Genomic DNA, 115,343 nt, shown 5'->3' with positions numbered 1-115,343 from the left:
TGCAGTAAAAATAATAGATGGTGCTATTGTCGACAGATTTTCGCAATTGATTAATCCTGAAAAAGAAATACCACAGGTTGTAGCTGAACTTACTGGTATTAGTAATGCAATAGTAGAACATGAACCAACTATTGAAGAGGTAATACCAAGATTTTATGATTTTGCCAAAGATTCTGTATTAGTAGCTCACAATGCAAAATTTGACATTTCTTTCATTAGAAGAGAATACTCCAAAAATAATTTAGAATTTAATCATCCAATCCTTGATACACTTGTTATGGCTAGAGCTATAATGGCTGATATGAAAAGATTTAATTTGGGGACACTTTGTAAAAATCTTGGAGTTTCTCTTGTTGGCGCACATAGAGCAGTAAATGATGCTGAAGCTACAGCAGCTATGTTTTTAAAATTAATTGATAGATTTAAGAGAGAAAAAATTTTTAATTTTGATAATTTAAACGAAGAAACAATAAACATTGATTCGAAACGATTGTTTGAAAGTTCTGTTTTGTTATTAGTAAAAGATGAACTAGGTCTTAAAAATTTATATAAATTAATTTCTGCTTCTCACATGAAATTTTATAATTTTACAGCAAAGGTACCAAGAACTTTACTAGATCAATATAGAGGTGGTATTTTAGTTGGCTCTGGAAATGCAAATTCAGAACTTTTTGATGCAGTATATAGGATGTGTCCTGATGAGGAACTTCTAAATATTGCAAAATATTATGACTTTCTTGAAATTCAACCAAAAAGTGATAACATAATGGCAATCCAAGATGGTAAATTTACAAATAATGATATTGAAGAAATCAACAAAAAAATTGTTTGGCTTGGTGAAAAATTAAATATTCCTGTTGTAGCAGATTCAGATACTTATTATCTTGAAGAGTCAGAAGATATTCTTAGAAGAATTGTATTAAATGGAAAACCTGGAAGACCAGATCCTAGAGCTAATCGTGAGCAAAAATTTTATTTTAAAACAACTGAAGAGATGCTTGATGAGTTTTCTTATTTGGGAGAAGAAAAGGCATACGAAGTTGTTGTTAAAAATACAAATAATATAAAAGATGAATTAAAGGCAATAAAACCAATTCCTGATGGAAAGTATCCTCCAGTTATAGAAGGCTCTGATGAAAGTCTTAGAGATATGACCTACAAAAAGGCTCACGAAATTTATGGCGATAAACTTCCACCAATAGTTGAAGAAAGGCTAGAGAAGGAACTCAAATCTATAATTTCTAATGGATATTCCGTACTATATATAATTGCCCAAAAACTTGTAAAAAAATCTAATGATGATGGATTTCTCGTTGGTTCAAGAGGCTCTGTTGGTTCATCTTTTGTAGCTACAATGTCTGGAATTACAGAAGTAAATCCTCTTCCACCACATTATATTTGTCCAAATTGTAAACATTCAGAGTTCACAAAAGATTTAACTTATGGATCCGGCGTTGATATGCCAGATAAAATTTGTCCTGATTGTGGAACTCCAATGAAAAAGGATGGTCACAATATACCTTTTGAAGTATTTTTAGGCTTTTATGGGGATAAGGAACCTGATATTGACTTGAACTTTGCTGGTGAGTATCAACCTCAAGCACATAAATACACTGAAGAATTATTTGGCGAAGGATATGTATTTAGAGCTGGGACTATTGGAAAAATTGCTGAAAAAACTGCCTATGGCTACGTTAAGAAATATTTTGAAGGAAAAAATATTTCTCCTGTTGAAGTAGATAGACTTTCAAAGGCAATAACGGACGGAAAAAGAACTAGCGGACAACATCCTGGTGGTGTAATGATTGTTCCAAAAAGCAACAGTATTTATGACTTTACGCCAATTCAGTATCCAGCAGATGATTCAACTTCAGGAGTAATCACTACTCATTTTGACTACAACTTTATTCATGGTAAGATTTTAAAACTAGATATACTTGGACACGATGGTCCTACAATTATTAAAATGTTAGAAGATTTTACTGGTCTAGATTCAAATAAAATAAGATTTGACGATGAAAAAACATTATCAATATTTAACAGTGCAGATATTTTTAACATGGATGATGAAATTTTCTCTTGTGAAACAGGTACTCTTGGGATACCAGAATTTGGGACATCTTTTGTTATTTCTATGTTAAAAGAAACTAAGCCTAAAAATTTTGCAGATCTTATAAGAATTTCTGGACTATCACATGGAACTGATGTATGGATTTCAAATGCACAGGAACTTGTAGACTCAGGGAGAGCAGAGCTTAAAGATGTAATTGCAACAAGAGAAGATATAATGGTTTATCTTATAAATGCAGGTGCAGAAAACAAAATGGCCTTTGATACAATGGAAAAGGTTAGAAAGGGAAAGGGACTTACTGAGGAACAAGAACACATAATGAACAACTTGGATTTACCTGAATGGTATATTGATTCTTGTAAAAAAATCAAGTATATGTTCCCTAAGGCTCATGCCGTAGCTTATGTTATGCTTTCATATAGAATTGCATATTATAAAATTAATTATCCTCTTGCTTTTTATGCAACATTTTTCACTATTAAATTAAATGATTTTAATGGAGAAAATATTATTGAGGGACCAGGCTTTTTAAAAAACAGAATTAAAATCTTAAGAGAAATTCAAAATCCTACTGCTAAAGATAAGGGAGAGATAAGAGTATCTGAAGTTGCTCTTGAAATGTATGCAAGAGGTTTTAAATTTTTGCAAGCTGATTTATATAAATCAAAGGCATCAAAATTTACCATTGAAGATGGAAAGATAAGGATGCCCCTTAGAGCAATTCCTGGCGTAGGAGAAAACTGTGCAAATAGTATTGAAGAAGAAGCAGTTAAGTCAAAATTTTTATCAATTGAAGACTTTTCTAAAAGAACTAAGGCAGGTAATTCTGTAATTTCAATCTTACAAAAGAATGGTATGCTTATAAACCTAGATGAGACTAATCAAATCTCACTATTTAATTTTTGAAAACTTGTAATTTAACTAATTTGTGTTATAATTTAATAAGAAAGATATTTTAGTGTAAAGAGTGGGCAAACCCACTCTTTGTTTTTTAGTAGTGAGGTGTTAAGTGAATAAAAAAGAGTTAAAAAAAGAAATTTACCCACTAGCTGAAGAGGTAGCAAAAGAACTTGGATACGAGATTGTAGACATAGAATTTCAAAATGGGTCAAAGCACGACCTTCTTTCAATCTTTATTTATAAAAAAGAAGGAATTGATTTAGATGACTGTACAGAAATGAGTAGAAATTTAGAAAAAAAATTGGATAATCTTGAAATTTTGAAGAATCCTTATTATCTTGAGATTTCTTCTCCAGGACTTGATAGACCTATAAGAACAGAAGATGACTATAGAAGAAACCTTGGCAATGAAGTTGATGTTAAACTTTATGCGCCAATAGACGGTAAAAAAGAATTTAGTTTTGTTTTAGATAAGTATGATGATAAAAATGTATATTGTACTTTAGATGAAAAAGAAATTGCAATTCCAATTAAATCAATTTCATCAATGAAACAAACTATTAAATTTTAATGGAGGAATGTATGAACCAAGAGTTTATAGACGCTTTAAATGAAATCGAAAAAGAAAAAGGGATTTCAAAAGAAATAGTCTTTGAAGCATTGGAATCAGCTTTGGTATCCAGTTATAGAAAAAATTACGGGACATCACAAAATGTAATCGTAAATATGAATAGAGAAACTGGAGAGATTAAATTATTTGCATCAAAAGATGTTGTTGAAATTGTTGAAGATGAACAACTTCAAATATCTTTGGAAGAGGCAAAAAAAATTGACCCTAGTTATGAATTAGGTGATGTATATAATTTGGAAATACATCCCAAAAACTTTGGAAGAATTGCAGCTCAAACTGCTAAACAAGTTGTAATTCAAAGAATTAAAGATGCTGAAAGAGATATTGTTTTTGATGAGTATGTTGAAAGGGAAAAGGAAATTATTACAGGATTAGTTCAAAGAAAAGCCTATAATAATGTTTATATTGATTTAGGTACTACTGAAGCAGTTTTGCCTTATGGCGAACAAATTAGCAATGAGAAATATGAACATGGCGATAGATATAAGATGTTAATTCTATCAGTAGAAAAATCTACAAAGGGTCCACAAATTATTCTCTCAAGATCTCATCCAGATTTAATAAAGAGACTTTTTGAATTAGAAGTTCCTGAAGTTAATGAAGGTATCGTAGAAATTTATTCTATCTCAAGAGAAGCTGGTTCAAGAACAAAAATTGCTGTATTTTCTAGAGACCCTGAAGTTGACCCATTGGGTTCTTGTGTTGGATACAAGGGTCAAAGAGTAAATGCTATTGTGGATGAAATACACAATGAAAAAATTGATATTGTAATTTACGAAAAAGAAATTGATAAGTTTATAGCAAACTCACTTAGCCCATCAAAAGTGGAAAAAGTATTTGTGAATGAAGCTGAAAAATCAGCTTTGGCAATAGTTCCAGACTATCAATTATCCCTAGCTATAGGTAAAGAAGGTCAAAATGTTAGACTTGCAGCTAAGCTAACTGGTTGGAAAATTGATATTAAATCTAACGAGCAATTTGAAGAATATCTTGAAGATAGGGGAATAAGCGAAGAAGAATTAGCTGAAGAATTTGAAAATGCAAAAAAAGAAATTCCAGAAGAAGTTGAACTTGAAGAAGTGAGCTTTGAAGAAAATAATGATGATAATTCTGAATTATCTGCAAATTCTAAAGAAAAAAATCCAAAAGAATTTAGCGATGAAATACTTTCTTCAGAGGATAATTCTATTTGCGAAAATAAAAATGAAATAGAAGAAAATGATGATTAAACATTCTTAATTTAACGGAGTAAAAAATGACTAAAATTAGGAAAATACCTATGCGTACTTGTATAGGTTGTCGAGAGCAAAAACAAAAAAGAGATTTAATCAGAGTTGTAAAAAACAAAGACGGCGAAATCTCTATAGATAAAACTGGAAAGGCAAATGGAAGAGGAGCTTATTTATGTAATGACAAGAATTGTTTGGAAAAAGCGATAAAGTCAAAATCCCTAAATAGGGCATTTACGACAGAAATTAGTGAAGAAGTATATGAAAAACTGATTAATTCTGTGGAATAAGCTTCTTTTAAGGAGGTGTTCAATTTGTCAAAAATTAGAGTGCACGCGTTGGCAAAAGAAATAGGTATTACAAGTAAAGAATTGATTTTAAAATTAAATGAGATGCAAATATCTGTTAAAAATCACATGTCAACATTGGAAAGTGCTGATGAAGAAAAAATAAGAAATTTATACAAGAAAAATTCTTCTAAAAATGAATCTCCTGTAAAGAATAATGATTCTAACAAAAGTAGAGATGTAAAAGAAAAAAAAGGCCTTGCAAATTCTAATAAAATTAAGCAAGAAAAGGCTATAAATAAAAACAAGGAAGATCATCAAAAGCGTAATGATAGACAAGAAGATAAATCATTTGATGAAGAAAAAAATAAAGATCATAAACATAATAAAAATCACAAAAATAAAATAGAAGAATCTTTTGATGAAGATGATGATTTTAGAAATAATAAAAAGAAATTAAAAAATAAAAAAGATAACAAAAGGGAGAACAATAACTCCTACAATAGAGATTTAACTAAGAAAAAACCAAAGAAAAAAGTTAAGTCAAAGCACAAATCAGAGGAAGAAAATAGAGGGGATGATCCTATAACAGTGATTGCACCAATAACAGTAAAGGACTTTGCAGATCAACTTGGCGTATCTGTTTCTACAGTAATTACAAAATTAATAGGTCTTGGAGTAATGGCTAATCAAAATCAAAGTATTGATGAAGATACTTGTATTCTTTTAGCAGATGAACTTGGAATTGAAATAGACCTTGAAGAACCTAAGCTAGATGAATCAGTTGAAGAAGAATATGGTCTTCTTAGAAAAGATAAAGAAAGAGATCTAAAAACTAGACCTCCTGTAGTAACAGTTATGGGTCATGTTGACCATGGTAAAACTTCACTTCTTGACTCAATTAAAAAAACACATGTAACACAATCAGAAGCTGGTGGAATTACTCAACACATAGGAGCTTATACAGTTAATTTATCTGGAAAGAAGATTACTTTCTTGGATACTCCTGGTCACGAAGCATTTACTTCTATGAGACTTAGAGGTGCGCAAACAACTGATATAGCTGTTCTTGTTGTAGCTGCAGACGATGGTGTAATGCCGCAAACTCTCGAAGCTATTTCTCATGCTAGATCTGCTGAAGTACCAATTATAGTTGCAATTACAAAAATTGATAAACCAGAAGCAAACCCTGAAAGAGTAAAGCAAGAGCTAATGAATGAAAATTTAGTAGCTGAAGAGTGGGGAGGAGACACAATTGTTGTTGGAGTTTCTTCAAAATCTGGAGAAGGAATTGATGAACTTCTTGAAATGATTCTTTTAGTTGCTGAAATGAGAGAGTTAAAAGCAAATCCTAATAGAAGAGCTGTTGGTACAATTATTGAAGCAAATCTTGATAAGGCAAAGGGTCCTATGGCTACTATTCTTATTAAAAATGGTACTTTAAGATTTGGAGACCCAATAGTTTCTGGAACTTGTTCAGGTAGAATCAGAGCTATGGAAGATGACAAGGGAAAGAAAGTTAAAAAAGCTGGTCCATCTATGCCAGTTGTAGTTCTTGGTTTAAATGATGTCCCAAATGCCGGCGATACAATATATGCAGTTAAGGATGATAAAACTGCAAAAGCCATTGCAGATAAAAACTCTGAAATATCAAGAGAAAAAAGATTAAGTCAAACAACAAAGATAAGTCTTGATAATCTATTTGAAAAAATCTCTGAAGAAGATGTCAAAGAGCTTAATATTGTCGTTAAAGCTGATGTTAAAGGTTCTGTTGAAGCTTTAAATCAATCTCTTTTAAAATTATCTACTGACGAAGTCAAAATTTCAATTATTCACTCAGGAGTTGGTGGAATTAATGAATCTGACGTAACACTTGCCTCTGCATCTAATGCAATTGTAATTGGATTTAATGTAAGACCAAATATTAATGCAATCGAACTTGCAAAATCAGAAGAAGTTGAAATTAGAACTTATAGAGTAATTTATGAAATCATAAATGACATTGAACAAGCAGCTAAGGGTATGCTTGATCCAGATATAGTCGAAGAGATTCTTGGAAGATGTGAAATAAGACAAACCTTTAAACTTCCAAACAACCAAATGGTTGCTGGTGTATATGTATTAAATGGTAAAATCTTGAGAAATTCTAAAGTTAAAGTATTAAGAGATGATGTTGTAATTCATGAAGGGGATATTGCATCTTTAAAGAGATTTAAAGACGATACAAAAGAACTTGCAACAGGATTTGAAGGTGGCCTTGTCATTGATGGTTTTAATGACATTAAAGAAGGAGATCTTTTAGAATCTTATATCTTAAAGGAAGTTAAGAGAGCATAATGAACAATAAAAGAATTAACAGAATATCTGAAGAAGTTAGAAGAACTATTTCAAACATTGTCCAAAATGAATTAAAAGATCCTAGAATACCATCTATTACAAGTATTTCTCACGTAGAAGTTACAAATGACCTATCATTTGCTAAAGTATATGTATCTGTTCTTGGGAATGACTTTGATAGAGATGAAGCTGTAGAAGGATTAAATTCTGCAAAGGGATTTATAAAAAAAGAATTATCTAAAAAGGTTAAACTTAGAACTATGCCTGAGCTAATATTCATAAAAGACGATTCCATTGAAAAAGCTCTTGAACTTGACAAATTAATCGAAGAGGTAAATCGCAAAGATGACTGATTTTAAAGAACTCTCATTAGATTTTAAAAAATTAATAGATAAGTGTGAAACTATTGGTGTAGCTTCACACTTAAATCCTGATGGAGATAATTTGGGCTCAGTAACAGCAATGGTAGGCATGTTAAATAAACTTGGGAAAAATGTTATCTATGTACTTGATGATAGCATTCCATCTTCTTTTAAATTTTTGCCAAACTTAAACTTTTCAAAATCTCCAGAAGATATAGAAAAAGATTTTGATTTATTTATTGCACTTGACTCATCAGACGAAAACAGAATGGGCAACAATATTAAAAAAATATTCGAAAAATCAAAACATACAGTTAATATTGACCATCATCTTAGTAATACAAAATACGCAGACTTAAATATCGTGGATGACAAGTCGCCAGCAACTTGTGAAGTCTTATCAAGAATTTTTAAAACACTTGATTTAGAGCTTAATAAAGAAATTGCAACTTCACTATTTACAGGGCTTTCTACTGACACGGGCTCCTTTAAATATTCCTCTGTGACTTCTGATACTTTTTTAATTGCGTCAGAATTATTTGAATATGATATTGATATAAATGAAGTAACTGTAAATGTGTATCAAAGCAGAACTAGACAAAAGACAGACCTTTTAATTCGTGCAATGAATTCTATTGAATATTTCGATGATAATAAAATTGCAGTTGTATTTGTAACAAAAGAAGATATGGAAAAATCTAAAGCTGAAAAGGCTGATGCAGATGGAATTGTTGAGTTTGTTAGAGATATAGATACAGTTGAACTTGCAGTTTTATTAAAAGAGAAAGATGACTGCATAAGATTATCACTAAGGTCAAAATCATATTTGGATTGCACTAAAATCGCATCGAGATTTAATGGTGGTGGCCATATTAGGGCATCTGGTGGTACAATTAATCACTTAGACCTAGAAAAAGCAAAACTTGACCTTGTAAAAGTAGCTGAAGAACAATTATGATGGATGGTCTTTTAATTTTTGACAAGGACAAGGGTATAACTTCCCACGATCTAGTTTATAAAGTAAGAAAAAAATTGGGCATAAAAAAAGTTGGTCATACAGGAACTCTCGACCCAATGGCAACAGGAGTGCTTGTAATTTCCATTGGAAAAGCAACAAAAACAAGTGACTATATTCTTTCTAGTAACAAGGAGTATGAAGCAAGGATTAAGCTTGGTCTTCTCACTGATAGCTTTGATATAACTGGAGAAATTTTAAAAGAAGAAAAAGTCGATATTTCTGAAGAAGAAATAAGAAATGTTTTAAAAAAATTTATAGGAAAAATATCTCAAAAACCACCAATCTATTCTGCCTTAAAGGTTAATGGTAAAAAGTTATATGAATATGCTAGGGAAGGTAAAGAAGTTGAAATAAAAAATAGAGAAGTTGAAATTTTTAGCAATACACTTCTTGATTTTAATGGAAAAGATGAATTCTCGATAAGGACTTCTGTATCAAAAGGAACATACATTAGGTCTCTTGCTAAAGATATTGGAGAAGCTTTAGGAAGTTATGGAACACTTACTGAACTTAGACGAGTAAGGACTGGGTATTTCAAAATAGAAGATGCAGTAAAAGTTTCTGACTTTGAAAATATGAGTCTTGATGAAATTAAAGATAAAATTTTGCCAATGGACTTGGCTCTGGCTGACTTTGATAAAGTTGAAATTCCTTATAGTTTTTGTCAAAGATTTCTAAATGGTCAATTTTATAAACTAAAAGATAATTTAAAAGTTGAAAGTTATAGAGTTTATTCAGATAATAAATTTTTAGGTATAGGGGAAGTTATAAAAAAAGATGGAGAAATCTTTATCAAAATGAAGAAGAGATTAATAGGTGATTTATGAAAATAATTGAAATTGACTTAAACTACAAGGCAAAAGAGGAATCAGTTATAGCACTTGGTAATTTTGACGGAGTTCACAAAGGTCATATAAAATTAATACAAAAGGCAATAGAAAATGCAAAAAAATTAAATATTAAATCCAGTCTTTTACTTTTTAATGAGCATACAGACAATCTTATAAAAGTAGGGAAAAAAGATATCATCACAACTAATAAGACAAAATTTGAAATTCTTGATAGTTTAGGTGTAGATATAATTTACCTAATTAATTTTACCAAAGAATTTATGTCTTATAGTCCTATTAAGTTTTTGGATGAATTTTTAGCAAAAAATTTAAAAATCAAAGGCGTTGTAGTTGGATATGATTACACCTATGGATATAAAAAGTCTGGCGATGTAAATTTTTTAAATGAAAATAAGAGCTTATTTGAAACTATTGAAGTAATTGAACAAATATCTTATGATGGTGAAAAAATTTCTTCTTCTTTAATTAGAAAACTAATAGAGGCTGGCAAAATTAAAGAAGCAAATTTTCTTCTTTCAAGACCCTATAAACTTATTGGTAAAATTATCCATGCCAAAGGTTTGGGTAAGAAAATGGGCTATCCAACAGCAAATCTTGAATTAATGGATAATTTTGTGATTCCAAAATTTGGAGTATATGACACAGATATTATTGTTAAGGGCAAAAAATATAAAGCATCTACAAATATTGGCACTAACCCTACAGTAGAACATGATGGAATCAAAATTGAAGCTCATATTCTTGATTTCAACGAAGATATATATGGCGAAATTGTAGAACTTGAACTTTTAGATTTTGTTAGACCTGAATTAAAATTTAATAGTATTGACGAATTATTTAAACAAATTGCAAAAGATGTTTTAGTTACAAAGAATAGATAACTTTACATTTACCGCATTTCATGGTAATATGTAAAAGGTTAAATAGCTATTCACAGTTCGACGCTCCTCGACGCCTACTTTGATTAGCTTTATTAAAAATTTAGGAGGAAAATATGTTAGAACCAAATATTAAAAAAATTATTATTGATGAATTTAAAACTCACGAAGGTGACACAGGTTCACCAGAAGTACAAATCGCCATTCTTACTAGAAGAATTAACGATTTAAACGAACACTTAAGAGTTCACAAAAAAGACCACCACTCAAGAAGAGGGCTTCTTAAAATGGTAGGTAAAAGAAGAAACTTATTAAGATATTTAAAAAATAGTGATATAGAAAGATATCGTACACTTATTAAAAAACTACAAATAAGAGGATAATAGGAGCGGTAATTCCGCTCTTTCTTATTATTTATTAGAAGGAGGAAACATGGAAAAAACTTATACAATGGATCTTGCAGGTTCCCAGTTAAAAGTTACAATTGGAAAAGTTGCAGAGCAAGCTAATGGAGCTTGTTTAGTTCAATATGGAGATACTGTTGTACTTGTTACAGCAACAGCTTCATCAAACCCAAGAGAGGGAATCGACTTTTTTCCTCTAAGTGTTGATTACGAAGAAAAGATGTATGCAGTTGGAAAAATTCCTGGTGGATTTATTAAAAGAGAAGGAAGACCAAGTGAAAAAGCTACTCTTTCTGCTAGATTAATCGACAGACCTCTTAGACCTCTTTTCCCAGAAGGATATAGAAATGATGTGCATATTGTGGCTACAGTTCTAAGCGTAGATCAAGATCACTCACCAGAAATTGTTGCTATGATAGGTTCTTCTGTTGCTCTTTCTATTTCTGATATTCCTTTCGATGGACCTACTGGTTCAGTAGAAGTAGGATTTATTGATGGAAAATACATTATTAATCCTAATGAAGAAGAGAGAAATAATTCAAGAATCAATCTTTCTCTTGCAGGAACTGAATCTGCTATTATGATGGTAGAAGCTGGTGCACAAGAAGTAAGTGAAGCTGAAATGTTAGAAGCAATTCTAGAAGGACATGAAGTTATAAAAGAAATTTGTACTTTCACTAATGAAATTGCATCTGAAGTAGGTAAAGAAAAAGCTGAATATGAAGTATTTAAGGCTGACGAAGAAATAGTTGCTAAAGTAAAAGAATACGGAAAAGATTTACTTGTTGAAGCAATAAGACAAAAAGATAAGATTGTAAGAGTTGAAAAAACTGATGCAGCAAAAGAAAAAATAAGGGAACACTTTGATGATTTAATGGAAGAACATTCCAAAGACATTGAAGCCGCTTTAGAAGAAATTGAAGTAACAGAAGTAAGACGTGGAATTCTTGAAGAAGAAAGAAGACCTGACGATAGAAAGTTAACAGAAATAAGACCTCTTTCATCTGAAGTAGGAGTTTTACCAAGAACTCATGGTTCAGGATTATTTACAAGAGGACAAACTCAAGTGCTATCTATTGCAACACTTGGAGCTATCTCCGAAGAACAAGTAATTGATGGACTTGGAGATGACAAGCCAAAGAGATACATTCACCACTACAATTTCCCTGGATTTTGTGTAGGCGATACTAAGCCATCAAGATCACCAGGTAGACGTGAAATTGGTCATGGTGCTTTAGCTGAAAGAGCACTTCTTCCAGTAATACCTGATAGTGAAACTTTCCCATACACAATTAGAGTTGTATCTGAAGTTTTATCATCAAATGGCTCATCATCTCAAGCATCTGTATGTGGATCTACACTTGCTCTCATGGACGCAGGTGTCCCAATTAAGGCGCCAGTAGCTGGGATTGCCATGGGTCTTATTGAAGAAAATGGTGTTATAAAAATTTTGACTGATATTCAAGGCCTTGAAGATCATTTTGGAGATATGGACTTTAAAGTAGCTGGGACTCGTGATGGTATTACAGCTATTCAAATGGATATTAAAGTTGAAGGAATAAAAAAAGAAATTCTTGAAGTTGCACTTGAAAGAGCAAAGGTTGCAAGATTTGAAATACTTGACCACATAGCTACTACTATTGAAAAACCAAGAGCAGAACTATCTAAGTACGCTCCAATAATTCACATGATTTCTATTGACCCTGAAAGAATAGGCGAAGTAATAGGTGCTGGTGGAAAAATAATTAATAAAATTATTGAACAAACTGGTGTTAAAATTGACATTGATGATGACGGAAGAATTTCTATTCTTTCAGAAAGTGATGAAAGAGCTAAAGAAGCAATTGCTATAATTGAAGACATAGTAAAAGAAATTGAAGTTGGAGAAGTTTATACTGGAAAAGTTAAGAAAATCGTTAAATTTGGTGCCTTTGTTGAAATTAAAAAAGGAACTGAAGGACTTCTTCATATATCAGAAATTGCTCACGAAAGAACAAATAGCGTTGATGATGTTCTAAAGGTTGGCGATACAGTCGAAGTTAAAGTAATTGATATTGCTGAAGACACTGGTAAAATTTCACTTTCAAGAAAAGCTCTTTTAAAGAGAGAAGCTAACAAAAAAGAACAAGATAAATAAAAAATTTAGTCGCATTAAGATTTATTTTAATGCGATTTTTTAAAGGGGAATTTATGAAATTAAAAATTATTAATAAAAGCAAACATCCACTTCCTAAATATGAAACAGATGGCTCATCAGGCATGGATTTAAGAGCAAACCTAGATAAAGATTTAATTTTAAAATCGCTTGATAGAGTTTTAGTACCAACTGGTTTATTTTTAGAATTTGAAAAAGGTTACGAAGCACAAGTTAGAGCAAGATCAGGTTTAGCTTTAAAAAAAGGTCTAGGTTTGCCAAATGGAATAGGAACAATTGATTCGGATTATAGGGGAGAGTTAAAAGTCATTCTAATAAATATGAGTAAAGAGGATGTTGTAATTAAAGATGGCGAAAGAATCGCACAAATTGTTTTTATGAAAATTGAAACTCCAGAAATTGTTGAAGTAGAAGAGATAAGTGATACTGAAAGAAGCGATGGAGGATTTGGTCACACTGGTCTTTAAGCGTATAAATTGTTATAATATTATTGAGGTGCTATCTCTTGATAAAAAATAAAAAAAACAATAAAAAAATTTCAAATAAAAAAAATGTTCGCAAAAGAAAAAAAACAAGTTCTGAAATAGCTTCCGGAAAAGAAATAATGGGTTTATTCTTAATTGTTATAGGAATAGTATTTTTTATTTCTTTATATAGCCAAAGAATGGGACTTATAGGGAGCTTGATCTATAAATTATTTTCTGTCATTTCGGGCTCAGGTAACTTTTTGATTCCTCTTTTATTGATTTTCTGGGGAATTCTATATAACATTCAAGCGACTAAATTTCACATGAGACGATATATTATATGTTCACTTGTAATATTTTTATGCGTATTAGTTTTTCTTGATGGCTCAAAAGAAATGGATATGACTTTGATTGAAAGAATTATAAAGTCAACAGAGTATATGGACATCACAAGAAGCGGCGGAATTCTTGGGGCTATTTTTGGTTTTTTCTCCTATAAACTTTTAGGCTCTCTTGGAACATATTTGGTTCTTGGACTGATAATAGTTGCGTCAATTTATTTTATGCTTAAAGTGAATATTGACCAACTAATAATGCTTTCTGAAGATATAGGCGAATATTTCGAAGATAAAAAGAAAGCTTTTGAAGAAAAAAAAGCTGACAGAAAAATAAAACTAGAAGAAAAAGAACAGAAAAAAATAGAAAGAGAGAATTTAAAGAAAGAAAAAATAGAGTTAAAAAAATCTAAAGAAGAAAAATCAAGTGAAGCTGAAGACTTTGGAGAAAATTTAGTTATAAAAGATTATTCTGATGAGAATATTGTTGAAAAGCTTGAAGAAGAAAAATTTGAAGTTATTAGTAACAATGATAATTCAAATAAAATAGAAGAAAAAACTATTGAATACACTGAAGTAGAAAATGATGAAAATGTCATTGACACAATAAAAGATGACATTGAAAATAAAAGCAAAGAAGAGTTTGTGTACACTTACCCCGATTTAGCTTTATTAGATAGAGTTAAATCAAAGGGTGGTTTTTCTAAAGATGAAGTAATTGAAAAGGGAAAAATCATAGAAAATACTATGAGAAATTTTGGCATAGAGTCAAAGGTTGTTGCTATAAACCGTGGTCCTGTTATAACTTCTTATGAACTTAAGCCTGCTCCAGGTATAAAGTTATCAAGAATTGTTGGTTTAAGTGACAATATTGCCATGGCTCTGGCAAGTTCTGAGCTTCGTATAGAGGCTCCAATACCTGGTAAAGCTGTAGTTGGCATTGAAGTTCCCAATAAAGAGAAAGATGCTGTAGGACTTAAAGAATTAATTGATTCCAAGGAATTTAAAACTATAAATTCCGAAATACCTTTAGCTCTTGGAAAAGATGTTGAGGGGAATATTTTAATTTCTGGAATGGAAGATATGCCTCACTTACTCATAGCAGGGGCAACTGGCTCTGGTAAATCAGTTTGCATTAATTCAATAATAACAAGCATAATTTATAAATCTTCTCCAAAAGATGTAAAGCTTATGTTAATTGACCCAAAAGTTGTTGAGCTTAGCGTTTATAATGGAATACCACATCTTTTAATTGATGTCGTAACAAACCCAAAAAAGGCTGCTTTTGCACTTAACTGGGCTGTTGATGAAATGGAAAAAAGATATATGGCTTTTGCTGAAAATCATGTAAGAGACCTAAAGGGTTACAATAAAAAAATGGTAGCTGAAGGAAAGGAAGATGAGAAACTTCCTAAGATTTTAATTATAGTAGACGAACTTGCAGACCTTATGATGGTTGCATCAAAGGAAATCGAAGAATATATAGCTAGACTAGCACAAAAAGCTAGGGCTGCTGGAATGCACCTTATTCTAGCAACACAAAGGCCTTCTGTTGATGTTATTACTGGTACTATTAAGGCTAATGTTCCTTCAAGAATTGCTTTTGCTGTAGCGTCTTCTATAGACTCAAGGACTATTCTAGATATGGGCGGAGCAGAAAAACTTTTAGGAAAAGGAGATATGCTATTTTATCCTAGCAAATACCCAAAACCAAAAAGGATACAAGGTGCTTATATAGGCGATAGTGAAGTAGAAAGAGTTGTTGATTTTGTAAAAAACAACAACGAAATAAAAAACAATGTTGAATCGAAAATAGAAAAAGCAATTGAAAATAAAAAAGTTAAAGTTGATGATGAAAAGGACCCTCTTTTTAAAGAAGCTGTAGAAATTGTATTAAATGACGAGCAGGCGTCAATTTCTTATATCCAAAGGAAATTAAAGGTTGGTTATTCAAGAGCCGGAAGAATTGTAGACCAAATGGAAGAGATGGGTATTATAGGACCTCATGAAGGTTCTAAACCAAGAAAGCTTTTAAAGACTCGGGAAGAAATAGATATAATTTTAGGTGATGAAGATGAATAATGTGCATATAGTTACTCTTGGCTGCTCAAAGAATGATGTAGACTCATCAATGATGTACTCACTTTTAAATAAAGAAAGATATAAAATGGTAAATGATGCAAGAGATGCTGATATATTAATTGTTAACACTTGTGGATTTATTGATGCAGCTAAGGAAGAATCAATTGATACAATTTTAGAAGCAGTTGAGTATAAAAATGAGGGAAGATGCAAGAAAGTTCTACTATCAGGATGCCTTGCCCAAAGATATCCTGAAGAACTTCTAAAGGAAATCCCAGAAATTGATGGGATTATTGGCACAGGAAATATAAATTATATAAACGAGCTCTTAGACAGAAGTATGGCTGGAGATTTATTTGTAAAAACTGACAATTTAAACTCTGCGTATATTGAAGGAGTCAAAAAAGAAATTGTAAATACAACTGAATATGTAAAAATTTCAGAAGGATGTAATAACAACTGTTCTTATTGTATTATTCCATCACTTCGTGGTAAAAACAGATCTAGAAAAATCGAAGATATATATTCTGAAGTCGAATACTTAGTAAATAAGGGTGCAAGAGAAATCATTTTAATTGCACAAAATACTACTGACTATGGAATTGACTTATATTCAAAGTATTCTTTGGCAAAATTGATTAAAGAAATTTCAAAAATAGAAGATTTAAAGTGGATTCGAGTTTTATATTTATATCCTGACCATTTTACAGATGAATTAATAGAAGAATTTAGAACTAATAAAAAGTTAGTAAAATATGTGGATATGCCTCTCCAACACATTTCTGACAATGTTTTAAAAAACATGAATAGAAAAACTAGCAAAGAACATATTATTAAAACTCTAAAAAATTTACGAAAAGCTACCCCAGAAATTGTAATTAGAACAACCTTTATTGTTGGTTTTCCTGGAGAGAGTGAAGAAGATTTTAAAGAACTTGTAGATTTTATTGAAGACATAAAATTTGATAAGCTAGGAGTTTTTGAATACTCTAGAGAAGAGGGGACAAAAGCAGATCTTTTAGATAATCAAATAGCTGATGGAGTTAAAAATAGACGAAAAGATGAAATTATGGAAATACAAAACGATATTTCTAGTGAAATTCTTTCAAAAAATTTAGATACAACTTTAGAAGTATTAATAGAAGAAAAAATTGATGAGAACAATTATGTAGGCAGAACTTATATGGATTCTCCTGAGATAGATGGAGTAACATATATAAACTCCAACAAAACTTTGGAAATTGGCGATTTTGTAAATGTTAAAATTATTGATACTTTAGATTATGATTTAGTAGGTGAAGATATATGAATACTCCAAATAAATTGACTCTCATGAGAACTTTGATGGTTCCAGTTTTTGTAATTTTTATGTACCTAGATTTTAATAATTCAAGAATAATTGCAACTATTATCTTTACCATTGCTTCTTTTACAGATTTTTTAGATGGCTATCTTGCAAGGAGAGATAATTTAGTTACAAATTTTGGGAAATTTGCAGACCCCCTTGCTGATAAAATCTTAGTATGCGCTGCAATGATTATGTTAGTTAGTTCTGGCGAAATGCCAGCATGGGCTGTAATAATTATAATTGCAAGAGAATTTACAATTACAGGATTTAGAATTATAGCAGCATCTGAAAATATAACAATAGCAGCAAGTCCTTTAGGAAAATTTAAAACTGTTACACAGCTAATATCAAATATTTTATTACTAACTGGAATAGAAAGCCTAAGGCCTACTGGAATGGCAATATTTTATTTAGCTGTAGTATTTACAGTTATTTCTGGTGCAGATTATTTGATTAAAAATAAAAAAGTCCTTGATTTGGAAAATATATAGGAGAATTATGAAAGCTAGTATTTTAACAGTAGGAAAAGAGATTTTAATAGGATCTATAACAAATACAAATTCAAAATATATTTCTGATAAATTAACTGATATGGGAATTGAGGTTAATAGGCAAGTTTCTGTCGATGACAATTTAGATGAAATTGTAAATGAATTAAAGTATTTAAAAAAATCTTCTGATTTAATTGTTGTTAGTGGTGGGCTTGGTCCTACTAATGATGACATAACAAAAGAAGCTGTAGCAAAATTTTTAAATCGCAAAATCTATCTTGATGTAGATGAAAAAGAAAAAATGATTGATAGATTTACAAAGTTTGGAAGGACTATGACTCCAAACAATTTAAAACAAGTTATGCTAATAGAAGGCTCAGAAAAAATTGAAAATAAGTGGGGCGTTGCTCTTGGTGAATCAATTGAATTTGATAATAAAAGAATTATTCTCCTTCCAGGACCACCAGATGAAATGGAGCCAATGCTAGATTATTATTTGGCAAATAAATCCTTTACCAATGAAAATATAATGGTTAAATCTATAGACATTATTGGACTTGGAGAATCAGTTATAGAAGACAGAATAAGAAAAATGTCTTTTGAAAGTAATAATGTGAGCATAAATACTTTTGCACATGGAACTTATACTGAAGTAAAAATTATAGGTAAGGACACAAAAAAAGAAGAATTACAATTTTCTATAGAAAAAGTTGTAAAATCTCTTTATGCTGAATTTAATACTCATATTTATTCTGAAAATAATGATGATGTTTCTGGAGAAATAGTAAAAATTCTAAGGGAAAATAATTTAAAAATCTCTTTTGCTGAATCAATTACTGGAGGAATGCTTAGCTCTGCTATTACAGATATTAGTGGAGCATCAAAGGTTATGGAAACTTCCTTTGTAACTTATTCAAATGATTCAAAAAATAAAAACTTAAATGTCTCCAAAAATACTTTAGATAAATTTGGAGCTATTAGTGAAAATACTGCTTTTGAAATGGCAAAAGGAATTAAAGAGAAGTCAAAGGCTGATATTGGAGTATCTACAACTGGAGAAGCTGGACCTAATTCATCTGAAACTGAAGTTGGAAATGTCTACACTTGTATATATTTTTCTGATGATGATTATTACGTTAAGCATTATTTTTTTTCAGGAGATAGGAATAAGATAAGAAGAAGCACTGTTAATAGAGTATTGTCTCAAATACTTTTTGTTCTTAGAAAAAATTTTAAGGAGTAATTATGAAAGATAGTAAATTAAGCAAAGAAAAACAAGAAGCCCTTCACAACGTTTTGTCAAAAATTGAAAAACAATATGGAGAAGGTTCAGTAATGGTTTTGGGAGACGATGTTAAGCTTGATATTGATTCAATTCCTACAGGTTCACTTGCACTGGATATTGCTCTTGGAATTGGTGGAATACCTAAAGGAAGAATTATTGAAATTTATGGGCCTGAGTCTTCAGGGAAAACTACGCTAGCACTTCATATGTTGGCAGAGGCTCAAAAAATGGGAGGTACTGGTGCTTTTGTAGACGCAGAACATGCTCTTGACCCAGGATATGCAAGAAATCTTGGAGTTGATATAGAAAATCTAGTTATTTCACAACCGGACACCGGTGAGCAAGCTTTAGAAATTACTGAAGCTTTAGTAAGGTCTAATGCAGTAGACTTAATAATAATAGACTCAGTTGCAGCACTTGTTCCAAAGGCAGAAATTGATGGAGAAATGGGTTCAGCACAAATTGGTCTTCAAGCAAGACTTATGTCACAAGCTCTTAGAAAACTTACTGGTGCCATAAATAAATCTAAATGTACAGTTGTATTCATAAATCAACTTAGAGAAAAAGTTGGAATTATGTTTGGAAATCCTGAAACGACTACTGGCGGTAGAGCGCTTAAATTCTATTCTTCAGTAAGACTTGATATAAGAAGGTCTGAAATTATTAAAAAAGGCGACGAAATGATAGGAAATAGAGTTAGGGTTAAAGTTGTTAAAAACAAAATTGCTCCACCATTTAGACAAGCTGAATTTGATATTATGTATGGAAAAGGCATATCCAGTGTAGGAAATATACTTGATGTAGCGGCAGAAGCTGACATAGTAAAAAAAGCAGGTGCTTGGTATTCCTATGAAGACGAAAGGCTTGGTCAAGGTAGAGAAAATGCTAAAGAATTTTTGGAAGGAAATCCAGAATTATTAAAAGAAATTGAGCATAAAGTTAGACTTCATTATAATTTAATTCCAGAAGAAGAAATAAACTTCGAAAGTGAAAATGCAAAATCTGAAAATTTTCTAGAAAAGGATGAATAAGGAGTGATTTTTTGAAATTACTCTATTTTACCGACACTCATATAAGGGGAACTAGCCCACAAAACAGGCTAGATGATTATCAAGAAACTTTAAAAGAGAAGCTAAAAGAAATTTTAAGTATCATAAAAGAAGAAAATATTGACTATGTACTTCATGGCGGCGACCTTTTTGATAGACCTGATGTATCTGTTAGTATAGTTTCAGATTTCGCAAAAATTTTCCAAAGTTTTGGTGTTCCTATATTTATTATTAGCGGCAATCATGATATTTTCGGTCACAATCCAGAAACTTTAGATAGAACTATGCTAGGTCTATTATGTAATTTAGGTGTATTGAACTTAGTAAATTATAAAAAAATTGTCTTGGAAAAAGATATTAGAGTACAGCTTACTGGCTCTCCCTATATTTATTCTATGGATGAAGTGTCCAATAGGAAAAATTATATATTAGAGGAAGTTGATGAAAGTTGTAAATATGCAATTCACATGACACATGGTTTTTTGATCGATAAACCTTTTATGAAAGAAGTTGCTCACACGTTAATCAATGATATAAGACACACGAAAGCAGATATAACTCTGGCTGGACATTATCATTTTGGTTTTAAGACAGTTAATCTTGATAATAAATATTTTGTTAATCCTGGTGCATTAATTAGAATTTCAAATTCAAAAGCCGAAATTAATAGAAAACCAAAGGTTAATATTATTAGTCTTACTGATAAAATTACAATTGAAGATAGGTTTTTAAAATGTGCTAAACCAGGAGAAGAAGTATTAGATAGGTCTGAAATGGAAAGACACCAATTTAAAGGCATAAAACTAGCTGAATTTAAAGAAAGCATTGATGCCACAAGCAATTATAAAAGTTTAGATATTTTTGAACTGCTATTAAAGATTTCTAAAAGTGAAAATATTTCTGAAGATGTCAAAAAAGAAGCTTTAACGAGAATTGAAGAAGCTCAGATAAATGGAGTTGACTGCTCATGATTTATATTAAAAAAGTTGAACTTCATAATTTTCAATCTCACCAACACACAGAGATGGAATTTGACCGAGGACTCAATGTAATCCTCGGTAATTCTGATGTTGGTAAAACTGCAATTTTAAGAGCTATAAAATGGTGTTTATATAATGAGCCTAAGGGCGATTATTTTATTAGGCAAGGGGAGAGGGAGGTATCTGTAAAAGTAATTTTTTCCAACGATGTAATAGTACAAAGAGCTAAGACTCCTTCTAAAAATTCCTATTTTCTTGTAGACTCTGCTGGAAATGAAATGAGATTTGAAGGCTTTGGCATAGACGTACCAAAGGAAATTACTGATGTCACTAATATGTATAAAGTGTCTTTAGATAATTCTAATAATAAAACTATTTTAAATATAGCAGAGCAATTAGATGGACCTTTTCTATTAAATGAACAGGCATCACTTAGAGCTTCGGCAATTGGTAGATTAATTGGTGTGAATTATGTTGATGATGCCCTAAGGACTGTAGTTAGAGATAACAAAAGAACTAATCAAGAGATTGCTGAATTAATAAAAAATAAAGAAGAATTAAAAGATCAGTTAGATAAATTTTCTTACGTCAAAGACTACAAAGAAAAATTCGATAAAATCTCAAAAATAAGAAGTGAAATAGGAAAGCTTCAAGATAAATTAGAACTTTGTTCTAGCTTAAAAGAAAACTACAATAAAAATAGAATTGAATTATCAGAAGTAACAAATTTAGTTAACAAATTTAGCAGTTTAAGTGAATTTGAAATAATAATCCCTAAATTAGAAAATTTTGTCTTAAAAAAGAATACCTTTGAAAATTATTTAGTTAAAATTATTAAGACTAATGAAGAAATTAATTTAATGGAAAATAATTTAAGTAAACTTAAATACTTAGATGACTTATCAAAAATAACTTCTAAGATTTATGATGATAAAAATACTTTATCTAGTTATGAAACTTTATATAACAAATATCTTAAAAATACAAATGAACTTTCTGAAGTTAAAAATAATTTAAAAAATTATAAAAATAATGATGAGCTTTTAAAAATAAGTGGAAATTTAGAAAGTGCTTCATCTTTATATTCAGAGCTCACGAAATTTAAAAATGATTTAGATACGGTCAATTCAAAGATTGCTTTTGGTAATGACTACATAAAAAACTTTGATAGAATTGACAAAATTGATTTTATTTCTAATACTGTTGAGAATAAATCCGATCAATTAAAAAATGTTTTAGAAATAAAAAATAAATTTAATGAAATATTTAATAAAGTTAAAGACTTAAAAATAGAAATAGAGAATGTTAATGTAAAGATTAGAGAAAATACTGCCTCTTATGAAAAGACAATCCTTGACATGGGTGTTTGTCCTTTCTGTTACAGTGAAATTGATGATAATTCAATGGAACATATAAAATACCATTTAAGGAATGATTAAATGAATTACGAAGAAAATTTAAAAGTATTAAAAGAACAAATTGATAGATTAAAAAATATGAAATATAAATCTGAAGCAAGATTAGAGCAATTAAACTCTCAAAAAAAGGAAATTCTTGCTGAAATAGAAAAGCTTGGTATTAAGCCAGAAGATCTTGAAAGCGAAATTTCTAATTTAAAAAATGAAATTGACAAACTTTTTAATGAAGCCAACAATTTGATGCCTAGGTTGTGATTTTTTTGGATTTAAAAGAACTTGATTATAAGTTATCTGAACTAAATAATAAAATTTTAAGCGATGAAGGTAAAATTGAAATTTTATCCGAACAATTACAAAAAACAGAAAAACTCTTAAAAGAAAAAAATAATTACAGTGATGTTCTAACGCAAGTCTCACTTTTATTTCAAAAAACCTCTGAGTTTGCCAGAGAACAATCCAAGAGACAAATTGAAGATACTGTAACTAAATGCTTACAATTTATTTTTGAAACTGATATTGAATTTATAATTGAGCTTTCTGAAGCACGTTCTGTTCCAGTAGCTGAATTTTTTGTTCAAAGCAATTATCCAGAAGGGTATAGCATAAAAACAAAACCTGAAATTGCAAGAGGTGGAGGAGTTGTAGATATTATTTCGTTGGCTCTTCACATTGCCTTTTTACAACTCAATCATCCAAAACTTTCAGGACCTCTTATACTAGATGAACCTGGAAAACATGTAAGCAATGACTATATATTTAATTTAGGCGAATTTCTTAAAAAATCATCTAATTTATTTGACAGACAAATAATTATGGTTACTCACAATCCTCATCTTTCTCAAATCTGTGACAAGGCTTTTCAAGTTAAAAATAAAAAGGGAATAAGCGAAGTAAGTGTATATAATCAGTGATTTTTGTCTTGACTTTAGTGGATAAAATTGTTAATATATTAGTGAAAATATGGATTGTTCATATATTAAATTAAAAAATTACTAAAAGTCAGGAGGACAATATGATTTACGACTCAAAAATAAAGAGCAAAGATGTTGATGGTTTATTTGAAGCTATTTTGCTTTTAGAAAATCTAGAAGAATGTTACAGATTCTTTGAAGATATTTGCACAGTAAAAGAGTTACAGGCAATTGCTCAAAGATTACAAGTTGTTAAATTACTTGTAAAAAATAAAACTTATCATGAAATCGAAAGCGAAACTGGAGCTTCTACAGCAACTATATCAAGAATAAATAGGTCTCTAAATTATGGAGCTGATGGCTATAAATTAGTTTTAACTAGGTTAAATATTATAGATGAAGACGAAGAAAAAGAATAAGGCCAACCTTATTCTTTTTTAAATGTTTATATTTATTGTTTTATAGTTTGTATAAGTTACAAGTCCTGGTTTTTTTGCAGGATGTCTTTTAACATTCATTATGAAGGTGTAATCTACAGGAATATTTTGTGATTTTGAAATTGAACTATACTTAGCTGCCATCCTTGCAGCAGTCAATAGTGAAGTATTTGTAAAATCTCTATTGTCATTTTTTAATATTACATGTGATCCTGGTGCGTCTTTTACATGAAACCAAAGGTCATTCTTTTTAGCTTTTTTATGAGTTAGATAGTCATTTTGTTTGTTGTTTTTTCCAATAAAAATATCAAAGCCATCTTCACTTTTAATTTTAATATAATTATCTTGAGAATCTTTTCTCTTTTTATTATTTTTCTTTTTCTTTTTTAAATATCCTTCTTTTTCTAATTCTTCGTAGAGTTCGTCAATTTCGTCTGGACTTTCTGCAAAGTCAATATTTAGTAAAATTGATTCTAAATATGATATTTCAGATTTTCCTATTTCGATTTGTTCAGTCAAAAATATTGCTGCGTTCTTCAATTTTGAATATTTTTTATAATACTTAGATGCGTTTGATGGTCCATCTAGTTTAGAATCTAGGGGGATTTCTATCTCTTCCATTTCATTGTAAAAATTTTCAACTCTTACAGATTCTGCACCCTTTTCTATTTTATGAAAATTTGATGAAATTAAATCAGCATAAACTTTAAATTTTTCTCTGTTTAAAGCTAAATTTAATTCATTAGATTGATTAGAAACTTTTCTTTTTAATTTATCTATATTTTTCTTTACAGACTTTTTTAACTCCTTACTTTTTGAACCCAAGGTATCTCTTAAAAACTTAGAATTATAAAACTCTTCAAGTAGGGAGGAGATAGATTCAACCTTTATTTTTTCATCTGTATTTAGTTCTTCTAAATCAATAGCATAAAAGTCTTTAAATAGTCCATCTCTAAAAATTTTAATTGGAGAAAAATTATTTTCTTTTACATTTTTAAAAATATTTATAAATGTTTTATCAAGTTCTGTTATCTCATTTTCATTTAAAGACGATAAATTTCTCTTAAAATCAATATTCGCTCTATATTCAAATTCGCTACACAATTGTGGACTTATCCCGGTAAATGTATTTAATAAAAAAGATTTTAAATTAAAATTTTCATTCGAATTCTTTATTAAATCACTTATTGAATCTACTTGACATGGATTTAGTCCTTCTGAAATATTAGCTGGATTATAAGTAAGTCCTGGCAAAATTTCTCTTACACTTGATAAATTAAAATTAACTCTTTTTAATGAATCAATAATTTTTTTTGAATCATCATCTATAAGTATTACGTTTGAGTGTTTTCCCATAAACTCAATAATAAGTGCTTTTTTACTGTATTCGCCAAGCTCATCACGAGATTTAACAAGAATCTTTACTATTCTATCCATTTTGTATTGTGATACTTCTAAAATTTGATTATTCTCAAGATGTTTTCTAAGAAGCATACAAAAAGCTGGAGGATTTAGGGGACTATCAAAAATTTCTTCGCTAAAATACATTCTAGGGCTTCCAGAAATGGATATAAATAGTTTTTCTTTTTGACCCTTAGCTCTTATATTAATTAATAAATCATTGTTGTTTTGGTAAATCTTATCAATTCTTCCATTTATAACTCGATTATTTATTTCATAAACTAAATTTTTTACTACTGTACCGTCTAAAGACATTTTATCACCTAGAAGCAATTATAACATATTTTTTCGAGTTTTATAAAATCAGATAAAAAAATTTGTTTAGAACATTTGTGTTGATTTGTGTGATATAAATTTACTCAATTAAATAAAATATTTAATAATATACAAAATGGAATAAGATATTTAACATATAAAGATAAAAGGAATGAATAAAAAATAAAAATTTTTTCTAATAAGTGAATAAGTATTAGATATGAAAATAAACTTATTTTATAATTTATAGCTTATGATAATTATAATAGTGCAGAAATCTAAATTTAGTTTATCTTTAATAAGTATAACTACGAATAAAAGATTTAGTCTTATGTTAAAATTTTGTAGAAATTAATAACTAATATAATATAAACACCAAGCAAAAAATTATTTTTATATTATGAATTGATAAATATAAGAATAAACATTATAAAATTAAGCTTAATAAAGCAATGATATAAATCCCAATAATTAATATTATAGGAAAATTTATCTTGAAAGGCACAAAAATAGTCACAAAATTATTATTTTGTGACTATTTTGTATCGATTTATTTATAGTTTTTATATTTTTCTCTTATCTCCTAGTAAATATAATCTCTTAACGATAAAATAATTTAGAATTAAAATTAAGAAAAAATAACAATCTATAAATTTTACTCAAATAAAGAATTTGAAGATTTATTCTCTGGAAGATTTTCTTTATAATCTCTTGTGTCCTTTGGACTAATATCCTTAAGCTTTTCTTTTAATTCATTTGTACTTTTACGAGAAACTTCTTCCTTTTTTTCATCCTCATAATTGTATCTCTTTCCCTTAGTTTTAAATTGACCAGAAATATAAACTGAATCATTTTTCCAATCCACATCAAGCCCAAGAGTTTCTGAAATAAATCTTATAGGCACATAAGTTCTCCCATCATATAAAATTGCTGGTGAATCTAAATTCACCACTGATTCTGTACCAGCTTTATTTACCTTTGCTTTTGTTGAGTTAATATCAAGCTCAACAAGAACATCTATGGCGCCAATTAAAATTCCACTTGTATTTGTTTCTTTTCTTTGATAAAAATTAATTTGAGCACCCATATTTTCAGATATATATCTAATAGGAACCATTACCCTATTAGTATTTTTGTCTAAGTATGCCCTTCCCATTTCTTGAGGAATAGTTTGAGCAGACTCATTAATGTATATGTTTACAGCTTTATCTAAAGCATCTTTTGGTAATTTACCAGCTGCAAAAACAGATGTACTTAGCGCTGCTGTCATTATTCCTAAAATTGCAAACTTTTTAAATTTATTCATAATTTCTCCTTTATAAAAATATTTTATACTAAATAATCTTATTCTTTTTCTTTTATTTTAGCAAGAGGATTTGATTCAACCATCTTTTTTAGAGATTTTTTGTTGACATGTGTATAAATCTCTGTAGTATTAACTGACTCATGTCCCAATATCTCTTGCAAAGACCTTATATCTGCATTTCCATATTGGTAAAGAAGTGTAGCAGCTGTATGTCTCAGTTTGTGCACTGAATATTTATTTGTATCGAGACCAGAATCTTTCATGTGTTTTTCAATCATGTGTTGAATTGACCTATTGCTCATCCTCTGTTGTCTCATAGATAAAAATAGTGCATCATCTTTTATTTGAGGACGAAGTTTTAAATATTCATCAACTGCATATACAGAAGCCTCATTAAGATAAATTGTCCTCTCTTTGTTGCCCTTACCTATTACCTTTAAAGTATTATCATCTTGTAAGTGAGAAATATTTATACCTGCAAGTTCTGAAAGCCTCATTCCACAGTTTAAAAATAAAGTAACTATGGCATAATCTCTTTTCTTATAAATTGGTCTCATTTTTGCATTTTCAATAGTTTTTAAAAGATTTAAACTTTGTTCTAGAGTTAAATAAACAGGTAAAGTTTTTTCAACTTTAGGCATATCAATATCTATAATAGGATTCTTATTTATAACCTCAATCTTTGCAAATAAATAATTATAAAAACTTCTGACAGATGAAATTTTTCTGAATTTAGACCTATTAGATAACTTTCTTTCTCTTTCAAGAAAGGCATTGTAAGCATAAATATCTTGTTTAGTAATACTTTCAAGGATCTCCGGCGAAATATCTTCAATAACTATATCATCAAAATTCACCGATTCATCTACCAAATTTTTTCTCCTCTTTATAAATCTAACAAATACTCTTAAATCATAATAATATTCCTTAATTGTATTATCAGATGAACCTTTAGTTGCTTTCATGTAATCTAAAAAATCATCTATTAAACTTGAACTTATCAATTTCTCACCTCCTGCAAAAATAAAAACCTGACATAAGTCAGGTTCCAAATTATTTAGCGTATTCAACTGCTCTAGTTTCTCTTATGACATTAACTTTAATTTGTCCAGGAAAATCTAGTTCAGATTCAATTCTTTTAACAACATCTCTAGCAGTTATAGTGATTTCTGCTTCAGAGATCTTTTCAGGTTTTACTATTATTCGAATTTCGCGACCAGCTTGAACAGCATAAGACTTTTCAATTCCATCAAATTCATTAGCGATTTCTTCAAGTTTTTCAAGTCTTTGAATATAAGATTCAACTGTTTCACGCCTTGCTCCAGGTCTTGCTGCAGAAATTGCATCAGCTGCTTGAACTAAAACTGATTCAACACAAGTTGGCTCAACATCACCATGATGAGACTCTATTGCATTAATTACATATTCTGACTCATGGTATTTTCTCGCAATTTCAACTCCAATATCAACATGAGGAGCATCAAGGTTTCTATCTACAGACTTTCCTAAATCGTGTAGCAATCCTCCTCTTTTCGCAAGCTTAACATCTGCACCAATTTCACTAGCTAGAATACCAGCGATTTCAGCAACTTCAACAGAATGCTTTAAGTTATTTTGACCATAACTTGTTCTGTATTTAAGTCTACCCAAATACTTAATAATTTCTGGATGAAGTCCATGAACGCCAGCATCATAAGCTGCTTGCTCACCTGATTCCTTAATTATTGTTTCAACTTCATTTTTAGCCTTTTCAACAGTCTCTTCAATCTTAGTTGGATGAATTCTGCCATCATTTACAAGTTTTTCCAAAGCTACTCTTGCTATTTCCCTTCTTATTGGATCAAAGCAAGATAAAACAACAGCTTCTGGAGTATCATCAATAATTAAATCAACACCAGTGATTGACTCGATAGCTCGAATATTTCTACCTTCACGACCTATTATTCTTCCCTTCATTTCATCATTTGGAAGATTAACAACTGCTACAGTAGATTCTGCAACTTGGTCAGCAGCACATCTTTGAATAGCTTGTGCAATTACATTTCTAGCATATTTCCCAGATTCTTCTTTAATTCTATTTTCATTTTCTTTAATAATAAGTGCTGATTCATTAGTAATTTCTTTTTTTAGTTCATTAAGAAGAATTTCTTTACCTTCATCTTTAGTTAGACCCGCAACCTTTTGAAGTTCTTCTTCTCTCTGTTTTATGAGAGCATCAGCTTGATCTTCCTTTTCTCTAAGACCTTCTAACTTTTTAGTTAGCTTTTCATCTTTGTGCTCAACTTGGGCAGATTTTTTATCTAAAAGCTTTTCCTTAGATATAACTCTGTCTTCCATTTCTTTGATTTCGGCTCTTCTAGTCTTAGCTTCATTTTCTTGCTCTGATCTTAGTTTTTGAATTTCCTCTTTAGCTTCAACAAGTAAAACTTTCTTTTGAGTTTGAGCTTGGTTTTCGGCCTCATAAATCATCTTTTTAGATAATTCCTCAGCATTTTTTAATTTACCTTCAGAAATATATTTTCTAATAGCATAGCCTATAGCTAGGCCAATAATACCGATAATAATAGACATTAAAGGACTCATTCATACACACCTCCTATTTAGTTTTCATGTTTCAAATTTTAAAATCATTTTAAAGGCATAAGCCTTAAAATAATTGTATATCTTTTAAAAGCATAAGTCAAACATAAAAGTATGTGCATGAATGATGTCTATTTAACTTCATAAACAGGTATAGCTAATTTATAGCCTGGCTTTATATCATAAGATGTTATATCATTTAATTTTTCAATCTCCATTACAAACTCAACCTTATTTTTGTAATTATAATTATCAGAAATAGACCAAAGTGTATCTCCCTTTTTTACAGTATAAATATCAATAATAGCTTCTTTTTCGTTAATAATATTTAAGTCTTCACTATTTTTTATAACTAATCCTGAATTAAATATTAATATTAGCATCAAAAAAAATAAAACTTTAGGTTTATTAATAATAATCTTTCGCATGTAATCACCTCAATAAATATGTTCTCAAAAAGTTTAAACATTCGTATTAAACAACTGTATCAAATATAAGTTCTAAACAAATGTTACAACTAAAGTTCTATTTTGTCAAGGAAATAATACAACTATTTAAACTAAAGTTTGAAATACACGTTTAAATGTGATATTATTAATTTAGAAAAATTAGGAGGTAAACCCATGTACGAAGATTTAAACCAAAGAGAACTAGAAATTTTATTTTTTATTAAAAGATTCATTGAATCTAAGTCTTACCCACCTACTGTTCGTGAAATCTGCACTGGATGTAATATTAAATCAACTTCTACAGTTTATTACTCACTTGAAAAGTTAGAATCAACAAATTATATTAGAAAAGACGCATCAAAAACAAGAGCACTTGAAATTGTTCCACAAGATGATGATATTCTTATGCTCAAAAAGAAAACTGTTGACGTGCCAATTGTTGGTCATGTAACAGCAGGTGCCCCTATTTTAGCTGTTCAAAATATCGAAGATACTATGCCTCTCCCTGTCGATTTTGTATCAAATAAAGAGCTTTTTATATTAAAAGTTAAGGGCGAGAGTATGATTAATGTAGGAATTTGTGATGGTGATTATGTAATAATAGAAAAGACAAATTCTGCTAGAAATGGAGAAAAAGTTTTAGCTTTAATTGATGATGAAGCCACTATAAAAACTTTTTACAAAGAAAAAGACAGATATAGACTACAACCTGAAAATGATAATATGGAACCTTTCTACTTTGACAAAGTAGATATATTAGGAAAAATTGTTGGACTTTACAGAAAAATGAACTAAATTATAATAAATTGCTTTAAAAAAATTTTTTAACTTATAATAATAAAAATTTTAGCAGGGATTATTAAAAATTCCTGTTTTTTTAGAGCATAAAATTTATATAATCGTAATAGTTATAATTGATATAAAATAGATAATAAAAAAGACGATAGATTTCTACTTTTCTATCGTCTTTAAAATTTATTAGTAGTTCAAAAACTAAAGTTGTCACAAAATAGTTTACTTGCCAACTTGTAAACTTGTTTTATTTCTTTACTTTCTATCCTTAATTGATTAGCTAACAATGCTAATTTCTTCCTGTATTTATTATAGAATGTTAATTAAATTTTCTTTATCAAGTGCATTTAAAAGATGTATTAGGGCAAATTTAATGTGATAGTAAGAGAGTCCTCCTTGGAAATATACATAATAAGGTTCTCTCATAGGTCCATCTGCTGAAAGTTCAATGGATGAGCCTTCTATAAAGTCTCCTGCTGCCATTATTACCTTATCATCATATCCCGGCATATCCCAAGGCATAGGAGTGAATTCTGAGTCGACTGGAGAAGAAAATTGAATATATTTGCAGAAGGTTTCTAGTATTTCAGGTTTTTTTAGTTCAATTGCCGTTACAATATCACTTCTTGGATCATCGCTTGAAGGAATAGTTTTAAATCCTAATTCTTCAAAACATTTTGAGAAAAGCATAGCTCCCTTTATTGCATCTTCAACAATTTTGGGAGACATAAAAAGTCCTTGAAGGATTTGTCTTGTCATACCAAAGGTAAGTCCACAGTCCTTCCCTATACCTGGAGCTGTTAAAATATTTGCTGCTCTTTTAACAAGTTCAGACTTGCCTGCAACATAACCACCAGTGTAAGAAATTCCACCACCTGGATTTTTTATTAGAGAACCTGCCATAATATCAATTCCAAGCTCACTTGGCTCCATAAGTTCTGTAAATTCTCCATAACAGTTGTCTACAAAAATTTTTATGTTTTTATTTATCCTCTTCACTTCATCTATTGCTTCCTTTAGTTCAGAGATTGTAAAGGCCCTTCTATTAGAATATCCAGTTGATCTTTGCATTATAACAAGAGATGTGTTATCTCTAATATAATTTTTTATATTCTTTACATCAATTTTATTATTAACTAAGGGCACTTCAGAATATTCATATCCAATGTTTATTAATGAATCAGGGCTATCTCCCCTTAATCCGATTACTTTTTGAAGTGTATCATAGGGCGTTGAAGTAACTGATAAGAAATGATCTCCTGGTTTTAAGACAGATTTAATTGCGAGTGTTATTGCATGAGTTCCTGATACGATGTTTGACCTCACAAGGCTGTCTTCTGTTTTAAAAATTCTAGTATAGATACTTTCTACCTTGTCTCTTCCAATATCTCCATAACCATATCCAGTTGTCCAGTTAAAATCTGTTGATTTTAAACCCTCTTCTTGCATTGCATTTAAAATTTTAACTTGATTATATTGTGCAATATCGCTAAACTCCTGAAATCTATTTTGTAATTTATCCTCATTTTTATTTACAAAATCAATTATTTTCTTATCAATATTATATTCTTCTTCAAATAACTTATCGTATATTGTCATCTTTTCTCCTAAATTAATTTACTGTCAATATAATTTTCTATATCCAATAAAAGAGTTTCAGACTCTCTGTCGAACCACTTTATTCTGTCATCTCTTCTAAACCAAGTTAGCTGTCTCTTGGCATAGTGTCTTGAATTTTTCTTAATTAAATCAACCATTTCATCAAAATCTATCTCGCCGTCTAAATATGCAATTACTTCTTTGTATCCAATAGCTTTAAGAGATTGAGAGTTTTTGTCTAATCCTTCAGCTAAAAGATTTTTTACTTCATCTAAAAGACCTAATTCAATCATTTTATCAACTCTTTGGTTAATTTTTTCGTAAAGTTTAGCTCTATCCATATTAAGACCGATATAAATTAAATTGTAATCATTATTTTCTTCATGAAAGTTGTCGCCCTTTTTATTTCCATGTTTTAAAATTTCCAGTGCTCTTATAATTCTCTGTCCATTATTTTTGTGAATTTTTTCTGCAATATTTTCATCAAGTTCAAGAAGTTTTTCATATAGAAATTCACTTCCCTCTTTGTCTAAAATATCTCTTAGTGCATTTCTATAATCATAATCTGGCTCAGTTTCTGTAAAATCTAAGTTATAAACGAGAGAATTGATGTAAAGACCTGTACCTCCAACTAAAAAAGGTAGTCTACCTCTACTATTTATATCAATAATAATTTTTTTTGCCTCATTTTTGAAATCGGCGACAGTAAAATTATCTGATGGCTCAATTATATCAATCATATGATGCGGAATTATTGTTTTATCTAAATCAATTTTTGCAGTGCCAATATTTAATTTTTTATAAATTTGCATGGAGTCACTGGAAATTATCTCTCCCTTATATTTTTTTGCAAGTTCAAGAGAAAGTTCAGTCTTGCCTATTCCAGTTGGCCCAGTTATTATTACTAAATTTTCCATTTATTCCCTCAAAAATAATTTTGATATTGTGTGCTTGGACACTTCCACAACAGTCGGTCTCCCATGAGGACAAGTGTAGGGATTTTCACAATTTTTTAAATCTTTAATTAATGATTCAATTTCTAAATCTGATAGATCATCTCCAGCCTTTACTGATGCTTTACAAGCCTTTTTCATAATTTTATATAAATCAGCCTCATAATTTGATGAAATCTCTTTGTCTAGCGAATCAATAATATCCCTTATAAAATTCACATAAGTAGGAAGTCCAAAGATCATTGGAACTTCTCTTAGCACTACAGATTTGTCGCCAAAGTCTTCAATTTTAAATCCAAGCTCTGTAAATAATTCCAAATAATTTAAAATTTTATCGTATTCGATTTGATTAAGCTCAATTATTTCTGGTTTTAATAAAATTTGTGAAGTAATTTCACTGTTTAAATACATGTGCAAAAATTTTTCATAATTAACTCTTTCATGTGCTGCGTGTTGGTCTACTAAGTAAGTTATGTCATCCCTTTGATTTTCCAAAAGTATATAAGTCTTAAAAAGAACTCCTGCAATTCTAGTATTTAAAAGTTTTTCATCTATCTTACTTTTTGCATCATTAAATAAAAAATTTCTCTCTTCATGTTCTTCTTTAATTATCTTTTTATCTTCAATTAAATCTAAATTTCCCTTATCTCTATATAAAACCACATCTTCATTAAAAGAATTGTGTAAAGCCTCGTCTTTTGTTTCCTTTTCTATTTCCCAAATACTCTTTAAGTTTGTTTCATTTTCTTGTGGATCAGGTTCATAAGATTCTTCATCTTCAAAAATATCAAATACACTAACATTTTCTTTTTTATCTTCAATTTCAATTTCTCTTATACTTCTATTTGGGAAAATCACATCTTCCACAACTTCAGTCAAGAGAGCATTTAAAATATTTTCATTGGAGATTTTTATTTCATTCTTCTTTGGATGAATATTTACATCAATTAGCTTTGGATCTATGTCAATGTATAAAACAAAAACTGGATATCTATTCAAAGGAATTAGAGAATGATAATTTTTTTCCACGGCTCTTGAAATATTGATATTTCTTATAAATCTTCCATTTACAAAAATATATTGGCTGTCTCTATTAGATCTGAATAATTTATTGTCAGAGAAAAATCCCTTAATTTTATAGTTCTCAGATTCAAAAGAGCCTTCATTTAACGAAGATGCAATTTCTGATCCTAAAATACTAAAAATTCTATTTATTGGGTCTTTGTCACTTCCAGTATTTAAAATAGTTTTTCCATCTCTAATTAAAGTAAATTTAATGTTATTGTTGCTGAGGGCAATTTTTTGCACAATATCTATTATATTATTTATCTCTGTCAAATCTTTTCTCAAAAATTTTTTTCTAACTGGAGTATTGTAAAAGACATCACTTATTACAAATGTTGTTCCTTTTGGCATCCCAACTTTATTTTTCTTTATAATTTTTCCATTTTCAATTAAGAGAGAATTGCCTGCAAGATCCTCTTGTCTCTTTGTCATGAGTTTTATTTTTGAAATATTTGAAATGCTCGCTAAGGCTTCTCCACGAAATCCTAAAGTTCTTATTTTTTCTAAATCTTCAATTTTTTCAATCTTTGATGTTGAGTGACGAAGAAAAGCAACTTCAATATCTTCTTCTGCAAAACCTGATCCATTATCTGAAACCTTTATATAGTTTGTGCTCTCTCCTCTTAGTTCAACTAGGATATCATCGGCACCTGCGTCAATGGAATTCTCCACTAACTCCTTTACTATTGAAGCAGAATTTTCAATTATTTCTCCTGCAGTTATTTTAGAAATAGTTGCTTCATCTAAAAGTCTAATCATTATAACTCCTTAGATTTATTTACAATTTCATTTAACAAATTAAAAGCTTCCATAGGACTAATTTCAAGAATATTAATCTCCTTTAACTTATTAATAAAGTTCATTATTTCAGGATTGTTATTTTCATCTCTAATATATTCCTTATTTAAGTCTATGCTTATGTCTTGATTTTCTTTTTCGATTACATATAAAACTTCTTTTGCCCTATTAATAACCTTATCATCTATACCAGCTAATTTTGCAACATCAATACCATAAGAGTTGTTTGTAAAACCTTTAATTATTTTTCTTAGAAAAATTATTTCGTCATCTTGTCTATCAACTGCTATAGTTAAATTTTCTATAGAATCGTATTTTTCTTCAAGGTGCACAAGTTCATGATAATGTGTGGCAAAAAGAGTCTTTGCCTTTATATTTTCAGCAATATATTCGATTATTGCATTTGCAATAGCAAGTCCATCAAAGGTGCTAGTACCCCTGCCAACTTCATCTAAAATCAAAAGAGAATTTGGAGTTGCGTTGTCAATAATATCTGCAACTTCTTGCATTTCAACCATAAAAGTAGATTGACCCTTTGACAAATTGTCACTTGCACCAATCCTTGTAAAAATTCTATCTACAAGAGAAATATCAGCACTGTCACAAGGTACGAATGATCCTATATGAGCCATAATAGTTATAAGGGCAACTTGTCTCATATATGTAGATTTACCTGCCATATTAGGACCAGTAATCACGTGAATCATGTGATTTTTTATGTCAATGTAAGTATCATTAGGTACAAAAAACTCATCATTCATATAAGTTTCTACAATAGGATGTCTTCCATTTTTTATTTCGATAAAGCCTTCTTCATTAAATTTTGGTCTTACATAATTGTTCAAATTTGAAACCTTAGCAAGAGACAATAGTGAATCTAAATTTGAAAGCTTATCAGCTAAAATTTGTATCCTATAAATTTCACTTGCAATAAAGTCCTTTAAACTATTGTATATTTCTGCTTGTAATGTTAAAGCTCTTTCCTTAGAACCAAGAAGCTTTCCCTCCATATCTTTTAATTCAACAGAAAAAAACCTCTCAGAACCTACTAAAGTTTGCTTTCTGATATAATCATCTGGCACTTCATCTAAAAATGATTTAGTAACTTCAATAAAATATCCGAGAATTTTATTGTGCTTAACTTTTAATTTTTTTATTCCTGTTCTTTCTCTCTCTTTATTTTCAAAATCAAGTAACCAATTCTTTCCTTCAGTTGCAATTTTAAATAAATCATCTAAGTCCTCAGAATAACCTTCTTTAATTATTCTATTTTCTTCAATAATAACTGGAGGATTTTCAATTAAAATTTCATCTATTCTTTCATAAATATCTTTTAAATCTATAAATTCCTTTGCCAAAGAATTAAAATGTTCATTATTATAATTTTCTAAAATTTCTTTTATTTTTTTTGATTTTATAATTGTATTTTTTAAAGAATAAACCTCACGAGGATTTACACTTCCATTAGAGATTTTTACTACAAGCCTTTCAATGTCATAGACTTCCTTTAAGATTTTTTCTAACTTGTCTTGAAGAAGCAAATCTTTTGTAAAAACTTCAATTAAGTTTTGTCTCTCTATTATTTTTTTTAGATTTACTAAAGGACTTTCCACCCATTTTTTTAACTTTCGAGAACCCATAGATGTACTGCACTTGTCTAATACATCTAATAAAGAGCCTTTTTTTGTAAAAGTATTAAGTCCTTTTATAACTTCTAAAGTTCTCTTTGAGCTTTCATCCAAGATTAAATAATCAAAATTATTATAAACTTTAATGTCATTTATATGTTTTAAATTTATTTTTTGAGTAATTACCAAATATTGTAAAATTTTTTTAGTGATGTGTAGTCAGAAATATTATTTGTTGACAAGAAATTTTTTAAATTATCTTTAAAATTTTTACTAAAATATTCTCCAAGATCTTTAAATAAATTAATTTCCTTTAAATTTTCTGTAGAATAGGGATTCACAAAAATATTATTTTTTTTATTTTTTCTTTAAATTTTGGAGTAACTTCATCATTTAATAAAATTTCATTGGGACTAATTCTGTCGATTTCATCTCGTAAGAAATTATACAATTCAGACTTTGACAAAAAAGTTTTTTCTGTAAAATAAATTTCTCCCGTTGAATAATCTGAATAAGTTAAATTTAATGAATATCCATGAATAAAAATGGAAAGTAGATAATTGTTCAAATCACTTTTCAAATATTCTGTATCAGTAAAAGTACCTGGAGTAATAATTTGTGTAATTTCTCTTTTTACAATTCCTTTTGCAAGTTTTGGGTCTTCAACTTGGTCACAAATTGCTACTTTATATCCTTTATTTATCAACTTTGAAATATAGCCCGATGCCACATGATATGGAACACCACACATCGGAGCCTTTTCTTCAAGCCCTGCATCTCTTTTTGTAAGAGTTATTTCAAGTTCCCTTGATGCAAGAAGTGCATCATCAAAGAACATTTCATAAAAATCTCCAAGTCTAAAAAATAAAATTGCATCAGGATTTTCATCCTTTACAGCAAGATATTGCTGCATCATTGGGGTTAATTTTTCACGATTCAACTTTTTCACCTACTAGAGAAAAACTATTCGCATCTGTTACATTCACTTTTAAAATTTTTCCAATATCATTTTTGTTACCCTTAAAATTTATTAGTTTAAATTCGTCAGTTCTTCCACTTACATTAGTGTCGTCTTTTTTTGAGAAATCTTCAACTAATACATATACATCTCTACCAATAAAGGCTTTATTTTTTCTTTCCTGTATCGGATATAAAATGTCCAAAAGTCTCTCGAATCTCTCATGTTTAACTTTATCAGGAACTTGCTCCATTTTTGCTGCAGGAGTATTTTCTCTTATTGAATATATAAATGTAAAGGCAGTGTCATATTCAACTTTTTTTACTAAATCCAAAGTGTCGAGAAAGTCTTCTTCGCTTTCTCCGGGGAACCCAACCATAATGTCTGTTGATAAGGCAATATTTGGATTGACGCTTTTTACTTTGTCTATCTTTCTTAGATAATCTTCCTTTGTATATTTTCTATTCATCATTTTAAGAACTTTTGATGAACCAGCTTGTACTGGTAGATGCAAAAAATTGCAAAGCTTATCTAAGTTTTTGAAAGAATAAATTAATTCATCAGAAATATCCTTTGGATGAGAAGTCATAAATCTTATTCTCTCAATTCCCTTTATATCATTGATTTCTTCAAGAAGATTTGCAAAAGAAAACTTATCGTCAAAAGTTTTTCCATAAGAGTTTACATTTTGACCAAGTAAAGTTACTTCCTTAGTACCATTTTTTGCAAGCTCTTCAATTTCTCTAATAATTTCAAGAGGTCTTCTGCTTGTTTCTCTTCCCCTTGTGTAAGGAACTATGCAATAGGAACAAAAATTATTGCAACCATACATAATATTAACATAAGATTTAAAATTGTAGAGTCTATTTGCACCAAGAGTATTATCAATGCTGAGTGGATTTTCCTCTATGTCAATAGCCAACTTTTTACCATCAAAAGAAAGAGATAAAAGCTCTGGCAACTTCCAAATATTATTTGTTCCAAAGATAATATCCACATTTGGAAATTTTTCGATAACATAATTTCTTGATTCTTCTCTTTGCATCATGCAACCGCATACTGCAACCTTAATATCTTTTTTCTTTGACTTTAAATTTTTTAAATTTCCAAGTTGACCATAGACTTTATCTTCAGCGGAATGTCTTACTGAGCAGGTGTTTAAAATAACTAAAGTAGCTTCATCAATTTCATTTACAAAAGAGTATCCCATTTTTTCAAGGAGCCAAGTTATTTTTTCAGAATCGTGTTCATTCATTTGGCAACCATGAGTAATTACAAGGGCTCTCTTTTTATAAATATTTTCTTTTATATTTCTAATGTATTCATTTACATTATTATTTATATCATTAATTAATTCTTTATTATCCATTTACATCCTCATTTCGTATCTATATATTATAACTGAAAAATAGGCTATTTATCAAGAAAAGAGTATGCATATACATACTCTCATGACATAATACTATTCAAATATCTAGCAACATATACTCCGCAGGCAGATGCTTGTGAAAGTGAATGAGTAGCACCTCCACCATCTCCAACTACAAAAAGACCATCAACCGAAGTTTCAAAGTTTGAATCAGTTTCAACTCTTGAATTATAAAACTTAACTTCGACGCCATATAAAAGCGTGTCATCATTTGCCGTACCAGGTGCAATTTTATCAAGAGCATAAATCATTTCTATAATAGAGTCAAGTTGTCTCTTTGGAATAACAAGGGACAAATCTCCTGGAGTTGCCTTTAAAGTTGGTTCTGTAAAGCATTTAAGCATTCTTCTCTTGTCAGATCTTCTGCCTTTAACAAGATCACCAAATCTTTGTAGAAGAACTCCACCACCAAGCATATTACTAAGCTTTGCTATTGACTCCCCATACTCATTGGAATCTTTGAAAGGCTCTGTGAAAGTATTGCTAACTAAAAGTGCAAAATTTGTATTATTAGATTGAAGTTTGGGGTCTGCGTAAGAATGACCATTTACGGTTATAATTCCATTTGTATTTTCAGCTACTACTTGTCCATATGGATTCATACAAAAAGTCCTTACAAGGTCATTATAAGCCTTAGTTTGATAAACTATTTTTGACTCATATACGGCATCAGTGATGTGTTTAAATACTTCTGCAGGAAGCTCAACTCTAACACCTATATCAACTTGATTAGAGAATAAATTTATATTAAACTTTTTACAAATTTGAGAAATCCATTTAGAACCACTTCGTCCAGATGCAAGAACTAATTTGTCACAATAAAAAGTTTCTCCTTTGTCAGTAGTAAGTTTAAAGTCTTCATTTTTTTCCACATCAACTATTGTCGTGTTAAAAATCATATCTACCTTATCTTTTGTCCACTCATATATTTTTTCTAGGATTTTTACATTTCTGTCAGTACCAAAATGCCTAACCTTAGCATCAAGCAAGTGGAGGTCATGTTTTAAGGCAAGAGTTTTTAAATTTGATGATGTCGTTTCATAAAGTTTTGAGTTTCCGCCATCAAATTTGCAAAGGACAGAGTCAACATATTCCATCAGTTCGATAGAATCATCCTTCCCTAAATAATCATGCATCTGTCCACCAAAATTTGTAGTGATATTATATTTCCCGTCAGATAAAGTACCTGCACCACCATATCCATTCATAATATTGCAAGGTTTGCAGCCAATGCAATTTTCTACTTGCCCAGTTTTAATAGGACATTGTCTTTTGTAAATTGAATTGCCCTTTTCTATTACTAAAACTTTTAAATCAGAATCTATTTTTTTAAATTCATAAGAAGCAAATACACCACTTGCACCTGCTCCAACTATTATTACATCATACTTATTCAAATCAATTCTCCTCATTGAAAATTTCCATAAAATCCTTAAATCTTTGTGGAAAATCATCTATAATTTCAAGTTTTTCTCCAGTTATTGGATGAATAAATTTAAGTTTATAGGCGTGCAAAAGTTGCTTGTTTATCTTATATTTGTTTTTTATTCCGTAAGTTTCATCACCAACCACTGGATGATTTACATAAGACAAATGCACTCTTATTTGATGAGTTCTGCCCGTATGTAAAAGAACATCTAAGAGAGTAAATTTATCAAAGTTTTTTAAAACATGGAAACTCGTAGAAGCATATTTAGAATTCTCTTCGATTACTTTCATTTTTATCCTGTTATTTGGGTCTCTCCCAATTGGAGCTTCAACATCAAAATCTTCATAGATATTTCCATGAACAATTGCCAAATAGTGCTTTTCAATTTCACGATTTTTAAACATATCTATAAGCTTATAATAGGATTCGTCTTTTTTTGCAATAATCATAAGACCAGATGTATCCTTATCAAGTCTATGTACTATTCCAGGTCTATCTTCATCTATTGGATTAGAAAGACTTTTAAATTTATATAGCAACCCATTTACAAGTGTTCCACTTTTATTTCCTGCTCCTGGGTGAACTACTAAGTCTTGTGGTTTAGAAATTACAGTAAAATAATCATCTTCATAAAGTATGTCAAAATCTATCTTTTCTGGAAGAAGCTTTTCTTCATCTTCATAAGAAACTGTAACTGTATCGTCTTTCTTTAAACTATATCCTGCTTTTACAATCTTATTATTTAATAGAATATCTCCAGATTCAATATGCTTTTTTATTTGTGACCTATTTATTTCAAGTTTATCCTCCAAAAATTTATCAAGACGCAAACCCACATCAAAAGAGTTTACTACAAAAATATCTTTGTACATAAATCACCTTTTATTGTCATGTAAAAGTATTCCAATAGAGATTAAAACTGTTCCAAGTACAATAAAAACATCAGCAAAATTAAAAATTGCAAAATCATGACCGAAAAATTTCATACTAATAAAGTCGACAACATAATGTAGTCTAACTCTATCGATGAAATTTCCAATAGTTCCACCAATAAGAAGACTGAAACTAAAAAGATATATAAAGGGAAGCTTATTGTAGTTTTTGATTAGAAAAATAATTAAAACTAATAAAACAACAACCGTTATTATTGCGAAAAATGTTCTAAACCCTTGTAAAATACCAAAGGCCGCTCCTCTATTTTCTATATAATATAGTCTCAAAAATCCATCAATTAATACAATGGGATTTTCATTTGCTATATTTGTAACCACCAAATATTTTGTAAACTGATCAATAATAATTAAAATAATGCTAAAAATAGCAACAAACATAATATCTCCTCATTTGTTTAGTCTAACTAGGATGACAAAATTTCCTTTTTTGGTATTTCCCTCTACTTCATAAATTCTAAATCTTCCATACTTTCTTAGAGAAACTAAATCTCCAGATTCAAGTTCAAAATGAGAACGAGTTTCTATAGAAAAATTAACTTTTACTTGTTCTCCATCTATCATCTTTTTTACCTTAGACCTAGAAATATTAAAAACTTTGGAAATTAAATTATCCAATCTAAAAGAAGAAACAATGATTTTTTTATAATCATATTCCTTTTTTGGAAAGTCAATATTTTTATCTTCACGACTAATAATTATATTATATTTAGAAATTTTTGTTAGATTAATCTCTAAAAAATTTGCAATTTCTCTTTTAACAAAAAAATAAGTGTATTTTTCTCCAATTAAAATATCACCTATTTTTCGTCTGTCAATACTCAGACCCAAAATAGATCCAAGTACATCGCCATGTTTAATTGTTTCATTAGATTCAAATTTAAAAAGGACAATATCATCTGCATCATTTTCATATTTATAACTAGGATAAATATATATGATGCAGGATTCACTGTCGTAATATCCCCCATTAATTTCATAGGAGATTTCTTCTTTAAACCTATTTAAAATGGAAATAGATAAATTAATCTCATGAGGATTTAAAAAATCTGTGGATGCGGCAATATGAGTGTTCATTACAGATTCAATCTTGTCAATAACTTTCCTAATAGTAGTCCTTTCCTCAACTCTAGTAATATGATTAATTAAATCTATTTTGTTTAATTTTACCAAGGAAACATTCCGTTATTTTTTAGTTGCTCTTTTAGACCATCAATTTCAACATTATTTGGTGCTAAAATAAAGATGTCCTTATTAACTTTTTGCATTTTTCCATCAAGTGCATAAAGAGCACCACTTACGAAATCAAAAATTTGTCTCTTAACATCAACATCAAGTTGTTCAAAATTAAGAACTACAGCCTTAAAATCTCTCAAATCATCTACAATAAGTGGTGATTCGTCATAAGAAAGTGGTTCATGAACTGTAATTACCATATTGCTTGTTGAAACTCTTGGTTTAGCTTTAGTGTGAGTCACACTCTTTGGGCTATAAGTAGCTTCTACAGCCTCAGTTTCCTTTACATCATTTTCGAATTCATCGTCGAAATCCTCATATTCATATTCATCTGCAAAACCAAAGATTTTCTTTAGTTTGTCCATAGTTTTTTCTGCCATAATATCCTCCTAATTATAATTTCTATTTCCAAATAATTTAGAACCAACTCTTATCATATTAGAGCCTTCCTCTATCGCCAATTTAAAATCATGGCTCATACCCATTGACAAATATTTCATCTCAACTCTTTCATAATTTTTAGATGCAATATTTTCAAACATTATATTCATTTTTTCAAATAATTTTCTTAGCAAAGCTTCATCAGGACTATTTGGAGCAATAGCCATAAGACCCTTTATATTAATACTTTCATAATCTAAAAGTTCATAGATAAAATTTTCAGTGTCTTTATATTCTATTCCCGACTTGGTATCTTCATTGCCAATATTTATTTGCACGAGACAATTTACTTTTATGTCATCTTTAGCTGCTCTTTTATTAATTTCTTTAGCTAATTTTATTCTGTCTAAAGACTGAATTAATTCTACTTTGTCATAAATATATTTTACTTTATTAGTCTGTAAATTTCCAATTAAATGAAAATTTATTTTATTATTTTTTAATTTTTCTCCAATTTCTTTATCTTCTATTTTTGAAACAAGTTCTTGGACTTTATTTTCACCAAAATCCATGACTCCAAGTTTATTAAATTCCTTAATCATCTCAACTGGATGTGTCTTTGATACCGCTATTAGTTTGACATCTCTTTTAAAATTAGAATTACTCTTTGCAATTTCAATATCTTCATAAAGTTTCTTTAAATTGTCTTCTAAATTCAAAATACCACCTCAATTTAATATCCTTGACTCATCTACAGTTTTTGGATTTATTACAATTGCATCATTAACTGTTACAGTTTTATAACTTTTATCGCCAATACTAATAACAGATTGCTTGTTTCCCTTATTTATAAAGACATGGTCACTACTTTCGCTAACTATCTCAACAGGAACAAATTTTACAAGACCCTTTATTTCTTGAACATAAACTCCAGTTAGATTATCTCTATCTATTAAAGTTGACTTTGGTATTTCAAAACCCTTGGTCTTATTTACAATAATTTTACCATCATGAATTCTATTGGAATACATATTTTCAAAATATCTGTCAAACTTAACAATAATAACACCATGGTTATTGTCTTTATTAATTTTTTCAACTACACCATACATATCATCAATCTCTGGTATTTGAATTTTTACAGAATCACCAACATTGTAATTTGAGATTTGAGATACATTACCTATACTACAAGCAACTTTCCAAGTTAAATTATTTACTATTTTAAAAAGTGGATCGCCATTTTTTACATTAGTCTCCATTTCCAAACTCTTAAAATTATAACTTTTATTAAGATATTTATAAGTAAACTTGTCTAGATTATCAATTTTGAAATAATCTTCATTGCCATCTATTTTATAAGTAACTATACCACTAAATTCTGCAAGATATGAAAAATTAAATTTAGAAATTTTTTCTTCCAAGTCCTTTTCTTTAAGCATAAGAGCATCTGCTGATAATTCTAGATATTCTTTTAATTCAGCTTCATTAATGTTTTCTTGTGAAACTTCTTCAGAAGAATTAATATCAAAATAAACCCCGGAATAATTTTTATTTTTTATTTGCTCTTGAAGATTTTTTGTAAAACTTAAGGTATTTTCTTTTTCAGTAGTTTCAATACCCTTTTTTATTTTTATTGCAGTTTTTATTTTTATTAACTCATCTTTTAAAGAAGACACATCTTCCATTAAATTCAAGCTGGCAACTTCATATCCAACTGGAACTTTTTGACCTTCACTAGCATGAAATACAACTATTCCATCGCCTTTAGCAAAGTAAGCTTTTTCATCAAATAAATTATATATCTTTGTATCAATGTCTTTTTCAAAAGTAGTTAAAGTTGGAAAAATCGTTTTATAATTACTTACACGATTGCCTTTTATTAATCTTGCAAAAAACATTATTAGTATTAATAAAATAATAAGAGCAATTAATCTTCTCTTAAAAAATTTATTTTTTTTAAAAAACTATTCAAAAAACCACCTATTTACCAAATAATTATATCACAAACTCCTGTAATATGTTATTATTCGAAGAAGATTTGCTCTATTTCATCCTTGTTTTTTCTAGTCATCAATTCATATACCGCTTTATTAGGGTCATAACCCTCATAAAGCACTTGATAAAGCGCCATTGTTATGGGCATTTCAATGTTCTTTAATCTAGAAAGCTTGTATGCAGACTTTACAGTCTTAACTCCTTCAACAACCTGTCCAACTTCCTTACAAGCTTCATCCATTGACATTCCCTTTCCAATTAAAATTCCGGCTCTTCTATTTCTTGAGTGCATACTTGTACAGGTTACTATTAAATCTCCAATTCCAGATAATCCATTAAAGGTATGTGGATTTGCACCAAGAGAAATCCCAAGTTTACTCATTTCATATATACCACGTGTCATAAGGGCTGCTTTTGAATTATCTCCATAGCCTAGACCATCATTCATACCAGCCGCAAGTGCAATAATATTTTTAAGAGCACCACCAATTTCTACTCCAACTAAGTCTGGATTAGTATAAATTCTAAAAATTGACGTTGAAAATTCACGTTGAATAATTTCTGCCGCTTTTAAATTACTTGAAGATGCTACAAGAGTTGTTGGAATATCTTTCCCAACTTCTTCTGCATGAGAAGGTCCAGAAAGTGCAACAAAGGGATTATCCTTTAAAACTTCTGAAGAAATTTCTGAAATTCTATCTAAAGTTTCCACTTCTATACCCTTAGATAAATTAACTATAATAGTTTCCTTTGAAATTTTCTCTCTTATATTTTCTAAAATTTCTCTAATACTAGAAGTTGGAATAGCGATGACAAATACATCAATATTATTTAGGACACTATCTAAATCATTTGTAAGATTAATTTCATTTATAAACTTTGCCCCTGGAAGATATTTAGAATTTTCTCTATTTTCCTTTATATCATCAATTACAGATTTATTTCTTATATAAAAATTTACTTTATGCCCTTTGTTTGATAGAAGCCTTGCAATGGCAGTACCCCAGCTACCACCACCGCACAGTGTAATATTCATTTTTTACCTCCTATTTTATTTTCATTTCCAGCTATTATCCTCTTTATATTATCTTTATGTCTTACTATTCCAATTAAAGCAATAGTATCTACTAAAATTATATTAACAATAGTTAACTGAGACATAAAAGTGTAGACAATAATAATAGAAACGAAAAATAAAATTGAACCAACTGATACCATTTTTGTGAGAACTGTTCCAAGCACCCATACAATATAGCATATTAATGTAAGTGGAAAATTGAAAAGAGCCAAAGCACCTAAAGTTGTAGCAACTCCCTTCCCACCTCTAAAGTTCATATAAAAAGGAAAATCGTGGCCAATTACAGCTCCTAATATTCCCAAAGGAACAAAGGTAGATCCAAAAACTTTTCCAATTATGAAAGTTACTGCAAGACCCTTTAAAAAGTCTATCAAAAAAGTCATAACTCCAGCTTTTTTGCCAAGCACTCTCATGGCATTAGTTGTTCCGGCATTTCCAGAGCCGTATTTTCTAATGTCTTTATCCAAAAATAATTTTCCAATTATATAAGACCCTGAAATAGTCCCAATAAAATATGATATTACTAAAACTAAAAAATAATTCATCTTCTAGGTCCCTTATCAGCTCTTTGACTAATTCTATTTTTTAGCTCTAAAATTATTGGAGTACCATCAAAGGAATAAGTATCTCTTATTTGGTTTTCAATGTATCTAAGATAAGAGAAGTGAAATAATTCCTTATCATTTACCGATAAGAGGAATTTTGGTGGCCTAACACCAACTTGTGAACCATAATATAACTTACCTCTTTTGCCCTTATCTGAAGGCGGTTGATTCATTAGAACTGCTCTATTTAATATATCATTTAGTACACCAGTTTGAATTCTATGATTGTAATTATTGTTTACTAATTCGATTAAATCTAAAAATTCATTTACTCTTTGTCCTGTCTTTGCTGAAATAAAAATTATTGGTGCATACAAAACGAAAGGAAGTTCATTTCTTATTTCTTTTTCAAAATTTTTCATAGTATTAGTTTCTTTTTCAAGAGCATCCCACTTATTTACAGCAATAATAATTGCTTTGTTGTTGTCATGAGCATAGCCTACTATTTTAGAATCTTGTTCAGTTACACCTTCTAAGGCATCTATCATAAGAACACATACATTTGACCTTTCAATAGCTGTTAGAGTTCTAATTACTGAATATCTCTCCACTCCTGGAATGATTTTTTTCTTTTTTCTAAGTCCAGCTGTATCAACAAAGATATATTCATTGTCTTTATACTTAATTAGAGAATCAATAGAATCCCTTGTTGTGCCAGGAATATTAGTAACTATTGACCTGTTTTCCCCAGTTAGATAATTCAACAGTGAAGATTTACCAACATTAGGTTTTCCTATTAATGTAACTCTAATATTGTCATCATCTTCAATTTCATCAATTGAGGATAAATCACTTACAACAATATCTAGTAAATCACCTACACCAGTACCTTGTTCAGCACTTATGCCAACTGGTTCCCCTAAACCTAGCTCATAAAAATCAAAAATATTTCCTTTTGTAATCTTTGAGTCATATTTATTAACTGCTAAGACAACTTTAGTCTTAGTTTTCCTCAAAAAATGTGAGATTTCTACATCAGTTGGATTTAACCCTTCTGCCCCATCTACCAAGAATATTACAACATCAGAAGTTTCTAAAGCAATGTCAATTTGTGCCTTGATGCTAGACATAAAAATATCTTCATCTTTTAAATCAAGTCCACCTGTATCTACAAGTAAAAATTTATAGTTAAGCCAAGATGCAGGTTGATAAATTCTATCTCTAGTTACACCCGGAGTATCTTCAGTTATTGAAACTTTTTTTCCTACTATTTTATTAAATAAAGTAGATTTGCCTACATTTGGTCTGCCAATTATTGAAACTATGGGCATTTCCATATAATCACCCCTATTTTATAAATTATATCATTTTGAATTATCATATTCAATTTACTATTTACAATTGAGAATAAAAAAACTCCATAGTATAATTAATTTGGTGATAAAATGGCAAAAGTTTTAAATAGTATAAAAGATGCTAAAGATTTAATGAATTTATCATTATTCACAGGTGCACTATTAATTCAAAATGGTGCTGAAAGTTATAGAGCAGAGGACACGATTGAAAGAATTTGTAAATCTGTTTCCAATATTTCAAATGTTTCTGCTTACGCTCTTCCGTCTGCAATTTTTATTTCAATGGAATTTGAGGGCGAGACTCTAAGCAATTTTAGAAAAATTACAATTTCAGATACAAATTTATATAAAATTGACTGTGTAAATTCTTTTTCAAGAGAATTTGTCTCAAAGGATTTTTCAATTAATGAGGCTTATAAAAGACTATTTGAAATAGATAAAACTGAAGAAAACCCTAAAAAAGTTTATCTTTCTGGAGGGATAGCTTCCTCATTTTTTACAGTTTTATTTGGCGGAGACATATTAGACTTCTTTGCAAGTTTTATAATAGGGATTTTTATACCTATTATCCTTAATAAACTTAGTTATTTTAGACTTTCCTTTTTTATAAATAACATTATTTGCGCTTTTATTACCTCAATTCTTGCAATTATTTTTGTTCATTTTAATTTTGGCTCTAACATTGACAATATAATTATTGGTGTAATAATGCTTTTAGTTCCTGGTGTTGCAATAACAAACTCTGTTAGAGATATTATGAGCGGAGAATTCATAACTGGAGCAATTACAATGGTTAAAGCTTTCTTTATAGCTCTTGCAATTGCCTTTGGAGTTGGGGTTGGATTAAAAATTATGAGGTTTATAATATGAAAAGTTTGACACAATTTTTATTATCAGCCTTTGCTACCTATGGATTTACGGTTTATTTTAAACTTCCAAAAAATGTTAGAGTCATAACATCAGCCCTCAGTGGACTTATATGGGTTATGTATGAACTATTATTTGAATTTAGTGGAAACTATATGATTTCATATTTGATTTCATCTTTTTTAATTGGGATTTTTTCAGAAAACTTTGCAGTTAAATTTAAAAAACCTGCCACTGTTTTCACACTTCCATGTCTTGTGCCACTTGTTCCTGGAGCTGGAATGTATTATATTATGTATCATTTTATCGAATCCAACTATGTTTTGATGCGCGAACAAGTTATTAAAACTACACTAACTACCTCTGCCCTTGCCCTTGGCATAGTTCTTTCACAAGGTCTAGTTAGAATAATAAAAGAAATTATAAAAAATGTTAAACTAAAAAAAGGTAATGGATAAGATCAACTTAACTCCATTACCTTAATTTTTTATTAAACTTTAAAATAAACTTTGAATAATTTTGCTACCAGCAATTATTGTTCCAATAGATGAGCCTAAATTTGCAAGTATAACTACTAAAAGGGCTTTTAAAAATTTATTGTGAATCCAACTTTTTATATTAAAAATATCATCAGGAATATTATTAACATCTTCAACTGTTGGTTTCTTTAAACTTGCCTCCACAAGTCCTGCAAACCATCCACATGCCAACATTGGATTTATAGATGTGAAAGGAGCTGCAATAAAAGCTGTTAAAACACTTAGTGGATGTGGAAGACATAAAACAGTAAAAATTGCTGCAAATATTGAATTAAATAAAAACCATGATTTTATTTGCTCAATACCTGTGTCCATATTTTGTTTAAATCCAAAGACAATTAGAATCACAATTAAAACTGGAATTAACCAAGGTACTATTTTCCCAGCAAGACTCTTCGGAGGAACTTTATTTAACTCTTCAATATTTTGATTTTTAAAAATCTCTTCTTCTACTCCTGGTGTATGTGCCGCACCAAGAATTGCTATAATTTTATCTCCTGAAGCATTTTTAATATTATAAGCCAAGTATTTATCTCTCTCATGCAAAAGTGTAGCTGCAATTTGAGGATAATCCTTTCCCATATCTTCAATCGCTAGTTCTAGATTATCTCTTTCAATTAATTTTTGTAAATCTTCTTCAGATACATCTTCATCTTCATCCATTGCCATTAATGAGAAAAATAATTTAATTTTTTCAAAAAATCCCATTTTTCTCCAAATGCGCATAAAAGTTGTTTGAATGCTTCTGTCAGCTAAAACTAAATTTATTCCAAGTTCTTCAGATGCTTTAATTCCTTCAATCATTTCTTGACCAGGTTTGGTTTTTAACTTCTTTGCTATATTCTTTTGGTAAGATGAAAGTATTAAATTTGCAATTAACAGTGTAACCTTTTTTTGTTTAATTATGTCTATAATATTTGTATTTTTCCAAGCATCAGGATTTTTCAAATTTTTATATCTTTGCTCATCAAGTTCTATGCAAATTGAATCAGGCTTTTCTTCATCTATAGTATCTCTAACTAATTTTGCACTTTCTTGCGATACATGAGCCGTCGGTATTAAAATTATTTCCTTGCCCTCGTAATCTATTCTAATTAATTTCTCTTTCATTTTTCTCCTAAATAGAAGTACTTATTCTTTTTCTTCTGTTACTGTATAATCTTCCCCATTTATTCTATTATAATAAGTTATTATTTTATTATTTTTCTCTATTTTCTCACTCATTATAGTCTTATCAAGAATATTTAATTTTTGAGTTCCAGCTTCATTTATTATCTTAAAATCCTTTAAATAATTTACAGATGAATTTAAAATATCTATAGAAATTGCATTTAATCTTTTAAATTTACTCTCAACTTCAACTTTTGAATCACTACTATGTGCAATATTATCAGTAATCAAATTTTTTATATTTTCATTACTTCCATAAATATTTTCATAAACAGAAAAAAATTTCTCTTCTTCTTTTAATATTTTCTCTTTTTCTTCCTTTAGTCTTGAAACATTCGAAGTATCATTTAACAAAATGGATTTGATTATATAGTTATCTCCATTTTTTATATAATCAATAATGCCTAAATTTTCATAAGCCTTAATGTTATGCTTACTAATATTTCTGTTTAAATCATAATTATAATAAGAATTTAAAAGAAACTGAATCATAATTAAATTAGATTTTATATCATCTTCACTTAAATTATTCTCTATAAAATTTCCGCTAAGAGGAATATAATTATTTAACTTCCCATTCTCAATATTATAAAATTCATTTAAGTTATTTTTCCTAAAATAAATTAAAGAATCACTAATTTCTTTATTTATTTCATCAATTTCTTGATCTTTATTATTAATAATGTCAAACTTCTTTATTTCGTTATCAATAACTTCTAATTTCGATTTTTTAGAGTTCTTATCTTGACCTAAAGATTTTAATTTTTCTTTGGACTTATTTCTTTTTTCTACGAGACTTGAATTTTCTCGCGAAAGTGTAAAATAAGAAGATTTCATAAGCTTTAAATTAGAAAATCCAAGAAAAGTAAGAATAAAAGCGATTACAATAAAAAGAAAGGAAAGTACAATTTGCTTATTCTTTTTCATTTTTACCACTCTTTTCCAATACTTTTAAAATTCCAAGATTTTTATAATATGATGATATTTTCTCCTGAATAAAATCATTCAAATAAACAAGATTTTCTGAATTCAAATTTCCAGTTTTGTATCCTTTTCTCTCAATTTCTTTATAAATATACATAAGATTATTAATATCTGCATAAATCTCACTAAGAGAAGACTTTTCTCCATTAATATAAGAGTGAATACTTGAACTATAAATTGAAGAATAAAAAACTAGCACATTAAGTTCTTTCGATTTATTGTTTAGTTTTAAAATTTCTTTTGCAAATCCATCTGAGTCTTCAACGAAAGATTTAATATTTAACTCATTATAAATATTTTTATGTTTATCAAGATTAGCTTCACTATATAATTCTAAAAAATCACTTACAGCTTTATCATAGCCTTCTTTTTCATATATATTTGACTCAAAATAAGCACTATAAGCCTTTAATCTGTTTTTTATCTCGGCAATAATTTCCTTATTCTTATTAAGATAATCTTCCTTTATTCTCGCAATTTCTTCAGATTTATTTGATTGAAATTGATATCCGTATTTTTCATAAAACTCTTGCGATTTTAAATTAAATTCTATCTCAAGTCCATCAATATCCTCTTCAATAACTTTAGACTCTGTATCAATTGTTTTTATTTCTTCTTTAATTTCATTATTCTCATAAATAAGTTTCGAAGAGTATTTCTTATTGGCAAGAGAATATATGAAAAAAATTAAGGCTACTATAAATAAAGTTATTGAAAAAATATAAAATATTTTATACCAGTTTTTATTTGACATTTCTCACCTACATTTTCTCGAGAAAAATAGCACTATTATTAGTTCTTTTAAAATTACTATCTATTTTCTTTAAAATAAAATATGAAATAATAAGAGAAAATACTCCTAGAATGAGTGAAATCAAATCAATATTTCCAAGAGCTGTATTTCTCATTATAATATAGGAAAATGTAATTGTAGACATAAATAAGATTAATGGAAGTCCATAGACTAAAAATTTATAAGAAAGTACAGACTTATCCTTTGTCTTAATTTTTACTACATCACCAACATTTGCAGAAATTGTATTGGAAAACTCAAAAAGCTCTCTCTCTGATTCAGCACATTTTGCACTACAGGATGCACAGCTTTCTCCACAAGCACTCTCTCTTGTAAATTCAATAAAAATCTTATTATCATTCTTTGCCCTAACAATTCCAATACTTTCCATTATATCACCTTATTTTTCTTCTTTTTCCAATACCTTTATGTGAACTTCTTCTAATTGTTTTTCTGATAGAGAAGTTGGTGCTCCAGTTAATAAACAAGTAGCTGCTTGAGTCTTTGGAAAAGCTATTACATCTCTAATACTATTTGCATTTGTAAATAGCATTACAAGTCTATCTAAGCCATATGCAAGTCCTCCATGTGGTGGAGCTCCATATTTAAAAGCTTCCAAAAGGAATCCAAATTTTTCTTTGGCTTCATCTTCAGAAAGTCCCAAGGCCTCAAACATCTTTTCTTGAATATCTGGATCATTAATTCTAATACTTCCTCCACCCATTTCGTCACCATTTATTACAATGTCATAGGCTTTTGCTCTTGCATTTTCTTTATCAGATACAAGCTTTTCAACATCTTCATCTAATGGACTTGTGAATGGATGGTGCATTGCAACATATCTTTTTTCTTCTTCATCATATTCAAATAGTGGAAATTCAGTTATCCAAAGAAGCTTATAATCATTTTCGTCAATTAAATCCATATCTCTTGCTATTTTGTTACGAAGGTTTCCAAGTCCACTATAAACAACAGAATTTTTATCAGCTAAGATTAGAATTAAATCGCCTTTTTTTGCATCAAAAGTTTTTATGATTTCTTTCATCTTATCTTCAGATAAGAATTTTGAAATTGGTGAATCTATTTCTTCGTCAACTCTAATCCATGACAATCCCATTGCCTTATAATCTTTGACAAATGATTCTAACTTTTTAACTTGTTTTTTTGAATAAAATTCGCTTCCACCATCAACTTTTATTCCTCTAACACTCTTGCCCTTTTCTGTATTTCCTTCAAATACTTTAAATCCACAGTCTTTTACAATGTTAGAAATATCACAAAGCTCCATTCCAAATCTCAAATCTGGCTTGTCAACTCCAAATCTATCCATGGCTTCAGAATACTTCATTCTTTTAATAGGAAGTTCAATGTCTTTATTTAAAATTTCTTTAAATAATCTTTGTAAAAATCTTTCATTTATTCCCATTACATCTTCTTCAGTTACAAAGCTAAGCTCCATATCAATTTGTGTAAATTCAGGTTGTCTATTAGCTCTTAAATCTTCATCTCTAAAACATTTTGTAATTTGAATGTATCTATCTAGTCCTGCAACCATTAAAAGCTGTTTCATTAGTTGTGGAGATTGAGGTAGGGCATAAAATTCTCCAGGATTAACTCTACTAGGTACTAAATAGTCTCTTGCGCCTTCAGGAGTTGGTTTAGTTAACATTGGAGTCTCTACTTCAATAAACCCATTTTCATAGAAGAAGTCACGGGTAATTTTGTAAATCTTTGAACGAATCATGAGATTTTTTTGCATACTTGGTTTTCTAAGATCCAAAGTTCTATATTTTAATCTCATATTTTCTGATACATTATCATTATCTTTTACATAAATCGGTGGAACTTCAGATTCGCTTAAAATTTTAAGTTCACTTGCAAGAACTTCAACTCGTCCAGTTTCAAGTTCTTCATTTATTGAAGACCTCATTCTAACTTTACCCTTAACTGCAATAACAAATTCACCACGAAGATGTGATGCCTTTTCTAAAAGCTCATCAGAAGATGTATCATCAAAAACAATTTGTGCAATTCCACTTCTATCTCTAAGGTCAACAAAAATTATTGAGCCAAGGGATCTTTGTTTAGCTACCCAGCCCATTAATGTAACTTCTCTTGAAATCATTTCCTCTGAAATCTCATTACAATAGTTACTTCTCTTGAGATTTCCCATTTTTTCAGCCATATTTCCTCCTAAAAATTAAACTCCAAGCCTCAAATGGTTTGGAGCTTATTCGTTAACATTCTAAAAACGATTATTAATTTATCTAATTTTTTCCATAAAATTCTATTTTAATTATAAAACAAGGTCTTATAAAATTCAACTTTAACAGATTCTACTGTCAATCCTATGAGAAAAACCATCTATATCTATTACTTTATTTTCTCTCAAAAGTTTTTCCTTTACAAATTTTGCTCCCTTATCCATACCTTGGCATCCTGCAAGTAATAGGACATCACCAGTATTTAATAAATCAATAGAATTGTTAATGGATTCTTCTAAAGTATCATAAACTTTACAATCAATATTATTTTCCTTTAATATTTTCTTAAAAATATTTAACTCCTCTTTTGTTACCTTATCCTTGTCCTTTACTGTATCAATTGATAAAGTTGCCGATAAAGTTTTAGGATTTAAAATTTTAATCCACTTGACAAGCCTTTCTGTAATTTCTCTATTGACTTCAACACCTCTTTTACCTCTTACTGCATATAAGATATTTAAGTTTTTATATTTCATCTTTCTAAGAGTTTCCATTGTTGCATCAATATTTTTTTCATTTGCAAAGTGATCGTCTAATATTTTGAAATCTTCATCAAATATAAGCTCAAATCTCCTTTCAACACCTTTAAAATTCTTCATAGCTTTATAAATTGTAGCACTTTCAATATTAAGACATAGTGCCACAATAATTGCGACTACAGAATTCATTACTGAAGAATAACCGACGGAACCAAGTTCAACAGGAAAACAAGATTTTTTTATCATAAAGTCTTTTAAATTTACATCTCTATTTATGTTAAATATAAATTTCCCTTTTCCAGTAGATAAATCCAAATTAGAAATTCCAAAGTCTGCCTTATCATTTTCTAATGAAAAAGATAAAACTTTCGCCTTTGTTTTTTCTCTTAATGAATAAATCATCTCATCATCTGCATTTAAGATTGCAATTGCATCTTCTTTTGCATATCTTATAAGTCTTGATTTATAGTGAAAATACTTTTCAAAACTACCATGTTGGTCTATGTGTTCTCTTCCAAGATTGTTAAAAGTAACTATGTCAAAGTCAATATTTTTGTCTCTAAAAAGTTCTTGTGCAGAAGAAGAAACTTCCATTGTCACATCAGAAATATTTTTACTAAGCATATCACTAAAATAAGATTGAAGAGTCAGTGATTCAGGTGTAGTAAGTACAGATGGTATTTTTACATCTTTATATCTAGTGAGAACTGTACCAATCATGCCAGTTTCTCTCTTATCTTCTTTTAAAATTGAATCCAGCATAAAAGCAGTAGTTGTCTTGCCATTTGTTGCCGTAATACCAATTACATTCATTTCTTTTGAAGGATCTTTATAAAAATTTGCTGCCATATCTGCAAGTGCAATTCTAGAATTTTTAACTTTTATTTGTTTAATATCTACATTGACAAAATCTTCTACTATTGCAATTTCTGCTCCAAGTTCTTTTGCTTTTTTTATAAATCTATGTCCGTCTGTTATATATCCTTTTATTGCAACAAAAATAGAGCCTTCTACTACATCGTCAGTGTGGAAGGCGATTTTATTTATTTCTTTTTCTCCATCAATTTTAAAATTTGTATCTAAAATACTTTCCTTATTTAAAATGTCACTTAATTTCAAAATTATCTCCTCTTATATAATCATAAAGGTTCTTAGTATTTAATTTCCTATTAAATTTTCCCTTAGTATCTAAAATTTTTGTGCTTGCTCCCAATCCAAATCCAATAATACTTTCAAGCTCTTCCATCATAGCAATATTATAAATTGATGAGTAACCTTTTTTTGCATAGCCTATATTTTCTGAGCTGATAACTGATTTCTTTTGTCTATAAATATAGTAGGGTTCATAATCTGAATCAAGCATCAATTTTTTTGATTCTTCAAGAAGATTCCCGTAATCTTCTTCATTTATATACGAATTTTCAAAAAGTTTTGAGCCATTTTTTAGTGCCAAGGTGTGCAATGTAATATTTTCTGGAGAAAATTCAATAGCTCTTTTTATTGACTTTAAAATACTTTCTTTGCTTTCACTAGGAAGGCCCATTATTAAATCCATGTTGACAACATCAAATCCGATTTCTTTTGCTTTAAGAAACCAATAAGCAAAATTTTCATTTGATACTCTATTTAGTTTAGCAATAACTTCTTCGTTAAAACTCTGTGGATTTAAACTTATTCTATTGACCCCTTTATTCCTTAGAATTTGTAAAATTTCAAGATTTAGACTATCAATTCGTCCACATTCAACAGTAAATTCTCTTGCACTAATAAATTTTTCTAAAATTGCATCTATAATTTTTTCCAAATTTCTTATTCCTATTGATGTAGGTGTTCCTCCACCAATATAAATTGACTTAGGTTTTTCTGCAAAATTATATTTATAATTTTGTATCTCTTTTATTAAAGTTTCAGTATAAGCTTCCATCTTTACTTTATTTTCAATTGTAGTATCAAAAGAGCAATAAGAACATCTACTTGGACAAAATGGTATGTGAACGTAGACATTGTAATCATTTACATTTGAATTTTTACGCACATTCTTCTGATTTTTATAAATTTTATATAAGAAATCTGAATCAATTCTTTTTATTCTATATTTATCAAATAATATTTTTACTGAATCCTCATAAGTATTACTATCAAAAACTTTTGAAATAAGCTTTAAAGGTCTTACTCCTGTTAAAATCCCAAAGCCATCATCGAAATTGCTATAATTAGAAAATAAATCAAATAAATATCTCTTTATAATAAAATGAGCTTTTTCATCTTCAATATTCAATTTATCACTTATATTTATTTTATCCCTTTTAAGTTCAAGGAAAATAAATTCATCTTCAACCTTTATTTCTAATTTTAAATCTAAAGTTTTATAATCTTTAGGAAATTTCATTCTAAAAAATTCAAAAACTGATTTTTTTAGAGCTTCATTCTCACATTCAATTGCTATCATACTCTTCTTAAATAAGGGTTTGACATCTTTTCGTAGTTCATTTGTGATTCTGGACCATGCCCTGATAATACATAAATTTCATCATCAAGCTCCTTTAAAAGTTTTAGCGACTCTATCATAAGTGAATGGTCTGATTCAGGAAAATCAGTTCTTCCAATAGAGCCATTAAATAAAGTATCCCCAGCAAACAAATAATTTTTGAATAAATAGCATACTGAGCCAATTGTATGTCCAGGGGTTTCAATTACCTTAATATAATCATCTGAAAATGGGATTTCGTCTCCTTCTTTTACAAAAACATCTACATTTGCAGACTCAATTTGAATACCAAAAGCCGACTCTCTAACCTCTTTAGGATTTTCTAAAAAGTTTTTGTCATTTTTATGAAGATAAACTGGAGCATTAAATTTCTTTTTTAGTTCCGCTACGGCACCAACATGGTCAAAGTGTCCATGAGTTAACAAAATATATTTGATGTTCAAAGTATTCTTTTCAATTGCTTCAATAATAATGTCACTTGATGCCCCTGGGTCAACTACAAAAGCATCCTTATTTTCATCAAAAAGAACAAAACAATTTTCTTGTAATTCTCCAACCACTAGTTTCATAATTTTATATTCCATAATTCACCTAAAATTCCTTACTTGAATCCAATAAGATTGTAACAGGCCCATCATTAATAAGCTCTACATCCATATCTGCTCCATATTCTCCATGAGACACTTTAATATTTAACTTTTCAAGTTCATCAATAAACTTTTCATATAGAACAATACCATCATCAAACTTCGCAGAACGTACATAAGATGGTCTGTTACCTTTTCTTGCATCTCCATATAAAGTAAATTGGCTTACAACTAAAATTTCAAATCCATAGTCCAAAATAGATTTATTCATTATACCTTCTTCATCATCGAAGATTCTTAGTTTTGTAACTTTTTTTAAAATATAATCCAAATCTTTTTCATCATCATTAACTTCTACTCCCAGAAGAACCATTAATCCTTTGCCAATTTTTGAAATAATTTTTCCGTCAACTGACACGCTAGAACTTTTTACTCTTTGAACTACTGCTCGCATTTTATCACGCCTTTACCCTATATACTTCAAGAACATTGTTTATTCTTTTTAATTTTTCCATCAATCGTTCAAGCTCTTCACTATCAGTTATTTCAACCGTAATGTCAATAACTGCATCCCCATTTTTTATAACTTTTGCATTTAGATAAGAAATACTTAGTTTGGATTCATTTACTCTATTAGCTATATCTCCTATTACATTTGGCTTATCAAAGGCTCTAATTTCAATTGATGCACTGTAACTTGTTGCATTGCTATTTTCCCACTTAACTTCAACAAGCCTAGCTTGTTCCACATTATTTTGCATATTCTTGCAATCTTTTCTGTGAACTGATATACCCCTGCCGATTGTGATATAGCCTACAATGTCATCTCCAGGTACTGGTGTACAACATTTTGCAATTCTTACATTTACCCCATCTACACCCTTAACTTCAATACCTTGGTTGTTATATCTATTCTTTGATTTTACAATTTCTTCTACATCTTTTTCATCTTTCTTGTAGAATTTGTTGTAAATATCACATAGTTTTGCTGTAACTTGTGCTGTTGTAATAGTTCCAAAACCCACAGCAGCATACATTTCATCCAAATTTAGCATATTTAACTTTTGTCTAACTTCCTCTAGCCAATCGTCGCGCAAAATTTTGTGAACTTCGTAACCTTGTTTCTTTACTTCTCTTTCGATGGCATCTCTTCCTCTTTCAATATTTTTTTCTTTATCCTTAACTTTAAAATATTGAGAGATTTTTTTCCTAGCTTGAGGACTTTTTACAATCTTTAACCAATCTAAGGATGGACTTGTGTTTGGATTCGTAATGACATCAACTATATTGCCACTTTGAAGAGTATAATTAAGTGGAACAATTCTTCCATTAACCTTAGCACCCACACAAGTGTTACCTACCTGTGAGTGAATTCTATAGGCAAAGTCAATTGGCGTTGAGCCTTCAGGTAAATTTATAACATCGCCTCTTGGAGTGAATACGAATACTTCATCAGCAAAGAAGTCAATCTTTAGAGTATCCATAAAGTCTCCTGGATCGTTTAAGTCTTTTTGCCATTCAAGGAGTTGTCTTAGCCAAGTTAAATTTTCATCAAAAGCTGTTTCCTTTGATACACCTGCCTTATATTTCCAATGGGCAGCAATACCATATTCAGCAGTTTGGTGCATTTCATAAGTTCTTATTTGAACTTCAAATGTCTCTCCATTGTTGTCAATTACTGTTGTGTGAAGCGATTGATACTTGTTAGGCTTAGGCATTGCTATATAATCTTTAAATCTGCCTGGAATCGGTTTAAAAAGCGTATGGACAACTCCAAGAGCACCATAACAATCCTTAACAGAATGCGTCAAAATTCTTACAGCAGATAAATCATATATTTCATCAAAGACTTTCCCTTTTTTCTTCATTTTTTTATAAATTGAATAAAAGTTCTTAGGTCTTCCTTTAATTTCACATTCAATACCAACTTTTTCAAGATTATCTTCAAGAAGTGAAATAATATGATTTATAAGATCTTCTCTTTCATTTCTTCTCTTATTTACCATCTCAACAAGTTCATAATAACCATTTTCATCTAAGTATCTAAGAGACAAATCTTCAAGCTCCCACTTTATTCTGCTCATACCAAGTCTGTCAGCGATTGGAGCATAAATCTCAACAGTTTCTGTTGCCTTTTCTATTTTTTTAGCATCAGTCATATATTCAAGAGTTCTCATGTTGTGAAGTCTATCTGCTAGTTTTACAATAATAACTCTAATATCTTGAGCCATTGCAAGTACCATTTTTCTAATATTTTCAGCTTGCTTTTCTTCTTTATTTTTATAATTTAATTTTTTTAACTTAGTAACACCATCAACTAAATCTGCAATTTCTTGACCAAATTCATTTTTAACATCTTCAAATGTCACATCAGTATCTTCAACAACATCGTGTAAAAGTCCTGCCACAATAGTTGATGTATCCATATTCATATCTGCAAGTATCAAACTTACATTCAAGGGATGGATTATATAATCTTCCCCAGAATTTCTTTTTTGTCCTCTATGATGTTCTTCAGCCATTTTATAGGCACGATTAATCATTTCAAAATCTGCATTTTCGTTATAGGATTTTACTTTTTGAATTAATTCATCTATTAACATTATTTTCACCTGAAACTCTATAGTTTTTAATTTTTAATTGAATATTGACATTACCATTAAATTTATTTAATTCTAAATTAAAAACTATATCTATAAAAATATTTGATGGTCTACCTTGAAGTAGGGCCAACACTTCTTCCCTTCCATAAAATTTTGCAAGATTATTTAAAAACACTTGCGAATCTTCAAATAAAGTTGCTGTATAATTTATATTTTCTTGAGATAATGACATTTTTATAAAATTTTTATTTTTTCCCAAGATATTTAATGATTTAATTTTTAAATTTTTAGCACCAAATTTTGGTGCAGAATTACCATTGCCAAAGGGCGCAAGATTATCTATATTTTTAACTAAATTCATGCTAATATATTTTAGCATTAAATTTCCATCTATATAAACCTTCCTGACTAAGTCATCACTATTTAAACTTTCTTTTTCATCAACATCTCTTATGAAATTATCCAAATTATCAAGACTTAGTGAGAGTCCGCAGGCCATCTTATGCCCACCAAAGGCAGTTAAGTATTCCTTTGATTTAGAAAATTCCTTAAACATATCATATTCTTCTATACTTCTTCCAGAACCCTTGATTAAATCCTTTGAATTTGATAAAACAACTGTTGGTCTATAATATTTTTCCTTGATTTTTCCAGCCACAATTCCAAGAATTGATTCGTTAAGATTTTCTTCGTAAACTATAAGTAGCTTATGCTTATCCAAAAGTCCCTCACTGGTTATTTTTTTATCAATGATTTCAAAAGCCTTATTTGTGAGTTCTTGTCTTTCATAATTAAGTTCTCTAAGTCTTTTTGCTTTATCAAGTGCAGTGTCATAGTCCTTCTCTAATAACAACTCTAATGAATCTTTTGCCGATTCAAGCCTGCCACTAGAATTAATAGTAGGTCCTATAATAAATCCAATATGATAGACATCAAGCTCATTTTTCTTTATATTCGAAGCTTCAATTAGTGCATTTAGTCCCACATTATTAGTGTTTCTTAAATATTTTAGTCCTTCTGATACAATAATTCTATTTTCATTTTTAAGTGGCATTACATCGCAAACAGTAGCTATTGCTGCAAAAGGCAAAAATTTTTCAAAAAATTCTTCTTTATCAACACCCTTAATTAAAAATAGATATTCAATTAATTTAAGGGCAACAACTGCGCCGCAAATATCAATAAAAGGATATGAGCAAGCCTTTTGTTTAGGGTCAATAACAGCATTAGCTTCTGGTATTACTTCTTTTTCTTCTTCACTTTCAACTATTTTTGGAACTTCGTGATGGTCTGTTATAACTATATCTATTCCCTTTGACCTTGCATAACTTACAACATCACTTGCAGCTATTCCATTGTCGCAAGTGATAATTAGACTTATTTTGTCCTCAACGGCTCTATCTATTAGATTGTTATTAATTCCATAGCCATCTTCTACCCTATGAGGAATATCGTAAGATATATTTGCACCAATCCTTTTTAGACCTGAATATAAGATATAAGTAGAAGTTACACCATCAACATCATAGTCGCCAATAATCCTAATGGCATTCTTCTTTGAGATATGACTTAGAATTAAATTAGAGGCTTTTACCATGTCCTTCAAAAGTATAGGCGAATTTAAGTTTGAAAGTTTGGGTTCAAGAAAACTTTTTATTTCTTCTTCAGTATTAATTTCTCTATTAATTAAAATTTTGTATATAACATTATTAATGCCCAATTTTTGGTAATCAATACCTGGGTCACTCTTATTTTTAATAAACCATCTTTCCATATAATCACCACTTTTTATATAGATTTAATTATATCAAAAGTTGCCATTAAGATACAACTATTATGCCTATAGTATTAACTCATGTAAACAAAAAAGAACCCCTAAGGGTTCAATTTAGGTATAAAATTATTCTTCATTTGCAAGAACTGATATAGCACATTCAATTCTCTTCTTTTCCATCGCACAGCCAACTTTGTAAGGTTTACTTATGTCCTTGTTGCTGTAATAAGCATTGGCATGACATCCGCCTGAGCAATAATATCTTGCCCAACAAGATGGACAATCTTCGTTAGTGTAGACGTTTGAATTTTTAAATGTATCTCTCAAGTCTTTATTAATTATGCCGTCATCAACATTTCCAAGCAAGAATTCTTCTTCGCCAACAAATTGATGGCATGGATAAATTTCTCCCTGGGGTGTAATTGCTACATATTCTGAGCCTGCTCCACAGCCAACTGTTCTCTTAACAATACAAGGTCCTTGAGACAAGTCAATTTTAAAGTGGAAGAAAGAAAAGTCTTTATCCTTTTTTCTTATGTCGATATAATCTTTGCTCATATTTTCGTATTCACTTAAAATTTTATCTAAATGCTCTTCTCTTATTGCATAGCTTTCTTTTTCGTCAGTTACAACTGGTTCAATAGAAGTCTTTTTAAAACCATGAGAGTAAAAGTCCTTTAAATCTTCAGAAAAATCTAAGTTTTCATTTGTAAAAGTCCCTCGGATAAAGTAGTCCTTGTCGCCTCTCTTGTCAATAAGCTCTTTAAATTTTGGTACTATGACATCATAAGAGCCCTTGCCATTTATTGTTGGACGCATCTCATCGTTTATTTCTTTCCTTCCATCGATTGAAAGAACAACATTGTCCATGTTTTCGTTAATAAAATCTTCAATTTCTTTATTTAAAAGCATACCATTTGTTGTAATTGTAAATCTAAAGTGCTTGCCGTATTTCTTTTCTTCTTCTCTTCCATAGGCAACAAGTTTTTTTACAATATCAAAATTCATTAGTGGTTCGCCACCGAAAAAGTCAACTTCAAGATTTCTTCTATTTCCAGAATTTTTTAAAAGAAAATCTAGTGCCTTTTTACCTGTTTCAAAGTACATTAAACTTCTGTCGCCCTTAAAGTCGCCTTGGGAAGCAAAACAATATTTACATCTCAAATTACAATCATGAGCTACATGAAGACAAAGAGCTTTAACTACATTTTCTGGATTAAATTTTGGAAGTTTAAAATGTTCGTCTTCTGAAAATAATAAGCCATCTTTTGTTAAATAATCTATTTCTTCATAAGCTTCTAAAGCATCTTCTTTATTATAAAGCTTTGAAAATTTATTTATTATTTCTTCTTTTGACAACTTTTCATAATCTTCTATCATTTCATATACAATTTTTTCAACAACATGAACTGATCCGCTGGCAATATCAAGTACAATATATTTGTCGTTTAAATAAAATTTGTGAATTCTTTCTACCATCTTTACTCCTTTACTTATCCTTTAACAAAATAAAAGCAAGGTTTCCCTTGCCTTAGTTTTCAGAATTTTCGCATTTTTGATTTCCAACTGTACAGCTAGTTTTGCAAGCTGATTGACAAGATGTTTGACATTCGCCACAGCCGCCTTTTTCATAAGTTTTCTTAAGATTTTTCTTTGTAAGTGTTTTAATATGTTTCATAGTGTCTCCTATTCTTCTTCAGTATCTTTAAGGTCTGTATTCTTTTTATAAGTACCGTTAATTCCCCACTTCATTATTTCAATTTTTGTATTGTCTGATGAAGTTTCGATAACTAAGTAATCTTCCTTTACTAGAACAACTTTGCCAATTATTCCACCGATTGTTATTATTTTATCGCCCACTTTTAGATTTTCACGCATAGCATTTATTTCATTTGCTTTTTTCTTTTGTGGTCTTATCATTAAGAAATAAAAAAGAACAAACATTATTATTAAAGGAATAAAATTTAACATTGCGTTTTGAGTCATTATTAACCCCCTTCTTTAATATTATTGATAGTTATATTATACATTTAATTGCATAACATAACAAGAATATTATTTGTAGCCATACTTTTTATAAAAATCATTTTTATATTCTAAGAAATAATCTCCCTTAATGGACTCTCTTATATTTTTCATCATATCTAACAAGAAATATAAATTGTGTATTGTAGCAAGTCTCATACCAAGTATTTCATCCACATTAAACAAGTGTCTGATATAAGCTTTAGAGAAATTTCTACAAGTATAGCAATCACATTCTTCGTCAAGAGGTGTAAAATCCTCTTTATAGACAGCATTTTTTATTGCCATCCTTCCTTTGTGAGTTAGAACTGTCCCATTTCTTGCAATTCTCGTTGGAAGAACACAATCTGCCATGTCAACTCCTCTTTCCACAGCTTCAAATAAATAATCAGGACTGCCTACTCCCATTAAATATCTAGGTTTGTTTTCCGGCATAAAATCTGTTGTAAAATCTAAAATATCATTCATAAGATCAAGAGGTTCCCCTACTGATAAACCTCCTATCGAATAGCCTTTGAAGTCCATATCAATCATTTCTTTTGCAGAAATTTCTCTCAAATCTTTATACATACCACCTTGAATAATTCCAAAAAGAGTTTGACTATCTATATTCTTGTGATGCTTTTTACATCTTTCTGCCCATCTAAGAGTTCTTCTCATGGAATTGTCAATATATTCATGACTTGCAGGATAAGGCGCACATTCATCAAATGCCATTATAATATCTGAGCCAAGAGAATTTTGTATATCAATAGATTTTTCTGGAGATATAAACATTTTTCTTCCATCTATATGACTTCTAAAGTGGACACCTTCTTCAGTGATTTTTCTATTATCTGAGAGAGAGAAAACTTGAAATCCACCTGAATCTGTAAGAATGGGTTTGTCCCAATTCATAAATTTGTGAAGTCCTCCAGCCTTCTCTATAATATCAGTACCAGGTCTCAAAAATAAATGATAGGTATTTGATAAAATAATTTGTGAGCCAATTTTTTTTAACTCATCTGGAGTCATTGTCTTTACTGTTGCTCTTGTTCCAACTGGCATAAATATAGGTGTCTCTATTTCTCCATGATTTGTTGTAATTTTGCCAAGTCTAGCCTTTGAATCCTTTGCAGTTTTTAACAGTTCAAATTTAAACATAAAACCTACCTTATAAACATTGCATCTCCAAAGCTGAAAAATCTATATCTTTCTTTGACAGCTTCCTTGTATGCATTTAAAATTATTTCTCTACTTGAAAGAGAAGATACTAACATTAAAAGTGTTGATTCAGGTAAGTGAAAATTTGTTATAAGCGCATCAATGCATTTAAACTTATAAGGCGGATATATAAATATATTTGTAAATCCACTTTTTTCACAAACTCTTCCATTTTCATCAGCAATAGATTCAACAGTTCTTACACTTGTTGTACCAACAGCAATTACTCTATTTCCTCTATCTTTTGCTGCGTTTATTTTATCTGCAACTTCCTTATTCATAATATAAAATTCAGAGTGCATTTCGTGTTCATCAATATTTTCAACTTTAACTGGTCTAAAAGTTCCTAAACCTACATGTAGTGTGATATAACAAATTTCTACGCCCTTTTCTTTAACCTTTTGCAAAAGTTCTTTTGTAAAGTGTAGACCAGCAGTTGGCGCAGCAGCAGAACCCTCTTCTCTTGCATATACAGTTTGATATCTATTTTTATCTTCTAATTTTTCAGTTATATATGGTGGAAGTGGCATTTCTCCAAGTTCATCAAGGATTTCTTCAAAAATCCCATTGTACTCGAATTTTAAAAACCTTGAGCCATCATCTGAAATATCTGTAACTTCAGCTGACAATTTATCACTAAAAATTATTTTAGTGCCTATTTTTGCTTTTTTACCTGGCTTAGACAAACACTCCCATGTATCGCCCTTGTGATTTAAAAGAAGAAATTCAATTTTTTCTTCTTTGTCTTCCCTATGACCATATATTCTTGCAGGCATTACCTTAGTGTCATTTAATACTAGCACATCTCCCTTGCTAAGATAATCAATTATATCATAAAAATGTTTATGCTCCATTACTCCAGTCTCTTTATCTAGTACAAGAAGCCTTGAGTGATCTCTTTTTTCTGTTGGGTGTTGTGCTATTAATTCCTTTGGTAAGTCATAATAAAAATCTTTTGTCTTCATTTTTGCCTTTCTATTATTTTATTTTTTCTATATTTGTTCCTGGAAAATAAAAATCAATAATATCTTTATAAGTATTTCCCTTTTTTGCCATTTCCACAGCACCATATTGACTCATACCAACACCATGTCCATAGCCTTTTCCACTTATAATTACATTTCCATTTTCACAATTTATATCAAATAAAGTGGATTTTATAAGAGTGTTGCCTATCTTACTGCGAAAATCTTTAGCAAGAATGGTTCTATCGCCTTTAGAAGTATTAAATATAATATTGTTTACTCTATTTGAATTATTAAGTTCTAATTTTGCTCCATATACATCTGTTAAATTTAGTTTCTTTAAATCTCCAGACTTTAATGTATATTGCCAAGGATGAGTTGAGTATGGATCTTCTTTTGAAATCAAATAAGGAATAGAATTTCCGCCCCAAGCCTCAGCTGAAGATACTGTATATCCCCCTGAAGAGGCGCAGAAAATTGTCTCAGCAACTTTCCCATCATACTTTATAACTTCTCCTAAAGTAGATTCTACGGCTGTATCCGTTGACTTTTCTTCAACATCTTTTCCAAAGTAAACTTGAGACCTAGTTGTATCATCCAAGTTATATCCTTTTTTTATAAATTTGTTGTAATTATTTATTGCAAAAGACCTTGAACATAAAGCTTGTGCTTTTAATGACTCCATTGGAAATTCTGGACTCATTTCTTTTGGGAGCACACCTTTTAAATAATCATCTATTTCTACGTTATTTACAATATCAAGTTTTCCGTCATTAACCCTAAAAGAAATTGAACCCCTATAATTTCTTTTTATTTTATCAACATAAATCGGCGAAGTTGAGCTAACTAAAAATGCACCATCTTGTGGGAAATTTGCTAATTTAAAGTTGTTCCCCTTTACAAAAATTTTTTCTCCATCAAACATTACGTCGATTTCTTTATTATTAGTGTCATTAACAACTTGATCATCAGAAGTAGTAATTTTTAAATTACTCTTTGATTTTAACTTTAAGTTTTCCTTTGCATTCAAAGATTTCCCTACTTTGATGTCTATCTTATCGTAGTTCTCTTTTGCAAATATATTAATTGGCAGTAAGATTAAAAATATAGCTAATAATAAAAATTTTTTCATTTCAATCTCCTTTAAATTCTATTCCGAAATGGTCATAAGCTCTTTTAGTAGCAACTCTTCCTCTTGGAGTTCTCATAATAAACCCTATTTGCATTAAATAAGGTTCATATACATCTTCTACTGTAACCTTATCTTCCCCAATAGCAGCAGAAATTGCATCAATTCCTACAGGACGTCCATAAAATTTTTCAATCATAGTAAGAATAATTCTTCTATCTATACTATCAAGTCCGTATTTATCAATTTCTAAGAGGTTGAGCCCCTTAATTGCAACTTTTGTTGTGATTACCCCTTCTTCTTTAACTTCAGCGTAATCTCTAACTCTCTTTAAGAGTCTATTTGCTATTCTAGGTGTACCACGAGACCTCTTAGCAATTTCCCTTGCTCCCTCTTCTTCTATGGGAATATTTAAAATTTTTGCCGACCTCATAATTATTTCAACTAAGGACTTTGTGTCATATAAATCAAGTTTTAACATAACACCAAATCTATCTCTAAGAGGAGATGTAAGCATACCCGCCCTTGTAGTAGCTCCAATTAATGTAAAGGGTGCCAAATCAAGTCTAATTGACCTTGCAGAAGGCCCTTTTCCTATTATAATATCAAGAGCGTGGTCTTCCATAGCAGGATATAGTATTTCCTCAACAGATTTATTTAATCTGTGAATCTCATCTATGAATAAAACATCATCATTATTCAAATTAGTTAAAATACTTGCTAAATCGCCTTGCTTTTCTATTGCAGGACCCGATGTGACTTTTAAGTTCACACCCATTTCATTTGCAATAATACCAGCAAGGGTAGTTTTCCCAAGACCAGGTGGTCCACTGAGTAAAGTATGGTCAAGTGGCTCAGAACGATTTTTAGCAGCTTCAATAAAAATTTTTAAATTATCCACCACTTTATCTTGACCTATATATTCACTTAACCACTTTGGTCTAAGGCTAATTTCCTTTGTATCGCCATCAATAAAGGCTGGCTCAACTAATCTATCTTTATCCATTATATCAACCCATCAATTTCAATGCTTCCTTGATTCTTTCTGAAATATCTAGTGAAGAATCAACTTTTTCCAATGATTTTTTTGCATCATATATATTATAACCTAATGAGATAAGTGCCTCAACTGCTGGATCATCATTTTCTTCAAATAATGGACTTTCTTCAGTAGTAAAGTCTAAATTCAAATTTAATTTTTCTACTTTATCCTTTAACTCAAGAATAATTCTTTGTGCAGTTTTTTTGCCAACACCTGGTAATTTTGTCAGTGACTTTTCATCCTTAGATATGATGTATTTTGCTATATTTGAAACATCATCCCCATCTAAAATTCCCATTGCAAGCTTTGGACCAATCCCCGAAACTATAGTCAAAAGGTCAAAAGCTTTTCTAGTTTCACTATCTTTGAATCCGTATAAAACTACAGCATCTTCTCTGAGAATTAATCTAATATTAATAAAAACTTCTTCATTTTTGTAAAAAGTGTGTAGTTCTCTTGAAATCATATTTATTATGTAACCGATACCATTTATTTCAAGAATCAAATTTTCATTTTCAATTGAGTGAACTTTTCCCTTTAAAAATTCTATCATTACATCATCCTAAAACTTTCTTTAAATTTAATTGAACTCCCATGAGTTATTGCAATAGCAAGAGCATCTGCTACATCATCAGGTTTAGGAATTTCTTTTAAATTTAAAATCATTTTAACCATTTCTTGAACCTGAGATTTTGTCGCTCTTCCATACCCAACTAGAGCTTGTTTAACTTGCAGGGGCGTATATTCATAAAGACCTGCTCCACTATTTTTTGCAGATAAAACTTCAACTCCACGAGCCTCTGCAACAGTAATTGCAGTTTTAACATTTTTATTGAAAAATAACTCTTCAAAAGCAATATCAACTGGCTTATACTTTTCTATTAGTTCATTCATTTCGCTGTAAATTGCATTTAATCTTTCTGGCAAAGGAACTTTTGCCATTGTAGTAATCGCACCGTATTCTAAAACCTTATAAGAATTTCCTTTTAATTCTAAAAAACCATAGCCAACAATTGCAATTCCAGGGTCAATTCCCATTATTACCAAATAATCACCACTTTAAAAAGGATAGCTTAAAACTATCCTTACTTGTATCTCTTCAAAACTCTATCATTAACTCCATCCCAAAATCCATTTCTAAAAATTCTAAATCCATCTATGTATAGAAATTTAAAAATCTTATTGTTAAGAGTCTCAATTTCATGTTCTGTCAAATAGGAATCAACTTCCTTAATTTTAACATCATCATCTTCACTTTTAAAAATCAATTGCAAATCAAGATGCTCGTTAATGCTATTTATTTTTTCGTTAAGTAATCTTTTTCTGACATCTGAAAGTGTACTTTTTATAAAAATCCTAATTTGCCTATCTTTTCTAATATTTTTAAAAATTGATTTTTTAAAATATAAAACTTCTTCATTTTTAAATTCATATTGAAAAAGTTTCTTTCTGTTGTAAAGTTCATCAATTGTTAAATACTTTAATGTTATAATTTCAAGCAGGTTAATATGCTTCTTTGAATTAAAACCAAGCCTATAACCTTCCAAATATAAATAAAGCTCCAATCTATTGATGTCATCGTGAATTAGGCTAGAAAGGTTTCGTGCAATAAGTTCAATTCCTTCCTTTTGCCTATAAATTTTTATAATATCTTTTCTCAAATTTTCAAGAGTTACATACCTTGGATATATATTTTCAATTGACTCATAGACATTGTATAAGTTGAGTAAAATATTTATGCTATCCAAGTCTCCCTTAAATAAGAAATTTGCAATTAGGTATTTTTTTATATCTTTAAAGGCAGGGCTTTTAAAATTTTCCTGATTTAATTTTTGTGCCAAATCCATAAAAAAATCCTCCGGTTTCGTATAAAAATATTATACTATATCTGCCGAAGGATTTGTATCCAATTTGTAAATTTCTTTAAATTATAATAATTTTATTTTATTTTCTCTACAATAATTTAATGACTTTTCGTCCCAAACTCCAACTTGTACTTCCCCAATATGACTCTTTTCTAAAAAGAACATACAAATTCTTGATTGGCCTATTCCTCCACCAATTGTATAAGGAAGCCTTGCACTTAAAACATCTTGATGATACGGAAGCTTGAATCTATCTGTTGTGTCTGTTAGTTCACATTGACTTTTTAGAGACTCTTCGTCAACACGAATTCCCATGCTTGACACTTCTAAGGAGTTACCCAAAACATCATCCCAGAATAAAATATCTCCATTTAAACTCCAATCGTCATAGTCAGGACTCCTGTGGTCATGTGGTTCGCCAGAATTTAAATTTGCCCCAATTCCCATTATGAAAACAGCACCCTTGTCTTTACAAATTAATTTTTCCCTCTCTTTAGGCGTTTTACCTGGGTACATGTCTTCAAGTTCTTGTGATGTTATAAAGAAAATTTCATCCGGTAATTTTTGTGAAAGAATGTAAGGATATGTTTGGTTGATGTACTCTTCAGTTCTCTTAAAGACAGAAAAAATTTCTTTAACAGTTAAGAAAAGATACTCCTTATTTCTATCACTCTTATCAATAATTTTTTCCCAATCCCATTGGTCAACATAAGAAGAATGAATTTCATCAAGTTCCTCTTCAGCTCTTATTGCATTCATATCTGCATAAATTCCTTCATATTTGTTGAAATTATAATCTTTTAGAGCATTTCTCTTCCACTTTGCAAGTGATTGTACGATTTCTACATTTATTCCATATTGTCTTAAATCAAAGTCTACTGCCTTTTCTCCATTTAAGTTGTCGTTAAGTCCCGTTTCAGGTCTTACAAAAAGAGGTGCAGAAACTCTTTGTAAATTTAAAGTATTAGCCAAGTCTCTCTGAAAATAATCTTTAACTGACTTTATTGCAATTTGTGTTTCTCTTAGGTCTAGCTTAGTAGCATTAGAATTGTTTCTCATCTTTTCCTCCATAATTTTAAAAATTCTTCCACCCCAAAGGCGAAAGAATTCTAATTCTTATATAAATTGTATATCAAATTCTCCATTGTAATCTAGTATTGATTCAATAACTAGGAGAGAGATATTTGTTGATAAATTTAAGGCAAAATTCAAATCATTATCAAAACTATGATTTGAATTTTTATACTCTTTAATGACATCTATTAAATAATTTTTCACTTTTTTTTCAAGTTTTATATCGGAATTTTCAAAAAACTTTATCTTATCGCAACAAATAACGCTTTTGTAATTCTCTTCTATATACTTATTTTCCCTTGCATATAATGCTAAATCCTGTTCATACCTAACATGTTTTCTTAAGTTTTCTACGAATGTCATTCTATAAGCATGAGGATAACACATAAAATCACATAAATAGTGCATAATTATGCCAAGTTTTTTACTTATATAATTAATAAATAATTTGCTTTCATTACCTTCAGAGTAAGAATACCTAGAAAAATAAATAAGTTTACTTATTTCTCTAGCTATAAAATCTCCTGACTCATCAAAGTAATGTCTCTTCATCTTATAATAAGGAAGTACATCAGGTGCAATAGAGCCCCAAAGCATTTTTTCTAAATTCAGATTAACATTATACTTTTCTTTTACTCTATCGTGAACAATTTTAGCCACAATTTTATGTGTATCTGGTAAAATCTTAAACACATCCTAATAAAATTATAATTTAATACTCTTTAATTTTATACTCAATATTTGGAAATGTCAATTTTTAGTTTGTCTTATCTAATTCTTTTGAAATTACATCCCAAATATTTTGAGTTTCAAATCCAAGTCTCCAACTTCCCACACCTGCAAGATTGTATTTATTCACTAAAGATACTTTTTTCTCTAAAGAATTTGCATCTTCAATCCATATTTTATAAGTTGAACCATTTTCTTCATACTGAACATAATTTTGTTGTGAATCTTTGTCCCAGCTTGGATTTAATCCCTTAGATGCAATAATATTTGCAACTTCATTCATAGATATTGTCTTTGAAGTAACTTTTCCATTTGACTCTTTCCAAAGTCTTGTATAAAGCGGAACTCCTAAAATCATCTTTCTATTTGGTACATTTCTAAATAAAACATTGATACTTCCTTCAACCCATTTATATTGGGCAACAGATCCAGCTTCATCAGATGAACCCCAGTGTTGGTCATAAGCCATAACAACAATATAGTCAGAAACTTCTGCTAAAGCTTTTCTATCATAAGGTTCCTTAGTTACATCTGAAGAAATTTGCGGTGTGACATCTACAGTAATTATAAAGTCATCGCCTGCTTTTTCTCTAAATTCATTTACAAATGCTGTTATATTATCCCTGTCTTCTATTTTTGTATGCTCGAAATCTATATTTATACCTTTCATATTATACTTTTTGCAAAGTTCTAATGTTTTATCAATGACTTTTTTGCGAGTATTTTCATTTGACAAAGCTTCATGAGTTATATCTGGATTAAAAGAGTTGTCTAGGTAAGCCCAAACATCTACACCAAGTTCATTATATTTTTTTATATAATTTAGGTTTCCCCTATCTATCATATCTCCATTACCATTTCTTATGGAAAACCATGTAGGGATAATTATATCAAGACCATTTATGTCTTTTATTTGGTTCACTTTCTCATCAGAATATTCCGCATAAGTATAGTCCCAGGTTAAATTAATTGGGCTATCTGAAATATTTTTCCTTGAACTAGCTAAATTTACCTTTTCAAAATTGTCATCCACATTTTCTTTTAAGACATAACCTGCATATCCCTCAGGCATTCTAACTTTGTAGAATTTACTTTTTTCGCCATATATATATAACTTTTCGCCTTCTGGTAATTTCTTTATAATAGGGCTTCTTTTTGAGCTATCTTCCCTTAAAAATACTTCTTTAGTGGTTTTACTTAAGTCATATTCTTTGTCCCTATAGTCTAGAAGTAAAAGTCTAATGTCTTTATTATATCTAAGACTAACATCGTAATCATAAATAAAAGCCTCAATTGGAAGCATAATTTTTCCATTTTTTTCAATAACAGGGGCTCTTAAATCAATTGTTCCACTGTTGAATTTTGCTTCGTACTCATTTAACTTTAAAATTTTATTTGCGTGTTCATTTTGAATTTTTACTTTTTCTGTTGACTTATCATATTCAATGCTTTCATCAAGATACTTTTTTATATAGTCAAAAGATAAGTAAATCATTCCATCCTCTATAGAAAAGTCATCTTTGTCAATGTCTTTATCTTCTGTTATAAAGTTAAATTTATCGTATTTAGTTGAAATTTTAGTCGTTCCTCTATTTTCAACAAATAAAAATGCACCTGCTGCCAAAAAAATAATTAGAAAAATTCCTAAAAAAATCTTTTTCATATATTTCACCTCTCATAATTTATTTGCTCAAAATAAAAGATACTAAAAATAGGACATAAAGTCCCACTCTTAGTAATTAGTCTTTTCTTTAACTTTTGCAGCTTTACCTTGTCTATCTCTAAGATAGTAAAGTTTAGCACGTCTAACACTACCTTTTCTTGTAACAACAAGATCAGCAATTCTTGGTGAGTTAAGAAGGAAAGTTCTTTCAACTCCAATACCATAAGAAATTCTTCTTACTGTGAAAGTTTTTCTTGAGCTTTTTCCTTGAATCTTTATAACAGTTCCATCAAAAACTTGGATTCTTTGTCTTTCTCCTTCAATAATTTTATAGTGAACACTAACATTGTCCCCAACATTAAATTTAGGTAGATTTTCATTTAATTGTTCATCTTCAATAGCTTTAATATAATCCATTGTCTTTACCTCCTTCCAGTAAATCTTTCAAAATATCTTTTTCTTCTTCATTTAAAATTTTATTTTTTAATAAATCTGGCCTTTTCTGTAAAGTATTTTTAAGAGATTCTCTAAGTCTATATTTTCTAATTTTTTCATGGTCTCCACTTAAAAGTATATCAGGAACTTCAAGTCCTCTAAATTCTTTTGGGCGAGTGTACTGTGGATGTTCTAAAAGTCCATTATAGTGTGATTCGTCTTTAAAAGACTCATCACTTGCAAGAACACCATCTATTAGTCTTGCTACGCCATCTATAATTACCATAGATGCCAACTCTCCACCAGTTAAAACATAGTCGCCGATAGAAATTTCTTCATCTACATAATTTTCAATGACTCTATTGTCAATACCTTCGTAATGACCATTTAAAAGTATTATGTGTTCTTCTTTTTTTAGCTCTTTTAGTTTATCCTGACTTAAAACCTTGCCTTGTGGGGACATATAATAAACTTTAGAGTTTTCTTTTTTTACAGATTCTATTGCCTCTACTATTGGCTTTATCTGCATTAGCATACCTGGTCCACCGCCATAGGGATAATCGTCAACTTGAAGATATTTGTTGATTGCAAAATCTCTTATATCTACAGTTTCAAGTTCTAATTTTCCTTCGCCGATAGCCCTTCCAACAATAGAAAAATCTCTAATATGATTTATGAATTCGGGAAATAAAGTTAATACACTTATTTTCACAAAATCATTCCTTCTATTAATTTGATAGTTATTATAGAATCTATTTTTTTAATAAATTCTTTAACTGCAGGTATTTGATAAATACTTTTGTCATCACTTTCAATAATAAAAATATCATTAGCGGGATATTCCAACACATTTTTTAAAATTCCAATATAATTATCTTCAGTATCATATACTTTTTTTCCAATTATATCAGAAATATAGTATTGGTCTTCCTCTAAATCTAGTCTATCCTCATCTTTAATATAAATTTCAAGTCCCTTTAAGTTTAGAACATCATTTATATCCTCAAACCCTTCAAAGGTAATGTAAACAAAATTGTTTACTCGAACTTTCTTTATTAAAAATTCTTTTAAATCATTACCAACATAGACACTTTTTAATTTTGAAAATCTTTTATTGTCAAAAGTATAAGGTTCAACCTTAAGTTCGCCTTTAATACCATGAGTATTTATAATTTTACCAATGCATGTAATTGAATCTTTAATATTCTTCAATTTCCAAATTAACCTTTACATCTTTTTTTAGTGAAACAGCTTTTAAAATTGCTCTTATTGCTTTAGCAATTCTGCCTTGTTTGCCAATAACTTTTCCCATATCATTTGATGCAACTTTTAAAGTAATATCAATTGAATCGTCATTCTCAGTCATTGTCACATCAACTGAAGAAGGATCGTCAACTAAAGATTTAGCAATATATTCAATTAATTCAACCATTTTGGTCCTCCAAACATACTGTTATTCAGTAGCTTCTGATTCACTTGCTTCTGCTGTATTATTTGAGTTTTTATCAGCATCATATACTGAGTTTTCTCTGAAAAGTCTATCAACTGTATCAGTAGGCTTTGCGCCATTCTTAATCCAATTGTTAGCTTTTTCTGAATCTACAACAACTTTCTTAGGAGTTGTAAGTGGGTTATAATAACCAATCTCCTCGATGAATTTTCCATCTCTAGGACTTCTAGAGTCTGCTACAACTATTCTATAAAAGGGTTTTTTCTTAGCACCCATTCTTCTAAGTCTAATTTTAACTGCCAAATTATTCACCTCCACAATAAAATTTATATATTAAAATATATAAGCTACATTAAAAGGAAAAAGGTAATTTAAACTTTCTTTTTCCCATATTTTTGGACATGTTTCCAAATTGTTTCATCATCTTTCTCATGTCCTTAAACTGTTTTATAAGTTTATTTACATCCGCTGGACTTGTTCCAGAACCCTTTGCAATTCTCTTCCTTCTGGAAGAATCTATTATTTCAGGCTTTTGTCTTTCTTTTTTTGTCATTGAAAGAATCATAGCTTCAACTTTTGCAAATTCATTATCAGGTAAATTAATTCCTTTTAGAGCCTTACTGTTTATGCCAGGAATCATTCCAATAATATCTTCAAGTGGCCCCATATTTTTCATCTGTTGCATTTGATCTAAGAAATCTTCAAAAGTAAAAGTTGACTTTCTAAGTTTCTCTTCAAGCTCTTTTGCTTTTTTATCATCAACAGCTGATTGTGCTTTTTCAATTAAGGAGAGCACATCTCCCATTCCAAGTATTCTTGAAGCCATTCTGTCTGGGTGAAAAACTTCAATGTTTTCCATCTTTTCACCAGATGCTATGAATTTAATAGGAACATCAGTAACTGACCTAATAGATAGAGCAGCACCACCTCTTGCATCGCCATCAAGCTTAGTAAGAATTACACCAGTTAGCTTTAGCATATCGTCAAAAGTATCAGCAACATTTACTGCATCTTGACCAGTCATTGCATCAAGTACAAGAAGAACTTCAGAAGGATCTAGTGCCTCATGAATATCTTGAAGCTCCTTCATAAGTTTTTCATCAATGTGAAGTCTACCAGCTGTATCAATAATCACTACATCATTTCCATTTTTCTTGGCGTGCTCAAGAGCCGCCTTAGAAATATCAACTGGAGAAATTTTATCCCCCATAGTGAAGACTGGAGTGTCAACTTGTTCTCCAACAACTTGAAGTTGTTTAATGGCTGCTGGTCTATAAACATCACAAGCAACTAGAAGAGGTCTCTTTCCATCTTTTTTTAATCTTTTGGCAAGCTTACCACTTGTAGTAGTTTTACCTGCACCTTGAAGACCACACATCATAATAACAGTTGGTTTCTTAGAAAAGTCAATCTTAACTTCACTTGTTCCCATTAAACTTGTGAGCTCTTCATTTACAATTTTAATAACTTGTTGGCCTGGAGTAAGAGATTCTAAAACTTCTTTTCCTAAAGCTCTTTCTTTTACTGTCTTTACAAAGCTTTTTACAACTTTAAAGTTAACATCAGCTTCAAGAAGTGCAAGTTTTACTTCACGCATAGCAGCGTCAATGTCTTTTTCGGATAATTTACCTTTGCCTGTTAATTTTTGCAAAGTGTTTTGCAATTTGTCGGATAAACTTTCGAATACCAAAAATTCACCTCCTAGTCAAAAAGTATCTTTTTAAGTTCTTTAATTTTCAAATTCTCTTGATTTAAAGATTCTTTTTCAATACTTTCTAAAATAGTTTCAATTTTTTTCTTTTTATTTCTCTATTCTCTTCTTCTTTTTTGCTATTTTTTATTAATTCAAGTTTTTTTTCAAAGTCTTCTAAATTATTTTCTGCTCTTTTTAAATTGTCAAATACTGCCTGCTTTGAAATGCTAAGTTCAGAAGATATCTCATTAATTGTGCAATCATAGACATAATACATATAGGCTGCCTTATTTTGCTTTTCAGAGAGAAGATTTCCATAAAAATCAAGTAAGCTGTTCATCCTAAAAAATTTTTCATTCATTTTACCACCATTTTTCTAGCGAGGTCAACCTTTTTACTTGACCTTTATTATTGTAGCTAATACTTACCTTTATGTCAACAATTTTTTTGTTTTTTATTTTTGAATTTACAATAGATTGTATCAATTTAAAAATGTTTTTTTCTTATTTTATTAATGTTTCCAAAATTATTTGTTTTCTAAAAATTTTTCAATAAAAAAAGTAGGATCTCTCCTACTTTAAATCTAAAAATTTTATCCAAATATTGTTTCTAAGAATGTATCAATATTAAAATCTTGAAGGTCATTTATTCCTTCTCCAACACCAATGAGTTTAATCGGAATTCCAAGCTCAGATTGAAGAGCAATTACAACTCCACCCTTTGCAGTTCCATCAAGTTTTGTAAGTGCAATTGCAGATATATCTGTAACTTCTTTAAATGTTTTGGCTTGATTAATTGCATTTTGACCAGTTGTTGAGTCAAGGACTAATAAGTTCTCACGATTTGCTTCAGGATACTTATTAGCGATTATTCTATTTATTTTTTCAAGTTCCTTCATAAGATTTGATTTGTTATGAAGTCTTCCTGCAGTATCAACAATTAGCACATCAGTCTTTCTAGCCTTTGTTGCTTCAATTGCGTCAAAGACAACTGAGGCCGGATCAGAACCTTCGTCATGACTAATAACATCAACATCGGCTCTATTTCCCCACTCTTTTAATTGGTCAATTGCCGCTGCCCTAAAAGTATCTGCAGCACAAACTAAAACAGATTTGCCTTCTCTTTTAAATCTAGAAGAAAGTTTTCCAATAGTTGTAGTTTTTCCAACTCCATTTACTCCAACAACTAAAATAATTACTGGAGGTTCAGAATTAATTTTTGAATTTAATTCTGGATTCATTAATTTTTTTGCTTCTTCCATTAAAAGAGGTTTAACTTCTTTTGGGTCATTTATTTTTTCTCTTATAATAGTTTCACGCAAATTGTCAATTAATTTCATTGTTGTTTCCATACCAACGTCAGCTGAGATTAAAATATCTTCAAGATCTTCAAGCATCTCGTCGTCAATTTTTACGTAAGCACCTAAGACAGTATTTATTTTTATTCCAACTTCTTTTCTAGTTTTATCAAGACCTTCCTTTAGTCTTTGGAAAAGAGAAGTTTTTTTTGGTTCCTCTTTAACTTCATATTTTTCTTTTGTTTCTGTCGCATCTTTGATTATATTACTATCTTGAAAAGCTTTATTTGTCTCTTTTATTTCTTCTAGATTTTCTACTTCTTCCTTTGATAGTTCTCTACTTTCTGAAACTTCTTCAAGTTTTTCATGAATTTCTTCTATCTCTTCTTGCTTTTCTTCTTCAGATATATTTTCATCAGTCTTATTTTCTATTGCCTTTTCAATTACTTCACTATCTTGGAATGCTTTATTTGTATCTTTTATTTCTTCTGGAGTTCCTACTTCTTTCTTTGATAGTTCTCTACTTTCTGAAACTTCTTCAAGTTTTTCATGAATTTCTTCTATCTCTTCTTGCTTTTCTTCTTCAGATATATTTTCATCAGTCTTATTTTCTATTGCCTTTTCAATTACTTTACTATCTTGGAATGCTTTATTTGTATCCTTTATTTCTTCCGAAGTTTCTGCTTCTTCTTCCTTTGATAATTCTCCTTCTTCTGAAACTTCTTCAAGTTTTTCATAGATTTCTTCTATCTCTTCTTGCTTTTCTTCTTCAGATATATTTTCCTCTACTAATTCTTCTAAATTTTCATTTTCATCTTTTTTCTTAAATTTATCCTTTAACCATTCAAACATAATTTTCTCCTAATCTTTTAATTTTACAGAATATAATTTACTAATTCCCTTCTCTTCCATTGTAACACCATACATAGTCTTTGCAATCTCCATTGTAAGTTTTCTATGTGTAATAATTATAAACTGAATTCCTTCCAAAGTTAAAAGGTAATCGGCATATCTCTTTATATTGGCATCGTCAAGGGCAGCATCAATTTCATCTAGAATACAAAAAGATGCAGGTCTATATTTTAATAGTGCAAATAAAAGTGCCACTGCAGTAAGTGACCTTTCTCCACCTGAAAGTAGAGATAGCGACTGAAGTCTTTTTCCTGGAGGGGACGCCTTTATTTCTATACCAGAATTTAGCACGTCTCCTTCAATTCCTATTTCTGCTCGGCCTCCATTAAATAATATTTTAAAAATTTCTGCAAAATTTGTAGAAATTTCGTCCATGGCTTCATTAAATATTTTTTTCATTTCAAAATCTAATTTATTTAAAATAGACTTTATTTCTTCCTTAGAATTTATTAAATCATCCCTCTGTGAACTATAAAAATCCAATCTCTCTTTGATAAGTTTGTATTCTTCAATAGATGAAATATTAACTTCGCCATAGTCCCTTACTTTTTTCTTTAATCTTTTAATTGAGATTTCTTTTATATCCCCAAGATTATCGTCAATATAATCATGAAAATCTTCAATATTATACTCTTCATTTAATCTAAGTGCTTCATTTAAAATTTTATTTTTGTTCATTTCAATTTTTAAAGTGAGTTTTTCTAATTCAGAATTTATAATTAGAGATTTTTCTTTAAATTCACTTAAAGTATCTTTGTTGCTCAAATATACTTTATTCTTCTCTTCCAAAAGCTCTTTGGAATTATTTATAGAAGTCTTTAAACTTTCAATTTTTAATTTTAATTCTTCTAATTGTATTTTATTTTCATCGTTTAAATTTATTTTTTGACTAATATTTAAACTCGTATCTTCTAAATAAACTTTATTGTTTTTTAGCTTTTCTTCTATATTAGAGATTTCAGCTATTATTCTCTCTTTTTCTCTATTATTGTATAGAAGTTTTTCTCGGTTTTCCCTTTCAAGTAGCTGAATTTCTATTTTTTCGCCCTTCAAGCTTTCAATTTCTTTAGATAAATTAATTAATCTTTCACCACTGTCAACTTCTTCCATTAAAGCTTCTAGGATTTTATTTTTATTTTCAATTTCCAAATTGTTTTTATCTAAATTTAAAATGTCCGTTTTTATATTCTCTTCTAACTCTGCTCTTTCTTTTTCATATTTATTTAGATAATTTGTGTTCAAATCTTTGTCATTTTTATTTTTGTATATGTTCTTTTCGAGTTCGGATACTTTTAAGCTATAGGCGTTTTGTTTTTCTTGAAAATCTTTAGCAAAAATATTCAAATTGAAAATTTCTCTTTCAACTTTATCTTTATCTTTATGGATTTTTTTTATTTCAGAATTAATTTCACTAGCTTTGGTTTGCAACTCACTAATTTCATTTTTTCGCAAGATAAAACTGCTATTATAGTTATTTAAACTTCCACCAGTTATAGCACCAGATGGATTAAATACCTCTCCTTTTAGTGTAACTACCTTTAATTTGTGTTTTTTTGAAATATGACTTGCGTTTTTAAAATTATCAGCAATAATAACTCTTCCTAATAAATTATAAAAAATACCATTAAAAACACTGTCAAATTTAATCAAATCACAAGCTAAACCAATGATTCCTTCTTCTGATGTATTTATTATTGCTCTACTACCATTTACTCTATCAAGGGGTAAAAAGGTTGCCCTTCCCATATTATTTTTCTCTAAAATCTTTAACATTTCAGATGTATCTTTTGTAGAAGACACTATGATATTTTGTGCCATAGAACCCAAAGCTACAGAAATTGCCTTTTCATATTTTTTTTCTACTAAAAATTTCTCAGCAACTGGTCCATAAAGCGAATCTCTAAAAACATTATTATTCAAAGAAAAATTCATGAAAGACTTTACCGTTCTATTATATCCTTCATAGTTTGATTCCATATTTTCAAGAATTCTTAATCTTGCCAACATTTCATTGTGAGAATTATTCTTTATAGTCAAATTATTTTCAAGGTTTTTATTTTCTTCATTGAGTTCTATAATTTTTTCCTTAGTTTTATTAAATTCCACTTCTTTATTTTTAATTAAATTTTTTAATTTAATTAATTCCTTAGAATCTTTATCAAGAATCCTTTCAAATTCAACTTCATTTGTTTTTAAACTTTCTATGTTCTTTTCTAAATTTTTTCTTCTATTATTTTTTTCTTCTATAATATCTTTTAAAGTATCATTTTTAAATTTGATGTTTTCTAACTCATTTTTTATTTTGTTTTTGTTTTCAAAATTTAAGTTTCCTATTTCTTCTAAGCTTTTAAATTCAGATTCTAATTTTTCAATAATCTTGTTTTTATCATCTAGTTTCTTTATTACCTCTTCTTTAGAGTTTTTTAAAACTTCCTCTTCCTCTTTTAAGTCTTCTAAATTCTTATTAAAAGAGATAATACTTTCATTTAATGACTTATTTTCATTATCAATTCTCTCAGAATCCTTTTTTAGTGAATTTATTTTTTCGCTTTGAAGATTCATGTTTAAGTTAAGCTTGTCAAAATCATCTTTTTTAATGTTCAAGCTTTCATTATCAATATTAATTTTTTCCGAAATTTTTGAAATTTCACTTTCTAGTAAACCTAATTCCCCAAATAAATTGTTTTTTTCTAAAGAAATATTTTCAAAATCTCTCTTTAAATTTTCTGCACTTTCTTCTAATTTTTTGATTTCTTCTTCTCTATTTTTTATATCTTTGCATGAAAAATTAATGTCATTTATCTTTAAAATTTCAAAGTCCTTTAAGTAAGCCTCAGCTTTTTCAGATTGAGTTCTTAAATTTTCTTCTTGAAGAACAATTTCTGATAGAATATCTTCAATTCTAACTAAATTCTCCTCAGTCTTCAAAAGTTTATTAGTAGATTGAACTTTTTTATATTTATATTTAGAAATTCCAGCAGCTTCTTCAAAAATATTTCTCCTGTCTTCTGGTTTAGAGCTAAGTATTGACTCAATCTTGCCTTGACCAATAACAGAATACCCATCCTTACCTATCCCTGTATCCATGAAAAGTTCTTTAATATCTTTTAATCTGCACTTTTTATTATTTATAAGAAATTCACTTTCAAGAGACCTATACATTCTTCTAGTTACAGAAATCTCATTGTAAGGAAGGTTTAAAGATTTATCGCTATTGTCAAATACAATCGTAACTTCAGCTAGTCCAAGAGGCCTTTTAGTATCTGTACCTGAAAAAATTACATCTTCCATTTTATTTCCACGAAGATTTTTTACAGAAGTTTCTCCAAGAACCCAAGTAATAGCATCTGTAATGTTACTCTTTCCACTTCCATTTGGTCCAACAATGGCATTAGTAGTCTTATCTAATTCAATTTTTGTTCTGTTAGCAAAGGACTTAAAGCCTTGCATTGTAACTGATTTTAAAAACATCTACTCACCTATAATAATCTCTTATATCAATAATTTCTCGGAATTTTCCTCTTATTTCAAGTTCAAAGTTATCTAAATTTTTTTCTCTCAAATTTATTTTTGATATTCCAAGTTTTTTTATCATTTCACTTTTATTTTTTGCCCTTTGTCCACTAATGTTAGAAATATTTTTGCCATTAGCAAAAATTAAAATCTCTTCACTAATATTTTTTGATTTCCCAAAATAGTTTAAGAGTCCTGCTTTAAAATAATAGGCTTCTACTAACTGTCTGTAAGCAGGATGAAAGGCTCCAGCCACAACATCACCATTATAATTTATATTTTCAGTTGGCTGAAGACCAACTCTAATTACGTTAATATTGTTCTTATAATAAACATTAAGTAAATCGGCTACATACTTAATGGAAGTTTCTAAATCTAAGGCATTATAACTTCCATCCTTTAGATTTTTATAAAGAGCAGTTTCTTTAATTACAAGAGTTGGATAAATTCTAACACAATATGGTTCAAGTTTTACAAATTCTCTAGCTGTATAGAGAGATTTTTTCAAAGAATCTCCTGGAAGCCCCACCATTTGTTGTAACCCCAGTAAAAATCCATAATCCTTAATTAATTTTGAGGATTCATAGACACACTTTGCATCATGTCCTCTATTGGATAACCTTAAAACTTCAAAATCAAGACTTTGAACTCCAAGTTCTATAATATCTACACCATACTTTTTTAAATTGATTAAAATTTCAGCATCAATTGCATCAGGTCTAGTAGAAAGCCTAATAAAATCTACAAGTCCATTTCTCTTATATTTATATGCTACTTTTAAAAATTCACTTTGCTTATCAATTGGTATTGCAGTGAAACTTCCCCCATAAAAAGCAACTTCAACATTGTCTTTTCTTTTAAAATAAGAAAGATATTCCAAAATAGTATTTTCAACATCACTATTTGAAATATCTGTAGACATTCCCGTAATTTTTCTTTGATTGCAAAATACACAATCGTTAGGACAGCCATAGTGAGGAATAAAGATTGGAATTATATTTCTCTTTGACATTTTCCTCTCCTTTCAAAGGCATACCTTGCAGCTTCTTGTTGAGACTCTTTTTTTGTCTTTCCTTTACCTCTTCCAACTAAAACTTCGTCTAAAAATAACTCCGTATAAAAAGTTTTATCATTATCTGGTCCTTCTTCTCTTACAAGTTTGTATTCAGCTTTTTTACCAGATTTTTGAACTTCTTCTTGAAGTTTAGTTTTAAAATCTATATTAAAAAGTTTGTAGCTATCTTCTTCTAAAAAATCTTGAAATAAATTCAAAACTATTCTCTTAGCATTATCAAAATTTGAGTCTAAGTAAATAGCACCTATTAATGCTTCTAATGCATCAGCTGAAGTGGACTCTCTCGTCCTTCCACCGTTTTTTATCTCGCCTTTACCAAATTCTATTGCATTACCAAGACTTAGCTTTTTTGAAATGTAAAATAAAACTTTTTCATTTACTGATTCAGCTCTCATTTTAGTGAGCGATCCCTCTAAATCTTTTGGAAAATTTTTATAAAAATATTCCCCTATTACAAGACCTAGAACTGCATCTCCTAAGTATTCAAGTCTCTCATTACTCTCATAGGATTTCATATTATTTTCATTTACATAAGAACTGTGAGTCAAGGCTTTCTTCAAAAGTTTAATATCTTTAAAAGTATAATTTAATTTTTTTTCAAGAACTTTTAGATTTAACTTGGACATAAAATTATTAATCCAAATCCTCTACATAATCAATGACATCGCCAATAGTTTTAAGCTTTTCTAAATCTTCTTCAGAAACTTCTGTATCAAATTCTTCTTCAATGGTCATGACTAATTCAACAAGCTCAATGGAATCAGCATTTAAGTCATCTTGAAAATTCATGTTTTCATCAAGTTCATCAACATCTAGATTGAATTGTCCTGCAATAATTTCTAAAATTCTTTCTTTCATTTTTCTTCCACCTTATCTTTAATTTTTTTAACCACATTAGATTTTACTATATCAATTGCATACTTTGCAGCATTTTTTATTGCCTTGCTGTCAGAATTTCCGTGAGCTTTGATAATATTTCCATCAATTCCTAAAAGAATAGTCCCACCAACTTCTTTTGCGTCTAAATCTTTAAATTTCTTCATTAAAAATTTACTAAATACCATTTTACTATTATCGTCAAGCTCAGATTTTTCTATGCTATGAAAAACATTCTTTACAGCAAAATCAACAACTCCTTCAATAGATTTCAAAAGAATATTTCCATCAAAGCCATCACATACAACAATGTCGACGTCGTTATTCATTATATCTCTTGCTTCAATATTTCCAACAAAGTTTATAGAACTATCTTTAAGTATCTTATAAGTTTCTTTGTAAAGAGAGTTACCCTTCCCTTCTTCAGCGCCTACATTTAAAAGTCCAATCTTTGGATTTTCTATCTTATAATATTCTCTTAAAAAGATATTCCCAAGGTTCGCAAATTCTAAAAGAAGTTCGGGATTAGTGTCCATATTGGCACCAGAATCAATTACCATTGTATTTGATCTCATACCTGGAATTACCGTTGGGAGGACTGCTCTTTTTATTCCCTTAATTCTTCCAACGATTAAAAGCCCACCGGCTAAAAGTGCTCCTGTACTTCCAGCAGAAATAATCGCATCGGCTTTCTTTTCTCTTAATAAATTCATTGCTACAACAACAGAAGAATCTTTCTTTCGTCTAAGTGCAAAGGCAGGATCTTCATTATTCTCTATATTTTCTTTCGCATCAATTATTTCTACTTTGTCTATATTGTAATCTAGTTCTTGTAGATTTTCTTTAATAAAATCTTCTCTACCAACTAAAATAATGTCAGTATTAAATTCATTAGAGGCGTCGATTGCTCCTTTTATAATTTCGGATTTATTATCTCCACCATTTATATCAAAAATTAATTTCATTTCGACCTCCAGTAATAATTTTAATATATATCAAAAATTTAAAAAAATCAATGATTAACGATTAAGCTCTAATTATCAACTTATAAAAGTTTATCATAAATAAATAAAAAATTATACAAAAAACTCGCTCAATTTTTCTTGAGCGAGTCTAAATAATTATAAAATTTATGTTTTGTTAAATTATTCTTCTTCAGAAAGAGTTACATAACTTGCATATCTTTCTTTAGCATTTTCTTCTGCAACTTCGTAAAGCTTTTCTGCTCTTTCAGGGAATAACTTTTTAAGTGAAGTATATCTAACTTCTCCATCTAGGAATTCTCTAAATGGTTTTGTTGGCTCTTTAGAATCTAGTATGAATGGATTCTTTCCTTGAGCTTTAAGTTCAGGGTTGAATCTATATAGATGCCAATAACCTGTTTCTACAGCTTTCTTTTCTTCTTCTACTGAGAATCCCATTCCTACTCTAATTCCATGATTGATACATGGTGCGTAAGCAATAATTAGAGATGGTCCATCATAAGCTTCTGCTTCTTTAATTGCTTTAAATGCTTGGTTTTTATCTGCGCCAAGAGCAATTTGTGCTACATATACATAGCCATAAGTTGTAGCCATTAAACCTAAATCTTTTTTCTTAGTTAACTTACCAGCTGCTGCGAATTGAGCAATTGCTGCTGTTGGAGTTGACTTAGAAGCTTGACCACCAGTATTTGAATAAACTTCTGTGTCAAGAACAAGTACATTAATGTTTTCGCCAGATGCTAAGACATGGTCAAGTCCACCGTATCCAATATCGTATGCCCAACCATCTCCACCAATTATCCATTGACTCTTCTTAACTAAGAATCTTTCAAGACCTTGTAGTGTTTCGATTATTTCGTCGGCTTTATCATTACCAAATTTCTTATCCAAAACTTTTAATACATTTACACTTGCAGCTTTTGATGTCTTGTAATCTTCTTTACCTTCAATCCAAGCGTTAAATGCTTCATTTGCATCCTTATCAACATTAAGTTCGATAAATTCTTTCATTAGATTTTCAATTCTATTTCTTGTTTGTTCTTGAGATACTGCCATACCATATCCATATTCAGCATTATCTTCAAATAATGAGTTAGCCCATGATGGTCCATTGCCACAGTCATCTGTGCAATATGGCATTGATGGTGCAGATCCTCCCCAAATTGATGAGCAACCAGTTGCGTTAGCAATACTCATTCGATCTCCAAATAATTGTGTAACAAGTTTTACGTATGGAGTTTCTCCACAACCTGCACAAGCTCCAGAGAATTCAAGATATGGAGTTTGGAATTGAGAATTTTTAAAGTTATTTGGCTCAATATTTTCTTCTTTAGATTTAATATGTTCAGAAGCATATTCCCAGTTAGCCGCTTGTACTTCCATTTCATTTTCAAGTGGTGTCATTACAAGAGCTTTTTGTTTAGCAGGACACACTTGAGCACAATTTCCACAACCAGTACAATCTAATGGCGAAATTTGAATTCTATATTCATAATCTTCAAGTCCCTTACCGTTAGCCTTTTTAGTTTCAAATCCTTCTGGTGCATTTGCTTTTTCGTCTTTATCAACTAAGAAAGGTCTTATAACAGCATGAGGGCAAACTAATGAACATTGATTACATTGGATACAGTTTTCAATTTTCCATTGAGGTACATTTACTGCTATACCTCTCTTTTCGTAACGACTTGTTCCAGCTGGGAATGTTCCATCAGGCATATCAACAAAAGCAGATACTGGAAGGTCATTACCTTCTTGTCTATTCATTGGAATTAAAATGTTATTGATAAAGTCAGGTGCTCCTTTAATGTTAAAGTCCTTAGTAGTATCAGCATTTTTCCAAGAATCTTTTACTTCTACTTTTTTAAGAGCATCAATACCACGATCTACTGCTGCATAGTTCATGTTTACAATATCGTCCCCTTTAGCACCGTAATCTTTTACAATTGCTTTTTTAAGAAGTTTAACAGCTTCATCTATAGGAAGAACTTGAGAAAGGTTAAAGAATGCAGCTTGCATTACCATATTTGTTCTTCCACCAAGTCCAACTTCTGCAGCTATTTTAGTTGCATTAATTGTGTAAAATTCAATTTCATTATCAGCAATATATTTCTTCATATATCCTGGAAGATGTTCGTCAAGTTCTTCTTCACTCCAAATAGTATTTAGTAAGAACTTTCCACCTTTTTTAAGTCCTCTTAATAGGTCATAAGAATAAACATAGGATTGTTTTGAACAAGAAATAAAATCAGTTTCAGTTAATAAATAAGTTGAAGTAATCTTGTTTTTACCGAATCTCAAGTGAGACATTGTAACTCCGCCAGATTTTTTGGAATCATAGTCAAAATAACCTTGAGCGTACATATCAGTGTTATCACCAATAATCTTAATTGCCGATTTATTTGCACCAACTGTACCATCTGATCCAAATCCCCAGAATTTACATCTAATAGTTCCTTCTGGTTCTGTTGTGATTTCTTCTTTAATTGGAAGTGATTTATGAGTTACATCATCAACAATACCAATTGTGAAATCATTTTTAGGCTCAGATTCTTTAAGATTGTCAAATACAGAAAGAATATCTGTTGGGTTAGTATCCTTAGATCCTAGACCATAAATACCACCAACAATAAGTGGTTTTTTATCTGATTCATAGAATGCATTTCTAATATCTAAATAAAGAGGTTGTCCTTCTGCTCCCTTTTCTTTTGTTCTATCAAGAACTGCAATTCTTTCTACAGTCTCAGGAATTGCTTCCATTAAGTGTTTAACAGAGAATGGTCTATAAAGATGAACTTTGATAAGGCCTGTCTTTTCTCCCTTTGCATTTAAGTAATCTACAACTTCTTCAATTGTTTCTGTTGCAGAACCCATTGCTACAATAATATTAGTAGCATCTTTAGCTCCGTAATAATTAAATAAGTTATATTCTCTTCCAGTTAATTTAGAAATTTCTTTCATATATTCTTCAGTAATACCAACAATATCAGTGTAGTATTTGTTTGAAGCTTCAATTTCTTGGAAGTAAATATCAGGATTTTGTGCAGTACCTCTTACTTGTGGTCCCTTTGGATTTAAAGCTCTTTCTTTAAATTCTTTTACTGCTTCTTTGTCAACAAGCTTTGCCAAATCATCATAATTAAGTACTTCGATTTTTTGAACTTCATGAGATGTTCTAAATCCGTCAAAGAAGTGAACAAAAGGAACTCTACCTTTAATTGCAGATAAGTGAGCAACGCCAGCTAGATCCATTGATTCTTGAACAGAACCTGATGCTAAAAGAGCACATCCTGTTGCTCTTGCTGCCATAACATCTTGATGATCTCCAAATATTGAAAGTGCATGAGATGCTAAAGCTCTTGCTGCTACGTGGAATACGCCAGGAAGTAATTCTCCTGCTATTTTGTACATATTAGGTAGCATAAGTAATAAACCTTGAGATGCTGTGTATGTTGAAGTTAGTGAGCCAGCTTGTAATGCGCCATGAACAGCTCCAGCAGCTCCTCCTTCAGATTGTAACTCCTTAACCAATACTTCTTGTCCGAAAATATTCTTTCTTCCATGAGAAGCCCAAGCATCAATGTGCTCAGCCATTGGTGATGATGGAGTTATTGGGTAAATGCAAGCAACATCAGAAAAGGCATAAGCCACATGAGCGGCTGCTTCATTACCATCCATTGTTTTAAATGTTTTAGACATATTAGCCTCCTATTATTAATAATATAAATATTAACTAACTATACTGTTTATATTATAGAACTTTATTTAATAAATTTCAATAATATTATTAATAATGAACTTTCAAATATTTAAAAAATAGCGAAAAATGAAAGGCATTTCATAATGTGAAATCATATTTGTCTTGTAAAAATTTTATTTATCATTCATAAAAATAAATAAGAGCGTAATAATTTTACGCTCAATAATACTATTTTAATTTTTTTAACATTCTCTCATTTAATGCTAAGGCTGGATTATAACCTAATTCCTTCTGTTTATAATTTTTTGTAGCAACTTCTATTATAAGAGCTGTGTGTCTTCCTGGTTTAACTGGAATATCAAATTTTACCACATCAATTCCTAAAATGTTTTGATAATTGTTGTCCACTCCAAGTCTTTCATATTCCTTTGATTCGTCCCAATCTTCTAAGTTTACTACGACCTCTATTGCTTTTTCTTCCATTACAAATCCAATACCAAACATCTTTTGGATATCAATTATCCCTACTCCTCTGATTTCCATAAAATACTTTGTAATATCTGGAGACTTTCCTATTAGTTTTTTATCTATATTTTTTATGATAACTGAGTCATCTGAAATAAGCCTTGCACCATTTGAAATTAAATCAAGGGCTGTCTCACTCTTACCTATCCCACTTCTCCCAGTTATTAAAACTCCAATTCCAGATATATCCAACAACACACCATGCATTCTAGTAGTTGGTGCTAAGGCTTCATCTACGAAAGAAATAATTTTGCTGAAAATTTTTGATGTTGTATCTGGACTTCGCAGAATTGTAACATTATGTTTTTCTGCCAAAACTTTTGCCTGCAGAAATATTTCATTGTCTCTTGAAAATACAACTACAGGAATATTGTACTTAAATAATTTTTCTAATGTAGAATATCTTTCCTCGTCATCCAAAGAATTAATATAATGCCACTCTTGTGTGCCAATAAGCTGAATTCTATCTTTGACAAATTTTGAATAATATCCGCAAAGTTGAAGCCCTGGTCTATTAATATCGCTATTTTGAATTTCAATTTCTCTATAATCGCTTGACTGATGAACAATTTCAAAATTTAATTCTTCAACAATTTCTCTTAATTTAACTCCCATTATTTACACTCCTAAAATGTCTGTAAAGTGACTCTGCACTTTTTTCATTCATGGACTCAACTTCCATAAGTTCCTCGACACTTGCATTTTTTATTTTATCAATTGACTTAAAATGCCTTAACAAATTTTCCTTTCGCTTAGGTCCTATTAATTTTATATCATCAAGCTCTGACTTAAACATTGTCTTCGCTCTAAGATTTCTGTGATAGTTTATTGCAAATCTGTGAGCTTCTTCTTGAATTTTGTAAATCATTTTATAAGCTCTTGAGTTTAAATCAACATTAAATTCTTCATTATTATAAATTATTCCACGAGTTCTATGAAAGTCATCCTTTACAAGACCACAAATTTCTAAATTTAAGTTTAATTTTTCTAAAATTTCTTTGGCTACATTGACTTGACCCTTGCCGCCATCCATCATTATAAGGTCTGGGAAATTTGAAAAGGAAGAATTTATGTCTTCTTTTTTTTCTTCTACACCCCTCTTAAATCTCCTCTCAATTACTTCCTTTAAACTAGAATAATCATCAGGACCTATAACACTTTTTATTCTAAATTTTCTGTAATCGCTCTTCTTTGCATCCCCATCTTCAAATACAACCATTGAACCAACTGATTCTACACCTGAAATATTTGAAATGTCATAGGCTTCTATTCGCCTTGGTATTTCACTTAGACCAATTAAGTCTTTTATCTCTTCTAGTGCCAATCTATTCGACTCCGCTCGTTTTTTGTATTTGTCGCCATATTTTTCAATCATATCAAGAGCATTTCTCTTGACCATTCTAATTAATTCTTTTTTATCGCCCTTTATTGGAACACTTATGGTAACTTTATTCCCTCTTTTTTCAGTGAGCCAATCTTCCAAGACTTTAATATCCATTGGCTTTTCTTCTATAATAATTTCCTTTGGAATATAAGATGCCCCAATGTAAAATTGTTTTAAAAAGGAAGAGAAAATTTCCTCGTAGCTGTCATTGTAATAATCCCTTATCATATAATGCTCTCTGCCAATAATTTTTCCCTTTCTAAAAAAGAAAATTTGGATGAGGACTTCGTCAATTCCCTTTGCAAGGGCGATTATGTCCTTATCATCATGAGCTTCAGGATCACTTATAAGCTGTCTTTCCTTTAAATATTCTAAGTTTTTAATTCTATCGCGAATATCAGCAGCATTTTCATAATCAAGATTTCTCGAGTAGTCCATCATCTTTTCGTGAAGTTTATCTATAAGTTTATTGTCAGAACTAGAAAGGAAACTCAAAACTTCATCCACCATTACTTTATAATCTTCGTCTTTTACATTTCCAATGCAGGGACCTATACATTTACCAATGTAATAATTTAGACAAGGTCTATAATTTTTTTCTTCCACATTTTCAAGATTTAAGTTACAAGTCCTCAGAGGATAAATTCTCTCGAAGGTTTCAATTGATTCATTTACAGCAAAGACATCGGGATAGGGTCCAAAATATTTTGCCCCATCCTTTAAAATTCTTCTAGTCTTCATAACTCTAGGAAATCTCTCGTTTACCTTAACCTTTATATATGGATACTGCTTGTCATCACGCAAGAGAATATTGTATTTTGGGAGATTATCCTTAATTAAATTGGACTCAAGGACAAGAGACTCCACTTCATTTTCAACAATAATATACTCAAAATCATGGATTTTTGAGACCATGCTGGCAACTTTTTGGGAAGATTTACCATAAGAGCCAAAGTATTGTCTCACTCTCTTTCTAAGAGACTTGGCTTTGCCAACATAAATTATCTCATCTAATTCATTTTTCATTATATAAACCCCAGGTTTGTCTGGAAGCTTATCAAGCCTTTCTCTTAAATCTAACAATTATCTACTAACCTCTTTCGTTGCCTCTCTCAAATAATCTAAAACTTCTCCATGTAAATGTGGACTTAAGATTTCAAAAACTTCTCTGTGATAAGAATTTATAACCTCTATTTGCCTATCTGTAAGTAAATTTACATCAATTGCCTTGAGTTCAAATGGACAAAAAGAAATTGTCTTAAATTTATTAAAAACTGAATCCACAGTTTCAGAGTCAAAAACCACTCTCATGATGTTTTCAATTCTTATGCCATGCTTATTTTCCTTGTAGACACCAGGTTCATTGGAGACAATCATGTTTTCCTCCATCCTAACAGCCGGGTCTCTTGGAGAAATTCTGTGTGGTCCTTCATGAACTGAAAGGACAAAGCCAATTCCGTGACCTGTTCCGCATTTGTAGTCCATCCTATCTTGCCAAAGGGCATATCTTGCAATGCCATCTAAAGCTAAATCATAAGTTCCCTTTAAAAATACAGCATCCATTAAATCTATGTGACTCTTTAAAGTCATTGTGTAGTCGTGAATTTCTTCTTCTGTGAGTTCTCCCATAGCAATTGTTCTTGTTATGTCTGTTGTTCCAGAATAATATTGTCCACCTGAATCCACAAGGTAAAATCCCCTTGGCTCAATTACAGCTTGGTCATTCTCTCTGGCATGATAGTGCATCATAGCTGCATTTTTTCCATAGGCAGAAATCGTATCAAAGGAATTTGAAATATAAAGTGGATCTTCTGCACGCATAGAGTCAAGCATCACTCCTGCTTCATATTCGCCTATTTTATTTTTTACATTTTCCTTTAACCAACAGATGAACTTAAATAAAATTGCTCCGTCTCTTATATAAGTGTCCTCAAGATTTTTTATTTCAATTTCATTTTTTATTGCCTTTAGATTTTCTGAAATATTATTGCCAAAAATTATTTCATTTTTTTCGCAAATGCCTTTATAAATTTTTTCGTTAATTGAATTTGGGTCGAGGTAAATTTTTTTATCTTTATAAGATTTTATATAATCATAAAATTCTGAGTAATCTCTTAATTCAACAAAATCTGCAATTTCTTTTTCAATATTTTTTGTCTTTTCTCTATCAGTAAATAAAATTACCTTGTCACTTTCAATTATCATAAAAGAAATTAAAACTGGTGTGTCCTTTATGTCCATGCCACGAATATTTAATGTCCATGCAATATCCACAAGAGACGAAAGAACAGTCATGCCAATATTTTTTTCTTTTAACTTTTCTCTTATTTCAGAAATCTTTTCTTGAGCAGATTTTCCTGCATACTTTACATCTAATAAAAACGCATCTTCACTTGGCAAATCATACCTATCTTTCCAAAGTTCTTTTATTAAATCTATATCAATAATTTTAATATTTTTATTTTCTAATTTTTTTGAAATAGAAGCAAATTCTTGATGAGAAAAATACTCTGCATTAAGACCAAGTGTCATTCCTTCCTTAATATTTTCAGCTATCCACGCATCATAATTTAAGACTCCAGCTTGTCCCTGCTTTTTGAGTTCGAAGCCAAAATCTTTAATTTCCTTTGCAGCTTGGATAAAATACCTGCCATCAGTCCAAAGATATGCCTCGTCATTTGTAATGACAGCAGTTCCTTGCGATCCAGTAAAGCCTGTCACAAATTCCCTTTCCTTGTAGTAGTCTGGCAAGTACTCAGACCCATGAGGATCCTTTGATGGCACAAGATAAAAATCTATTTTATTTTCTTCCATTAAGTTTCGTATTTTATTTAAAATCACATAATCACTTCCTAAGTTATATATTATCACAAGAGAAAAATAGGGCAAAGAAAAAAGTCCGGTGAAACAATTTTCAACCGAACTTTCTCCTCTTTCTAATTTTTCTTATTTAAAATCTTTTAACTCACCATAAAAAGTTATTGCATTGGATTCCTTTTCAAATTTAATTACCTTATCATCTGATATGGCAAAATAAAAAGTCTTTCCATTTAAGAATATATATTTGTTAAAGTCATTGTCTTCTAGTTTGTATATCCTCTTGTCTTCATCTTCTTTAAAATTACCTTTCTCTATAAGACTTCCATTACAAAAGATATAATACACCTTTTCCTCAGTATCAAAGGACATTGAATAAAAATCTTTATTAAAACACACATAAGTTCCTTTCAAGAGGGGAACCATTGGATTTTGTAGTTTTTGCTGTAAAATAATTGTAGAACACAAGAGAACAATATTAAGAACAATTAAAATTTTAATTAGTAAGTTTTTTTTATTCATTAGAAAAATCCCCCATTTTATTTAAGCAATAAACTAATTATTTTTTCAAATTATATAATTAATGTTTTATTTATTTGGTTCCTTAGCTTTTTCATAATCAATCATAACAGTTTTTTCAACCTTAGTATATAAAAATATTTTATCTTTGTAAATCATTAAAAAGTTCGGCGAACTAATTTTCAACCGAACTTTCTTATTTTTCAAATTTTCTTATTTATTTGATTCAGTATAAATTTGCGTAGGTCCATCGGCACCACCGATCATTTCCAATTCGCCATCTCGAGTCATTTTTTTCCACTCATCATCAGAAATCTTTCGATTAATCAAGTTTTCCATTTGAGTTTTTGTCAAACCTTGATTCTCTTTTGCAATAGTTTTATTTAGAAAGAATCCTGCAAAAAATGACAAACATATAAGAAATATAGCTAAACCTTTCTTCAAAATATTACCTCCTTTTATAGATTTCTAGCATTTGTTGTTGTGCTAAATCGACTGCTTTCTCCCATAATATTTTTAAAATAAAAAGTAATATACAATACCCCACCATGTGTAACTAATATATACTAAAAGGAGTAGTATTATTATCAAAATACCTTTGATTATAAAATCTTTATTATTCTTGGAATTTTTCTTACTAAGATAAAAATCTATGGTTTTATATCCGCCAAATAAAATAGGAATGTTAATTATAATGCACATTAAATTTAGATAAGTATTTATAAATTTATCGGAACCTAAAAAATCAATATTATATTTACTGCCTAAGAATTTCAGGCTAACAAATAATATTAAACTTATTATTGAAATTCCATACATAATTTTTTTATTTGAGCGTCTATTTAATAAATAAACTAAAATTAAGTATATTATTATACTTATAATATATATTAAAAGCTGTTTTGTCCTCAACTTGTATCTCCTTTCAATGATTAATAAATAAGTTTACACTTTCTTACCTATTAACTTTGAAATATAATTATCACTATATTTTTTTATTTATCAATTTATTACTCCTCTTGCCACAAACTTATATTAATTTTATAAGTTATAGGTTTTACAGATTGATTTAATATAGTAACTTTATAATTAGATCCACGATCAAGCCTAATTTTTAAATTCTTTCCCTCATTAAATCTTGATTCATATATTTTTTCGCCATTTTCCACTATAAGCACCGTATAATCTATCCCCTTTTTAGAATGCATCTCACTTGTTTTAATTGTAAACCCCTTTTGATTATCCATTGAAAAGGACTGAAAATTAAATTTATAATCTATATGTTCAAAGGCTGGTATTATTTCTTTTTTCTTTACATATTTATCGCCAACATCATTTAATAATATTTCATCTAAATCTAGTTTTTCATACTCTTCATCTCTTATTTCTTCAACTCTATTGTCCACATTTACATAAACTTCTTTTATTCCATCTGTATCAGATATAACTTCATTTTCATCTACTTCTATGGCATTTGTAAACACTGGTATGTACAAGAATAATAAAAATATTAAAGTAAATGTACCTGACATTGTTTTTTTCCAATTTTTCATGGTCAACATCCTTTCCTTAGTTGGGCTTAAATTTAAGACAAATTTATCATTTTCCCTTTGCCTTTCTATCAATTTAAGCATTGACTGGCAATAATTTTTCCTATTTTCTAAGCTATCTCCTATTTTTTCTATAACTATTCTGTCGCAGTTTATCTCTATATCTTCTTCAAAATATTTTAAGCCAATTATTAAAAATGGATTATACCAATAAAGGCATATTATTAAATTTTTTAAGTGACTTAGTAAAATGTGAAATCTTTCTATATGCACTAACTCGTGAATAAATACATGGTCTAATAAATCCCAGTCTTTTAAAATATTTTTTTGTAAAATTATTTTGGGTCTAAATATTCCATAAGTTATAGGCGTGTCTATTTCATCATTTATATAAACCTTTACTTCTCTTTTTATCTTAAATTTTTTTAGAGAATTGTTTAAATGAGTTCTGTCCTTTAATTCAACAGAATTACTTAAGGCTTTTTTAAATTTTATAAATTGATACAGTGTATAGATAATGACTAAGCTTGATCCTACTATCCTATTAAACATAGATATTGATGGGAAATTATAGGTTATGTAAATTGCTGCTTGATTTATCAAAATTGAGGGTGCGAAAATTGTCTTTATAAATTTTGAAGCTTCATAGGTTTTTATACTAAATAAAATATCTTTTGGAAATATTAAATATATCAAAAGAAGAGTCCACAATATGATATTAGCACCCTTAATGCTTTTTAAGTTTAATCTCTTTCTAAAGAGTAAAATCAAAATTAATATTATAATTGATTTTAAACTTTTATAGAGGACTCCTGAACTGGCTATACCTATTCTCATTTTTCTTCCTTATCAAAATCTTTAAGAATATTTTTTATCTCTTTAATTTCTTCTTCGCTTATTTTATTGTCCTTTAAAAACGTCCTGCAAAAACTTATAAAGGATCCTTGAAATAATTTATCTATTGCTTCTTCCCTTTGTTTTTGCAAGGCTTCTTCTCTTGTAACAGTGGGTTTTATTGTGTACTTAGGATACCTTCTTGTAATTGCTCCCTTTTCTAATAACCTTCCCAAAAATGTGTAGCATGATGTTTTGCCCAAGTCATATTTTTCCTTTAATACTTTGGATAATTCTAGGGCTTGGATTTCTCCATTTTCATCTAGGCATTCCCCGTCCCACAAAACTTCCATTACCATAAGTTCTCCATTTGATAGTTCCATTATTATCACCTCATAACTTCATATTATTGCCCGCATTTATATTTTCATCTTGAGTATACGTTGCCACTTTATTTTTGTCAAGTTTTAATAATAGAAAAAAGTCCGGCGAAATAATTTTCCACCGAACTTTCTTCTGCACTTATATTTAAAATCCTTTTAAACTAATTTATTAAAATCTCATAGTAATCTTTATTTTAAAACTCTATTTTAACTTTAAATAAATCTCCATCAATATCTATCTCAAAGCTTGCTCCGTGAGCTCTCACAAAGGATGAGGCTATTGATAGTCCAAGTCCTGAACCTGATGTTGTCCTTGATTTTTCTCCACGAGTAAATCTTTCCATAAGTTCATCTGCGGAAATATTAAGTGGATACTTGGAGATATTTTTTATAGTTAGTTTAACTCCATCTTCTTCTGAAAGATCTACATAAACTCTTGAGTTTTCTAAGGCATACTTAGAAATATTTGAGAACAAGTTGTCTAAAACTCTTGAGAATTTTTGTCCATCAATATTAAGCATTACTTTATCTTCAGGAAGATCTGAAATTATTTCTAAATTCTTTTCTGCAATTTTGTCTTCCCACTCTCCTATTGACTGTTGAACAAGGGAATTGAAATCAAGTTCTTGCTTGTTAAGTTCTATATTATTTGATGTTGCCTTTGAAACTTCAAATAAATCTTCTATTAAGACTTTTAACTTGTTGGACTTTTCATTTATTATTCTTGCATATTCTTTTCTCTCTTCTTCTGAATTATTTTCTTTGGATAAGAGGTCAGAATAATTAATTATAGATGTCAATGGTGTCTTTAGGTCATGGCTCACATTTGTGATGAGTTCTGTCTTTAGTCTTTCAGATTTTACTGCATCTTCAATGGCAAGGTCTAAGTTTGAAGCAATATTGTTAAAATTGTCAATTATACCTTCATAAAGTCCGCCATTATTTTCTATGTTTTTCTTATAATTTCCCTTAACAATTTCACTGGACTCTCTTGAAATTTTTGCAACTTCATTTATATTTTTAAGGATGATTATATATATGAAGATTCCAAATAATATCATTGGAAATATTATCCCTTCAAGAGCAGAATAAAATATTGAAGCGAGAAATAGGAATAATAAAAATAGAACGAAGCAAATTCCAAAATAAACTATGGTAAATTTAATTTTTGCATCTTTAATATTTTTATTTTCTTCATCTATATTTGAAAATTCAGAAATAGCGCCAGTAAAAATTCTATAAATTAATGAATTTTTAACTAGATAATTTTCTGTATTCTTGTTAAATATGCTCTTCAAGATAATTACAAGGTAATTTACTGTTAGTGAAACAATTACAAGACCGATTAGATACAATAAATAGAAAACATACAAATTACTGTAGATTTGATTCATACCTGAAATTCCTGCACTAGAAACTACAAAAATTACAAATAGAATAATCACAAGTTCTATTGGAAGTTTGAAAACTTTTCTCAAGCTTTCGCTGCCGTCAACTTTTTCTATATTCATAAATATTCCAAGAAGTAGAGATAATATGGCAGAAATTATTACACTTACTCCAATTTGAAATATAACCTGTTCTCTAAATACATCTCTTTCGATATCTTTAAAAACTTCATCGTCTAATGATGTGTAATAAGCAAACTTTAGATTTTTAACATTATTATTACTATTTAATTTACTAAAGGTATCATTTAGAGCCCCCTTAAAAGACTTATCAATAAAATTGTAGTCACTATCCATAAGTCTTTGACTTTTTTGAACCTTATCAATCACTACACTATCATCAATTACCGAACCAGTAATTAAGAAGTCATTATTTCTTATTTCAATTTCTAGGGGATCAAATTCATTCTTTTCATACTCATTGGTTAAGTAAAAAGTTTTATATTCAGATTTTATTTCTGGTTGGTCTATCATCCCTTCATCCAAATAAAGTTTTGGGTCAAGTCCCTTTTCTTTTAGGGCATCTTTTTTCTTTTGAGCTTCAATTACTCCTCTATCTGTAACAACATTTCCATTTTTGTCAAAATATTTTAACTTATAAGACTTTATAGCATAGTTAAATTCTTTATAACTACTATAAAAATCATCATTGACATTTACTGACATATTTAGAGTGTTATAAATCCTATTTTCTGTCATAATTCTTTTATAAGATGAATCAGGATTCTTAGAAAAGAAATATGATCCTGCCAAAAGTGAAATAAGTGATATACCTAAAATTATTAAAGCATAATAGCTAAGTTTGTAAGAATTTTTTTTCATTATTTTCGCCTCAAATCTTCAAATTTATATCCAAGTCCCCACTGCACCTTTAAGTACATTGGCTTCTTTGGATTTACTTCGATTTTTTCTCTTATTCGCCTAATGTGAACTGTAACAGTCTTTGCCTCCATGGCTGGTTCATTCCACACGCTTTCGTAAATTTCTTCAATAGAAAAAACTCTATTTGGATTTCTCATGAGTAATTCTAAAATTTTAAACTCAATAGATGTTAGGGCAACTGGCTTATCTTCAACATAGGCAATTTTTTGAGATAAATCTAGTTTAATGCTGCCTATTTCAATAAAGTTTCTGTCGTTTTTTAAATCATAGGCATAAAATCTTCTCAAATTGCTCTTTACTCGAGCAATAAGCTCCATTGGATTGAAGGGCTTTTGAATATAATCGTCAGCACCAATATTGAGTCCAAAAATTTTGTCTGTGTCCTCTGATTTAGCAGATAAAATAATTATTGGGACTACAGAAATTTCTCTAAGTTTAATAATAGCTTCTTCGCCAGATAATTTTGGCATCATGAGGTCCATTATTATTAGGTCAATTTTTTCATTTTTAAAAATTTCTAGGGCTTCAAGTCCATCATAGGCGTAAAAAATATTAAAATTTTCATTTTTTAGATAAATTCCAATTGACCTTGCAATTTCCTTGTCATCCTCAGCAATTAAAATATTGTATTTATCCATTACATCCCTCCTCTGCCATTATAATAGCAAATAATAATTACAAAAAACTGAACAAAATTCTTACAAATTTCTTAAATAATACTTTATCAAAATTATTGGGAAATTAATATACAAAAAGTATTTTGTCCTATAAATATTTTTCCTTTTATATTATTGTTACTTACATTTTTGTGTGCTAAAATCAGTTTGTTATAATTATATTAAAAAAAGGAGTTTATTGTGAAGGAATACTATGGAATGAAACTTGAATACGAAGTTAATGATAAGCCAAACTTTTTAAAATCCTCCCTACTTGGATTTCAAAATATTTTGACTGCCTTTAGTGGGATTATAGCCGTACCACTTAGTATTGCAGCTATAGCAGGCACAAATGTTGCCGAGACTTCTGTGCTTATCTCTGCTGCTCTACTTGCCTCTGGTATCTGTTCTTTTATCCAAACTAAGGGAATCTTTAAGGGCAATGCAAAGGTTGGTATTGGTCTTCCAACAATTATGGGAACTGACTTTGGCTTTGTGCCACCTGCCAATGCTGTTATAAATACTATGGGTGGTGGTCTTGCTGGTTATTTTGGTGCAACTATAATGGGTGCCCTTTTAGAATTGATTTTAAGCTTTTTTATTAAGCCCCTTCTTAAATTTTTCCCAGAAGTTGTAACAGGAACTGTTATTACCCTAATTGGAATTACAATGATGCCCGTTGCCTTTGACTGGGTTGGAGGAGGTTATGGTGCAGAAAATTATGGGGACCCACTCTTTATTGGGATTGCTGTCTTTACCTTCATCTTGATAATTTTTATAAATCACTATGGCAGAGGTTTTGTAACAACAGCTTCTGTTTTTATAGCCATGATTATTTCCTACATTATTTGTATTCCACTAAATCTTGTAGATTTTTCACAAGTTACAGCTGCTCCTTGGGTAAAAATCCCAGAACTATTTCCCTTTGGAGTTAAATTTGATTTAAAATTTGTAGTTCCCTTTATTGCAGGCTATCTTGTCACAATAATAGAAACTGTTGGAGTTATGAAAACTTTGGGGACAGTATGTGAAGTTGACTTATCTGATGGCGATATTGCAAGTGGCGTTAGAGCTGATGCCATTGGGTCAATGCTTTCTCCAGTTTTTGGTTCAGGTGCAGCTCAAACCTTTAGCCAAAATGTTGGTCTTATTCCACTTACTAAGTGTGCATCAAAAAAAGTTGCTCTTTTTTCTTCATTCATTTTAATAATAATGAGTTTGTGTCCTAAATTTGCAACTTTAGTTTCTATTATGCCTACACCAATTCTTGGTGGTGCAGGAATTCTTATGTTTGGTACAATTATAGGCTCTGGTATGCAAGCTCTTAGCAAGGCAAAATTTTCTACAAAAAATATTATGATAATCGCTGGTGGCATTGGCGTTGGAATTGGAATAACAATGAGACCTGATATAGTTTCAAAACTTCCAAGCTTATTAGCCGCACTTTTCTCATCTGGTATTTCTGGTGGAACTATTGTGGCAGTAATTTTAAATATATTGCTTGTAGACAAAGAATATTGAATATTTTTGAAAATATGAATTATAGTGTGAGATTGATTTTTTATCTTGCACTATTTTTTTGAAAAAATTTTCTTAAATCATCTACTGTGATATAATGATAAAAGAAATTCTCTTTTGAAAGGATAATTACATGAAGGATTTTTTGACAAGACCAGCTTGGATTGAGATAGACCTTGACAAATTTGAAAATAATATGAAAGTCATAAAAAATAAAATTACTACTGGTACTGAAATTATGAGCGTTGTTAAGAGTGATGCTTATAGGCTCGGAGCTATTCCCCTATCTTATGTTTCAAATGAACTGGGAATAAAATTTTATGCAGTGGCAACTTTAGAAGAAGCTTTAAGACTTAAAAAGGAATTTCCAGATGCTAATATTTTAATTCTTGGCTACACACCTGCCCATCTCTTTGAAGATGCGATAAAAAATGAAATTACCTTAACGATTTTTAGCCTTGAAGATGCAATTTCATTAGAAGAAAAAGCAAGAGAAATTGGCAAAAAAGCTAAAATTCATCTTGCAGTTGACAGTGGAATGTCACGAATTGGTTTTATTCCAAGTGAAAATTCCTTAAATGAAGTGACAAAAATATTTGAATTAGAAAATGTATATGTAGAAGGAATTTTTTCTCACTTCGCAGCTTGTGAATCAGACCCAGAATTTACCAAAAAACAATTTGCTTCTTTTACAAATTTTATCAAAGAAATTGAAAATTGGGGCTATAATTTTAAGTACAAACATATAGCAAACTCTTCCTCTGTTTTATACTACAGAGAATATGATTTAGATATAGTTAGACCTGGAATTATTCAGTTTGGCTATACAGACAGCAAAAAAATGCCTGAAGAATTTGGATTAAAGGAGATTCTTTCAATTAAGGCGCAAATTGCTTCTATAAGAGAAGTTAAATCTGGCGAGACCGTTGGCTATGAAAGATTCTATAAGTGCGACAAAGATACAAAAGTTGTCACTCTTCCCCTTGGCTATGCCGATGCCTTTCCAAGAATTTTGTCAGAAAAAATTGAGGTTCTAATAGGTGGAAAGAGATGTAAGCAAATTGGCTTAATCTGTATGGACCAAATGATGGTCGATGCAAGTGGAGTTAATTGTGAAGTTGGAGATGAGGTTGTATTAATTGGTAGACAAGGCAATGAAGAGATAAGAATTAGAGATATTTGTCAATTCTCTGGCGACTGTGAAACTTCCTTTATTACTCATTTTAACAGAAGACTTCCAAAATATTATTATAGACATGGTAAACTTGTACATGTAAGCAGTATGAACTAAAAATCTTAAAATCAAAATAACCCCTAAGTCTCTATTTGAGATTTAGGGGTTTTCTGCATAAAAAGAGAGCACATGGCTCTCTCAATCTTATTCTTCTTCAGTTACCTCTTCTGTAGGTTTTTCAACCTCTTCTGAATCTAGCTTTTCTTTTACTGCATAATATTCTTTAAATATTACATCTTCTAATTCTTTTCTTGCTTCGGCATTAATTGGATGAGCAATGTCTCTGTATTCTCCGTTTGAAAGTCTTCTGCTTGGCATTGCTAAAAATAATGATTCATTTCCTTCTATTATTTTTATATCGTGAAGCACAAATTCGTTGTTAAAGGTTACAGATACTATTGCTTTAAGTTTTCCTTCAGTTGGTAATTTGCGAAGTCTCACATCTGTTATGTTCATACAAGTATCATCCTCTCTTTCTTTATCATATTATAGCATAACTTCAGTGCATAATAAATAACATAATTAAATATTTTCACATATTTTAATTAAGAGCTCTATTATTATTTATTTCTTAATAAAATTTTGTGATATAATTATAAAGAATTGGAGGAAGTAAATTGTTTGAAATTAATATAGATGATAGTAAGTATAAAAATATATTTTTTATAGGAATTGGCGGCATTAGTATGTCTGCTCTTGCTGAACTTATGCTTTACAAGGGTTACAATGTATATGGCAGCGACAGAAGTCATTCCATTAATACAGATAAATTAGAAAAAAATGGTGCTACAATTTTTTACGAGCACAAGAAAGAGCATATAAAAAATATGGACCTTGTAATTTTTACAGATGCCATTTCCTTTGATAATGAAGAATATACAGAGGCAGTCAAAGAAAAAATTGACTTAGTTGATAGAGCAACTTTTTTGGGTGCAATTATGAAAAATTACAAAAAATCAATTGCAGTTTCAGGAACACATGGCAAAACTACTACAACTTCTATGATTACAGAAGTCATTAAGGACCTTGACGATAATCCGACTATTATGCTGGGTGGTCAACTAAAGGATATTGACGGCAATATTAAAATTGGGGATGAAAAATTATTTTTGACAGAAGCCTGCGAATATAAGGCAAATATTTTAAAATATTTCCCAACTACAGAGATAATCTTAAATATTGACGAAGATCACCTAGATTATTTTGACAACATAGACCATATAATTAGAACTTTTAAAGGCTATATTGACAATCTAAATAAAGATGCTTATGTCATTTTAAATGTTGACGATGAAAATGTGAAAACACTATTCCCAATTGATAATTGTAAGGTATTTACATTTGGAATAAAAAATGATGCAGATTTAATGGCAAAAAATATTGATTTCTCTGAAGATGGTTTCCCAACTTATGATTTATATTTAAAAGGGAAAAAAATAAATTATGTTGAACTTTCAGTCCTTGGAAGACACAACGTATTAAATTCTCTTGCCGCAATTGCTGCAACTTATGTTAACAATATACCAATAGAAGATGCAATTACTGGACTTAAATATTATAAAGGCGTAGAAAGAAGACTTGAAGAAAAAGGTTATTATAAGGGCACAAAGGTCATGGATGACTATGCCCATCATCCAACTGAAATAAAATCATCAATTCACGCAATCAAAAAAGCTTGCAAGGGAAAACTTTACACAGTTTTCCAACCTCACACATTTACAAGGACGAAGCTTCTGCTAGATGCTTTCGCCAACTCCTTTAACGAATCAGACGTAATAATAATAACTGATATTTACGCTGCTCGCGAAAAAGATTATGGCGATATTCACTCTAAAACTTTAAGAGATGCAATCTCAGAGCACAGAGACAATGCTTTTTACATTTCTGGATTTGAAGATATTGTAAAATTTATAAAAGAAAACATCAAAAAGGATGATATACTTGTCACTATGGGTGCTGGCGATGTATATAAAATTGGCGAAATGATTTTAGAAAAATAAATCTTTTCATTCTCCTTTTATTTTCATTTGGAACTCACTAGAGTTCCTTTTTTTGTTGCACTTAGATTATAAATTCAAGCAAAAAAAATCTCCCTAAGGAGATTTTTTAATTGAAGCTAGCTATATTATTGTTTTGAGAAATATTTGTAGGTGTATTAACACTTTCTTTATTATTTTTATTATCTTCAACAGAATTATTTACTAAATTATTATTTACATTTTGGGGTTTATTTTTATTATTTGAATTAGTTTTTTTATTCAAATTATTTTCTCTCTTTTGTGTATTATTATTTTCTGAATTTTTACCATCAATATTATTAGTCAATTCGCTACTCTTTGTAGAATTCTTATCTTCAAAAGATGAAATTTCAATTTCGCGAGTTTCATTAATATAATTTACTAGCATATCTAAATTTTCTGCAATAAATCTAATTGGCACATAAGTCCTGTCTCCTTTGATTATAGCAGCTTGATCAATATTTACATCTTTTCCATCAATCTTAATAGTTTTTGAGTCAATAGGAAGTTCAATAGTTTTTCCCTTGCTATTTACTGTAACAAGCCTACTTTCTCCATCCCAATTTACTTCTCCACCAATTGCTTCAACTATAAATCTAAGAGGTACTAAAGTTCTGTCATTATTTATAAATGGCTTTGCATCCATTTTTTTAGCTTGGCCATTTATTGTGTAATTTACATCATTAATTTTCATCTTAATTAGCTTTGTGTTTTCATCATAAAGTGATAGAGTTGAAGTCTTGTCGCCAATTTTTGCAATTATCTTTGGATTTTTTCCATAGTCTTGAATGTTAATATTAAAATTATTTGGATCTACACTAGCTGTCAAATCCTCAAAGGAATAATTTATAACTCTTGGAGAAATTTTTACTTTTCTGCCATTATACTCTCCTCTTGCATCAAGCTTTAAGCTCATTCCTCTTTTTATAATGTTATTTTTAGCTGAAATATTAAATTTACTATAAGCTGACAAATCTGCTACATTAATTTCTTTATTAAGGCTTTCTCCCTTATTTGTTGTCACTTGCAAGTTGTATTTTCCAGGTGTCATAGCTAGATAAGTTAGACCATTTAAAATATTTGCACCATTAGAATTTTCAACTAAGGTATAAGTTCTATCTTTTATGTCAATTGGATTTAAAAATTCATCCCAAGCTGATTTTAATTTTAAGTCAAGCTGTTCGCCCACAATAGTGTTTAAATCACTTTCGAATTTTACATCAGAAATTACTCCTGTATTAGTAGTCGTATTAAAGACTCCAAGTCCATTTACTACTTTCCTTTCAGAGCCATTCTTTTCAGGGTCTGTAACTCTTGTTCTCTTTAAATCTCCTAAATTTCTAACAGCCATGGCAGTTGAGCCACCGCCGTCTAAATTCATCGCTTTATAGGCACCAAGGTCCAACATGAATTGTGATAAGTCATTAAGGCTAAGTCCAGCAGACCTATTTGTTCTACCTTCAGCAGTAACAATGTAGACAGTTTTTCCATCTTGACTTATTCCAACAGCAGTTCTCGCTCTTACACCGCCAATTGAATTTACATCTTTGGTGTATTTTTTTATTTGTCCATTTTCAACAAGTAGTGCGTGTCCACCAATCATCATCTTCCAGTTTCTATTTGGCTCAATGTTTGTTTTTATTTCTAATTTGTCTCCAACCTTAACATTTTCACGCATAAATTTTTCTGAGCCGCCACTAACTTGTAGAATTTTCTTTCCTTCAGGAATTTTCATGTCAATATTTTTTCTGTAAACAATTTGCTCAACTACATTATCTTCTGATAAAAGAACTTCCCCAGCAGTTTTATCTCCCCTAGACTTTGATGACCAAAAGGAATTATACATTTGAATTTTTGATTCATGAGAATATTCCTTAGACGGTTGGTACCAATAATAAGTTTTATTTAGACCATCAATTGGATAGGATTTTCCATTTGGAGCAGTAACACTACCAACAAATTTTGTACTGTCAATAAAAGCAGTATTGTTTTCATCAATTCCAAAAGACCAAATGTCAGTTAAAACTGCAGGAGAAGATTTCATATCTCCATCAATAATTGATGCACCTAGAGGAACGCCCTGAAGCTGCATTGTAAAGAAATCTCCGTTTACAAGTGCAACAGCATTAGTTCTATCTGCCATTTGAGACACAGTTGCCTTATTAGTATAAGTATCTCCACCTGCAACAGTATTAATTTTTATATGTGGATTGTTTAAATCTACTGTAACTACATTTGTCCTTGCATTATTTTTATCTTTAGTGACTTCATATTTATATCTCACAACACCAGGAGCAATTGGCTCCTTAAATAATAATTTATTTGCTGCAAATACATTTGAAGTAATAGTCATTAAAAATAAAACCATTACAAGACTAATTCTTTTTCTATTCATTTTATCAACCTCGCTTACATAAAAAGTATAAAGGAATAAAAGAATTTTCTCAAAGAATTTTTTAATTTGTAACAAAAACTTAATGATAAAGTTAACTTTTTATAAAATTTTTTCATATCTTTTAAAATAGTGTTACCAATATTTTCAATCTAAAAATTTTACTTACTAAAAAACTCTGTCAGTGACAGAGTTTTTAAAATTTAATATTTAAGTTTAGCAAAAATCATTTTACCTGCTGCAGTTTGAAGTGCACTTGTAACAACAACATACACACTTTCTCCAATATAGTCTTTTCCATTTTCAACAACAATCATAGTTCCATCGTCTAAATATCCAAGTCCTTGATTTTGCTCTTTTCCTTCTTTTACAATTAAAATTTTCATTTCTTCGCCTGGAAGATAAAGTGGCTTAACTGCATTTGCAAGTTCATTGACATTTAAAACATCTAAATTTTGAACCTTGGCTACTTTGTTTAAATTGTAGTCGTTAGTTACTACTTTTCCACCTAAATCACTTGCTAATTTTAAAAGTTTTGAATCAACTTCAGGAATCTCTTCGATTTTTCCCTTATAAATTATTACTTCTACACTTTTTAGCTCTTGTATTCCCGCAACAGTATCAAGACCTCTCCTACCACGATTTCTCTTCAAAGCGTCGGCAGAGTCGGCAATATGTTGTAGTTCTTCTAATACAAAAACTGGAACTACTAATGGTCCTTCTATAAAACCAATTTTTACAATGTCTAATATTCTCCCGTCTATAATAACTGAAGTATCTAATATCTTTGGAATGCCTTCTCGAATTTTAATATTCTCTTTTGGCTTGTTTGTTCTTCTAGTAGCCAAAAAAGTTAAATCTTTTATTTTTTCTGAAAATGTGTCTTTGTTTGACATTCCAATATTTAAACCTAAATAACCAAGCATTCCATAAAGTAATATTGAAATTACTGAACCTACATAGGGAATTGGAATCTTGTAAATAGGTTGTGAAATTAAAAATGCTATTATGAGACCAAGAATAAGTCCAACTGCACCAAGTATTACCTCTGTAAAAGATTTTGTTTGGATTTGTCTTTCCCAAAAAGCCAAAAGATCTTCCAAAGCCTTAAACGCCTTTGGCGAAAGTATAAAAAATATAAGTGCAAATAAAAGTATTATAATGACAGATATAACTGTCACAACTTTTGGGCTTCCAATACCTTTTACAAATTTCATGTCTGATAAAAGAGACACGATAAAAATACCGAATAGTGCACCTATTAAAGTAAATAGCACCTTAAAAATTTTGGACACAATTTTTCGGTTCTTGCTAATAAAAATCCCTCCTTATCCAAATATGGCATCATCAATTAATTTTGCAATTTCTTCCACTTTTTTATCAAAAACAAGAGCCATCTCTGAAACTATGATTTGTCTTGCTTCTGTCAATATTTTCCTCTCTCCTGTTGAAAGAGATTTTTCTCTGTCTAAATTTTCTAGACATTTCACTACATCAGCGATTTCTGTTAAATCACCAGATTTTATTTTATCTAAATTAAATCTATATCTTCTATTCCAATTTTTTGGCATAGTAATTTCCTTATCAGAAGAAAGCTCCTCTAGTACATTTTCCATTGTCTTTGCGTCAGATATTTTTCTAACACCAACTTCTTCTGCGTTCTTGACTGGTACCATGACTTTGAGTTCATTTATAGGTAATCTCATTATGTAGTATTTGTGAACATTACCAAGGATTTCTCTTTCCTCTATTGCAATAATCTCGCCTGCTCCGTGCATAGGATATACAATTTTATCGCCAATATTAAACATATTTTACCTCCTATTATCCCTATTATTAGTATAGCAGAGAACCTTAAAAAAGTAAAACTATTTAATATATCATAGTTTATTATATTATGCAAAGATTTTTTTCTTTTTTAATTTAATTAAAATAATAAACTTATTATAAGTCTTTATTGTGATAAATAATAAATCTTTATGTGAAAATTTTTATCACTATAATTATAAAACCCCCTAATCCTTAAACAAATTAGGGGGATAAAATATTTTAATTTACATTATAAAACTTTTAAGTTTATCTCTTGTTAGTTCTTCTCCAAATATTCATTTTTTCAGCTTCTTTTATTAAGTCTTCTCTAAATTCTGGTGCAGCAAGGTTGATTATTCCTTCTGCTCTTTGCCATGTTGACATACCCTTACAATTGAATTTACCATATTCTGTAACAATCCAATGAGTATTTGGTCTTGCTGCTGTAATTGCAGAGAAAGTTTCAAAATTAGGAACTATTCTTGATTCTTCCTTTCCTGTCTTTTTATTCATAAATTTTGAAGATAGACAGATAAAAGATTTTCCACCCTTAGATAGATAAGCTCCAAGTACAAAGTCAAGTTGTCCACCTGCTCCTGATATGTGTTTTGCTCCTGAAGATTCTGAACTTACTTGTCCATATAAATCAACATTTACTGCATTATTAATTGAAACAAAATTATCTATTTGTGCTATTACTCTTGCATCATTAGTATAGGAAACAGGTGCAGCCATAGTATCAGCATTGAAATTCAAATATTCATACATTTCTTTTGATCCTGCAGCAAATCCATAAACTTGTCTAAATCTATCAATATTTTTCTTCGCTCCAGTGATTTTACCCTTCTTAGCCATATCAACGAAAGCATCTACATACATTTCAGTATGCACGCCAAGATCCTTTAAGTCAGAATCTGCAATTAGAGAGCCCACTGCATTTGGCATGCCACCAATTCCTAGTTGAAGAGTTGCTCCATTAGGGATTTCTTCTACAATTAATTCTGCAACTTTTTTATCCACATCTCCAAAGCTTCCCTTTGGTAGTGTAGCTATTTCAGGATTTTCTCCTTCAATTATATAATCAACATCTTTAATATTGATTTCGTGTTCAAATCCACCAAGACAAGTTGGCATATTTTTATTTATTTCAATAATTACTTTGTCTGCAACTTCTGTAACAGCCCTAAGGTGTGATGCATTAAGACCAAAATTGAAATTTCCATGTCTATCCATTGGAGGAGTAACAATTAATGCTATATCAACTTTACAGTTTTCTCTATACCATCTTGGAAGTTCAGAATATCTAAGTGGAGCATAAAAACCACCAGGAGTTTTATTAATTCTTCCTCTATCTGGTCCACCAGAGTGCCAAGAATTCCAAACAACCTTTTCTCCTTCTGGGTCTTTCTTAAATACTTCTGGTTCCCAAAGAAGTACACCACCTCTTAAATAAATTTCGTTTAATTCATCAAGTCTATTTGCAAGAGCCTTATCGAAAGCAACAGGTGTACTTCCTGCCCAAGCATAATCAATCCACATATTATCCTTTACCATAGCTGCCGCTTCTTTAGCTGAGATTAATTTTTTTTGATATTCTTTAGAATAATCCATATTTCCTCCTTAAATTATAAATAATCCTTATAAAAAGTATGAGTTCTTAAAAATTTAATGTAATTTAAAAATTCTTCCATTATAATTTCACTTTTTTCCTCATTAGTCTCAATGACTATTTTGTTTTTACCCCTTAAATCAAAAATATATGCAGCTTTTACTTTAACTTTATATAATTTTTCATAAATTGCTGAATAAAGTATTAATTGATTCTCATAAGAGTCTTTTATATGATTTATATCCATGTCAGATGTCTTTAAGTCTACAATATAATACTCGCCATCAATTTTTATTACTTGATCAATAAAACCCTTTACCAAAAAACCGTCTAAATCATAATAAAATAATAATTCTTTATCGACTATATTATCTTCTTCCATTTCAAGATAGTTGAGGGCTAGTTCTCTAGCAATATTTAATTTCTTTTCATCTACTTCTTCTTCATAATAATTAAAAATATCTTTAAGATATTTATCAATATTATTTTTATTAACATCTTTATTGCTATGAATTTGTGCAAATAAATGGACTATACTTCCAAGTGTTTTTGCATCCATAACCTGCTCTTTACCATGACCCATTGTGTATTCATCAATTCCCAAGAAATATTTTCTATAAAAATCTCTTGGACTTCTCTTATAATTAATAAAATCTGTAACTGTATAATATTCTCTAATTCTATTTTCAAAATTAAATTGAAAATCAATAGAAGAATATTTTTTCTTGGGAACTTCTTTTTTTATTAAATTTGAAAATTCATACTCTTTGATTTTTACTTCATCACTTAGTAAAGCAAAATAGGAGTCACTTTTGAACTTATCAAAATTTCCAAAGAGAATAAGCTCTTTCTTTGCCCTAGTCATAGCGACATATAAGACTCTTTTTTCTTCTTCCCTATCTACAGCTCTTAGTTTCTCATTGATAGTTCTATACCTGTAGTCAGAATAATCAGATTTTATTCCAAGACCAAATTTACTGTCCACTATAACTTTTCTATTTTGACCTAATTTTTTACCTTTATCCATGTGAGAAATTATAACAGCGTCAAACTCAAGACCCTTTGACTTATGAATCGTAAGTAAATTTATTCCATCTTCTAAGTCTTCAAAGTTCAAAGACAAAATAAATTTTTCAAAACTTCTGTAGTCCTTTGAGTTTTTTTTCAAATAATCTCTCGCTAATTCTTTAAACTTATATAAATACTCCCAATCACTTTTTTTAAGAGTATTAATTTGATAAAAATAACTCATAATTTCTTCTATCATTTCATCAAAAATAAGAACTTTCGATTTTTCTTTCAATTCAAGTAAAAAATTTATAAAATTATTTATATTTTCATCTTTTGTTTTAAATTTAAACAAGTCACATAAATTGTCAACTCCCATATTTAAAACTTTAATTAAATCCTCAAAATTAAAGTTCAAAATTGGGGAATTAAAAAGAGATAATGTGTTTAAAAAATCTATGGGACTATAAATTGTAGATAAAATATTTTTTGTTACTTTTAAAACTTCAATTTCCCCTAAGTTTCTCTCGCCTTTATTAAAAGAAATATTTTTAAGTGATAGAATTCTACTTATTTCATCAATTTGAGCATTACTCCTAGATAAAATTGCAATTTCCTTGGCCTCATATCTTTTAAGTAAGTCCTCTACGACATCAGCTAATTCATTATTTTCCACTGTATTATAAAGATATACATCTCCGCTGCTTTCATAGTCAAATTCCATATCTTCATAAGAATCAATTAAATTTGAAAAAGTAGAGTTTATAAACCTTATAATTTTTCCGTCACTTCTATAATTTTTATTCATCAAAAGTGAAATCCCACGGCTTTTTATTTTGTCTGAAAAACTAAAGTAAGAGTTAAGGTCTGTCCCCCTAAAGGCATAAATTGACTGTTTTGGGTCTCCGACAATAAATAAATTTGAATTTTCAAAAGTGTTTATTATTTCATTTTGAATTTCATTGGTATCTTGATATTCATCAACAAGAATATGTGTGTATCTATTTTTTAAAATTCCCCTTAATTTTTCATTTCTTAAAATTTTGTGAGTATATGAGATTATATCGTCATAATCAAGGGCATTAAGCTCCCTTTTTTCTCTTGAATAATTCTTATTTATTTCTTGCAATATTTTAATTATAATTTCATAGTATTCTTTATTTTTTATTTCTAAATTCTTTTTTAAGTCCTCAATTACATCTATAATATTTTCTATTTTATCATTATATTTTTTTGATGTTCCAAGACTTGACTCAATTTCATTTAATCTTTCAAGCTCATAAATTTCCTTGTTTTTTATTTCTTCAATATTTTCATCGTAAAAAGCCCTAAACTTGGAACCACTAACTTGTCTAAAATCATCTAATAAAGAAATTAATTCTTTATATTCTTTACTGCTTTCACTAAAATCTAAACTTTTATGCAAAATATCACAAAAATCCAAATCTTTATTCCTAAAGTCCAAATAAAGTTCTAAAAAAACTTTTTTCTCTTCAAAAGGATTTGTATTAAAGTCAATTAAATATTTTTTAAATTTTTCATCCTCTAGACTATTTAAAGATAGTGATACAGCCTTATCTAATAACTCTATTTCTTTACTGTCATCTAAAATTGTGAAGTTTGGATTTATTCCCAGTTCATAAGCATAGTCCTTCACTATTTCAAGGGCAAAGGAATGAATAGTCATAATATTCAAATCTTTTTCTTCAAAGTCAATATTTTCATCTACTAACTCCTTAGAAATTCTTCCAAGCATTTCTTGTGCAGCTTTTTTTGTAAAAGTAATAGCCAAAATATTTTTTGGTTCCTTAAATTTTTTTACTATATTTATAAATCTTTTTGTTAAAACCCTAGTCTTACCTGTCCCTGCTCCTGCCATTAAAGTTACGTCTTTATCAATAGACGAAACTGCTTCAAGTTGGATTTTATTCAATTCCATAAAAACTCCATAAAAAAATCCCTATTTAGGGATTATTCAAATATTGTTTCTGTTAGAGACAATATAAATTTATTATCAACTTTATAGAAAATTTCAGTTCCATTTCTGTCGCTATTTAAAACTCCAGCTCTCTTTAATTTTCCAAGATGAGATGAAACAGTAGGTTGAGGAATATTAAACACTTCCTGTAAAGAGCCAACATTGCATGGGCCATTATCAATTAAATTTTTAATAATTTTAAGCCTAATTGGATGAGCCATTACTTTTAAAACTTCCGCTGTTTTTTCTAAATTCTCAATATTATGTTTCAATTTATACCTCCATGTATGTATTAGTTAATATTTATTTAGTAATTACTTTACTATAGTAAGATTATTTAATTTTCTTAAATTTGTCAATAGTTTTTGTATAATTAGGAATTATGCAAATATTTCCATTATGCTAAAATAACAAAAATTAATTGTATTTTATAA

The 115,343-nt window shown here is 29.6% G+C and carries 103 protein-coding genes (1 of these 103 running past the window's edge); 28 read left to right on the top strand and 75 right to left on the bottom strand.

The window, feature by feature from the left end; translation table 11 throughout:
- From PTSHG_RS01540 to PTSHG_RS01435, 22 genes are all read left to right on the top strand, one after another.
- Positions 1 to 2,977, top strand: the 3' portion of a protein-coding gene (locus tag PTSHG_RS01540; RefSeq protein ID WP_019107174.1) for a PolC-type DNA polymerase III. The gene continues 1,265 nt to the left of window position 1, outside the view; 2,977 of the gene's 4,242 nt are visible here — the last part of the coding sequence; its start codon lies off the left edge, out of view; it ends in the stop codon at positions 2,975 to 2,977.
- Between the two features lie 103 nt (positions 2,978 to 3,080).
- Positions 3,081 to 3,542, top strand: a complete 462-nt coding sequence (locus PTSHG_RS01535) for a ribosome maturation factor RimP (RefSeq protein WP_019107173.1) — start codon at positions 3,081 to 3,083, stop codon at positions 3,540 to 3,542.
- 11 nt (positions 3,543 to 3,553) lie between these two features.
- Positions 3,554 to 4,831, top strand: coding sequence for a transcription termination factor NusA (nusA, locus tag PTSHG_RS01530; protein WP_019107172.1), 1,278 nt, complete (start codon positions 3,554 to 3,556; stop codon positions 4,829 to 4,831).
- Between the two features lie 26 nt (positions 4,832 to 4,857).
- Positions 4,858 to 5,121 (top strand): RNase P modulator RnpM, encoded by a 264-nt coding sequence (gene rnpM, locus PTSHG_RS01525; protein ID WP_019107171.1) that lies wholly within the window; start codon positions 4,858 to 4,860, stop codon positions 5,119 to 5,121.
- A gap of 24 nt (positions 5,122 to 5,145) precedes the next feature.
- Positions 5,146 to 7,455: a translation initiation factor IF-2 gene (gene infB / locus PTSHG_RS01520; RefSeq protein ID WP_019107170.1), complete on the top strand. Its 2,310-nt coding sequence runs from the start codon at positions 5,146 to 5,148 to the stop codon at positions 7,453 to 7,455.
- A complete protein-coding gene (gene rbfA / locus PTSHG_RS01515) occupies positions 7,455 to 7,808 on the top strand; it encodes a 30S ribosome-binding factor RbfA (RefSeq protein WP_019107169.1) in 354 nt (117 codons plus the stop codon). The genes infB and rbfA overlap by 1 nt, the downstream gene beginning before the upstream one ends.
- Positions 7,801 to 8,775 (top strand): DHH family phosphoesterase, encoded by a 975-nt coding sequence (locus tag PTSHG_RS01510; RefSeq protein WP_019107168.1) that lies wholly within the window; start codon positions 7,801 to 7,803, stop codon positions 8,773 to 8,775. The genes rbfA and PTSHG_RS01510 overlap by 8 nt, the downstream gene beginning before the upstream one ends.
- A complete protein-coding gene (gene truB / locus PTSHG_RS01505) occupies positions 8,772 to 9,662 on the top strand; it encodes a tRNA pseudouridine(55) synthase TruB (protein ID WP_019107167.1) in 891 nt (296 codons plus the stop codon). The genes PTSHG_RS01510 and truB overlap by 4 nt, the downstream gene beginning before the upstream one ends.
- Positions 9,659 to 10,567, top strand: a complete 909-nt coding sequence (locus PTSHG_RS01500) for a bifunctional riboflavin kinase/FAD synthetase (protein WP_019107166.1) — start codon at positions 9,659 to 9,661, stop codon at positions 10,565 to 10,567. The genes truB and PTSHG_RS01500 overlap by 4 nt, the downstream gene beginning before the upstream one ends.
- Positions 10,568 to 10,680: 113 nt before the next feature.
- A complete protein-coding gene (rpsO, locus tag PTSHG_RS01495) occupies positions 10,681 to 10,947 on the top strand; it encodes a 30S ribosomal protein S15 (protein ID WP_019107165.1) in 267 nt (88 codons plus the stop codon).
- 49 nt (positions 10,948 to 10,996) lie between these two features.
- The gene (locus PTSHG_RS01490; protein ID WP_019107164.1) at positions 10,997 to 13,105 is read left to right on the top strand and encodes a polyribonucleotide nucleotidyltransferase; all 2,109 of its coding nucleotides are present in this window, start codon (positions 10,997 to 10,999) and stop codon (positions 13,103 to 13,105) included.
- Between the two features lie 53 nt (positions 13,106 to 13,158).
- Complete coding sequence (dut, locus tag PTSHG_RS01485; protein ID WP_019107163.1) at positions 13,159 to 13,590, top strand: dUTP diphosphatase; 432 nt, start codon at positions 13,159 to 13,161, stop codon at positions 13,588 to 13,590.
- Positions 13,591 to 13,628: 38 nt separating this feature from the next.
- Positions 13,629 to 16,007, top strand: coding sequence for an FtsK/SpoIIIE family DNA translocase (locus tag PTSHG_RS01480; protein WP_019107162.1), 2,379 nt, complete (start codon positions 13,629 to 13,631; stop codon positions 16,005 to 16,007).
- A complete protein-coding gene (gene rimO, locus PTSHG_RS01475; protein ID WP_019107161.1) occupies positions 16,000 to 17,316 on the top strand; it encodes a 30S ribosomal protein S12 methylthiotransferase RimO in 1,317 nt (438 codons plus the stop codon). The genes PTSHG_RS01480 and rimO overlap by 8 nt, the downstream gene beginning before the upstream one ends.
- Positions 17,313 to 17,846, top strand: coding sequence for a CDP-diacylglycerol--glycerol-3-phosphate 3-phosphatidyltransferase (pgsA, locus tag PTSHG_RS01470; RefSeq protein ID WP_019107160.1), 534 nt, complete (start codon positions 17,313 to 17,315; stop codon positions 17,844 to 17,846). The genes rimO and pgsA overlap by 4 nt, the downstream gene beginning before the upstream one ends.
- A 7-nt stretch (positions 17,847 to 17,853) precedes the next feature.
- Positions 17,854 to 19,089 carry a competence/damage-inducible protein A gene (locus PTSHG_RS01465; protein ID WP_019107159.1) on the top strand — a complete coding sequence of 412 codons (1,236 nt, stop codon included), beginning with the start codon at positions 17,854 to 17,856 and terminating at the stop codon, positions 19,087 to 19,089.
- Positions 19,090 to 19,091: 2 nt separating this feature from the next.
- Positions 19,092 to 20,162: a recombinase RecA gene (gene recA, locus PTSHG_RS01460; RefSeq protein ID WP_019107158.1), complete on the top strand. Its 1,071-nt coding sequence runs from the start codon at positions 19,092 to 19,094 to the stop codon at positions 20,160 to 20,162.
- An 11-nt stretch (positions 20,163 to 20,173) separates the two neighbouring features.
- Positions 20,174 to 21,151: a metallophosphoesterase family protein gene (locus PTSHG_RS01455; RefSeq protein ID WP_019107157.1), complete on the top strand. Its 978-nt coding sequence runs from the start codon at positions 20,174 to 20,176 to the stop codon at positions 21,149 to 21,151.
- Complete coding sequence (locus PTSHG_RS01450; RefSeq protein ID WP_019107156.1) at positions 21,148 to 22,599, top strand: AAA family ATPase; 1,452 nt, start codon at positions 21,148 to 21,150, stop codon at positions 22,597 to 22,599. Before PTSHG_RS01455 ends, PTSHG_RS01450 begins: the two co-directional genes overlap by 4 nt.
- Positions 22,600 to 22,833 (top strand): hypothetical protein, encoded by a 234-nt coding sequence (locus PTSHG_RS01445; RefSeq protein WP_019107155.1) that lies wholly within the window; start codon positions 22,600 to 22,602, stop codon positions 22,831 to 22,833. It abuts the gene before it with no gap.
- Positions 22,834 to 22,838: 5 nt separating this feature from the next.
- The gene (locus tag PTSHG_RS01440; RefSeq protein WP_019107154.1) at positions 22,839 to 23,489 is read left to right on the top strand and encodes an OLD family protein; all 651 of its coding nucleotides are present in this window, start codon (positions 22,839 to 22,841) and stop codon (positions 23,487 to 23,489) included.
- A gap of 101 nt (positions 23,490 to 23,590) precedes the next feature.
- Positions 23,591 to 23,908 carry a YerC/YecD family TrpR-related protein gene (locus tag PTSHG_RS01435; protein WP_019107153.1) on the top strand — a complete coding sequence of 106 codons (318 nt, stop codon included), beginning with the start codon at positions 23,591 to 23,593 and terminating at the stop codon, positions 23,906 to 23,908.
- 18 nt (positions 23,909 to 23,926) lie between these two features.
- On the opposite strand, the gene PTSHG_RS01430 is transcribed toward PTSHG_RS01435, so the two are convergent.
- The 5 genes from PTSHG_RS01430 to PTSHG_RS01410 all read right to left on the bottom strand — a co-directional run bounded on the left by PTSHG_RS01430 (position 23,927) and on the right by PTSHG_RS01410 (position 29,956).
- Complete coding sequence (locus PTSHG_RS01430) at positions 23,927 to 25,642, bottom strand: Rqc2 family fibronectin-binding protein (protein ID WP_019107152.1); 1,716 nt, start codon at positions 25,640 to 25,642, stop codon at positions 23,927 to 23,929.
- A 655-nt stretch (positions 25,643 to 26,297) separates the two neighbouring features.
- Entirely contained in the window at positions 26,298 to 26,948 is a 651-nt protein-coding gene (locus PTSHG_RS01425) for a copper amine oxidase N-terminal domain-containing protein (RefSeq protein WP_019107151.1), read from the bottom strand.
- A 38-nt stretch (positions 26,949 to 26,986) separates the two neighbouring features.
- Positions 26,987 to 27,952 carry a tyrosine recombinase XerC gene (locus PTSHG_RS01420; RefSeq protein ID WP_019107150.1) on the bottom strand — a complete coding sequence of 322 codons (966 nt, stop codon included), beginning with the start codon at positions 27,950 to 27,952 and terminating at the stop codon, positions 26,987 to 26,989.
- A gap of 49 nt (positions 27,953 to 28,001) precedes the next feature.
- The gene (gene rny, locus PTSHG_RS01415; RefSeq protein ID WP_019107149.1) at positions 28,002 to 29,531 is read right to left on the bottom strand and encodes a ribonuclease Y; all 1,530 of its coding nucleotides are present in this window, start codon (positions 29,529 to 29,531) and stop codon (positions 28,002 to 28,004) included.
- Positions 29,532 to 29,659: 128 nt separating this feature from the next.
- On the bottom strand, positions 29,660 to 29,956 hold the full coding sequence (locus PTSHG_RS01410) for a LysM peptidoglycan-binding domain-containing protein (RefSeq protein WP_019107148.1): 297 nt from the start codon (positions 29,954 to 29,956) through the stop codon (positions 29,660 to 29,662).
- 195 nt (positions 29,957 to 30,151) lie between these two features.
- On the opposite strand from PTSHG_RS01410, the gene lexA reads away from it, so the two are divergent.
- Positions 30,152 to 30,772 carry a transcriptional repressor LexA gene (gene lexA / locus PTSHG_RS01405; protein ID WP_019107147.1) on the top strand — a complete coding sequence of 207 codons (621 nt, stop codon included), beginning with the start codon at positions 30,152 to 30,154 and terminating at the stop codon, positions 30,770 to 30,772.
- Positions 30,773 to 31,078: 306 nt separating this feature from the next.
- On the opposite strand, the gene PTSHG_RS01400 is transcribed toward lexA, so the two are convergent.
- From PTSHG_RS01400 to der, 16 genes are all read right to left on the bottom strand, one after another.
- Entirely contained in the window at positions 31,079 to 32,368 is a 1,290-nt protein-coding gene (locus tag PTSHG_RS01400; protein ID WP_019107146.1) for a methionine gamma-lyase family protein, read from the bottom strand.
- An 8-nt stretch (positions 32,369 to 32,376) separates the two neighbouring features.
- Complete coding sequence (gene miaA / locus PTSHG_RS01395) at positions 32,377 to 33,285, bottom strand: tRNA (adenosine(37)-N6)-dimethylallyltransferase MiaA (RefSeq protein ID WP_019107145.1); 909 nt, start codon at positions 33,283 to 33,285, stop codon at positions 32,377 to 32,379.
- Positions 33,286 to 35,145: a DNA mismatch repair endonuclease MutL gene (gene mutL, locus PTSHG_RS01390; protein WP_019107144.1), complete on the bottom strand. Its 1,860-nt coding sequence runs from the start codon at positions 35,143 to 35,145 to the stop codon at positions 33,286 to 33,288.
- Entirely contained in the window at positions 35,145 to 37,001 is a 1,857-nt protein-coding gene (gene mutS, locus PTSHG_RS09040; protein ID WP_238318698.1) for a DNA mismatch repair protein MutS, read from the bottom strand. Before mutS ends, mutL begins: the two co-directional genes overlap by 1 nt.
- Positions 37,002 to 37,149: 148 nt before the next feature.
- Positions 37,150 to 37,752 carry a MutS N-terminal domain-containing protein gene (locus PTSHG_RS10010; RefSeq protein ID WP_238318694.1) on the bottom strand — a complete coding sequence of 201 codons (603 nt, stop codon included), beginning with the start codon at positions 37,750 to 37,752 and terminating at the stop codon, positions 37,150 to 37,152.
- The gene (miaB, locus tag PTSHG_RS01380) at positions 37,742 to 39,139 is read right to left on the bottom strand and encodes a tRNA (N6-isopentenyl adenosine(37)-C2)-methylthiotransferase MiaB (RefSeq protein WP_019107143.1); all 1,398 of its coding nucleotides are present in this window, start codon (positions 39,137 to 39,139) and stop codon (positions 37,742 to 37,744) included. The genes PTSHG_RS10010 and miaB overlap by 11 nt, the downstream gene beginning before the upstream one ends.
- A gap of 80 nt (positions 39,140 to 39,219) precedes the next feature.
- The gene (locus PTSHG_RS01375) at positions 39,220 to 40,596 is read right to left on the bottom strand and encodes an NAD(P)/FAD-dependent oxidoreductase (protein ID WP_026088813.1); all 1,377 of its coding nucleotides are present in this window, start codon (positions 40,594 to 40,596) and stop codon (positions 39,220 to 39,222) included.
- Between the two features lies 1 nt (position 40,597).
- The gene (locus PTSHG_RS01370) at positions 40,598 to 41,500 is read right to left on the bottom strand and encodes an RluA family pseudouridine synthase (RefSeq protein WP_019107141.1); all 903 of its coding nucleotides are present in this window, start codon (positions 41,498 to 41,500) and stop codon (positions 40,598 to 40,600) included.
- Between the two features lie 3 nt (positions 41,501 to 41,503).
- Complete coding sequence (gene lspA, locus PTSHG_RS01365) at positions 41,504 to 41,959, bottom strand: signal peptidase II (RefSeq protein WP_019107140.1); 456 nt, start codon at positions 41,957 to 41,959, stop codon at positions 41,504 to 41,506.
- Positions 41,960 to 41,968: 9 nt separating this feature from the next.
- Positions 41,969 to 42,751 (bottom strand): YlmH family RNA-binding protein, encoded by a 783-nt coding sequence (locus tag PTSHG_RS01360; RefSeq protein ID WP_019107139.1) that lies wholly within the window; start codon positions 42,749 to 42,751, stop codon positions 41,969 to 41,971.
- A complete protein-coding gene (locus PTSHG_RS01355) occupies positions 42,745 to 43,194 on the bottom strand; it encodes a cell division protein SepF (RefSeq protein ID WP_019107138.1) in 450 nt (149 codons plus the stop codon). The genes PTSHG_RS01360 and PTSHG_RS01355 overlap by 7 nt, the downstream gene beginning before the upstream one ends.
- Positions 43,195 to 43,203: 9 nt before the next feature.
- Positions 43,204 to 43,914, bottom strand: coding sequence for a YggS family pyridoxal phosphate-dependent enzyme (locus tag PTSHG_RS01350; protein ID WP_019107137.1), 711 nt, complete (start codon positions 43,912 to 43,914; stop codon positions 43,204 to 43,206).
- A gap of 9 nt (positions 43,915 to 43,923) precedes the next feature.
- Positions 43,924 to 45,096, bottom strand: a complete 1,173-nt coding sequence (locus PTSHG_RS01345; RefSeq protein ID WP_019107136.1) for a biotin/lipoyl attachment domain-containing protein — start codon at positions 45,094 to 45,096, stop codon at positions 43,924 to 43,926.
- A 125-nt stretch (positions 45,097 to 45,221) separates the two neighbouring features.
- Entirely contained in the window at positions 45,222 to 46,229 is a 1,008-nt protein-coding gene (locus PTSHG_RS01340; protein ID WP_019107135.1) for an NAD(P)H-dependent glycerol-3-phosphate dehydrogenase, read from the bottom strand.
- Entirely contained in the window at positions 46,226 to 46,816 is a 591-nt protein-coding gene (gene plsY / locus PTSHG_RS01335; protein WP_019107134.1) for a glycerol-3-phosphate 1-O-acyltransferase PlsY, read from the bottom strand. The genes PTSHG_RS01340 and plsY overlap by 4 nt, the downstream gene beginning before the upstream one ends.
- Positions 46,813 to 48,153 (bottom strand): ribosome biogenesis GTPase Der, encoded by a 1,341-nt coding sequence (der, locus tag PTSHG_RS01330; RefSeq protein ID WP_019107133.1) that lies wholly within the window; start codon positions 48,151 to 48,153, stop codon positions 46,813 to 46,815. The genes plsY and der overlap by 4 nt, the downstream gene beginning before the upstream one ends.
- Positions 48,154 to 48,261: 108 nt before the next feature.
- Here der and PTSHG_RS01325 point away from each other — a divergent pair, with 108 nt between their 5' ends.
- Both PTSHG_RS01325 and PTSHG_RS01320 read left to right on the top strand, forming a co-directional pair.
- Positions 48,262 to 49,041: a threonine/serine exporter family protein gene (locus PTSHG_RS01325; RefSeq protein WP_019107132.1), complete on the top strand. Its 780-nt coding sequence runs from the start codon at positions 48,262 to 48,264 to the stop codon at positions 49,039 to 49,041.
- Positions 49,038 to 49,496, top strand: a complete 459-nt coding sequence (locus tag PTSHG_RS01320) for a threonine/serine exporter family protein (RefSeq protein ID WP_019107131.1) — start codon at positions 49,038 to 49,040, stop codon at positions 49,494 to 49,496. Before PTSHG_RS01325 ends, PTSHG_RS01320 begins: the two co-directional genes overlap by 4 nt.
- Positions 49,497 to 49,535: 39 nt before the next feature.
- Here the strand turns inward: PTSHG_RS01320 and PTSHG_RS01315 are convergent, their stop codons facing one another.
- The 47 genes from PTSHG_RS01315 to PTSHG_RS01080 form a co-directional block, all read right to left on the bottom strand.
- Positions 49,536 to 50,687: a TraB/GumN family protein gene (locus tag PTSHG_RS01315; RefSeq protein WP_019107130.1), complete on the bottom strand. Its 1,152-nt coding sequence runs from the start codon at positions 50,685 to 50,687 to the stop codon at positions 49,536 to 49,538.
- A 21-nt stretch (positions 50,688 to 50,708) separates the two neighbouring features.
- A complete protein-coding gene (locus tag PTSHG_RS01310; RefSeq protein WP_019107129.1) occupies positions 50,709 to 51,674 on the bottom strand; it encodes a hypothetical protein in 966 nt (321 codons plus the stop codon).
- On the bottom strand, positions 51,661 to 52,485 hold the full coding sequence (locus tag PTSHG_RS01305) for a hypothetical protein (RefSeq protein WP_019107128.1): 825 nt from the start codon (positions 52,483 to 52,485) through the stop codon (positions 51,661 to 51,663). Before PTSHG_RS01305 ends, PTSHG_RS01310 begins: the two co-directional genes overlap by 14 nt.
- Positions 52,486 to 52,492: 7 nt before the next feature.
- Positions 52,493 to 52,915 (bottom strand): SoxR reducing system RseC family protein, encoded by a 423-nt coding sequence (locus PTSHG_RS01300; protein WP_019107127.1) that lies wholly within the window; start codon positions 52,913 to 52,915, stop codon positions 52,493 to 52,495.
- A gap of 9 nt (positions 52,916 to 52,924) precedes the next feature.
- The gene (aspS, locus tag PTSHG_RS01295; RefSeq protein WP_019107126.1) at positions 52,925 to 54,709 is read right to left on the bottom strand and encodes an aspartate--tRNA ligase; all 1,785 of its coding nucleotides are present in this window, start codon (positions 54,707 to 54,709) and stop codon (positions 52,925 to 52,927) included.
- A gap of 141 nt (positions 54,710 to 54,850) precedes the next feature.
- Positions 54,851 to 56,386 carry a Mur ligase family protein gene (locus tag PTSHG_RS01290; RefSeq protein WP_019107125.1) on the bottom strand — a complete coding sequence of 512 codons (1,536 nt, stop codon included), beginning with the start codon at positions 56,384 to 56,386 and terminating at the stop codon, positions 54,851 to 54,853.
- Positions 56,373 to 57,716, bottom strand: coding sequence for a coproporphyrinogen dehydrogenase HemZ (gene hemZ, locus PTSHG_RS01285; RefSeq protein WP_019107124.1), 1,344 nt, complete (start codon positions 57,714 to 57,716; stop codon positions 56,373 to 56,375). Before hemZ ends, PTSHG_RS01290 begins: the two co-directional genes overlap by 14 nt.
- Complete coding sequence (locus tag PTSHG_RS01280; RefSeq protein ID WP_019107123.1) at positions 57,713 to 58,339, bottom strand: MBL fold metallo-hydrolase; 627 nt, start codon at positions 58,337 to 58,339, stop codon at positions 57,713 to 57,715. Before PTSHG_RS01280 ends, hemZ begins: the two co-directional genes overlap by 4 nt.
- Positions 58,340 to 58,346: 7 nt before the next feature.
- The gene (gene dtd / locus PTSHG_RS01275; protein ID WP_019107122.1) at positions 58,347 to 58,796 is read right to left on the bottom strand and encodes a D-aminoacyl-tRNA deacylase; all 450 of its coding nucleotides are present in this window, start codon (positions 58,794 to 58,796) and stop codon (positions 58,347 to 58,349) included.
- A gap of 4 nt (positions 58,797 to 58,800) precedes the next feature.
- Complete coding sequence (locus PTSHG_RS01270) at positions 58,801 to 60,945, bottom strand: RelA/SpoT family protein (protein WP_019107121.1); 2,145 nt, start codon at positions 60,943 to 60,945, stop codon at positions 58,801 to 58,803.
- On the bottom strand, positions 60,932 to 62,719 hold the full coding sequence (recJ, locus tag PTSHG_RS01265; RefSeq protein WP_019107120.1) for a single-stranded-DNA-specific exonuclease RecJ: 1,788 nt from the start codon (positions 62,717 to 62,719) through the stop codon (positions 60,932 to 60,934). The genes PTSHG_RS01270 and recJ overlap by 14 nt, the downstream gene beginning before the upstream one ends.
- 126 nt (positions 62,720 to 62,845) lie before the next feature.
- The gene (scfB, locus tag PTSHG_RS01260; RefSeq protein WP_019107119.1) at positions 62,846 to 64,198 is read right to left on the bottom strand and encodes a thioether cross-link-forming SCIFF peptide maturase; all 1,353 of its coding nucleotides are present in this window, start codon (positions 64,196 to 64,198) and stop codon (positions 62,846 to 62,848) included.
- A gap of 52 nt (positions 64,199 to 64,250) precedes the next feature.
- Positions 64,251 to 64,397, bottom strand: coding sequence for a six-cysteine ranthipeptide SCIFF (scfA, locus tag PTSHG_RS09030; RefSeq protein WP_019107118.1), 147 nt, complete (start codon positions 64,395 to 64,397; stop codon positions 64,251 to 64,253).
- 8 nt (positions 64,398 to 64,405) lie between these two features.
- Positions 64,406 to 64,705 (bottom strand): preprotein translocase subunit YajC, encoded by a 300-nt coding sequence (gene yajC, locus PTSHG_RS01250; protein ID WP_019107117.1) that lies wholly within the window; start codon positions 64,703 to 64,705, stop codon positions 64,406 to 64,408.
- Between the two features lie 69 nt (positions 64,706 to 64,774).
- A complete protein-coding gene (gene tgt / locus PTSHG_RS01245; protein WP_019107116.1) occupies positions 64,775 to 65,887 on the bottom strand; it encodes a tRNA guanosine(34) transglycosylase Tgt in 1,113 nt (370 codons plus the stop codon).
- A 5-nt stretch (positions 65,888 to 65,892) separates the two neighbouring features.
- Positions 65,893 to 66,912 (bottom strand): tRNA preQ1(34) S-adenosylmethionine ribosyltransferase-isomerase QueA, encoded by a 1,020-nt coding sequence (gene queA, locus PTSHG_RS01240; protein ID WP_019107115.1) that lies wholly within the window; start codon positions 66,910 to 66,912, stop codon positions 65,893 to 65,895.
- 13 nt (positions 66,913 to 66,925) lie between these two features.
- On the bottom strand, positions 66,926 to 68,044 hold the full coding sequence (locus PTSHG_RS01235; protein ID WP_019107114.1) for a SpoIID/LytB domain-containing protein: 1,119 nt from the start codon (positions 68,042 to 68,044) through the stop codon (positions 66,926 to 66,928).
- Between the two features lies 1 nt (position 68,045).
- Positions 68,046 to 69,047 (bottom strand): Holliday junction branch migration DNA helicase RuvB, encoded by a 1,002-nt coding sequence (gene ruvB / locus PTSHG_RS01230; protein WP_019107113.1) that lies wholly within the window; start codon positions 69,045 to 69,047, stop codon positions 68,046 to 68,048.
- Positions 69,048 to 69,051: 4 nt separating this feature from the next.
- A complete protein-coding gene (gene ruvA / locus PTSHG_RS01225; RefSeq protein WP_019107112.1) occupies positions 69,052 to 69,636 on the bottom strand; it encodes a Holliday junction branch migration protein RuvA in 585 nt (194 codons plus the stop codon).
- The gene (gene ruvC / locus PTSHG_RS01220; RefSeq protein ID WP_019107111.1) at positions 69,636 to 70,130 is read right to left on the bottom strand and encodes a crossover junction endodeoxyribonuclease RuvC; all 495 of its coding nucleotides are present in this window, start codon (positions 70,128 to 70,130) and stop codon (positions 69,636 to 69,638) included. The genes ruvA and ruvC overlap by 1 nt, the downstream gene beginning before the upstream one ends.
- A 38-nt stretch (positions 70,131 to 70,168) precedes the next feature.
- Positions 70,169 to 70,930 carry a hypothetical protein gene (locus PTSHG_RS01215; RefSeq protein WP_019107110.1) on the bottom strand — a complete coding sequence of 254 codons (762 nt, stop codon included), beginning with the start codon at positions 70,928 to 70,930 and terminating at the stop codon, positions 70,169 to 70,171.
- A gap of 81 nt (positions 70,931 to 71,011) precedes the next feature.
- On the bottom strand, positions 71,012 to 72,007 hold the full coding sequence (gene asnA / locus PTSHG_RS01210; RefSeq protein WP_019107109.1) for an aspartate--ammonia ligase: 996 nt from the start codon (positions 72,005 to 72,007) through the stop codon (positions 71,012 to 71,014).
- 57 nt (positions 72,008 to 72,064) lie between these two features.
- Entirely contained in the window at positions 72,065 to 72,715 is a 651-nt protein-coding gene (locus PTSHG_RS01205; RefSeq protein WP_026088812.1) for a zinc dependent phospholipase C family protein, read from the bottom strand.
- A gap of 64 nt (positions 72,716 to 72,779) precedes the next feature.
- On the bottom strand, positions 72,780 to 74,414 hold the full coding sequence (locus PTSHG_RS01200; protein WP_019107107.1) for a glycosyl hydrolase family 18 protein: 1,635 nt from the start codon (positions 74,412 to 74,414) through the stop codon (positions 72,780 to 72,782).
- A gap of 69 nt (positions 74,415 to 74,483) precedes the next feature.
- Complete coding sequence (gene rplS / locus PTSHG_RS01195; RefSeq protein WP_019107106.1) at positions 74,484 to 74,831, bottom strand: 50S ribosomal protein L19; 348 nt, start codon at positions 74,829 to 74,831, stop codon at positions 74,484 to 74,486.
- A complete protein-coding gene (gene trmD / locus PTSHG_RS01190; RefSeq protein ID WP_019107105.1) occupies positions 74,818 to 75,561 on the bottom strand; it encodes a tRNA (guanosine(37)-N1)-methyltransferase TrmD in 744 nt (247 codons plus the stop codon). The genes rplS and trmD overlap by 14 nt, the downstream gene beginning before the upstream one ends.
- Positions 75,558 to 76,061 (bottom strand): ribosome maturation factor RimM, encoded by a 504-nt coding sequence (gene rimM / locus PTSHG_RS01185; RefSeq protein WP_019107104.1) that lies wholly within the window; start codon positions 76,059 to 76,061, stop codon positions 75,558 to 75,560. The genes trmD and rimM overlap by 4 nt, the downstream gene beginning before the upstream one ends.
- The gene (locus tag PTSHG_RS01180) at positions 76,048 to 76,281 is read right to left on the bottom strand and encodes a KH domain-containing protein (protein ID WP_019107103.1); all 234 of its coding nucleotides are present in this window, start codon (positions 76,279 to 76,281) and stop codon (positions 76,048 to 76,050) included. Before PTSHG_RS01180 ends, rimM begins: the two co-directional genes overlap by 14 nt.
- Before the next feature lie 21 nt (positions 76,282 to 76,302).
- Complete coding sequence (gene rpsP, locus PTSHG_RS01175; RefSeq protein ID WP_019107102.1) at positions 76,303 to 76,602, bottom strand: 30S ribosomal protein S16; 300 nt, start codon at positions 76,600 to 76,602, stop codon at positions 76,303 to 76,305.
- Positions 76,603 to 76,651: 49 nt separating this feature from the next.
- Positions 76,652 to 77,989, bottom strand: coding sequence for a signal recognition particle protein (ffh, locus tag PTSHG_RS01170; RefSeq protein ID WP_019107101.1), 1,338 nt, complete (start codon positions 77,987 to 77,989; stop codon positions 76,652 to 76,654).
- A gap of 85 nt (positions 77,990 to 78,074) precedes the next feature.
- Positions 78,075 to 78,353 carry a YlxM family DNA-binding protein gene (gene ylxM, locus PTSHG_RS01165; protein WP_019107100.1) on the bottom strand — a complete coding sequence of 93 codons (279 nt, stop codon included), beginning with the start codon at positions 78,351 to 78,353 and terminating at the stop codon, positions 78,075 to 78,077.
- Between the two features lie 231 nt (positions 78,354 to 78,584).
- Positions 78,585 to 80,141 (bottom strand): signal recognition particle-docking protein FtsY, encoded by a 1,557-nt coding sequence (gene ftsY / locus PTSHG_RS01160; RefSeq protein WP_019107099.1) that lies wholly within the window; start codon positions 80,139 to 80,141, stop codon positions 78,585 to 78,587.
- Between the two features lie 9 nt (positions 80,142 to 80,150).
- Positions 80,151 to 83,672 (bottom strand): chromosome segregation protein SMC, encoded by a 3,522-nt coding sequence (gene smc / locus PTSHG_RS01155; RefSeq protein WP_019107098.1) that lies wholly within the window; start codon positions 83,670 to 83,672, stop codon positions 80,151 to 80,153.
- A gap of 4 nt (positions 83,673 to 83,676) precedes the next feature.
- Entirely contained in the window at positions 83,677 to 84,726 is a 1,050-nt protein-coding gene (locus PTSHG_RS01150; RefSeq protein ID WP_019107097.1) for an elongator complex protein 3, read from the bottom strand.
- Entirely contained in the window at positions 84,708 to 85,415 is a 708-nt protein-coding gene (rnc, locus tag PTSHG_RS01145; protein WP_019107096.1) for a ribonuclease III, read from the bottom strand. The genes PTSHG_RS01150 and rnc overlap by 19 nt, the downstream gene beginning before the upstream one ends.
- Before the next feature lie 7 nt (positions 85,416 to 85,422).
- Positions 85,423 to 85,647 (bottom strand): acyl carrier protein, encoded by a 225-nt coding sequence (gene acpP / locus PTSHG_RS01140; protein ID WP_019107095.1) that lies wholly within the window; start codon positions 85,645 to 85,647, stop codon positions 85,423 to 85,425.
- Complete coding sequence (gene plsX, locus PTSHG_RS01135) at positions 85,644 to 86,630, bottom strand: phosphate acyltransferase PlsX (RefSeq protein WP_019107094.1); 987 nt, start codon at positions 86,628 to 86,630, stop codon at positions 85,644 to 85,646. The genes acpP and plsX overlap by 4 nt, the downstream gene beginning before the upstream one ends.
- A 180-nt stretch (positions 86,631 to 86,810) precedes the next feature.
- Complete coding sequence (gene nifJ / locus PTSHG_RS01130; RefSeq protein ID WP_019107093.1) at positions 86,811 to 90,344, bottom strand: pyruvate:ferredoxin (flavodoxin) oxidoreductase; 3,534 nt, start codon at positions 90,342 to 90,344, stop codon at positions 86,811 to 86,813.
- A gap of 229 nt (positions 90,345 to 90,573) precedes the next feature.
- A complete protein-coding gene (hprK, locus tag PTSHG_RS01125) occupies positions 90,574 to 91,485 on the bottom strand; it encodes an HPr(Ser) kinase/phosphatase (RefSeq protein WP_019107092.1) in 912 nt (303 codons plus the stop codon).
- Positions 91,475 to 93,337, bottom strand: coding sequence for an excinuclease ABC subunit UvrC (gene uvrC / locus PTSHG_RS01120; protein ID WP_019107091.1), 1,863 nt, complete (start codon positions 93,335 to 93,337; stop codon positions 91,475 to 91,477). The genes hprK and uvrC overlap by 11 nt, the downstream gene beginning before the upstream one ends.
- Positions 93,338 to 95,095, bottom strand: coding sequence for an aminopeptidase P family protein (locus PTSHG_RS01115; RefSeq protein WP_026088811.1), 1,758 nt, complete (start codon positions 95,093 to 95,095; stop codon positions 93,338 to 93,340).
- A 105-nt stretch (positions 95,096 to 95,200) separates the two neighbouring features.
- Positions 95,201 to 95,593, bottom strand: a complete 393-nt coding sequence (locus tag PTSHG_RS01110) for a hypothetical protein (RefSeq protein ID WP_019107089.1) — start codon at positions 95,591 to 95,593, stop codon at positions 95,201 to 95,203.
- A gap of 210 nt (positions 95,594 to 95,803) precedes the next feature.
- On the bottom strand, positions 95,804 to 96,034 hold the full coding sequence (locus PTSHG_RS01105; protein ID WP_019107088.1) for a hypothetical protein: 231 nt from the start codon (positions 96,032 to 96,034) through the stop codon (positions 95,804 to 95,806).
- A 566-nt stretch (positions 96,035 to 96,600) separates the two neighbouring features.
- Positions 96,601 to 97,977: a M56 family metallopeptidase gene (locus tag PTSHG_RS01095; protein ID WP_019107086.1), complete on the bottom strand. Its 1,377-nt coding sequence runs from the start codon at positions 97,975 to 97,977 to the stop codon at positions 96,601 to 96,603.
- Positions 97,974 to 98,357 (bottom strand): BlaI/MecI/CopY family transcriptional regulator, encoded by a 384-nt coding sequence (locus PTSHG_RS01090; protein WP_019107085.1) that lies wholly within the window; start codon positions 98,355 to 98,357, stop codon positions 97,974 to 97,976. The genes PTSHG_RS01095 and PTSHG_RS01090 overlap by 4 nt, the downstream gene beginning before the upstream one ends.
- Before the next feature lie 194 nt (positions 98,358 to 98,551).
- Positions 98,552 to 100,627 (bottom strand): sensor histidine kinase, encoded by a 2,076-nt coding sequence (locus PTSHG_RS01085; protein WP_019107084.1) that lies wholly within the window; start codon positions 100,625 to 100,627, stop codon positions 98,552 to 98,554.
- Positions 100,627 to 101,325, bottom strand: coding sequence for a response regulator transcription factor (locus tag PTSHG_RS01080; protein ID WP_019107083.1), 699 nt, complete (start codon positions 101,323 to 101,325; stop codon positions 100,627 to 100,629). The genes PTSHG_RS01085 and PTSHG_RS01080 overlap by 1 nt, the downstream gene beginning before the upstream one ends.
- Before the next feature lie 219 nt (positions 101,326 to 101,544).
- Between PTSHG_RS01080 and PTSHG_RS01075 the strand changes: the two genes are divergently transcribed.
- Together PTSHG_RS01075 and alr are read left to right on the top strand one after the other, a co-directional pair.
- Positions 101,545 to 102,864, top strand: a complete 1,320-nt coding sequence (locus tag PTSHG_RS01075; protein WP_019107082.1) for a uracil-xanthine permease family protein — start codon at positions 101,545 to 101,547, stop codon at positions 102,862 to 102,864.
- Positions 102,865 to 102,994: 130 nt separating this feature from the next.
- On the top strand, positions 102,995 to 104,152 hold the full coding sequence (gene alr / locus PTSHG_RS01070; protein WP_019107081.1) for an alanine racemase: 1,158 nt from the start codon (positions 102,995 to 102,997) through the stop codon (positions 104,150 to 104,152).
- Positions 104,153 to 104,239: 87 nt separating this feature from the next.
- Here alr and spoVG read toward each other — a convergent pair whose 3' ends face one another.
- Positions 104,240 to 104,551, bottom strand: coding sequence for a septation regulator SpoVG (gene spoVG, locus PTSHG_RS01065; protein WP_019107080.1), 312 nt, complete (start codon positions 104,549 to 104,551; stop codon positions 104,240 to 104,242).
- Positions 104,552 to 104,712: 161 nt separating this feature from the next.
- Between spoVG and murC the strand changes: the two genes are divergently transcribed.
- On the top strand, positions 104,713 to 106,095 hold the full coding sequence (gene murC / locus PTSHG_RS01060; protein ID WP_019107079.1) for a UDP-N-acetylmuramate--L-alanine ligase: 1,383 nt from the start codon (positions 104,713 to 104,715) through the stop codon (positions 106,093 to 106,095).
- 106 nt (positions 106,096 to 106,201) lie between these two features.
- On the opposite strand, the gene PTSHG_RS01055 is transcribed toward murC, so the two are convergent.
- The 6 genes from PTSHG_RS01055 to PTSHG_RS01030 all read right to left on the bottom strand — a co-directional run bounded on the left by PTSHG_RS01055 (position 106,202) and on the right by PTSHG_RS01030 (position 115,181).
- Entirely contained in the window at positions 106,202 to 108,508 is a 2,307-nt protein-coding gene (locus tag PTSHG_RS01055) for a stalk domain-containing protein (RefSeq protein ID WP_019107078.1), read from the bottom strand.
- 200 nt (positions 108,509 to 108,708) lie between these two features.
- A complete protein-coding gene (locus PTSHG_RS01050; protein ID WP_019107077.1) occupies positions 108,709 to 109,800 on the bottom strand; it encodes a PIN/TRAM domain-containing protein in 1,092 nt (363 codons plus the stop codon).
- 33 nt (positions 109,801 to 109,833) lie between these two features.
- Complete coding sequence (locus tag PTSHG_RS01045) at positions 109,834 to 110,316, bottom strand: CarD family transcriptional regulator (RefSeq protein ID WP_019107076.1); 483 nt, start codon at positions 110,314 to 110,316, stop codon at positions 109,834 to 109,836.
- A 265-nt stretch (positions 110,317 to 110,581) separates the two neighbouring features.
- Positions 110,582 to 111,925, bottom strand: coding sequence for a butyryl-CoA:acetate CoA-transferase (locus PTSHG_RS01040; RefSeq protein ID WP_019107075.1), 1,344 nt, complete (start codon positions 111,923 to 111,925; stop codon positions 110,582 to 110,584).
- Between the two features lie 14 nt (positions 111,926 to 111,939).
- Positions 111,940 to 114,870 (bottom strand): UvrD-helicase domain-containing protein, encoded by a 2,931-nt coding sequence (locus PTSHG_RS01035; RefSeq protein WP_019107074.1) that lies wholly within the window; start codon positions 114,868 to 114,870, stop codon positions 111,940 to 111,942.
- A gap of 32 nt (positions 114,871 to 114,902) precedes the next feature.
- Positions 114,903 to 115,181 carry an ArsR/SmtB family transcription factor gene (locus PTSHG_RS01030; protein WP_019107073.1) on the bottom strand — a complete coding sequence of 93 codons (279 nt, stop codon included), beginning with the start codon at positions 115,179 to 115,181 and terminating at the stop codon, positions 114,903 to 114,905.
- Positions 115,182 to 115,343 lie beyond the last annotated feature (162 nt).

Origin of the sequence: Peptoniphilus senegalensis JC140 (genome assembly GCF_000321025.1) — a bacterium.
GTDB classification, from domain to species: domain Bacteria; phylum Bacillota; class Clostridia; order Tissierellales; family Peptoniphilaceae; genus Peptoniphilus_A; species Peptoniphilus_A senegalensis.
The sequence above is the reverse complement of the archived record's forward strand: the minus strand, read 5'-3'. Positions and strand labels throughout refer to the sequence as shown.

Coding starts and splice junctions, on each gene's coding strand:
- nusA (WP_019107172.1), top strand. CDS start 3,554: ATGAACCAAGAGTTTATAGACGCTTTAAATGAAATCGAAAAAGAAAAA.
- rnpM (WP_019107171.1), top strand. CDS start 4,858: ATGACTAAAATTAGGAAAATACCTATGCGTACTTGTATAGGTTGTCGA.
- rbfA (WP_019107169.1), top strand. CDS start 7,455: ATGAACAATAAAAGAATTAACAGAATATCTGAAGAAGTTAGAAGAACT.
- PTSHG_RS01510 (WP_019107168.1), top strand. CDS start 7,801: ATGACTGATTTTAAAGAACTCTCATTAGATTTTAAAAAATTAATAGAT.
- truB (WP_019107167.1), top strand. CDS start 8,772: ATGATGGATGGTCTTTTAATTTTTGACAAGGACAAGGGTATAACTTCC.
- PTSHG_RS01500 (WP_019107166.1), top strand. CDS start 9,659: ATGAAAATAATTGAAATTGACTTAAACTACAAGGCAAAAGAGGAATCA.
- rpsO (WP_019107165.1), top strand. CDS start 10,681: ATGTTAGAACCAAATATTAAAAAAATTATTATTGATGAATTTAAAACT.
- PTSHG_RS01490 (WP_019107164.1), top strand. CDS start 10,997: ATGGAAAAAACTTATACAATGGATCTTGCAGGTTCCCAGTTAAAAGTT.
- dut (WP_019107163.1), top strand. CDS start 13,159: ATGAAATTAAAAATTATTAATAAAAGCAAACATCCACTTCCTAAATAT.
- rimO (WP_019107161.1), top strand. CDS start 16,000: ATGAATAATGTGCATATAGTTACTCTTGGCTGCTCAAAGAATGATGTA.
- pgsA (WP_019107160.1), top strand. CDS start 17,313: ATGAATACTCCAAATAAATTGACTCTCATGAGAACTTTGATGGTTCCA.
- PTSHG_RS01465 (WP_019107159.1), top strand. CDS start 17,854: ATGAAAGCTAGTATTTTAACAGTAGGAAAAGAGATTTTAATAGGATCT.
- recA (WP_019107158.1), top strand. CDS start 19,092: ATGAAAGATAGTAAATTAAGCAAAGAAAAACAAGAAGCCCTTCACAAC.
- PTSHG_RS01450 (WP_019107156.1), top strand. CDS start 21,148: ATGATTTATATTAAAAAAGTTGAACTTCATAATTTTCAATCTCACCAA.
- PTSHG_RS01445 (WP_019107155.1), top strand. CDS start 22,600: ATGAATTACGAAGAAAATTTAAAAGTATTAAAAGAACAAATTGATAGA.
- PTSHG_RS01435 (WP_019107153.1), top strand. CDS start 23,591: ATGATTTACGACTCAAAAATAAAGAGCAAAGATGTTGATGGTTTATTT.
- PTSHG_RS01430 (WP_019107152.1), bottom strand. CDS start 25,642: ATGTCTTTAGACGGTACAGTAGTAAAAAATTTAGTTTATGAAATAAAT.
- PTSHG_RS01425 (WP_019107151.1), bottom strand. CDS start 26,948: ATGAATAAATTTAAAAAGTTTGCAATTTTAGGAATAATGACAGCAGCG.
- rny (WP_019107149.1), bottom strand. CDS start 29,531: ATGAGTCCTTTAATGTCTATTATTATCGGTATTATTGGCCTAGCTATA.
- PTSHG_RS01410 (WP_019107148.1), bottom strand. CDS start 29,956: ATGCGAAAGATTATTATTAATAAACCTAAAGTTTTATTTTTTTTGATG.
- lexA (WP_019107147.1), top strand. CDS start 30,152: ATGTACGAAGATTTAAACCAAAGAGAACTAGAAATTTTATTTTTTATT.
- PTSHG_RS01400 (WP_019107146.1), bottom strand. CDS start 32,368: ATGACAATATACGATAAGTTATTTGAAGAAGAATATAATATTGATAAG.
- miaA (WP_019107145.1), bottom strand. CDS start 33,285: ATGGAAAATTTAGTAATAATAACTGGGCCAACTGGAATAGGCAAGACT.
- mutL (WP_019107144.1), bottom strand. CDS start 35,145: ATGATTAGACTTTTAGATGAAGCAACTATTTCTAAAATAACTGCAGGA.
- miaB (WP_019107143.1), bottom strand. CDS start 39,139: ATGGATAATAAAGAATTAATTAATGATATAAATAATAATGTAAATGAA.
- PTSHG_RS01370 (WP_019107141.1), bottom strand. CDS start 41,500: ATGTACAAAGATATTTTTGTAGTAAACTCTTTTGATGTGGGTTTGCGT.
- lspA (WP_019107140.1), bottom strand. CDS start 41,959: ATGTTTGTTGCTATTTTTAGCATTATTTTAATTATTATTGATCAGTTT.
- PTSHG_RS01355 (WP_019107138.1), bottom strand. CDS start 43,194: ATGGCAGAAAAAACTATGGACAAACTAAAGAAAATCTTTGGTTTTGCA.
- PTSHG_RS01345 (WP_019107136.1), bottom strand. CDS start 45,096: ATGTTTTTTGCAAGATTAATAAAAGGCAATCGTGTAAGTAATTATAAA.
- PTSHG_RS01340 (WP_019107135.1), bottom strand. CDS start 46,229: ATGAATATTACACTGTGCGGTGGTGGTAGCTGGGGTACTGCCATTGCA.
- plsY (WP_019107134.1), bottom strand. CDS start 46,816: ATGAATTATTTTTTAGTTTTAGTAATATCATATTTTATTGGGACTATT.
- der (WP_019107133.1), bottom strand. CDS start 48,153: ATGGAAATGCCCATAGTTTCAATAATTGGCAGACCAAATGTAGGCAAA.
- PTSHG_RS01325 (WP_019107132.1), top strand. CDS start 48,262: ATGGCAAAAGTTTTAAATAGTATAAAAGATGCTAAAGATTTAATGAAT.
- PTSHG_RS01320 (WP_019107131.1), top strand. CDS start 49,038: ATGAAAAGTTTGACACAATTTTTATTATCAGCCTTTGCTACCTATGGA.
- PTSHG_RS01315 (WP_019107130.1), bottom strand. CDS start 50,687: ATGAAAGAGAAATTAATTAGAATAGATTACGAGGGCAAGGAAATAATT.
- PTSHG_RS01310 (WP_019107129.1), bottom strand. CDS start 51,674: ATGAAAAAGAATAAGCAAATTGTACTTTCCTTTCTTTTTATTGTAATC.
- PTSHG_RS01305 (WP_019107128.1), bottom strand. CDS start 52,485: ATGTCAAATAAAAACTGGTATAAAATATTTTATATTTTTTCAATAACT.
- PTSHG_RS01300 (WP_019107127.1), bottom strand. CDS start 52,915: ATGGAAAGTATTGGAATTGTTAGGGCAAAGAATGATAATAAGATTTTT.
- aspS (WP_019107126.1), bottom strand. CDS start 54,709: ATGGCTGAAAAAATGGGAAATCTCAAGAGAAGTAACTATTGTAATGAG.
- hemZ (WP_019107124.1), bottom strand. CDS start 57,716: ATGATAGCAATTGAATGTGAGAATGAAGCTCTAAAAAAATCAGTTTTT.
- PTSHG_RS01280 (WP_019107123.1), bottom strand. CDS start 58,339: ATGGAATATAAAATTATGAAACTAGTGGTTGGAGAATTACAAGAAAAT.
- dtd (WP_019107122.1), bottom strand. CDS start 58,796: ATGCGAGCAGTAGTTCAAAGAGTAAAAAGTTCTAGCGTGTCAGTTGAC.
- PTSHG_RS01270 (WP_019107121.1), bottom strand. CDS start 60,945: ATGTTAATAGATGAATTAATTCAAAAAGTAAAATCCTATAACGAAAAT.
- recJ (WP_019107120.1), bottom strand. CDS start 62,719: ATGGAAAGATGGTTTATTAAAAATAAGAGTGACCCAGGTATTGATTAC.
- scfB (WP_019107119.1), bottom strand. CDS start 64,198: ATGGTAGAAAGAATTCACAAATTTTATTTAAACGACAAATATATTGTA.
- scfA (WP_019107118.1), bottom strand. CDS start 64,397: ATGAAACATATTAAAACACTTACAAAGAAAAATCTTAAGAAAACTTAT.
- yajC (WP_019107117.1), bottom strand. CDS start 64,705: ATGACTCAAAACGCAATGTTAAATTTTATTCCTTTAATAATAATGTTT.
- tgt (WP_019107116.1), bottom strand. CDS start 65,887: ATGTTTAAATTTGAACTGTTAAAAACTGCAAAGGATTCAAAGGCTAGA.
- queA (WP_019107115.1), bottom strand. CDS start 66,912: ATGAAGACAAAAGATTTTTATTATGACTTACCAAAGGAATTAATAGCA.
- PTSHG_RS01235 (WP_019107114.1), bottom strand. CDS start 68,044: ATGAAAAAATTTTTATTATTAGCTATATTTTTAATCTTACTGCCAATT.
- ruvB (WP_019107113.1), bottom strand. CDS start 69,047: ATGGATAAAGATAGATTAGTTGAGCCAGCCTTTATTGATGGCGATACA.
- ruvA (WP_019107112.1), bottom strand. CDS start 69,636: ATGATAGAATTTTTAAAGGGAAAAGTTCACTCAATTGAAAATGAAAAT.
- PTSHG_RS01215 (WP_019107110.1), bottom strand. CDS start 70,930: ATGGATTTGGCACAAAAATTAAATCAGGAAAATTTTAAAAGCCCTGCC.
- asnA (WP_019107109.1), bottom strand. CDS start 72,007: ATGAGAAACAATTCTAATGCTACTAAGCTAGACCTAAGAGAAACACAA.
- PTSHG_RS01200 (WP_019107107.1), bottom strand. CDS start 74,414: ATGAAAAAGATTTTTTTAGGAATTTTTCTAATTATTTTTTTGGCAGCA.
- rplS (WP_019107106.1), bottom strand. CDS start 74,831: ATGGATTATATTAAAGCTATTGAAGATGAACAATTAAATGAAAATCTA.
- PTSHG_RS01180 (WP_019107103.1), bottom strand. CDS start 76,281: ATGGTTGAATTAATTGAATATATTGCTAAATCTTTAGTTGACGATCCT.
- ylxM (WP_019107100.1), bottom strand. CDS start 78,353: ATGAATGAAAAATTTTTTAGGATGAACAGCTTACTTGATTTTTATGGA.
- ftsY (WP_019107099.1), bottom strand. CDS start 80,141: ATGTTTGAATGGTTAAAGGATAAATTTAAGAAAAAAGATGAAAATGAA.
- smc (WP_019107098.1), bottom strand. CDS start 83,672: ATGTTTTTAAAATCAGTTACAATGCAAGGCTTTAAGTCCTTTGCTAAC.
- PTSHG_RS01150 (WP_019107097.1), bottom strand. CDS start 84,726: ATGTCAAAGAGAAATATAATTCCAATCTTTATTCCTCACTATGGCTGT.
- rnc (WP_019107096.1), bottom strand. CDS start 85,415: ATGTCCAAGTTAAATCTAAAAGTTCTTGAAAAAAAATTAAATTATACT.
- acpP (WP_019107095.1), bottom strand. CDS start 85,647: ATGAAAGAAAGAATTTTAGAAATTATTGCAGGACAATTCAATCTAGAT.
- plsX (WP_019107094.1), bottom strand. CDS start 86,630: ATGAAATTAATTTTTGATATAAATGGTGGAGATAATAAATCCGAAATT.
- nifJ (WP_019107093.1), bottom strand. CDS start 90,344: ATGTCTAAAACATTTAAAACAATGGATGGTAATGAAGCAGCCGCTCAT.
- hprK (WP_019107092.1), bottom strand. CDS start 91,485: ATGGGAGTTAAATTAAGAGAAATTGTTGAAGAATTAAATTTTGAAATT.
- PTSHG_RS01110 (WP_019107089.1), bottom strand. CDS start 95,593: ATGAATAAAAAAAACTTACTAATTAAAATTTTAATTGTTCTTAATATT.
- PTSHG_RS01095 (WP_019107086.1), bottom strand. CDS start 97,977: ATGAGAATAGGTATAGCCAGTTCAGGAGTCCTCTATAAAAGTTTAAAA.
- PTSHG_RS01090 (WP_019107085.1), bottom strand. CDS start 98,357: ATGGAACTATCAAATGGAGAACTTATGGTAATGGAAGTTTTGTGGGAC.
- PTSHG_RS01085 (WP_019107084.1), bottom strand. CDS start 100,627: ATGAAAAAAAATTCTTACAAACTTAGCTATTATGCTTTAATAATTTTA.
- PTSHG_RS01080 (WP_019107083.1), bottom strand. CDS start 101,325: ATGGATAAATACAATATTTTAATTGCTGAGGATGACAAGGAAATTGCA.
- alr (WP_019107081.1), top strand. CDS start 102,995: ATGAAGGATTTTTTGACAAGACCAGCTTGGATTGAGATAGACCTTGAC.
- spoVG (WP_019107080.1), bottom strand. CDS start 104,551: ATGAACATAACAGATGTGAGACTTCGCAAATTACCAACTGAAGGAAAA.
- PTSHG_RS01055 (WP_019107078.1), bottom strand. CDS start 108,508: ATGAATAGAAAAAGAATTAGTCTTGTAATGGTTTTATTTTTAATGACT.
- PTSHG_RS01045 (WP_019107076.1), bottom strand. CDS start 110,316: ATGTTTAATATTGGCGATAAAATTGTATATCCTATGCACGGAGCAGGC.
- PTSHG_RS01040 (WP_019107075.1), bottom strand. CDS start 111,925: ATGGATTATTCTAAAGAATATCAAAAAAAATTAATCTCAGCTAAAGAA.
- PTSHG_RS01035 (WP_019107074.1), bottom strand. CDS start 114,870: ATGGAATTGAATAAAATCCAACTTGAAGCAGTTTCGTCTATTGATAAA.